This window comes from Caulobacter sp. 05T431, from assembly GCF_056665975.1.
In genome coordinates, this window is the sequence record NZ_JBFTKU010000002.1 from 56236 (window position 1) to 166508 (window position 110273).

The window sequence follows — 110273 nt, forward strand, 5'->3', positions numbered from 1 at the left end:
CCCATCGCCAGCATCCGCATCGACGGCGGCTTCTACGGCGAGGACCACGGTCACGGGATCTATCTGGACACCTGGGGTTCCCAGCACCTGCTCCGACCGGGCTTCATCGAGCTGTCCGGCGACTGCGGGATGTACCTGTCCGACCACAACAAGCAGATCCAGGTCGGCCCGACGATCGTCACCAACAACGGCAATGACGGCATGCTGATCAATTGCCCGGACGTGACGATCACCGGCGGTCAGTTCATCGCCAACGGCCGCCTGCACGTCGGCGGGCGCTCGAACGGCATCTACTTCTACACGGGCGGTTCGGGCGTCGTCAGCGGCGTGCGGGCGCGGTCGTGGGGTGGTCAGCAGGACTGGGGCGTGGTCACGAACGCCGACGTGCTGCTGGTCGGCAACGACCTGAGGAACAACAACCTGGGGGCCCAGACGGGCGCGACCAACCCCAGCTCGATCGGCAACCGCGTCTAGTCCGCGGGCGTCTGAAGACCACGGAAGGGGGCATGCGGACGCGCATGCCCCTTTTTCTTGGTCCTGGAGCTATGTCGTCGCCGCCTGGCCGGCCAGGCGCTTCTCGTAGCGCCAGACCTCCAGCGGGAAGAGGCCCTCGGAGGTTTCGGTGGGCACGGTCTCGATCCGCGCCATCGTCCAGCCGGCCTTCTCGTAGAACCGCGCCGCCCGGGCGTTGCCGATCGCGCAGGCCAGCCAGGCGGTCTCGACGCCGGCCTGGGCCAGCCGCGCCTCGGCGTCGGCCATCAGCACCGCCGCCGCCCCGGTCCCGCGCGCCTCGGCGGCCAGGTAGAACTGGTAGAGCTCGTCGTCCTTCAGCAGGTGGAAGCCCAGCGGCGCCCCGACCGGGCCCAGGGTGCGGACCTTAGGCAGGGCGGCGGCCATCCGCGCCTCGAAGCTCTCCAGCGTGCGCAGGCGCTTCAGGGCCTCGGGCAACAGCCCCTCGTGCCCGTCGCGCCAGCCGGACCACCACAGGCGGGCCAGGGGCTCCAGGTCGGCGGGTTCGGCGTCTCTGACTGTCATCATCGTGGGGCTCCGTCCAACCTCTCGACCGGCATCTTCGGCGCCAGGAGGCGATCCGCAATCTCGATGCATCCCTTAGACCTTCAAGGTTGTTGGGTATCTGTGATTGTGGTTCGGTGGCTCATGGACAAGTCCCTGCGATCGGTGATCATCGGCACGACGGGCCTGTGCAACGCGTCGTGCATCCACTGTCCGACGGGAAAGGCGGAGACCGCCCACCTCCCGCAGCGGACCATGTCGACCGGGCTCTTCAACCGCATCGTTGACCAGTTGGCGGACGGCGACTGGGCGATCTGGGGGAACCTGTCGCTGGGCCTGTTCGGGGACGGGCTGCTCGACCCTTACGTCGTCGAGCGGTGCGAATACGCCCGCAAGCGGCTGCCCAGAGCGCCGATCGCGGTCAACACCAACGGGGCGGCCTATAATCGCGCCAAGCATCTGGCGCTGCGCGACACCGTCCAGGCGATGGCCCTGCACGTCGAGAGCCTGAGGCCGGACATCTACAATCGCATCATGTATCCGCTGCGGTTCGATCGCGTGATCACCAAGGTGGAGATGATCATGGAGGACTTCCGGGAAAAGGTTACGCCCTCCATCCCCCTGCACAGGATGAACATGTGCGAGCGGGAGCATTTTCTTTATTACTTCAAGAAGATGGGGGCCAAGCAGGTGCACTTCTCGTCATTGTCGAACAGGTGCTCCGACAAGACGGAATTCGCCAACCTGGCGTTCGCGCCGCTGGATGGGCCCTGCGGGGCCGAGATCGCCGACAACCTGATCGTCGACTGGGACGGCCAGGTCTTCCTGTGCTGCAACGATTTCAGGAAGGAGGAACCGGTCGGCGACCTGAACTTCCAGACCCTGGAAGGGGTCCTGAGGGACGCCCGGCGCACGACCGCCATCGGGCATCTCGTCGACGGTCGCGCCGACCTGATCAAGACCTGCGCGAACTGCAAGTGGGACAAGGTGGACCAGAAGCTGGTCGGCGCCTGCTGAGGGCGTCGAAGGCCCTCCCCCGAGGGGAGGAGGGCTTTCGGATCGTCAGTGGTTGTGCCGTGGCAGCTTGCTGGCCAGGTCCTGGTACTTCACGGCGAACTCCAGCACACCGCCGGTCTCCAGCTGGCCCGTGTGGGCGCGGTAGATTTCCTGCCAGGGGGTCATGGTCGCCGGGACGGCCGGGATTCCTTCCTTCTTGCGCTCGGCGATCGTCGCCTCGTCCACCAGGGCGTCGCAGCGGCCGGTGTTGAGGTCGATGCGGATGGTGTCGCCGGTGCGCAGCCACGACAGGCCGCCGCCGATGGCGCTTTCCGGCGAGGCGTTGAGGATCGAGGGGCTGTCGGCGGTGCCCGACTGGCGGCCGTCGCCCAGGGTGGGCAGGCTCATGATGCCCTTCTTCAGCAGGGCGTCCGGCGGCTGCATGTTCACGACCTCGGCCGAGCCGGGCCAGCCGATCGGACCCGCGCCGCGGATCACCAGGATGCAGTGCTCGTCGATGTTCAGCGCCGGGTCGTTGATCCGGGCGTGGTAGTCGTCCGAGCCGTCGAACACGATGGCCCGGGCCTCGAAGATGTCCTCCTGGCCGGGCTTGGACAGGTAGCGGGCGCGGAAGTCGGCGCCGATGACGCTGGACTTCATGATCGCGAAGTCGAACAGGTTGCCCTTCAGCACCAGGAAGCCGGCCTTCTCGGCCAGCGGCTGGGCGTAGGGGAAGATCACCTCGCGGTCCTTGGTCTCGCGGCCCTCGAGGTTCTCGGCCATGGTCTTGCCGGTCACGGTCAGGACGTCGCCGTGCAGGCGGCCCTGCTGCAGCAGCTCCCACAGCACCGCCGGCGCGCCGCCGGCCCGGTGGAAGCGCTCGCCCAGGTACTTGCCGGCCGGCTGCATGTTGACGATCAGCGGGATGTCGTAGGCCGCGCGCCAGTCGTCGGCGGTGATCTCCAGTCCGGCGTGGCGCGCCATGGCGGCGATGTGCGGCTGGGCGTTGGTCGAGCCGCCGGCCGCCGCGACCAGGGCGATGGCGTTCTCGAACGCCTTCTTGGTCAGGATGTCCTTGGGTTTGATGTCCTCATAGGCCAGGTCGACGATCCGCTGGCCGGTGCGGTAGGCCATCTGGCCGCGCTCGCGGTACGGGGCGGGGATCGCCGCGCAGCCGGTCAGCGACAGGCCCAGGGCCTCGGCGACGGCGTTCATGGTCGAGGCCGTGCCCATGGTGTTGCAGTGGCCGGCCGAGGGGGCGCTGTCCGAGGCGCGCTGGATGAACTCCTCCTCGTTGATCTCGCCCGCCGCCAGCTTGCGCCGCGAGCGCCAGATTACCGTGCCCGAGCCGACCAGTTCGCCCTCGTGCCAGCCGTCCAGCATCGGACCGCCCGACAGGACGATGGCCGGGATGTTGACCGTGGTGGCGGCCATGATGCCGGCCGGGGTGGTCTTGTCGCAGCCGGTGGTCAGGACCACGGCGTCGATCGGATAGCCGTGCAGGGTCTCGACCAGGCCCAGATACGACAGGTTCCGGTCCAGGGCCGCCGTCGGGCGACGGCAGTTCTCGAAGATCGGGTGGACCGGGAACTCCATCGGGATGCCGCCGGCGTCGCGGATGCCGTCGCGGATCCGGGTCACCAGGTCCAGGTGGATGCGGTTGCACGGCGAGATGTCGCTGCCGGTCTGGGCGATGCCGATGATCGGCTTGCCGCTGCGCAGCTCCTCGGGCGTGATCCCGTAGTTCATGAACCGCTCCAGATAGAGGGCGGTCATGTCGATGTGGTCGGGGTTGTCGAACCAGTCGCGCGAGCGGAAGCGGCGGGGCGTTCGGTTAGGGGCGGTCAAGGCGCACCTCGTACTGGGGCTGGCCCGCGACGGCGACAGGCAGGGCGAACAGGCCGCCGCAAAGCGGGTAGGCGGCCAGTTGCTCGTCGCTCAGGCCCTTGCGGGCGGTGGTGAAATACACGGTCTTCAGGTCGGGCCCGCCGAAGCAGGGCTTGGTGACGTTGATGGCGTCCAGGGTGACGCGGTCGACGATCTCGCCGGCGGGCGACAGGCGCAGGGCGCCGTGGCCGCCCCACAGGGCGGTCCAGACGTAACCCTCGGCGTCGACGACCGAGCCGTCGGGCCAGGCGTTCTCGATGTCCAGGCGGAAGAATTCGCGCTTGTTCGACAGCGCGCCGTCCTCGCCCAGGTCGTAGGCCCAAATCACCTTTTCCAGGGTGTCGGTGTGGTAGAAGGTCTTGCCGTCGGGCGAGGCGCAGGGGCCGTTGGTGATGCAGACGCCGTCGTCGACCTTGATCGGCCGGCCGGCCTCGTCCAGGCGGTAGAGCGCGCCCGTCGGGGTCTCCTCGCCGTCGTGCATGGTGCCGAACCACAGCCGGCCCGCGCCGTCGACGGTGGCGTCGTTGGGGCGGTTGTTCAGGGCCGCGTCCTCGATCTCGCCCAGGAAGGCGAAGCCGCTGTCGGGGTGGAAGTGGTGCAGGCCGCTCTTCAGCCCCGCCACGAAGCCGCCGCCCGCGCGGGGGGCGAGGAAGGTCACCTGATCCGGCGCGTCATAGCTGGCGGTCTCACCGCTGGCCGGGTGGAAGCGGTGGACCTTGTGGCCCTTGATGTCGACGAACCACACGGCCTGCTCCTCGGCGGACCAGATCGGCCCCTCGCCGAGGGTGGCCTTAAGGTCCCAGACGCAGGTGGGGGTGGGCATGCGCGACGTCCTCTCGAGTTCCTAGCGCGGTATACCCTCTCGGCCGCCTCGCGACAGCACCTCCAAAGGTCGGAGATCGACGCGACGCCTTTCGGGCGAAGGCCGGGCGGGCAGGGGGCTACGCGCCGATCAACGCCAGCCGGCGTCGATCCAGTATTCGTGGCCGGTGCACAGGGCCGCGTCGTCCGAGGCCAGGAACATCACCAGCGAGGCGATATGGTCGGGGACCAGGCGGCCCTTCAGGGCCTGGGCCTTGACGATCTCGGCCTCGCCCTCGGGCGTGTACCACTTCTCCTGGCGCTTGGTCTTGACGTTGCCGGGCACCACGCAGGTGACGCGGATGTCGTCGGGGCCCAGCTCGCGGGCCAGGGCCCGGGTCATGCCCTCGATGCCGGCCTTGGCGGTTTCGTAGAGGACCAGATCCTCCAGGCCCAGGTGCCAGCTGATCGAGCCGAAATTGATGATCGCGCCGCCGCCGCGCGCCTTCATCCCCGGGGCCACGGCCTGGGTGCAGAACAGCATGTGGCGCAGGTTCACGTTCATGCGCTCGTCCCAGTAGGCGGGCGTCACCTCGGCCAGCTTGTGGCGGTCGTCGTTGCCGGCGTTGTTGACCAGCACGTCGATCGGACCGATCTGGGCGAAGGTCTTGGCCACCGCGTCCAGGTCCATCAGGTCGCAGCGGATGAAGACCGGCGCGATGTCCGAGCCCGACAGCTGCTGGGCCAGGACCTTGGAGTCCTCGTCGGCGACGTCGAGGAAGATCACCTCGGAGCCCTGGCGCGCGAAGCCGGCGACGATGCCGGCCCCGATGCCCGAGCCGCCGCCGGTGACGACGACGCGCTTGCCCCGAAGGCTGGGATAGATGGCGGAGGAGGTGCTCACTTGCGGACGCTTCACTTCGATGTTCACAGCAGGCCTCGGCCGGCCAGGTTGCGGATCAGGGCGGAGACGCCGAACGTCCAGGGCGGAGCCTGGTCACAGGTGGTCACTTCGTTCTCCAGCACGCCCAGCTTCGGGGTGGCCACGCGCACGCGATCGCCGACCTTGTGGGTGAAGCCCTGGCCGGCGGTGTCGCGGTCCTGGATCGGGGCGAACATGGTGCCCAGGAACAGGGCGAAGCCGTCGGGGTACTGGTGCTGCTTGCCGTAGGCCTGGCCGGCCAGCACGGCGGGGTCGCGGCTGATCAGGCTCATGTTGCTATGGCCGTCCAGCACGAAGTTGTCGCGGCCGGTGATCTTCAGCGTGACCTCGGCGTTGCGGACGTCGTCCAGGCCGAAGCCGTCGTCGAACAGGCGGAAGAACGGGCCGATCGAGCAGCTGGCGTTGTTGTCCTTGGCCTTGCTGAGCAGCAGGGCCGAGCGGCCTTCGAAGTCGCGCAGGTTGACGTCGTTGCCCAGCGAGGCGCCGCGGATGCGGCCCTGGCCGTCGCACAGCAGCACGACTTCCGGCTCGGGATTGTTCCAGTGGCTGTCGTTGCGGACGCCCACGTGGTCGCCCCAGCCCATCGACGACAGGGTCGGGCCCTTGGTGAAGATCTCGGCGTCGGGGCCGATGGCCACTTCCAGATATTGCGACCACAGGCCGTCGGCGATCAGGGTGGCCTTCAGGCGCGCGGCGCCGTCCGAACCCGGGTTCACGCTGCGCAGGTCGCCGCCCATGCTGGCCGACAGCTGCTCGCGGATCTTCAGGGCGGCGGCGGCGTCGCCGCGGGCGCGCTCCTCGATCACCCGCTCCAGGGTCGAGACGGCGAAGGTGACGCCGGCGGCCTTCAGCACCTGCAGGTCGACCGGGGCCAGCAGCTTGGCGGCCGCGCCTTCGGGGTTTTCCCAGACGGCGCGGACGTCCAGGGCTTCCAGCGGGCCCAGGTCCTCGCCGCGCGGAATCGCCGCGCCGGGCTCGAAGGCGTTCATCAGGTCGGAGGTGGTCGGGGCGATCTTGCTGACATCCTCGATCCGCCCGCCGCGGATCAGGACGGGAGTCGGACCCTGGCCGAAGTCGATGCGGCCCAGCAGGGTCGCGTCGCGCCAATCGTCGGGAAGAAAATCACTGAGGGCCACCGGTCGTCTCTCTCCCTGGCGGGCGCGCTGGACCGGTCTTAACTCGCCGCCCACGCCCCCCGTCACTTGTCGATGACGTTGTTAGCGCTAACACGACGCCCAACGCAAGCCCTGCCGCGACGTGCAAATCGCGTCGACACCCTGGCGGAAGAGCGGGCCCGAGGCCACTTACAACGGTGTAAGCTCCAGCAGGACAGCGCCATGACCGACCGGCCGATCAAGATCCCGGGCCCCGATCACCCCATCACCGTCACGCCGAATCCGAAGCGGGTGGTCGTCACCCTCGCCGGCAAGGTGGTCGCCGACTCGCGCGACGCCCTGACCCTGAAGGAGGCGTCCTACCCGGCGGCGCAATATATCCCGCGCAAGGACGTCGACATGGCCCTGCTGGCGCGGACCGACCACGCCACCTACTGCCCCTACAAGGGCGAGGCCTCTTACTTCAGCATCCCACTGGGCGGCGAGCGGTCGGTCAATGCGATCTGGACCTACGAGTCGGCCTATCCGTCGGTGGCGGCGATCCAGGATCACCTGGCCTTTTATCCGGATCGGGTGGACGGGATCGCGGAAGAGGATTGAGGGGGGCTTATCCGCCGCTCTCCCTAAACCTCGTCATCCCGGGCCTTGTGCCCGGGACCCCTCTGTCCGCCGCAGGTGCAGTGGGGGCGGTTCGCTGGCGAACCGCTTGCGTCTCACGGTTCAGCTGAACCAGGGGTCCCGGGCACAAGGCCCGGGATGACGGCGGATATGTAGAAGAAGGGGGGTCACCCCTCCGGCGCCGGACCCGTCGAGTCGCGGACGATCACCGTGTGCGGGTGCATCAGCTGGCGGGGCTCGCCGGCCTTGCCGCGCTTGCGGCGGATCTCTTCCAGCACCAGGTCGACGGCGGCGCGGGCCATGTCGGCGATCGGCTGGCGCACCGTGGTCAGGGGCGGCCAGATGTTGGCGGCGATCGAGGTGTCGTCGAAGCCGACGATCGACAGGTCCTCCGGCACGTCCAGGCCCATGCGGTGGGCGACGCCCGCCGTGGCCGCGGCCATGTCGTCGTTGCCGGCGAAGATGGCGGTGGGGCGGTCGTCCTCGCCCAGCAGCCGCTCGGCGGCCTCCAGGCCCGAGCGGTAGGTGAAGTAGCCCTGCTCGACGCTGACGTTGGAGTCCGGCAGCCCGGCCGCCTTCAGGGCCGCCAGGAAGCCGTCCAGGCGCTGCTGGCTGACCGTCTGGTTGGGGTGGCCCTTGATGACGCCGAAGCGCTTGTGGCCCAGGGCCAGCAGGTGCTCGGCCAGCTCGTAGGCGGCGGCCTCGTTGTCGATGCGGATGGTGGCCATGTCGGGGCTGGGCATGCCCGGGGCCACGGCCACGGCGGCGGCGCCGGCCTTCCTGACCTCGGCCAGCACCGTGGGGCTCTCGCACAGCGGGGCGGGCAGGATCAGGCCGTCGACGCCGGTCTTCAGCAGGCGGGTCAAGGTGGCGCCGGCCAGTTCGGGCTCGGAGCACTTTTCGATCACAACTTGCGCGCCCGTGCGGCTGCTCTCGTCCAGGGCCCCGACCAGGAACTCCGACAGATAGCCGGTCGACGGGTTGTCGTAGAGCAGGCCGATGCGGAACGGGGCCGAGCCGGCCAGGCTGCGGGCGGCGGGATTGGGCGCGTAGTTCAGGTCGCGGATCGCCGCGTCCACCAGGGCCTTGGTCTCGGACTTGACCGTCGTTTCGCGGTTGATGACCCGCGACACCGTCATGGGCGACACCCCGGCCAGGGCGGCCACGTCGCGGATGGTCGCGCTCTGGGTCGTGCGGCGGCGTTGACGCTCGTTGCGGTCGTTCATCGATGGTCCGTCCCTTGATCGCGGCGGACACTAGACCGTTTTGCCCGTGTCTTGGAAGACGAGGCGCAAGTCTTTGATGGAGCACAGGGTCTGACAGCGCGGTCAGGGCGGCGTCGTTTCCTGCTTTCGTCCGGACTCGTTGCGGCAAGAGGGGTGCAGACGGGTAACTTTGTCTGACCTAGATTGACGTCATGACCCCCAGCACGACCCCATCCTCGATCCTATTTGGGGCGATCATCCTGACCGGCGGCGCCTCGCGCCGCATGGGCGCCGACAAGGCGGCCCAGGACTGGGACGGCCGCCGGGCGGTGGACCGCGTGGCGGCCCTGGCGACGGCCGTCGGCGCCGTCCGCGTGCTGACGGCGGGGCGCGATCACGGCCTGGAGCATGTCGACGACCCGTCCCCCGGCGCGGGCCCGGTCGGCGGGGTACTGGCCGGGGCCCGGGCCCTGGCGGCGCACGGCCTGGCGCGGGCCCTGGTCCTGGCGGTGGACGCCCCGACCGTGAGGGTGGACGACCTGGCCCCGCTGCTGGCCGTCGATGGGGCGGGGGCGGTCTATGAGGGGTTGCCCGTGCCGATGGTGGTGACCCTGTCGGCGCTGCCGGCCGACGCCGAGGCCGGCTGGCCTCTGCGGCGGCTGGTCGAGCGGGCTGGGCTGGTTGCGCTGGCTTGTGAAGAGGATGTGCGAGCGCGGCTACGGGGGGCGAACACGCCGGAGGAGCGGGCGGCGCTGACGCGCGGCTGACGAAACGGGGGACACACACTCACCCCACGGCCTTGGATCCTTGGGCAGGGGCTATGCCGTGAGTGTGTGTCCCCACCTTCGCCCACGGCGCCTCTAGTAAACGTCCCGCCGGTACCGCCCTTCGTCCGTCAGGCGCTCCACGGTCTCGGCGCCCAGCACGGCTGTCAGCACGGCGTGCACATCCCCCGACATCCCCTCCAGCGAACCGCAGACATAGATCGCCGCGCCGTCGGCGACCCAGGCGCGCAGGGCGTCGGCGGCCTCCATCAGGCGGTGCTGGACATAGACCTTGCGATCCTGGTCGCGGGAGAAGGCCAGGTCCAGGCGGGCCAGCACGCCGCCGGTCCGCCAGGCCTCGATCTCGCCGCGATGGAAGTAGTCGTGGGCCGCCGTGCGCTCGCCGAACACCAGCCAGTTGCGGTGACGACCCGCCGCCGCCCGGGCCTTGAGATGCGCGCGCAGGCCGGCCAGGCCCGTGCCGTTGCCGATCAGGATCAGCGGACGGTCGTCCACGGGGCCGTGGAACGACCGGTTGGTCCGCACCCGCGCCGCGATCTCGGCCCCTTCGGCGGCGAAGGCGGTCAGCCAGCCCGACCCCAGGCCCGGCTTGCCGTCGGCCCGCTTCATGGCGCGGACCAGCAGATCGACCCCGCCGTCGGCCGGCAGGGAGGCGATCGAATATTCGCGGTGGGGCAGGGGCGGCAGGGCGTCGACCAGGCCCTGGGCCGCCGTGGCTGGCGCCGTGTCGTCGTGCGGCAGGCGGCGCCAGGACAGGACTTCGCCCAGCCGCGTCCCGTCGTCGGCCGTCACCGGCGCGGCGGGGTCCAGCCCCAGCCGAACCAGCAGGGCGGCGACCTCGGCCGGGTCGTTGCGCGGCCCGACCTCCAGGATGTCGCCGGCCTCCCAGGTGACGGCGTCCAGCGGCTCCAGGCGCAGGTGGAAGGCCGCGTCGGCGGGGCTGCCCGGGTTCAGGCGGTGACGCTGCGCCAGGCGCCAGCGGCCGTAGCGGGGGCGGGTCCAGTCGGGGGCGTCGGTGACGCCGGCCAGCACGCCGACGTGGCCCTGCCAGTGGCGCAGGGCGGCCGGATCGCCGTCGTCGACCTCGACCCGGTCGAACAGGGGCGCGGCGCCATGGCGGGCCAGCCAGGCGTCCAGGGTTCGGCCGAAGGCGCAGAAGTGGGCGTAGGTGCTGTCGCCCAGGGCCAGCACGCCGTAGTGCAGGTCGTGCAGCTTCGGCTCGCCGGCCATCACGTCCCGGATGAACCGGCGGGCGGTGTCGGGAGCGTCGCCCTCGCCGGTGGTGCTGACCACGAACAGGGCTCGGCCCGTCCCGGCCAGATCGGCGGCGGTGACCTCGGCCAGGCTCGTCAGCGTCACCCGCGCCCCGGCGTCGCCCAGCAGCTTGGCGGTGGCCAGGGCCAGTTCCTCGGCGAAGCCGGTCTGGCTGGCGTGGACGACCAGCACGCTGGCGCCGGTCCCGGCCGACAGGGCCTGAGCCGCGCGGCGGCTGGCGCGCTGGCGCAGGGCCTCGCGCACGGCGATGGCCAGGCAGAACAGCATGTAGGCGCACAGCACCAGGCCGGCGGTGGTCAGGCGGTCGGACGAGAGGGCTTCGAACGCGGTCATGCGTCGAGCATCGCCGACAGGGCGGGCGACAGGCGCTCCTCCAAGCCCGCCGGCCCGTTCGCCAGGATCATGGCGGCCAGGCCGTGCGCGGTGGCGAAGGCCAGGGCGGCGTCGGGCGCCATCACGGTCAGGGCCGTGGCCCAGGCGTCGGCGCGCATGCAGGACGCGTCCAGCACCGTGACGCTGACCGTGGCGTGATCCACCGGCGCGGCGGTGGCCGGATCCAGGGTGTGGGCGTAGCGGCGGCCATCGTGCTCGAAGAACCGCCGGTAGTCGCCGGACGTGGCCGCCGACAGGCCGTGCAGGGCGACCAGGGTGCGAAGCCCGTCGTTGGCCGTCGGCGGGCGCTCCAGCTCGACCCACCAGGGCTGGCCGTCGGGCTTGGCGCCGGTCCCGCGCAGCTCGCCCCCGACCTCGACCAGGTACGAGCGGGCGCCGGCCCGGTCGAGGGCGGCGGCCACCCGGTCGACCGCGAAGCCCTTGGCGATCCCGTTGAGATCCAGGCGCAGGCCGCCGGGCTGGAACAGGCTGTCGCCGTCCAGCGTCACGTGGCGCCAGCCGGCCGGCGCGTGGGCCTTGGCGATGTCCGAGGCTTCCGGTGGGGCGCCGGAGAAGGGGCGGGGGCCGAAGCCCCACAGGTCGACCAGGGCGCCCAGGGTCGGGTCGAAGGCGCCGTCGGTGCGCTCGGCGGTCTCCAGGGCGCAGCGCAGCACCTCGGCGAAGGCCGGGGGCAGGGCGGTCCAGGTCCCGGCGGCGGCGCGGTTGTAGCGCGACAGGTCCGACAGCGGCTCCCAGGGGCTCATCTCGCGGACTACGAGGTGCAGCTCGCGCTGGGCCATCGCCGTGAGGGCCTCGGCCTTGGCCGTGGGCGGCGCGACCAGCTTGACCGACCAGGTCGTGCCCATCGTCTCGCCGCCGAGCGCCAGCACCGCGCCGCCGATCGGGCGGGCGGGCGGTTCGGTCAGCTGGGGGACGAGGACGCGGGTCATCTCAAGCGATCTCAATCGTTGTCATCCCGGAAGCGCGGAGCGCTGTCCGGGACCCAGGGCAACCGCACCGCCTTCGCCCGGTCCCCTGGGTCCCGGACAGCCTCTACGAGGCTTCCGGGATGACAACGTGTGTTGGTGCTACGGCCGCTGGGCTTCGAGCGTGGCGGTGTAGCTGGCGCTCATGCCGTTGCCGGCCAGGGGCGTGGCGGGGCCCTGCTGGCCGCCGCCGGGGCCGCCCATGCCGGGCATGCCGCCCATGCCGCCCATGCCGCCGCCCGGACCGCCCGGAGGGCCGCCCTCGGGGCGACGGCCGGTCTCGCCGGAGCGCACCACGGCGTTCATCCAGTACATGCCCGCTTCCGGGAAGGTCACCTTGAACGTGCCGTCAGCCCCGGTCTTGACCTTGAAGTCGCCGGGCGCGGCGCGGTAGCGCGCATTGCCGGGGGTGAAGGTCACCTCCAGGTCGGCCGCCGGCTTGCCGTCCAGCAGGAACTTGAAGGTCGCCGCCTCGCCCGACACGATGTCGTTGGGGTGGGTGACGGGGACCAGCTCCAGGCCCTTGCCGGTCGGCGCGAACACCGTGGTGGTCGGCGCGTCGCGGGTGACGAAGGTCTCGTTGCGGTTCGAGCTCTTGATGGTCTTCAGGTCGGTCGCGCCGGCCGGGACCTGCTTGGCGAAGTCCTCGGGCGAGCCGCGGAAGCGCTTGACCTCGCCGTTCTCGGTCCAGCTGGCCATGACCGAGTTGGTGAACGAGCCGATCTTCCAGGTGCCCGGCTTGGATAGCTGGACGTCGAAGGTCGAGCGGTACTTGGCGGTCAGGGCGTTCTGGATCTTGTCGACCGAGCCGTCCGGCGCGGTGACCACCAGGCCGTCCAGGCGCATCGGATTGTGGTCGGGATAAAACAGCTCGTTGGAGACGGCCGCATCGACCTCCACCCAGGCGCTGTCGCCCGACAGCACGGTAGCCGTGGGCAGGATCCAGCCGCGGTGGGCGTTGGCGGCCAGCGGCAGGGCCAGCAGGGCGACGCCGGCGGCGACGGCGAGAAGGCGCTTCTTGAAGGTCATGGCGTTTCTCTCTGTTGGCTTATTTGACGGCGACGGTGACGGCGCCGACTTCGGCCGTCCCCTTGGCGGTGGCGGGCGCGCCCGGCTTGCCCCAGGTGAAGGGGACGCGCACGGCTTCCTGGCCGCCCACCTCGCGGGCGGCCTCGACCACCAGGTTGTACTGGCCGGGCTTGAGGTCCTTCAGCGGGCCCTTGGCGCCGCTGAACACCAGCTTCTGCGGGCCGGGGGCGCGGGTGGCGCCGCTGACCCCGTCGGCGGGGAAGCTCATGGTGCGGCCGGCCTTGCGCCACCACTGGCGCATGTCCTTCAGCCACTTGACCCCTTTGTCCTCCTTGGAGTCGGCGTCGTACCAGACGGCCAGGGTGCCGGCGGCGGTGGCGTCGGCCGGGTTCTCGATCCAGATCGAGACATAGGGCTTGTGGTACTCGGCCACCGTCAGGCGCGGCACCTCGACGGTGACGTTGAGGTCGGCGGCCAGGGCGGGGGCGCCGGCGACAGCCGCTCCGGCGAAGGTTAGCAGGGACATCGAAAGCTTGGGGGAGCGCTTCATGGCGGGACGCCTCACAGGTGGACGAAAAGGATGACGAGCAGCAGCGGGATCACCAGACCCCCGGCCACCAGGGGCCAGGTCAGGGGGCGGGCCCGGGCGTGGAACTGCAGGAGGATCAGGCCGGTGACCGCGAACACCACGCAGGCCCCGGCGAAGACGTCGATGAACCAGCCCCAGGCCTTGCCGGCGTTGCGGCCCTTGTGCAGGTCGTTGAGCAGGCTGATCGCGCCGCGCGTGGTCTTCTCGTGCTCGACGGCGCCCGTGGCGCGGTCGATGCTGATCCAGGCGTCGCCGCCGGGACGGGCCAGGGCGACATAGACCTCTTCCTGCGACCACTCGCCCTCGCGGTGGGCGATGTCGGCGTCGACGGCCTTGTCCAGCCAGGCCTCGACCCGGATCGGCAGCGGGCGCTTGCCCTCGGTCGGACCCTTGGCGAGGTCGGCCAGCAGGTCGGCGGGCAGGGCGGCCTTGCGGTCGACCACCTTGGGCTTGGCCTCGATCTGGCCGGCGTGGTTCAGGGTGAAGCCGGTGACCGCGAACAGCAGCATGCCGATCAGGCTGATCGCGGCGCTGATCCAGTGCCACTGGTGCAGCTGCTTGAGCCAGAACGAGCGGCTTTGCTGGGCGGGTGCGGTCTTCACGAAATCCAGGGGCGGGAGGTCGGCGCGAGGCCTTGGTTGAGCTTCCAGCCCATACTTGAGAACGACTTGCAAAAGCAAGCCTTCACGCGCAACCGCGATCACCCTGACCGGCTTTCCGACCGGATTAAGGATTCCGCGAGAGGCCGCATGCGACGATAGCGCACGGAGACGGGCGCCGTGGGGGCGGCTAAATCTTCTTAATCAGTTGTTAAGCACGTCGGGGGCGAGCGGTGCGCAAGATCCTAGTGGCCGAGGACGACATCCTGCTGGCCACCATCCACGAGATCACGCTCAGCGAGGCGGGGTTCGACGTGCTGGTCTGCCGTGACGGCGCGCAGGCCCTGGAGGCGATGGACGCCTTCGATCCCGACCTGCTGATCACCGACTTCTCGATGCCCCGCATGAACGGCGGCGAGTTGATCAAGGCCACCCGCCGCCGGCGCGGCGCCCGCACGGCCGTCCTGCTGGCCTCGGCCCGCGACGAGCACCTGCTCAAGGACGACGAGCGCGGCGACGCCCGCCTGGAGAAGCCGATCTCGCCGGCGCGCCTGCTGGGCGCGGTGCGGGACCTGGAAGCGCGCTGGGACCGGGCGGCCTAAGGCGCTCCCGCCTTCAGGGCTTGAAGGGCTTGGCGGGGACCGCCGGCCTTGGAAGCAGCCAACCGCCGTCGCTCAACCAGTCGGCCAGCCGGTCGGGCCAGTGCAGGATCGACAGGCTCTCGGAATGGGCGGCGATGTTGAAGCCGTGGTCCATGTCGGCGAACATGTGCAGCTCGGCCGACACGCCGGCCTTGCGAAGCTGCTCATACAGGGTCACGGCCGGCTCGGCGCAGCACGCGTCCAGCGAACCGGCGGTGATGAACGCCGGCGGGGCGCCGGCCGGGGTCTGGGCCGGGACGCCCAGGGGACCGGGATAGACCAGCACCTGGAAATCGGGACGGGCGCTGACCGCGTCGAGCGGATCGGATGAGGTCGGCCCGGTTGTCGTGGAAGGGGGCGGCTCGGGGTTGTCGGCGACCAGCGAAACCAGTTCGCCGCCGGCCGAGAAACCCATCACGCCGATGCGATGCGGGTCCACGCCATACTGCGCGGCGTTCGCCCGGACCCATCGGACCGCACGGCGCAGGTCCGCGGCGGCGTCGCGGTCGATCGCATAGGTCGATCCCGCCTCGCGCGCCAGGCGGTACTTCAGGACGAAGGCGGTGACGCCGTAGCGGTTGAGGGCCTTGGCCGGACCGGCGCCCTCGTTGACGAAGACCAGCATGCGGTGGCCGCCGCCGGGCACGATGATGATCGCGGCGCCGTTGGCGTGGCGCGGGTCGGCGGGGAACACCGTCAGCGACGGACTGTGGACATTGCGCACATAGGTGTTCTCGACGATCTCGGGCTCGCCGGAGCGCTTTTCCGAGCCGGGCGCGCCGCGAGGCCAGAGCGAGACCGTCGCCGGGCCGCCGGCGACCGCCGAGGGTGCGCCTGGCGATGGACCGCCCGCCGCCGGCGCGGACGGAGCGCCGGCCAGGACCGCCATGAGGGCGACAGCGTGGACGAGCATGGAGGGCCTCCCGAACCGCGCCTGCGGCTTGCCTCGGCGTCCAGCCTCCACATTTCAGCAGGCGTTCCAACCACGACCATCGTCGGACGTTCGGCGTCGCCGCAGAACGCGGATCACCCGAAGACACCCTCTGCCCGCCTGATGAGCGCGTTCCAAAAACTCGACCAACCGCCCCATCTCCGCGACGCATGACCTCGACAAGCGGCGCTTTAGAGGAGAAGTATGCCGCCTTTCGTCGCGGGAGGATGCCCGCGCGTCGCATTGGGGTCGTTTCTTGAAAACGCTGTTCTTTACCGCCTCCGCCCTCGCCTTTTCCCTGACCTTCGGCGCCGCCTCGGCCCAGGAGCGCGTGCCGGTCCAGGCGCCGCCGACCCCGCCGATCGCCGCGGCCCAGGACGTGGCCTATCCGGGCGTGCTGAAGCTGTCGGTCGACGCCACCGACCTGGACCGCAAGATCTTCCAGGTCCGCGAGACCATCCCGGTCGCCAAGTCCGGCCCGATGACCATCCTCTATCCCCAGTGGGTTCCCGGCGGCCACTCGCCCCGCAACGACCTGGACAAGATGGCCGGCCTGGTGATCACCGCGAACGGCAAGACCCTGCCGTGGACCCGCGACCCGGTCGCCGTCCACGCCTTCCACTTCGACGTGCCGGACGGCGCGACCGAGATCCAGGTCAGCTTCCAGTTCCTCACCCCGGTGAAGGCCGACGTGGGCCGCATCCTGGTGACCGACGACATGCTGAACGTGCAGTGGCTGCAGCTGGGCTTCTACCCGGCCGGCTACTACACCCGCCGCATCCAGGTCGAGCCGACCGTGAAGCTGCCGGAAGGCTGGGGCTTCGGCACCGCCCTGGAGAAGGCCTCGACCAGCGGCCAGTCGACCACCTTCAAGACCACCACCTTCGAGACCCTGGTGGACTCGCCGATGTTCGCCGGCCGCTACTACAAGCAGGTCGACCTGGATCCCGGCGCGGCCGTGCCGGTGCGCCTGAACATCGTGGCCGACAAGCCCGAGCTGCTCGAGATCAAGCCGGAAGCCCTGCAGATCCACCGCAACCTGGTGCAGCAGGCCTACAAGCTGTACGGCGCGCACCACTACGACCACTACGACTTCCTGCTGGCCCTGACCGACAAGATGGGCGGCATCGGCCTGGAGCATCACCGCTCCAGCGAGAACGGCGTGGTTCCGAAGTACTTCACCGACTGGGACAAGACCTTCGTCGGCCGCGACCTGCTGGCCCACGAATACACCCACTCGTGGAACGGCAAGTTCCGCCGCGCCGCCGACCTCTACACCCCCACGCTGAACGAGCCGATGCGCGACAGCCTGATGTGGGTCTACGAGGGCCAGACCCAGTACTGGGGCAACGTCCTGGCCTCGCGCTCGGGCCTGCAGACCAAGCAGCAGGGCCTGGAGTCGCTGGCCATGACCGCCGCGCTCTACGACACCCGCGCCGGCCGCAACTGGCGCAACGTGCTGGACACCACCAACGACCCGATCATCGCCAACCGCAAGCCGGCCTCGTGGACCAGCTGGCAGCGCAGCGAGGACTACTATTCGGAAGGCCAGCTGGTCTGGCTGGACGCCGACACCCTGATCCGCGAGAAGACCGGCGGCAAGAAGTCGCTGGACGACTTCGCCAAGGCCTTCTTCGGCGTCGAGAACGGCTCGTACGTGGTGCTGACCTACGACTTCGACACCGTGGTCCAGACCCTGAACGGCGTCGTGCCGTACGACTGGGCGACCTTCCTGAAGACCCGCATCGAGGGCCTGTCCGAGCACGCCCCGCTGGATGGCCTGACCCGCGGCGGCTACAAGCTGGTCTATACCGACACCCCGACCGAGTTCTTCAAGGCGGCCGAGACCAAGGGCAAGATCGTCAACCTCAGCTACTCGCTGGGGATCACGGTCGGGGCCGGCGGCGTGCTGTCGGCGGTCAACTGGGACACCCCGGCCTTCAAGGCGGGCCTGACGGCCGGCGAGACCCTCGTGGCGGTCAACGGCACGGCCTACAGCGACGACCTGATCAAGGACGCGGTCAAGGCCACGGCCAAGACCGACGCCCCGCTGGTCGAGCTGCTGGTCAAGGACGGCGAGCGCTACCGGACGGTTAAGGTCGACTACCACGGCGGTCTGAAGTACCCGCGCCTGGAACGCATCGAAGGCACGCCGGCGCGGTTGGACGACATCTACGCGCCGAAGAAGTAGGGCGCGCGTAGGCGCTGAGACGGAAAGGGTCGCCGGTGGAAACGCCGGCGGCCTTTTTCGTGACGCGCTGGAAACCCCTCTCTCTTAGAGAGAGGGAGGGGCCCATGGCGTAGCCATGGGAGGGTGAGTGGTTACACTCTCTCCGGATGAAACGCGGCGGTTCGATTGGTTTCGGGGCTGTCCGTGACGGCGGCCTTCGTGCACCCGCTTGGCGCTAAAGGGGCGCGGCTGAACAGCTCCGGGTTTGCCGGTTGGCGGTGAAACCACTCACCCTCCCACCGCTTCGCGGCGGGCCCCTCCCTCTCTCAAAGAGAGAGGGGTTCCGAGGGCGCGCCCCACCCTCAGTTGACGCACGACATGTCCATTGCGGCGTCCAGCGGCCTTGATGCCGCCATGGGTTCCGTGAAAGACAGCCCAAGCTTCCGCTTCAGATGGACTGTCCTAGATGAACCGCACCGCCGCCCTGGTCCTGGGCCTCTGCCTGCTTTCGAGCCCCGCCCTGGCCCAGGAGGCTTCGGCCCCGCCGCAGCTGTCGGCCGCCGTCGACACCACCAAGACCCTGGCCGAGGGCCAGGCGTTCCTGGCCAGGAACGCCAAGGCGCCGGGCGTGGTCACCACGGCCTCGGGCCTGCAGTACAAGGTCACGACCTCGGGTCCCAAGACCGGCAAGTCGCCGAAGCTGGGCGACATCATCAAGGTGCACTACGAGGGCAAGCTGCTGGACGGCACGGTGTTCGACAGTTCGTTCCAGCGCGGCCAGGCGGCGATCATGCCGGCCGAGGGCCTGATCCCGGGCTGGCTGGAGGCCCTGCCGCTGATGCATGTCGGCGACGAATGGACCCTGTGGATCCCGGCCAGCCTGGCCTACGGCGACCGCGCGACGGGCCCGATCCCGGCCAACAGCGTGCTGGTGTTCCGCCTGCAGCTGATCGACATGCTGGCGGTGGACTGATCTGGAGGTCTGGCGGGGGCGAACACTTGCCCCCTACGGACCGCTTCGCGGTCGTCTTCCCCCAGAGGGGGAAGAGGTCGCGCGCCTAGCCTCCGCCCCCTATGGGGGCGGACAGGCGGCGAAGCCGCCAGGTGGGGGCAAGTGGGTGAGCCTCAGACCCCCGCCCGCGACACCATCAGCGGCTGGATCTTCGTCCCGAAGTCCTCGACCCCCTTCACGAAGTCGTCGAACACCAGCAGCACCCCGGCCGTGCCCTCGACGGCCGCGACCTCGTCCAGCATCCGCGCGACGCTCTCATAGCTGCCCACCAGCGTGCCCATGTTCAGGTTCACCGCCGATTCCGGCGCGGCCAGCTGGGCGGTGTTGGTGGTCGAGCCCGCCGCGGCGTTCGGGGCGGCCTGGTTGGTCAGCCAGGCCAGGGCCTCCTGGTCGGCGCCGGCGCGATAGGCCTGCCACTTGGCCATGGCCGCCTCGTCGGTCTCGTCGGCGATGATCATGAACAGGATGTACGAGGCCACGTCGCGGCCGGTCTTGTCGGCGGCGGCCTTCAGGCGGTCATTGACCCCGCCAAACGCCGTGGGGGTGTTGGTGCCCTTGCCCAGGGCAAAGCTGTAGTCGGCGTACTGGGCGGTGAAGGCCAGGCCCTCGTTGGACGAGCCGGCGCAGATCAGCTTGGTGTCCTCGGGGTGAGGGCTGACCCGGCAGTCGGTCATCTCGAAATACTTGCCCTTGAAGTTGCTGACGCCCGTATCGAGCAGCTCGCGCAGCACGGTCGCGTATTCGGCCAGGTAGTTGTAGCGGTCGGTGTAGTGCTGCTCGCCCGGCCACAGGCCCATCTGGTCGTATTCGGCCTTTTGCCAACCGGTGACCAGGTTGATGCCGAAGCGGCCCGGGGCGATCGAGTCGATGGTCGAGGCCATGCGCGCCACGATGGCCGGCGGGATGGTCAGGGTGGCGGCGGTGGCGAAGATCTTGATCTTCTCGGTCACGGCCGCCAGGCCGGCCATCAGGGTGAAGCTCTCGAGGTTGTGCTCCCAGAACTGGGTCTTGCCGCCGAAGCCGCGCAGCTTGATCATCGAGAGCGCGAAGTCGAAGCCGTACTTCTCGGCCTTCTGCACGATCTCCTTGTTCAGGGCGAACGACGGCATGTACTGCGGAGCCGCCTCGGAGATCAGCCAGCCGTTGTTGCCGATCGGGATGAAGACGCCGATTTCCATGGATTACTCCCCCTCTTGAAGGTCGCTGCCGAGGAAGCTCAGCAGGCGTGAATTGAAGGCCTCGGGCGCGGTGACCGTGAAGCCGTGGCCGCCCCAGGGGGCGATGTCGAGCACGGCGGCGGGCAGGCGCTCGGCCAGGCGGCGCGAGCAGGCCAGGGGCACCAGCATGTCGTCGGCGCTGGCGCTGACCAGCACCGGGCAGGTGATGCGCTCCAGGTCCGCGTCGATGTCGAAATCCAGCAGGGCCTGGATGCGGGCCCGCATGACGTCCGGGTCCGGGAAGCCGTGGATGTGGTGCACCTCCTCGGCCTCGAGGCGGGCGTTGTTGGCGGAGAGCCAGTCGGCCGGATACAGGAACAGCGGCTGGGCGTGGACATAGGCGGCGATGCCGGTGTTGTTCAGCAGGGCCAGGCGGGTGTCGAAACAGCGCTTGATGTGCGGGTCGGGCCGCGACCAGCCGTTGACCACCACCAGCCGGTCGATGCGGCCCGGATGGTCCAGCGCCAGGGCCAGGCCGGCGTTGCCGCCCGCCGCGTGGCCGACCACGTGGGCGCGGTCCAGGCCCAGGGCGTCCATGACCTTGACGATGTCGTCGCCCATCACCGCCACGCTGTGCGGGTCGGTCAGGGCGCGCACGCTGCGGCCCGTGCCGCGGTGGTCGTAGAGCACGACGCGGAACCGGCTCAGCAGGGCGTCCATCTGCGGGGCCCAGAAGGCGCCCGAGCCGCCCAGGCCCGCCGACAGGATCACCGTCGCGCGATCGGCGGCCGGGTCCCCATGGACCTCGTAGTACAGCCCGTCGACGGTCCCGCTGCGCATCGCCTACTTCTTGCCGATATGCGCGACCGAGGCGATCTCGACCACGAAGCCGGGCTTCACCAGGCCGCACTGGATGCAGTAGCGGGCCGGCTTGTCGCCGGGGAAGTACTCGGCATAGACCTTGTTGATGGTCTGGTAGTTGGACCAATCGGTCAGGAAGATGTGGTTCATGGTCACGTCGTCCATCGTGCCGCCGGCGGTCTCGATGACCGACTTGATGGTCTCCAGCACCTGGCGGGTCTGGGCCTCGGCGTCATCCGGGAAGGCGACGTTGTTGTCCTTGTCGAAGGCCAGGGTGCCCGAGACGTAGACGATCCCGTCGGCCAGGGTCCCCGGCGAGAACGGCGCGATCGGCGTGCCCGTGCCGGGCGGGATGATGACGGTCTTGGGCATTCTATCTTCCCCTTCCAATTCCAAGTGGTCTGCGTCGCGCGCCTAGGCTTCCCGCTGCCCGACCGCGCCCTTGAAGTCGGCCGTGGTCGAGACCCAGCCGAAGAACTTCTCGATGTTGTAGAGGGCGGCCTGCTGCACGAACTCGGGACCCGCCTGGTGGGTGGCGTCCTCCAGCACGGTGCCGAAATATTCCAGGAAGAAGCCGTCGCGCAGGGTCGACTCCACGCAGACGTTGGTGGCGATGCCGACGAACACCAGGTGGCGCACGCCGCGCGAGCGCAGCACGCTGTCCAGCTGGCTGTTGAAGAAGCCGCTGTAGCGGGTCTTGTGCAGCACGATGTCGCCGGGGACGGGCTTGAGGTCGTCGACCAGCTCGTAGTCCCAGCCGCCCTTGGCCAGCAGCTTGCCCTGCAGCTCGGGCCGGGCGCGCATGGTCTTCAGGGCGTTGGACTTGTGCCAGTTGGGCGAGCCGGGGCCGCCGGCCTCGACATAGTCGGGGTCCCAGCCGTTCTGGAAGTAGATCACCGGCATGCCCGCGCCCCGGGCCACGTCCAGCACGCCCTTGATCTTGTCGATCACCGCCGCCGCGCCGCTGATATCGAAGCCGGCCAGGTCCAGATAGCCGCCGGGCGAGGCGTAGGCGTTCTGCATGTCGATGACGATCACGGCGGTCTTGTCGACGGGCAGGGCGATCGGCTCGGGCCGGGCGGGCAGCATCAGGGTGTCGGGTGTCGTCATAAGCTCGATCTCTCGCTGGGCCGGCCCAGGGGGTGAGCGACGCAGGTAAGACCATCGTGGAGCGGCGCGCAATCGACCAGTGATCGCCGAACGGCGCCTGGGCGCGTTTTGCCCGGATCCTGTGCTAATTCAGAAACGACTTACTAATTTCCAACCGCCGGAGCGCCCGCCGGATGCTCGGCCTCCTCCTTGCCCGTACGAGGTAGGGACAGGGTCAGGACGCAGACCAGGCCGCTGGGGCGGTAGTCGAGGCGGGCCTCGCCGGCCAGGTCGGATTTCAGGCTGGCGGCGATCAGGCGCGAGCCGAAGCCCTGGCGGGCGGGCGGCGACACCGGCGGGCCGCCGCGCTCCTCCCAGTGCAGGGTCAGGCGGTGCTGGGCGCCGGGATCCACGTGCCAGACCACCGTCACCGAGCCCTCGGGAACCGACAGGGCGCCGTACTTGACCGCGTTGGTGCCCAGCTCGTGGAACACCATCGACAGGGCGAGGGCCGCGTTGGGCGTCAGGGCCACGGTCGGGCCGGCCAGGACGGTGCGGTCCAGATACGGCTCGAGGGTCTCCTCCAGGATCTCCTTGAGGTCGGCGCCTTCCCAGACGCTCTGGGTCAGCAGGTCGTGGGCCCGGGCCAGGGCCATGATCCGTTCGTTGAAGGCGTGCAGGCCGGGCGTGTCGGCGGGGCGGCCCAGGCTCTGGCGGGCCAGGGACTGCACCGTGAACAGGGTGTTCTTCACCCGGTGGTTCAGCTCGTTGATCATCAGCTGCTGGCGCTGGTGGGCGCGCTGTTCCTCGTCCTCGCGGGCCCGCAGCTGGTCGGCGGCGTCGTGCAGGGCCGCGCGCACCTCGGCGATCTCGACATAGCGGCCGGGGACCAGGGCGATCGGCTCGCCCGCCGCCATGGCCTTGGCGTCGGCGCCCAGGCCGCGCACCGCGGCCGAGATGTCGCGCGCCACCACCACGGCCACGGCCACGCCGATGACCAGCAGCAGCACGCTGGCGGCGGTCAGCCAGCCCACCGACGACCAGTTGGCCCGGCTCAGCTCGCGGCGCGGCACGCCGACGATGAACGACCAGCCGCTGGTCGCCGACCGGCTGAAGGCCGACAGGGTGGGGGTGCCGTCCAGGGTGTGGCTCAGCGTCACCCCCTCGGGGCCGCGCGCCATCGCCTTGCGCATGTCCTGGCTGGCCGTGCGGCCCAGGAAGCGATCGGCGTCCCGCGAGCGCGACACCAGCATGGCGTTGCCGTCGACGATGCTGGCCGTCCAGCTGGGCGGGATGTTCTGGCTGGCGAAGATCGACGAGAACGCCGCCGGCCGCTGCTGGTAGGCCAGGTCGTAGAGCCGGCCGTTCACGATCACCGGCATGTCGATCGACACGAAGGGCTCGAACTGGCCGGGGCGCTTGGGCCGCACCAGGTTCGACACCGTCGTGCGGCCGGCGCGGATGGTCTGCCAGCGGTAGTCGGGCAGGGCGTAGGACGGCGGCGGCTGGCCGGGCGGCAGGCGAGTGTTGACCAACTGGCGCTGGTTGTCCAGCAGCACGACCCAGCCCTCGCCGCCCTGCACGGCGGCCCGGGCCTGCCGCTCGAAGGCGGGGATGTCGCCGGCGATCAGGTCGGGCGAGACCGCCAGGGTCTGCAGGATGCTCTGGCCCTGGCCGATCTGGCGGTCGGTGGCCAGCACCAGGGCGCGGGTGGTGGCGATCAGTTGCCGCTCGTAGCGAGCCCGGCTCTCGCCGAACTCGGCGCGGGCCAGCAGGGCCATGAACAGGGTGGCGGGCACCACCAGGCTCAGGGCCATGAGCAGCAGGCGCCGGCGCACGGTGCCGGCGGCGGGCGGAGGCGGGGTCGTGGCGGGGTCGGGGGCGACCGGGTCTTGCAAGGGCGGGGGCTCATCCTTGGGGGACGCGCTCAAGTGAAGGCGACCGCCGCGCCGGGTCAAGCGCTTAAGGCGAACCGGGCGGCCGTTGACGCCACCGGCAACCTTAAGGCGGGCTTGGGGTTCTTTTCTCCGCCCACGGCAAAGATGTCGGGGTTCATGGGAGACTTCACAGCATGCGTATCGTGACCATCGCGGCCGTCGCCGCCCTCGCCCTCGGCGCCGCCGCCTGCCAGCCCAAGGCTGAAAAGGCCGCCGACGCCGCCGCCGACGCCAACGCCGCCGCCGCCTCCAGCCAGCAGGCCGCCGACGCCGCCGCCCAGGCCGCCAACGCCAGCACCACCGCCGCCCAGAGCGGCGACACGGCCACCGCCAAGGCCGCCGGCGACACCGCCGCCGCCGCGGGCGACCAGGCCGAGAAGGCCGGCGACCAGGCCAAGGACGCCGGCCACGACGCCAAGGACGCGGCGCACTAGTCAGCGCTTCAGATAAGGTGCGTTCGATCCTTAGTCGAACGCCCCTTATCCATCCGTCATTCCCGCCCTTGTGGCGGGAACCCCTCCGTCCGCCGCAAGAGCGGATGAGTGGCGCGCCCGCGCGCCAGGCGCCTTCACGCGCCAGCTGAACCAGGGGTTCCCGCCACAAGGGCGGGAATGACGAGGGATATATCGAGGGACTGATCGAACAAGCGTGCGGGGCGCGCGTTCCCCCTCCATGCCCAAAACCCGCACGACCCGCCGCAAGGCCACCCCCGCCGCCGCCTTCGCCCTGGCCACGACCGGCGCCGAGCTGGCCCTGGCCTCGCTGCGCGTCGTCAACGCCCGCACGCCGATGATCGCCCGGGCGATCAGCGACCCGATGCGCGGCAACTACGCCGAGCTGACGCGGATGGTCTCGGAGAAGCCCGTGGCCTTCGCCCAGGGCGCCCACGCCGCCGGACCGGCCTGGCTGGCCATGGCGGCGGAGTCCAACCGCTATCTTTCCCGATCCTGGGCTCAGGCCTGGAAGACCCCAAGCTGGGGGCTGGCGCCGAGCCTGAACACCTCGCTGGACGCCATGGCGTTCTGGGGGCGGATGATGTCGCTGGGCATGGCCTGGCAGTCGGCGATGCTGGCCCCGCTGCACGCCGCCGCGACCGCCAACGCCCGTCGGCTGGACGCCAAGGCCTGAGGCCGGCGCGCACGCCCGACGCGAGGGAAGGCGCGTTTTTTCCTAGCCGAGCCCCGGAAATGTCCGCCATCCTCACCATGTTGGGACCGAAGGCGGCGCCCAGACCGCCTGGACCCCGCGCGAGGAGAGACGCCTGCATGTCCGGAGCCGCCCCCCGAGCCGCCGTCGATTTCGACCGCATGACCACCCTCGGCGACGTCGCCCGCTATCACCGCGAGGTGCGTCCCGACGCCACCGCCCTGCAGTTCGAGGGGCGCGCGACCACCTTCGCCGACTTCGACCGCCACACCGACCGCGTGGCCGCCGCCCTGTTGGCCGAGGGCCTGAACAAGGGCGACCGCATCGCCTATGTCGGCAAGAACAGCGACCACTATTTCGAACTGCTGTTCGGGGCGGCCAAGGCCGGGGTGGTGCTGGCCCCAATCGGCTGGCGCCTGGCCCCGCGCGAGATCGCCTACATCCTGGGCGACGCCGAGGCCCGCATGGTGTTCGTCGGTCCCGAGCTTCTGGCCCATGTCCGCGACGTGGCCGTGCTGATGCTGGACCAGCCGGTGGTCATCGCCATGGAGGCCAACGAGTACGGCCACCCCACCTTCGAGGCCTGGCGCGACGCCTGCCCGGAGGGCTCCCTTCCCGCGCCGGTGACCCCGGCCGACGTCGCCGTCCAGCTCTACACCTCGGGCACCACCGGCCGGCCCAAGGGGGCGATGCTGACCCACGCCAACATCCTGGCCACCCGCCGGCTGGCGGCCGAGGCCGACATGGACTGGAACCGCTGGGGTCCCGAGGACGTCAGCCTGGTGGCCATGCCCGTGGCCCACATCGGCGGCACCGGCTGGGGCGTGGTGGGGCTGGTCAACGGCGCCAAGGGCGTGGTGGCCCGCGAGTTCGACCCGACCAAGGTGCTGGACTTCATCGAGAAGGACCGGGTCTCCAAGATGTTCATGGTGCCGGCCGCCCTGCAGATCGTGGTGCGCCTGCCGCGCGCCCGCCAGGTCGACTACAGCCGCCTGACCCACATCCTGTACGGCGCCGCGCCCATCCCGCTGGACCTGCTGCGCGAGTGCCTCGAGGTGTTCGGCTGCGGCTTCGTCCAGCAGTACGGCATGACCGAGACGACCGGCACGATCGTCTATCTGCCGCCGCAGGACCACGACCCGGCCGGCAACGCCCGCATGCGCTCGGCCGGCCTGCCCATGCCCGGCGCCGAGCTGAAGATCATCGGCGACGACGGCCGCACCCTGGGTCCGAACGAGGTCGGCGAGGTGGCCGTGCGCTCGCCCGCCAACATGGCCGGCTACTGGAAGATGCCCGAGGCGACGGCCGACACTATCGATTCCGATAGCTGGTTGCGCACCGGCGACGCGGGCTACATCGACGAGGACGGCTACCTGTTCATCCACGACCGCGTGAAGGACATGATCATCTCCGGCGGCGAGAACATCTATCCGGCCGAGGTCGAGAGCGCGGTCTACGGCCATCCGCACGTGGCCGAGGTGGCGGTGATCGGCGTGCCCGACGACACCTGGGGCGAGGCGGTCAAGGCGGTGGTCGCCCTCAAGCCCGGCGCGCCGGAAGACCCCGCCGACATCATCGCCTTCGCCAAGACCCGGATCGCCGGCTTCAAGGCGCCCAAGACCATCGACTTCATCGAGGCCCTGCCGCGCAACGCCTCGGGCAAGATCCTGCGGCGCGAGCTGCGCGACCCGTACTGGGCGGGCAAGACGAGACAGGTGAACTGAATGGCGGACGGTGGAAGTCGAACGGCGGGGCTGGTCCAGGGGCTGTATCAGCCCGAAGGCGCGCCGCGCGTCGACTTCCGCAGCCCTCCCGGCGAGCCGGCCCTGGCCGCGCCGGACTCGGTGTCGTGGCGGGTGTTCAAGAACCCGGTCTCGCTGTTCGTCGGCGGGGTGACGGCGGTGATCCTGGAGCTGGCCGAGCCGCGGGTGCGCTCGGGCGTCTGGGAGCATTCCAGCTTCCGCAAGGCGCCGCTGCCGCGCCTGAAGCGAACGGGCCTGGCGGCCATGGTCACGGTCTATGGAGCGCGCTCGGTCGCCGAGAAGATGATCGCCGGCGTGCGCCGCATGCACGACCGGGTCACCGGCGACACACCGGCCGGGGCGGCCTACCGGGCCAACGATGTCGAGCTGCTGGACTGGGTGCAGGCCACGGCCAGCTTCGGCTTCATGGAGGCCTATCACGCCTATGCCCGCCCGCTGAGCGCGGCGGACCGCGACCGCTTCTACGCCGAGGCCGCCCCGGCGGCGGCCCTCTACGGCGCGGTCGGGGCGCCGGCCTCGGTGGCGCAATGGGAGGCCCAGCTGGCGGCGATGCTGCCCAAGCTGGAGCGCCACGCGATCGTCTTCGAGTTCCTGGACCTGATGCGCCGGACGGCGATCCTGCCCGGGCCGCTGGGCGGTCTGCAGGGGGCGCTGATCCGGGCGGCGGTGGCGATCACGCCGGGCGCCGTACGTGAGGTCGTGGGGCTGGGGTCTGAGTGGGACCTGGGGCCGGTCGAGCGGCGGCTGGTCAAGCTGGCCGGGGCGGCGGCCGACCGGATCCCTGTGAAGGGCACGCCGGCGGTGGAGGCGTGTCAGCGGATGGGGCTGGCGGGGGACTATCTGTACCGCCGGTGAGGCGAACACTTGCCCCCTACGGACCGCTTCGCGGTCGTCTTCCCCCAGAGGGGGAAGAGGGGATTAGCGCGGCGTCCTCCGCCCCCTATGGGGGCGGACAGACGGCGTAGCCGTCAGGTGGGGGCAAGTGGGTGAGCCTCCCACGTCCCCCTAATCCGTATTCCCCTGATGCTCCACATGCCCCTCGCGCACCTCGGTCCGCGAGAACACCTCCTCCTGGCCGTCCTGCAGCAGTTCCTCGGCGTCGGCCTTGTCCTGTTCGGCCTGGGCCAGGACGAGGCGCAGGGCGTCGACCTCGGTCTGGGCCTCGACCACGACGCTGCGGAGCGGGGCTTCCGGCGGGGCGTCGCCGAGACGGACATCGATGCGCCAGCGGGTGGTCATGCAGCTTCTCCGAGGTTGAAGGCGTTGGTTCGCTCCTCAGGTAACGCACCATTGCACCGTGCGGCGTTTCTGGCGAGGTTGCGGCGAGTTCAGTTGGGGAGTCTTTGATGGCGATGGGCGGCGGGCGAAAGGGTCCTGGGCGTAGAGGCGTGGACCGGAGGACGGTCCTGGCCGGCGCGACGGGACTGGCGGGGTTCGCCCTGGCCGGGGCGGGCGCGGCCCGCGCCGCCTCGCCCCGGGTCGAGTCCCTGATCGCCCAGATGACCCTGGAGGAGAAGGCCGGCCAGTTGTCGTGCTATTCCGACATGATCCGGCCGCCCGTCGGCGACATCAATCCGCTGGTCAACCAGCGCAACACCCAGCAGATCCTGGCCGACCTGCGGGCCGGGCGGATCGGGACGCTGATGAATGGCGTCGGGGTCGAGGGGGCGCTGCTAGCCCAGACGGCCGCCGTCGAGCACTCGCGCCTGCGCATCCCGGTGCTGTTCGCCGCCGACGTGATCCACGGCTTCAAGACCGTCTATCCGATCCCGCTGGGCGAGAGCGCCAGCTTCGATCCCACCCTGGCCGAGCGCACCGCGCGGGCCGCGGCGATCGAGGCCTCGTCCTACGCCAACCACTGGACCTTCGCCCCGATGGTCGACGTGGCCCGCGACCAGCGCTGGGGCCGGGGCGCGGAAGGGTCGGGCGAGGACGTGTTCCTGGGCGAGGTGATGGCCCAGGCCCGGGTGCGCGGCTTCCAGGGCCGCGACCTGACCGCCCCCGACAGCCTGCTGTCGACCGCCAAGCACTTCGCCGCCTACGGCGCGGTGGCGGCGGGGCTGGACTACAACACCGTCGACCTCAGCGAGGAGACCCTGCGCGAGGTGCACCTGCCGCCGTTCAAGGCCGCCTTCGACGCCGGCTGCCTGGCGGTGATGTCGGCCTTCAACGACATCAACGGCGTACCGTCGACGGCCAACAAGCACCTGCTGACCGACATCCTGCGCGGCGAGTGGAACTTCAAGGGCGTGGTCATCTCCGACTACACCGCCGACCAGGAGCTGGTGGCCCACGGCTACGCCGCCGACGACAAGGACGCCGCGCGGCTGGCCATCCTGGCGGGCGTCGACATCAGCATGCAGAGCGGGCTCTACAGCCGCTACCTGCCCGAGCTGGTCGCCCAGGGCCTGGTGCCGATGGCCACGGTCGACAACGCCGTGCGCCGGGTGCTGAACCTGAAGGAGGCGCTGGGCCTGTTCGACCGGCCTTTCCGCTCGATCGACGCCAAGGCCCAGGCCGAAAACACCGCCACCCCGGCCATGCGGGCGCTTTCCCGTGAGGCCGGCGGCAAGTCGATCGTGCTGCTGAGGAACGACAACGCCCTGCTGCCCCTGCCGACCAAGGGCAAGAAGCTGGCCCTGATCGGCCCGTTCGCCGAGGACCGCGCCAACATCCTGGGCCCCTGGGCCTTCTTTGGCGACCCCAGCCTGGGCGTCGACCTGGCCACCGGGATCCGTGAGGCGATGGCCGATCCGTCGCAGCTGATCGTCGCCCAGGGCTGCGACGTCGAGAACACGATCCCCGGCGGCTTCGACAAGGCCGTCGCCGCCGCCAAGGCCGCCGACGTGGTGCTGCTGGCGGTGGGCGAGAGCCAGAACATGTCGGGCGAGGCCCAGTCGCGCACCGAGATCGGCCTGCCGCGCGTGCAGCAGCAACTGGCCGACCTGGTCGGGGCCGTGGGCAAGCCGACGGTGGTGCTGCTGCGCCACGGCCGGGCCCTGGTGCTGGAGGGGGCGGTCAAGGCCGCGCCGGCCGCCCTGGCCACCTGGTTCCTGGGCACCGAGACTGGCCACGCCGTGGCCGACGTGCTGTTCGGCAAGGTCAATCCGTCGGCCCGCCTGCCGGTCAGCTTCCCGCACGAGAGCGGTCAGGAGCCGTTCGCCTACAACCACCGCACCACCGGTCGTCCCGCGCCCCAGGCCGACGACAGCCAGGAGTACAAGGCCCGCTGGCGCACGACGCGCAACGAGGCGCTGTACCCGTTCGGCCACGGCCTGTCGTACACGACCTTCGCCTTGAGCGACGTCAAGCTGTCGACCACCCGCCTGGCCTGGAACGACAAGCTGTTCATCACCGCCACCGTGGCCAACACCGGCAAGGTCGCTGGCGAGCACGTGGTCCAGCTCTATGTCCGCGACCGCGTGGCCAGCCGCACCCGGCCCATCCGCGAGCTCAAGCGCTTCCTGCGGGTGGCGCTGAAGCCGGGCGAGAAGCGCGAGGTGCGCTTCAGCCTGGAGCGCGGCTCGCTGATGTTCGTCGGCGACAACGACCGCTGGATCGCCGAGCCGGGGATGTTCGACCTGTGGGTGGCCAACAGCGCCGTGGACGGGCTGGCGGCGAGCTTCGAGCTGCTGGGGGCTTAGGGAAATCCCTCTCTCCATGAGAGAGGGATCAGGTTGGCGTTTGACATCCCAAGCTCGACCGATCATTTATCCTACAAATAACAGCCTAGAGTCGGAAACGCTTGCCCATGACCGTCGCCACCCCCATCCGCGTGGCCCTGATCGGCCTGGGCAAGATCGCCCGCGACCAGCACCTGCCGGCCATGGCCGGCAACCCGGACTTCGAGCTGGCAGCCATCGTCAGCCGCCACGCCGAGCAGCCGGGCCTGCCCAGCTTCCACACGTTCGATGAGCTGCTGGCCAGCGGCGTCGCCTTCGACGCCGTCGCCCTGTGCACCCCGCCCCAGGTCCGCCACGGCCTGGCCCGCCAGGCGCTGGAGGCCGGCAAGCACGTGATGCTGGAAAAGCCGCCCGGCGCGACGCTGAGCGAGGTCGAGGACCTGCGCCAGGTGGCCGAAGCCCATGGCGTCACCCTGCAGGCCACCTGGCACTCGCGCTACGCCCCCGCCGTGCAGCCGGCCCGCGACTGGCTGGCCGGCAAGGCGATCACCGCCGCCCGCATCAACTGGCGCGAGGACGTCCGCGTCTGGCATCCGGGCCAGGACTGGATCTGGGAGCCGGGCGGCCTGGGCGTGTTCGATCCCGGCATCAACGCCCTGTCGATCGCCACCGCCGTCCTGCCGCGCCCGTTCTTTCTCACGTCCGCCGTCCTGCACGTGCCCGAGAACCGCCAGTCGCCGATCCAGGCCGAGCTGGACTTCGTCGACACTTTCGGCACGCCGGTCCGCGCCGAGTTCGACTTCCTGCAGACCGGCCCGCAGAGCTGGGACATCGAGATCGACACCGACGCCGGCGCCCTTCGCCTGTCGCACGGCGGGGCCAGGCTGTGGATCGACGGCGCCCTGGTCCACGAGGCGCCCGAGGCCGAGTATCCGGGGCTGTACGCCCGGTTCGCCCAGCTGATCGCGTCCGGTGCGTCCGACGTCGACGTCACGCCGCTGCGCCACGTGGCCGACGCCTTCCTGCTGGGCCGGCGCGTCGCCGCGCCCGCCTTCGTCGAGTAGGGGCGTCGAGTAGGGGCGCGGCGGTCTTTACCGTCCCGGACAACGACGTTCTTGCATAAAGGCGAGCGCCCACGTTAGGTACCACCCAGGGGCGTGAGACCTGCGTACGGCGTTGTGGCTGACGGGGAGGGGGCGCGTCCGGGGAGAGACGCGTGAAGGTCCTGGACGCACCGTTGCCGCCGCCGCTGCTCGCCGCGCTCCGGGCCTGCCGCCCGCACCTCGTGGCCGCCGCCGTCTTCAGCGCGCTGATCAACATCCTGCTGCTGGCCCCGACCATCTACATGATGCAGGTCTACGACCGCGTCGTGCCCACCGAGGGCCGGCTGACCCTGCTGTACCTGACCCTGGTCGTGGCCTTCGCCCTGGCCACCCAGACGGCGCTGGAGTCGGTGCGCTCGCGCCTGCTGACCCTGGCCGGCCTGCGGCTGGACCGGCTGCTGGCCGGGGGCATCCTGCAGAAGCTGATGAGCGCCATGGCGCCCGGCTCGTCGGCCCAGGGCATGCGCGAGTTCGACCTGGTGCGCCAGGCCATGTCCGGCCCGGTGGCCACCGCGATCATGGATATCCCGTGGACGCCGATCTACGTGCTGGTCGCCTTCATGATCCACCCGGCCCTGGGCGCCATGACCGTGGCCGGCGGCGCGCTGCTGGTGACCCTGGCGGTGCTGAACGAGCGGGCCACGCGCAACCGGGCTCGCGAGGCCTTCATGGCCCAGTCCCAGGCCTACGCCTCGCAGGAGGCGGCCGCCGCCAACGGCGAGGTGGTGCGCGCCCTGGGCATGCGCGGTGCCCTGCGCGAGCGCCAGCTGGCCGACCGCCGCACGGGCCTGGACCTGTCGGCCAAGGCCCAGTTCACCGGCGGCGGCTATTCGGCGGCCACCAAGTTCACCCGCATGTTCCTGCAGTCGGCCGCCCTGGGCCTCGGCGCCTGGCTGGCGGTGGACAAGCAGATCTCGGCCGGCGCGATCATCGCCGCCTCGGTGCTGATGAGCCGCGCGCTGCAGCCGATCGAGCAGCTGGTCGGGTCGTGGGGCCTGGTCGGTCAGGCGCGCGGCGCGCTGAACAACCTGATCAAGCTGTTCCCGCCCACCCAGGGGCTGGAGGTGTCTGGCACCCAGCTGCCGGCCCCCACCGGCGCGCTGTCGCTGGAGCAGGTGGCCGTGCGCGCGCCCGGCGAGGGGCCGGTGCTGCTGCGCGGCGTGGCCCTGAAGCTGGCGCCCGGCGAGATCCTGGGCGTGATCGGCCCCAGCGGGGCGGGCAAGACGACCCTGGCGCGGGTGGCCGCGGGGGCGATCACGCCCGACGCCGGCACCGTGCGCCTGGACGGCGCCAACCTGGCCGACTGGGACGGCGACAAGCTGGGCCGCTACATCGGCTACGTGCCGCAGGACTCGGCCCTGATGGCCGGCTCGATCAAGGACAACATCTCGCGCTTCGCCATCTGGGCGGGCGGCGACCCCGCCATCGTCGACGCCAATGTGGTGGCCGCCGCCCAGGCGGCCGGGGTGCATGAGCTGATCCTGCGCTTCCCCAAGGGCTACGACACCCACCTGGGGGCGGGCGGGCGCGGGCTTTCGGCCGGCCAGGCCCAGCGCGTGGCCCTGGCCCGGGCGCTGTACGGCGATCCGCCGCTGCTGATCCTGGACGAGCCCAACTCGGCCCTCGACGCCGACGGCGAGCTGGCGCTGAACAACGCCATCCTGGCCGCCAAGACGCGGGGCGCGGCGATCCTGATCGTCGCCCACCGCACGGGCATCCTCAACATCGCCGACCGCCTGCTGGTGCTGCGCGACGGCCAGATGGAGCTGCTGGGCCCGCGCGCCGAGGTCGTGGCCAAGATGGCCGAGGCCGCCAAGGCCAACGCCGCCAAATCCGCTTCCACCGCCCTGCAGGCCGCCAAGCCATGATCGCGCTCAATCTCGACGGCCCCGAACAGACGCCGGAACCGCCTCCGGAGGAGACCCCCGCCAAGGTCCCGCCGCGCCTGTCGGACGACCCCACCCGGATGATCCGCATCGGCGCGGGGGTGGCGGGCCTGTTCTTCGTCGGCTTCCTGGGCTGGGCGGCCCTGGCCCCGCTGGACGCCGGCGCGTACGCGCACGGCGTGATCGCCGTGGCCGGCAACCGCCAGGCGGTGCAAAACCGCGAAGGCGGGGTGGTCACCGGCATCCGGGTGGTCGAGGGCCAGAGCGTGGTCAAGGGCCAGATCCTGGTCGAGCTGTCGGCGTCCGAGCTGCGGGCCAGCGAGCGCGGCATGACCGGCGAGGTCCTGACCCTGCTGGCCCAGCGCGCCCGCCTGATCGCCGAGCGCGACCGCCAGCCCGGCTTCGCCGCGCCGCCGGAGTTCGCCAAGCTGACGCCCGAGGACCAGCCGCTGGCCGACGAGGCCCTGCGCCTGCAGCGCCAGCAGTTCCAGGCCCGCCGCAGCTCGCTGCAGACCCAGCGCGGGGTGCTGAACCAGCGCATCCTGCAGCTGAGCCAGCAGTCCAGCGGCGCCGAGCGCCAGCTGGACGCCAACCGCGAGCAGCAGAAGCTGATCGAGGAGGAGCTGGAGGGCGTCCAGGACCTGGCCGCCAAGGGCTACGCGCCCAAGACCCGGGTGCTGGCCCTGCAGCGCAGCGCCGCCTCCCTGACCGGCGAGGACGGCGCCTATCGCGCCCAGATCGCCCGCTCGGCCGAGCAGATCGGCGAGACCCGCCTGCAGACCCTGTCGCTGGAACGCCAGATGATGGAGGAGGTCTCGGGCCAGCTGCGCGACGTGCAAGTGCGCCTGGACGACCTGCAGCCCAAGCTCCTGGCCGCGCGCGAGCAGCTGTCGCGGGCCACGGTCCGCGCGCCGTCGGGCGGCAAGGTGGTGGGGCTGAACGTCTTCACCGTCGGCGGGGTGGTGGCGCCCGGCCAGACCCTGATGGAGATCGTGCCTCAGGACCGCCGCCTGGTGATCCAGGCCAAGGTCTCGCCCAACGACGCCGACGACCTCAAGCCCGGCCAGAAGACCCAGATCCGCTTCACCTCGCTGCACGAGCGCGACCTGCCGCTGCTGAACGGCACCCTGACCGAGCTGTCGGCCGACAGCTTCACCGACGAGAAGACCGGGGTGCAGTACTTCCGCGCCGAGGTCGCCGCTCCGCCCGAGGAGCTGGAGAAGATCCGCAAGATCCGCGGCGCCCAGTCGGGCCTGCAGGCCGGCCTGCCGGTCGAGGTGCTGATCCCGCTGCGCAAGCGCTCGGCCCTGGCCTATCTGGTCGAGCCGATGTTCCAGACCTTCTGGCGGATGGGCCGGGAGCATTAGAACCCCTCTCTCTTTGAGAGAGGGAGGGGCCCGCCGCGAAGCGGTGGGAGGGTGAGAGGTTTCACCGCCGGCCGAAAAGTCTCGAGCCGTTCGGCCGGGTGGCTTGCGGCGTTCTGGGACGCTTGAACCGTTCGACTATCCAGCTTTGAGTATTGCCGAAACAAGGTGGGGACGAGATCTCGTCAGTGTCCGATCGGGTAGGCCGTACCCACTCACCCTCCCACCGCCTGCGGCGGCGGGCCCCTCCCTCTCTCCATGAGAGAGGGGCGAGAAAACCGCCAGCGCTGTCATCGGGAAAATAAAAGGCGGGCCTCCCCCAAGGCCCGCCTTCAGTTTGTGGGTCCCCCTCGGGACGTGGGCGGCGCTGGTCGCGAGGGCCCCCCCAGGCCTGGCGGTACGCCGTTCTCCGAGCCGATGACGTCGCGTCAAAGCATCGGTGAATATGGTCCAGGACGATACTGATCACTGACCAGTGTTCGTCCCGCGGGACCGACACCAGTAAGGCTTTGCGCGGCGTAACCATTACATGCCGGTCCCATTTTCTTGATCCTTTGTCTCAAAGGAAAAGGCCGCCCTCGCGTGGTGCGACGAACTCCCGCATTGGGCGAACAGAGTAAACGCGTAAATGTGCCTTGGGGGAGGCCTTATGAGTGAACCTTTCAACCCGCCCGGCGAGACCGTTTTCGAGCTCGGGCGGACGAACTTCAGCACCCGGAGCGTTCCGCCCGAGGAGCGACACGACTATTATCGACGTGAGGTGCTGGTCGCGCTGGACGCGCGCGATCCCGAACCGGGGTTCACGGCCAACATCACCTCGCTGCGTCTGGGGCCCCACGCCTTCTACGTGACCGAGACCGGCGGCCAGACCGTGTTCCGCACGCCGGAGATGGTCGCCGCCGACGGCCTGGACCACTACATCGTCCAGTTCAACATCGCCGGGTCGCATACGGGCGACTTCGACGGCGTGCCGTTCTCGTTCGGTCCGGGCGAGGTGGGGATCTGCGACCTGTCGCGGCCGATGCTGATGCACTCGACCGCGGTCAAGGTGCTGTCGACCTTCCTGCCGCGCGCCGCCGTCGACGCCGTGGCGCCGGGCATCGCCCTGCACGGCATGGTGCTGGACGGCAATCGCGCCGGCCTGCTGATCGAGCACCTGACGGCCGTGACCCGCTGGTTCCCCCAGCTGGTGCCCGAGACCCTGCCCGGCATCACCCGCGCCACCACCGAGCTGCTGGGCGCCTGCCTGGCCATGGAGGCCCGGCGGGCCGACTTCGGCGTGCGCGAGTCGCCGGTGCTGATGCGGGCCCGCGCCTATGTCGAGCACAACCTGCTGGAGCCCGGCCTGAACCCCGCCAAGATCAGCGAGGCCCTGGGCGTGTCGCGCTCCACCCTCTACCGCCTGTTCGAGCCCCTGGGCGGGGTGACGGCCTATATCTGGGACCGCCGCCTGCACCTGGCGCGCGCCGCCCTGCTGGACCCCAAGCGGGCCCGGCGGATCAGCGAGATCGCCTTCCAGTGCGGGTTCTCCAGCGAGGCGCACTTCAGCCGCAGCTTCCGCAAGGCGTTCAACATCCGCCCCAGCGACCTGCGCTCGCTGCAGCCGGCCCTGGTGGACGAGCCGGACACCCCGTTCTCGAAGTGGACCGACACGGCGCGGGGGACCTGACCCCGCCCCAGGCGGTCGGGGGAGGGCGCTGCACCGAAACTGCACGTGAAACGCGTCGCGGCGACGGTTTGCTCTCCACCGCGTCCGGGCACTCAGCGGGCTCCAGAAGCCGGAGCCCGCCATGCCGCTTTCCCGTCCGCCCCGCGACCTGTCCTTCGCGTCCAAGGCCGGGGCCGCCCTGGCCCTGGTCGCGGTCGCGGACCTGCTGTTCTGGGGGCGCGCTTTCGGCGCGACCCTGGGCGGCTTCGCCCTGCTGCTGGTCCTGGCCGCCGTCGTCCTGAAGCCGGCCGTCCGCCGCGACGCCAAGGCCGCGTGGGCCCTGGCCGCCGCCGTCGTCCTGGCCCTGGTGCTGGGCTGGTCGCCCGGCCCCCTGGCCTGGCTGCTGTTCTGGGCGGCGATCAGCCTGGCGGTGCTGCTGCCCCGCGCCCACCGCTTCGACGACGCCTGGCTCTGGAGCCAGCGCCTGGCCGCCCAGGCCGCCGAGGGCCTGCTGGGCCCCTGGCTGGACCTGGCCCGGACCAGGCGCATCCGCCGCACGGCGCCGCGCTGGACGCTGCGGGGCCTGGCGCCGCTGCTGGCCCTGCCGGTGATCGGCGGCGCGATCTTCCTGGCCCTGTTCGCCCTGGCCAATCCGGTGATCGCCGGCGCCCTGGCGACGCTGAGGTTTCCGACCGTCAGCGGCGACCTGTTCTGGCGGGTCGTCTTCTGGCTGATGGTCCTGACCCTGGCCTGGAGCGTGCTGCGGCCGCGCCGCCGCCGCGTCCTGCCGACGGGCAAGCGCCGGCCCGTGCTCGACATCGCTGGCGTCTCGGTCGCCTCGGTCACCCTGTCGCTGATCGTCTTCAACGCCCTGTTCGCCGTGCAGAACGGCCTGGACGCCGTGATCCTGTGGGGCGGGGCCGGGCCGCCGGCGGGCCTGACCCTGGCGGAGTACGCCCATCGCGGCGCCTATCCGCTGATCGCCACGGCCCTGCTGGCGGGGCTGTTCGTGCTGGTGGCCCTGGACCCGCGCATGCCGACCGCCAAGGTCCCGACGATCCGCGTACTGGTGGTGGCCTGGGTGGCGCAGAACCTGTTCCTGGTGGCCTCCAGCATCCTGCGGACGGTGGACTATGTGCAGGCCTATTCCCTGACCCAGCTGCGGATCGCCGCCCTGGTCTGGATGGGCCTAGTCGGGCTGGGCCTGGTGCTGATCTGCTGGCGGATGCTGCGCGGCAAGAGCGGGGCCTGGCTGATCAACGCCAACGCCGCCGCCGCCCTGGTGGTGCTGGCCGCCGGCTGCGTCGTCGACCTGGGCGCCGTGGCCGCCGCCTGGAACGTCAGCCACGCGCGCGAGGTTGGCGGCCGGGGGCCGCGCCTGGACCTCTGCTATCTCGACGCCCTGGACGGCTCGGCGGCCGTGTCGCTGGTCCGGCTTGAGCAGACCGCGGCGCCGGACCTGCCGGCCGACTATGTCGCGGCGTTGCGCGAGGAGGCGGTCGACGACCTGTGGGCCCAGCAAGGGGATTGGCGCAGCTGGAGCCCGCGCGCCGCGCTCCGCCTGGCTGCGATCAAGGCGCTGCAGGCCGGCCGTCCCGTGGCGCGCAGCGCGCCGGCCCCGGACGGCCGGGACTGCGGCGGCCGGCCCCTGGGGATGTCCGCCGTCGATGCCGGACCGCCGCCGGTCGCCTATGACCCGCCCCCGGTTTCGCCGCCGGTCGTCTCGCCCCCGTTGACCCCAAGCCCGGAGCACTGAACATGAGGGCCATGCAGCAGCGCACGATCCTGGTCGTCGACGACGACCCCCACATCCGCCAGCTCCTGGTGTTCGCCCTGGCCAAGGTCGGGCTGGAGACCCGCGAGGCGGCCGACGGCGAGGCGGCCCTGGCGGCCGTGGCCGAGAAGGCGCCCGACCTGGTGGTGCTGGACATCAACATGCCGCGCCTGGACGGGCTGGAGGTGTGCCGCCGCCTGCGGGCCCAGGGCGACCTGCCGATCCTGTTCCTCAGCTCGCGCGACGACGAGATCGACCGGGTGCTGGGCATCGAGCTGGGGGCCGACGACTACGTGGTCAAGCCGTTCAGCCCGCGCGAGGTGACGGCCCGGGTCCAGGCGATCCTGCGCCGCACCGGCGGCAAGGGGACGGAGGCCGCGCGGGCCGACGGCCTGATCGTCCGGGGCAAGCTGACCCTGGACCCCGAGGCCTGGAGCGCCCAGTGGGCGGGCGGCGAGGTGTCGCTGACCGTCACCGAGTTCACGATCCTCAAGACCCTGGCCGGGGCCCCGACCAAGGTGTTCAGCCGCGACGCCATCATCGACCGCCTGCGCGGCCCGGGCTTCGCGGTCACCGACCGCACCATCGACAGCCACGTGCGCAACCTGCGGGCCAAGTTCGCGGCGGTGGGCGGCCACGACGTGATCGAGACGCGCGCGGGGATCGGGTACCGCCTGGGAGCTTGCCAAGGTGGGTCGGGCCAAGGGCCCTCCGGCCAAGGCGCGACCGCCTGATGGACGCCTGGCTGCGGCGCTGGTGGCCGGCCCTGCGCCTGCGCGCCATCCTGCTGACCGTGCTGCTGTTCGCCGCCGCCATGCCGGCCATCGGGGCGGTGTTCCTGCGCACCTACGAGAACACCCTGGTTCGCCAGACCGAGGCCGAGCTGACCTCGCAGGGGGCCGCCCTGGCCTCGGCCGCCGCCAACCTTTGGCCCGGCGCCGTGCGCGACCTGACCCCGGCCGACCCCGACGCCCGCGACGATCCCGGCTACTACCGGCCGGAGTCCACCAGCGTCGACCTGCGCAGCTCGCCCTTGCTGCCCGAGCGCCCGACCGCGACGCCGGGCCCGAAGGCCGATCCCCAGGCCGAGGCGGCGGCCGAGGTGCTGGAGCCGATCTTCGACCAGACCAGCCGCAGCACCCTGGCCTCGATCCTGATCGTCGACCGTCACGGGGTGGTGGTGCGGGGCCTGGGCCAGGGCGGCAGCCTGGCGGCCCTGCCGGAGATCAGGGCCGCGCTGAAGGGCCATTCGCGCACCGTCCTGCGCCGCAACGGGGCCTATCACCCGCGCTATTCGTTCGAGTGGCTGAGCCGCGCCTCGGCCGTGCGCCTGCACCATGCCCGCCCGGTGGTCGTCAACGGCAAGGTCGTGGGGGCGCTGCTGCTGTCGCGCTCGCCCCGGGCGCTGTTCCGGGGCGTCTACCAGGACCGGGGCAAGCTGCTGGTCGGGGCCGGGGCGACGATCGTGCTGCTGATCCTGCTGTCGGGCCTGGTGTCGCGCGGGGTGACCCGGCCGATCGAGGCGCTGAGCGCGGCCACCCGCAGCGTGGCGACCGGGCAGGGGGCCGTGCCCGAGACCCCGGCCACCGCCGCCGTCGAGATCCGCGACCTCTACCAGGACTTCCGGGTGATGGCCGACGCCATCGCCGTGCGCTCGCGCTACCTGCGCGACTTCGCCGCCGCCGTCAGCCACGAGTTCAAGACCCCGCTGGCCGGGATCACCGGGGCGGTCGAGCTGCTGGACGACCATTTCGACACCATGACCCCGGACGAGCGCCGCCGGTTCCTGGGCAACATCTCGGCCGACAGCGCCCGGCTCTCGCAGCTGGTCGGGCGGCTGATGGACCTGGCCCGGGCCGACATGGCCATGCCCCAGGCGGGCGTGGCTTCGGAACTGGCCGCCGCCGCGCGACGGGTGGCCGACGCGCAGGGGCGCGACATCGCCGTGGTCCTGGACCTGGCCGACGACCTGCCGCTGGTCGCCGCGCCCGAGGCCACCGTCGAGACCGTGCTGACCACCCTGGTCGAGAACAGCCGCCAGGCCGGGGCGCGGGCGGTGACGATCCGGGCGGAAGCCATCGGCGACGAGGTGGTGCTGAGGGTCAGCGACGACGGCCCCGGCGTGCCGGCCGCCGACCGCGATCGCCTGTTCGAGCCGTTCTTCACCAGCCGCCGCGAGGCGGGCGGGACGGGCCTGGGCCTGTCGATCGCCCGCTCGCTGCTGGCGGCCAGCCAGGGCCGGATCGGCCTGGTCGAAGCCGAGACGGGGGCGGCGTTCGAGGTGGGGCTGCCGAGGGGGTAGGCGCGCACCCACTTGCCCCCTACGGATCGCTTCGCGATCGTCTTCCCCCATAGGGGGAAGAGGGCTCCGTGCGCGCGTCCTCCGCCCCTGTGGGGGCGGACAGACCGCAAAGCGGTCAGGTGGGGGCAAGTGCTCGCGCGACTTGCGCTCGTGGCAAGCCTACTTCCGGCCGCCCCACCGCACCCTGCGGAACGCCCGGCGCGCCACGATCACGCCCAGGGTCGCGATCACCGCGCCGGCGACGCGGGTGACGTCGGTGTGGAGGGTGAATTCGATCACCAGTCCCGCCGCGATGAGGCCGGCGCCGACGGCGAACTGGATCTTGGTCTGATTGTCCATGGCGGGGCTTTACGACGGGAGCGCGGCCGAGACCAGGGGCGTGGGCCAGGGGCCGCCCGCCTTCACAGCAGCGCTTCCTTGACGAACAACAAGGCGATCATCCGCCAACCCGACGCCGTCCTCAGCACAAGCGCGCGGTCGGTCCATTCGCCGCTCGCGGAGCGGAACGACCAGCGCGCCATGCCCACGTCGCCCCGGGCCTCGACGACATGGCTGGTGACCTCGAAGGTCGCGCCCGCCGAGGTCGCGCGCCGCTCCCGATAACGCGCCTGCCACTCGGCCACGGACGCGGCGACGAATTCGCCCTCCTCGACGCTGGTGACCAGGGCGCGGGGATCGAGGGTCGCGCCCAGCCGGTCCGCGTCCCAGGCGCGGTCGGCCGCCAGCTTGGCGTCCACCACCGCCGCCACACCCGCGGCCGAGGCGGGGCTATCGGCGGCGTCGGGCTGGCATAGGGTTGCGACAATGCGCCAGCCGCCGGACAGCCGGGCCAGCAGTACGTACTCGGCGAAGGGCTTGCCGTCGCGGATCGCGCGCACCCTGGCCAGGGCGGTGGTCCGGCCGGCGTCGATCCGCTCGAGGGTCATGGTCGGGATCGCCGGCTCGGACGCCTTGGCCAGCCGGCCCTTCCATTGCGCCTGATAGGTGGCGGTGACCGTCCCGCCGTCGAGGCAGTAGGCGATGGCGCTGGGCTGGAAGGCGCGCGCCAGCTTGACGGGATCGCGTTCGGCCACCGCCTCGCCGTAGCCGCGCACCGCGTCGGCGGGGGTGGCGTGCGCCGCCGGCCCGTCGGCGGCCCGCGCCGCGACGGGCGACAGGGCCGCGACCATCAGCGCGCCCAGGATCAATCTCATCGTCGCCTCCTTGCAGAGGGCTGATTGTCGACGGGCACGATGCTTTGACTATTCGAAACGTGGGTGAGGATCGTTCCAGCGGATGAAAGGGTGCGGCCGCCAGCGCGGGATTACACCCACTTGCCCCCACCTGACCGCTTCGCGGTCTGTCCGCCCCCATAGGGGGCGGAGGACACGCGCACAGCGCCGGCGGCAGGCCTCTTCCCCCTATGGGGGAAGACGATCGCGGAGCGATCCGTAGGGGGCAAGTGGGTGAGCCGCGGCCTTGGACCTGACGGCCGACCCTCAGTGCGCCTGGGGCAGGTAGACCACCCGGCATTCGCCGTCGATCGTCGTGTAGCGGCCGGTCGCCGCGTCCACGAACGAGAGGCGGCCGTCGTCATATTCGACCTTGCCGGTCGAGCGGCCGGAATAGGTCTGCGTGCCATAGCTCCAGCAGGTGACGTCGGCCGGACGGTCGGTCCAGGTGGCGTCGTTGCGGGCGCGCTTGCTGTCGGTGCAGGCGGACGAGGCCAGGGCCCCGGCCACGGCGAAGAGGGTGAGTGCGGTTTTCATGCCGCCAGCCTCACACGGCGAAGCCTGGATCGAAAGCCCCCTTGGCGTGGGATGGCCTACAGCCGTCCGCGTCGCCCGCCCTTCAGCTTGTCCAGCGCGCGCCGGGCGTGCTCGGCTTGAGCCGCCACGGGGGCGCCGACTGGCGCGGGAGACCGCGCGTCCGCCATCATGGCGCTCAGGTCGGCCATGCCGTGGGCGGCGTGCAGTCCGGCGGCGACCGTTTCGGCCAGCCGCGGCTTGCCGCGTGGGGTGGGAACGGCCAGGGCCACCTTGCGGGCCTGGGCGGCGAGGTCGCCGATGGCCTTGGCCCTGTCGCGGACCTGGCGGATGGCGGCGGGATCGATGGCCTCTTCCAGCATCGCCCAGGTCGCCTCGAGGGCGTCCATCAGCTTGATCTGGAAGGTCAGGCACCGGGTGGGGATGTCGTGAGCTTGGGTCATGCCGCCATTGTGCGGCCGTCCCGGAGGGTGAGGATCGGAAACGTGCGTTTTCGTGTAGCGCGTTGATTTCGTTGAGGGCGGGTTTGCGGAGCGCGGGGATAGAGGACGCTCACGCCACCCTTTCAACCGTCATCCCGGGCCTTGTGCCCGGGACCCCTCTGTCCGCCGCAGGTGCGGGAGGGGCGAACCGCTAGCGGTTCGCTTGCGTCTCACGTGGAAGCTGAACCAGGGGTCCCGGGCACAAGGCCCGGGATGACGGTTGTTGGAGCGGCCCTGTGGATAACTTTTAAGGGCGAAGGAGGGGACACACACTCACCCCACGGCCGTTGCCGGACCGGCTGGGCCTTGCCGTGAGTGTGTGTCCCCTGTTTCGGGCTCGGCCTTACGACGTCCAACCGCCGCCCAGCGCCTTGTAGATCGCCACGACGTTGGTGTTCACGCCGGTCTCGGCGACCGTCAGCGAGTCCTCGGCGGCCAGCAGGGTGCGTTCCGCGTCGAGCAGCACCAGGAAGTCGATGCCGCCTTCCTTGTACTGGATGCGGGCCAGTTCGGCGGCGCGGCGCGAGGCGGCGGCCTGGTTGGTCAGGCTGACCAGCTGGGCCTGCTGCTGGCGGTAGGCGACCAGGGCGGTCTCCAGGTCCTCCAGGGCGCGCAGGACGGTCTGGTCGTAGACGGCCAGGCTGGCGTCGTTGCGGGCCTCGGCGGCCTTCAGGCGCTGGTGGGCGCCGCCCAGGTCCAGGGCCGGCCAGGTGACCACGGGGGCCACCGACCAGGCCTGGCTGGCGCTGTTGCCGAAGCTCGAGGCCGAGCCCGACAGGAAGCCGACGAAGCCGGTGACCCGGACGCGCGGGAAGAGGTCGGCCGTGGCCACCCCCACCTTGGCGGTCTGGGCGGCCAGGCGACGCTCGGCCGCCTGGACGTCAGGCCGCCGGCGCAGCAGGTCGGCGGCGTCGCCGATCGGCAGGGCGGCGATCAGCGGCGTGACCTCCGCGTCCTTGGCGACCAACACGGCGTCCAGTGCGCCCGGCCGCTGGCCCAGCAGCACGCAGAGCCGGTAATTGGCCGCCTTCTCCGCCGTGACCAGGGCCGGAATGACAGCCTCGGTGGCGTTGAGGCGGGCTTGGGCCGAGGCGACGTCGATCGGGTTGCCGGCCCCGGCGTCGTAGCGAACCTTGGTCAGGCGCAGTGTCTCGCGCTGGGTGTCGAGGTTGCGGTTGGCGACGGCCAGGCGGGCCTGGTAGCCGCGCAGCTCCAGATAGTTCCGGGCCACCTCGGCGGCGACGGTCACCTGGGCGTCGCGCAGGTCGGCCTGGGCCGCCCCGGCTTCGGCCCGGGCCGACTCCACGCCCCGGCGGACGCGGCCGAACAGGTCGATCTCCCAGCCGGCGTCGAAGCCGGCCTGGTAGGTCTCGCTCTCGACGCGCTGGCCGTTCGAGCCTGGCTGCTGCTGGTCGCTCTTCTGGTAGGCGCCGCTGGCGGTGACCCGCGGGATCTGGTCCAGGCGCGCGTCCTTGAACAGGGCGCGGGCCTCGTCCACCCGGGCGACCGCGACCTTGAGGTCGAGGTTGCCCGACAGGGCCTGGGTGATCAGGCCGTCCAGCACCGGGTCGTTGAACGCCTTCCACCACTGGGCCTCGGGATTGGCGGTGGAGAAGGCGCCGGCCGGGGCGTTCTGCAGCACGACCGGGGCCTGGACCGGGGTCTTGTAGTCCGGTCCGACGGCGCAAGCCGACAGCAGGAGCATGCTGGCGAACAGGCCCAGTTGGACCTTCAGGTTACGCCAGCCGGGCTGGCGGGGTTGAGAAGCAACGGACATCAGTGCGCCTCCACGGGCGTGGTCTGTTTGGCCGCCTTCAGCGCCGCCCGACGGGCGGTGTTGCGGCGGATCACGAAGTAGAAGATCGGCGTCAGGATCAGGCCGAAGACCGTCACCCCCAGCATGCCCGAGAACACCGCCACGCCCATGGCGCGGCGCATCTCGGCGCCGGCCCCGTGCGAGGTCACCAGGGGCGCCACGCCCATGATGAAGGCGATCGAGGTCATCAGGATCGGCCGCAGGCGCAGGCGGCAGGCTTCCAGCACCGCCTGCAGCGGCGTGTCGCCATGCTCCTCGCGTTCCTTGGCGAACTCGACGATCAGGATGGCGTTCTTACACGCCAGCCCCACCAGCACGATCAGCCCGATCTGGGTGAAGATGTTGTTGTCGCCATGGGTCAGCAGCACGCCGGCCAGGGCCGACAGCAGGGTCATCGGCACGATCAGGATGACCACCAGCGGCAGGCTCCAGCTTTCGTACTGGGCGACCAGCACCAGGAAGGCCAGCAGCACGCAGAGCGGGAAGATGTAGACCGCCGTGTTGCCCGCCAGGATCTGCTGGTAGGTCAGTTCGGTCCACTCGTAGCCCATGCCGTTGGGCAGCTCCTTCTTGGCCAGGTCCTCCAGGGCCTTCTGGGCCTGGCCGGTCGAGTAGCCCGGGGCGGGGCCGCCGTTGATCTCGGCCGTGAGCACGCCGTTGTAGTGGCTCTCGCGGTCGGGGCCGGTGGCCTCCTTGAAGCTGACGAAGGCGCCCAGCGGGATCATCTGGCCGTCGGCGTTCCGCGTCTGCAGGCGCAGCATCTGCTCCGGCTGCATGCGGAATTTCTGGTCGGCCTGGACGTTGACCTCGTAGGTGCGGCCGAAGCGGTTGAAGTCGTTGACGTACAGCGAGCCCAGATACACCTGCATGGTCTCGAAGAGGTCGGTCAGGCTGACGCCCGAGGCCCGCGCCTTCTCGCGATCGATGTTGGCCTCGATCTTCGGCACGCTGACCTGGTAGGTCGAGAACACGCCGGCCAGGGCGGGGTCCTTGCGGGCCTTGTCGATCAGGTTCTGGGTCTGCTTGTTCAGTTCATCCGGGCCCAGGCCCGCGCGGTCGACGATCTGCATGCGGAAGCCGCCGATCGTGCCCAGCCCCTGCACCGAAGGCGGCGGGAAGACCGCGATCTGGGCGTCGGGGATGGCGCCGAACTTGGCGTTCAGCTGGCCGACGATGGCGTTGGCCGACAGGTCGTGGCCCTTGCGGTTCTTGAAGTCGTCCAGCGGGAAGAACACCGCGCCGGAGTTGGGGCTGTTGATGAAGCCGTTGGCCGACAGGCCGGGGAAGGCCACCGAGTGCTTGATGCCCGGCACCTTCATGGCGATGTCGCCCATCTGGCGGATGACGGCCTCGGTGCGGTCCAGCGAGGCGGCGTCGGGCAGCTGCACGACGGCGACCACATAGGCCTTGTCCTGCTGGGGCACGAAGCCGCCCGGGGTCTTGCTGAAGGCGAAGACCGTCAGGGCCAGCAGGATGCCGTAGATCACCAGGCCCGCGGTCGACTTGCCCAGGGTGCGGCCGACATTGCGGACGTAGCCGTTGGACGCCTTGGCGAACATGCGGTTGAACGGGTTGAACAGCCAGCCCAGGGCCGCGTCGATGATCTTCTGGAACCGGTCCTTGGGCGCGTCGTGGCTCTTGAGCAGCACGGCGGCCAGGGCCGGCGACAGGGTCAGGGAGTTGAAGGCCGAGATCACCGTCGAGATGGCGATGGTCAGGGCGAACTGGCGGTAGAACTGGCCGGACAGGCCGCTGATGAAGGCGGTCGGGATGAACACCGCGCACAGCACCAGGGCCGTGGAGATGATCGGTCCGGTGACCTCGCTCATGGCCTTGCGCGTGGCCGCCGCTGGCTCCAGGCCGTTGGTTATGTTCCGCTCGACGTTCTCGACCACCACGATGGCGTCGTCGACGACGATGCCGATGGCCAGCACCAGGCCGAACAGGGTCAGGGCGTTGAGGCCGAAGCCCAGCATCAGCAGGACGGCGAAGGTGCCGATCAGCGAGACGGGCACGGCGATCAGCGGGATGATCGAGGCGCGCCAGCCCTGCAGGAAGATCACCACCACGATGACCACCAGGATGATGGCCTCGATCAGGGTGTGGATCACCGAGTTGATCGATTCCTGCACGAAGGCGGTGGTGTCGTAGATGATCTCGTAGTCGACGCCTTCCGGGAATTCCTTCTTCAGCTCCTTCATCGTCTTCTTGATGTCGGCGGCCATCTGCAGGGCGTTGGAGCCGGGGCGCTGGAAGATCGGCATGGCCACGGCCGACTTGTTGTCGAGCAGCGAGCGCAGGGCGTAGTTGTTGGCGCCCATCTCCACGCGGGCCACGTCGCCCAGGTGGGTCAGCTCGCCGTTGGCGCCCGAGCGGATGATGACGTTCCGGAACTGCTCCTCGTCGGTCAGGCGGCCGGGGGCGTTGATCGACAGCTGGAAGTCGGCGGCGCCGGGAGCGGGCGGGGCGCCCAGCTGGCCGGCGGCGACCTGGACGTTCTGCTCGCGCAGGGCCTTCACGACATCACCGGCCGTCATGTTCAGCGAGGCCAGCTTTTCAGGGTCCAGCCACACGCGCATCGAGTAGGCGCCGGCCCCGAAGATCTGCACGTCGCCCACGCCGTCCACGCGCTTCAGCCGGTCGCGGACGTTCAGCTGGGCGTAGTTGCTGAGATACAGCATGTCGTAGCGGTTGTTGGGCGAGATCATGTGCACGACCAGGGTCAGGTCGGGCGAGGCCTTGTCGGTGGTCACGCCGATCCGCTGCACCTCCTGGGGCAGCTTGGGCAGGGCCTGGGCGACGCGGTTCTGCACCTGCACCTGGGCCTTATCGAGATCGGTCCCGAGGGCGAAGGTGACGGTCAGGATCATCGCCCCGTCGGAGGCCGACTGCGACGACTGGTAGATCATGCCCTCGACGCCGTTGATCGCCTGCTCCAGGGGAGCGGCGACGGTCTGGCCGATGACGGCGGGGTTGGCGCCCGGATAGGCGGCGCGCACGACCACGGTCGGCGGCACCACCTCGGGATATTCCGAGATCGGCAGGCGCGGCAGAGCCACCAACCCGGCGATGAAGATGACGATCGAGAGCACGGCGGCGAAGCGCGGCCGGTTCACGAAGAACTTTGAGAAATTCATGGGGGGCGTCCGGGGAGGAGGCAAGGAGGGGGCGTCGGCCGGTTCAAATCCGGCCTGAAAGCGAATTCCTGATCCGCTCATCCCGGCGAATGCCGGGACCCAGATCCCCTAGCGGGGAGGATGGTTGGAAGAGCTCCGAGCTTTTGGCGTCAGCCCCAAAGCCATTCCATCTGGGTCCCGGCGTTCGCCGGGATGAGCGGTTCAAAGAGCGGTCAGTTCTGCGAAACGCTGTTGATCATCGCGACCCGCTGCGGGCCGGTCTCGAACTGTGACAGGTCGCTGGAGAGGTCGGTCTTGATCACCACCGGGCTGACGGTGTCGCCCGGCTTGACCTTCTGCAGGCCGCCGACGATCACCCGGTCGCCGGGCTTCAGGCCCGTGCGGATGATGCGCAGGGCGCCCGCCAGCGGGCCAATTTCGACCGGGCGGTACTCGGCCTTGTTGTTGGCGCCGACGACCACGACGTAGCGCTTGCCCAGGTCGGTGGCCACGGCGCGGTCGGGGGCCAGGGCCACCGTCTGCGAGGTGTCGCTGACCATGCGGATGCGGGCGAACAGGCCGGGAGTGAACCGGCCGTCGGCGTTGGCGAAGATCGCCCGGCCGTTGATCGTGCCGCTCTTGGCGTCCAGGGCGTTGTCGATGAACTTCAGCTGGCCCTGGTGCGGATAACCGTCCTCGGTCATCAGGCCCATATAGACCGGGCTGGCCTTGCCGCGTTCGGCCGAGGCGTACTTCAGGAAGGTCTGCTCGTCGGCGTTGAAGGTGGCGTAGATCGGGGTGTCTGACACCACCGTGGTCAGCAGGTCGGACGGGGTGACCAGGTTGCCGCGGGTGATCACGGCCTTGGAGACCCGGCCGTCGATCGGCGAGACCACGCGGGTCCATTCCAGGTTCAGGCGGGCCGTCTGGAAGGCGGCGTTGGCGGCGCCGAGATTGGCCTGGGCGGCCTTTTCCTCAGCGGAGAGCCGGTCGAATTCGCTCTGGGCCAGGGCGTTCTGCTCGATCAGTCGGCGGCCGCGCTCGCGGTTGACGACGGCCAGGTCCAGCTGGGCCTTGGCGCGGGCGACTTCGGCTTCAGCGCGGTTGGCTTCGGCCTGGTAGGGGCGCGGGTCGATCTGGAACAGCACCTGGCCCTTGTGGACCCGGGCGCCTTCCTCGAAGCGGGCGCCGTCGACGAAGCCGCTGACGCGCGGGCGGATGTCGACGGTGTCGATGGCCTCGAGGCGGCCGGTGAAGTCATCCCACTGGCGCAGTTCCTTGAAGGCCACCGGCGTGATGGTGACCTGGGCGGGCGGCGGGGCGGCTTCCTGCTTGGCCTGGGCGCTGCAGGCGGCCAGCACGGCCATGGCGGCCAGACCGGCGAAAGACGTGAAGACGGGGCGGAGGGACATAATCGGACCTGTCGGACGAGTGAAGCGGGGGGAGGAGACGCGGAGGTTTTTCATTCCCAGACGGGACGCCGGGATTTCTGGCGGGCCTTCGGCGAGGAGACCCAGTCCCGACCGGACGGATCGTCGGCGCCGCGGCCGATCAGCTTGCGGAGAGAACGGGCCGGGCCGGCCAACCAGGCGGCTCGGACGGGCGGGGCAGTCTCTGGGCTTGCGCTCGGGGGCATGGCTCGCGCTCCGTTCCGGGGGTAAAGATCAAATGTCGCAGTTGCTGTTGCTTGACGTGACGTCCATCTGTGACGATGTAGTCGTATGTGACGATACCGTTCGGTATCATCCACGCGGTGAGAGATACTGACCGGTAACTCTCACGTCAAGGTGAGGTGCTGTGAAAATGGCTGAGAGAAATTCTGGCGGGGGCAAGGTGGACGAAATGGAGGCGCCCGCGTGCGCTCCGTTGTCCAAGCGACCGGCCCGCGACCGGATCTTCGAAACGGCCCGCGAGCTGTTCTATCAGCACGGCATCCGCGCGGTGGGGGTCGAGGCGATCGCCGCCGAGGCCGAAGCCACCAAGATGACGCTCTATCGCAACTTCCCGTCCAAGGACGAGCTGGTCGCCGAGGTGCTGCGCGAGCAGGAACGCGACTACTGGGCGTGGTGGGAAGAGGTGGTCGGCTGCACGTGCGGCGACCCGCGGGCCCAGCTGGAGGCGATCTTCGACGCCTTCGAGACCAAGGCCTGCAACGCCGACGTCCACGGCTGCCCGCTGTCCAACGCCGCCATCGAGCTGCACGAGGCCGACCACCCGGCCCAGAAGGTGTCGGTGGCCTACAAGCAGCAGCTCCACGCCCGGCTGGTCGACCTGTGCCGGCGGGCCGGCGCCCCGGACGACGACCTGGCCGACGGCCTGATGCTGCTGATGGAAGGCTCCTACACCGCCCGCGTGACCCTGGGTCCGAGTGGCCCGGTGAAGGTCGTGGCGCGGGCCGGGCGAGCGCTGATCAAGGCGCATCTGGACAAGGACTGCTAGGGCTCCTCCGTCACATCGCTTCGCGCTGCGCCACCTCCCCCGCTTAACGGGGGAGGATTAACGCGCCGCGCGGACACCCATCCCCCGATAGGTCCGCGCGGCGCGCGCCGGCGCCGTCCAAAGGGGAGGGAAAGGACGTCGCCGCCAAAAATCTATCAAATCAGTAGGAATTGAGTCTCGGCAGATTTTCTGGCCCGACCCCGAGAACATCGAACGACCCGAGAAACTAAAAACGGGGCCAGGAGTTCTGGCTCGCGTCAGTTGCGTTCGGGTCATACCCATGTCGTCAAGTTGTGAAATAGCGAGCCTATAAGATGTGTCGATGTCATCCCCTCGTAGGGCGAATGCCGATCTGACCTCGATGTTTCGGGGGCGGATCGCCAGCCCGAACAGCCCGCTCGTTCGCGCCCTTAAGGCCTTCCGGCCGGCGCACCCCAAAAGTCTGATTTGCGTAAGGAGCTCGTCATGGCTCTGCTGATTTCCGTCGCCCCGGCCGAGCAAGGCTGGTCGGTGCGCTCCGAGGCCCTGGAGGCCGAACTCACCTTCGAACGCGGTGGTCGCGCCGAAGCCGCCGCCCGCGACCTGGCCAACCGCCTGGCCGCCTCGGGCCACGCCGCCGAGGTGCGGGTGTTCCTGCGCGACGGCGCGGAGGCCGGGCGTTTCCTGCACCCCGCGCGCGCCTGGGCGAGCTAGGGCTCTTCAGCCCCCCAAGGCCCGGGATGACGGTTGGAATATTTACAGCCACCCGTTCTTCTTGAACCGCCAGTACAGGTAACCGATCACCCCGGCGACGCCGGCCATCACGGCCGGATAGCCGAAGGTCCACTTCAGTTCCGGCATGTGCTCGAAGTTCATGCCGTAGATTCCGGCCACCGCCGTGGGCACCGCCAGGATGGCGGCCCAGGCGGCCAGCTTGCGGGTGATCTCGCTCTGCCGCTGCTGTTCCAGCAGCGAGGCGGCTTCGAACACCGAGGTGATCACTTCGCGAAGGGCGTCGACCATGCCCTCGACCTTCTGGGTGTGGTCCAGCACGTCGCGGAAATAGGGGCGGACGTCGTTGTCCAGGCAGGGCGTCTCCAGGTGCTCCAGCCGGCCGCAGACCTCGGCCATGGGGCTGAGCACGCGCTTGAAGCGGATCAGGTCGCGGCGGACGTGGAACAGGCGCTTGACCTCGGCGTGGCTGAGAAACGCTTCGAGCGTGCGGCGCTCGATGTCCAGCACCTCGTCCTCCAGCGCCTGGATGATCGGCAGGTAGCCGTCGACCACGAAGTCCAGCACCGCGTGCAGCACATAGTCCGAGCCCTTGGCCAGCAGGGTGGGCGAGGCCTCCAGCTGGGCGCGCAGCTCGGTGTGGGCGCGGGCCGAGCCGTGGCGGACGGTGATCAGGTGGCCCTCGCCGACGAAGATCGCCGTCTCGCCATAGGCGATCTGGGCGTCGACCAGCTGGGCGGTGCGGGCCACCACGAACAGCTCGCGGCCATAGACCTCGACCTTGGGCCGCTGGTGGGCGTTGAGCGCGTCCTCGATGGCCAGGGGGTGCAGCTTGAAGCGCTTGCCCAGCCGGTCCATCTCGGCCGCGCTGGGCTCGTACAGGCCGATCCAGACGAACTCGCCGGGCTTGGTCTCCAGGGCGTCGTCCTGGTCGAGGCGGACCTCCCGGGTCCGCACGCCGTCCTTGTAGATGTAGGCCGCGACGACGCTCATCCCGATCACGAATCCCTTGTCTGGTCCCGGAAAATGGGACCACGAAGATTTCTTTGAGCCAACGCTTCGGCTTTCGCCAGGTTCATGTTTAGCCTCTCGCCAACACCGCGAACGGCGTTCATTGTGAGCCCGGCCGTGGTTGCGGTAACATAGTTGGATCGCCCGAAGCGGCGACGCCAAAAAGACGCTTGGGGGAGATGCGAATGGGAAGCGACGCCGCGAAGCCGGTGAAGGGCGCCAAGGGCGGCCGCGCCGTGGAGCGCAAGGACGCCCTGGTGATCGGGGCCGCCTCGGTGGGCACCGTCTTCGAGTGGTACGACTTCTACCTCTACGGCTCGCTGGCCACCTACATCACCAAGCACTTCTTCTCGGGCGTCAACGAGACCACCGGCTACATCCTGGCCCTGATGGCCTTCGCCGCGGGCTTCATCGTCCGGCCGTTCGGGGCGCTGGTGTTCGGGCGGCTGGGCGACCTGTGGGGGCGCAAGAACACCTTCCTGGTGACGATGCTGCTGATGGGCCTGTCGACCTTCGTGGTCGGCCTGCTGCCCAGCTACGCCCAGATCGGCGTGCTGGCGCCGGCGGCCCTGGTGGTCATGCGCATCATCCAGGGCCTGGCCCTGGGCGGCGAGTACGGCGGCGCGGCGACCTATGTGGCCGAGCACGCCCCGGCCGGACGGCGCGGCTTCTACACCAGCTTCATTCAGGTGACGGCCACCTTCGGCCTGTTCCTCAGCCTGGTGGTGATCCTGCTGACCCGTCAGACGGTGGGCGAGAGCGCCTTCGAGACCTTCGGCTGGCGCATCCCGTTCCTGATCTCGGTGCTGCTGCTGGGCGTGTCGCTGTGGATCCGCCTGCAACTGTCGGAGAGCCCGTCGTTCCAGCGCATGGTCGACGAGGGCAAGGGCAGCAAGCAGCCGCTGGTCGACTCGTTCGCCAAGTGGGGCAACCTGAAGATCGTGCTGCTGGCCCTGGTGGGGCTGACGGCCGGCCAGGCGGTGGTCTGGTACACCGGTCAGTTCTACGCCCTGTTCTTCCTGGAGAAGATGCTCAAGGTCGACGGCGGGACGACCAACCTGCTGGTCGCCGTCGCCCTGCTGATCGGCACCCCGTTCTTCGTGTTCTTCGGCTGGCTGTCCGACAAGATCGGCCGCAAGCCGATCATCATGCTGGGCTGCATCCTGGCGGCCCTGACCTATTTCCCGCTGTTCAAGACCCTGACGACGGCGGCCAATCCGCAGCTGGCGGCGGCCGTGGCCAGCGCGCCGGTGACCGTGGTGGCCGACCCGGCCGACTGCTCGTTCCAGTTCGATCCCGTCGGCAAGACGGTGTTCAACCGCTCGTGCGACCTGGCCAAGTCGTACCTGGCCAAGGCGGGCGTCACCTATTCCAACCAGGCCGCCCCGGCCGGTTCGGTGGCCCAGATCAGGATCGGCGGCACGACCATCGACTCGTTCCCCGGCCAGACCCTGGACAAGACCGCGTTCAAGGCGAAGAAGACGGCCTGGGAGAAGCAGCTGGGCGCGGCCCTGAAGTCCGCCGGCTATCCGGCCAAGGCCGACCCGGCCCTGATCGACAAGCCGCTGGTGGTGGGGGTGCTGGCGATCCTGGTGATCTACGTGACCATGGTCTACGGCCCGATCGCAGCCATGCTGGTCGAGATGTTCCCGACCAATATCCGCTACACCTCGATGAGCCTGCCCTACCACATCGGCAACGGCTGGTTCGGCGGCTTCCTGCCGACCACGGCCTTCGCCATGGTGGCGGCCACGGGCGACATCTATTACGGGCTCTGGTACCCGATCGTGGTGGCCGCGGTGACGGCCGTCGTGGGCGTCCTGTTCCTGAAGGAAACCAAGAACGTCGACATCGAGGCTTAGGCTAGGCCGCCTGGCCGGGGCCTTGGGCCCCGGTCAGCAGGCCGTCGATGCGGGCCCCCTGGGCGGTCTCGCGCCGGGCGTCGAGATAGGCGGTCACCCGCTCCAGCATCTGCTCGGCCTGGTTCAGGCCGCCCAGGGCCCAGTCGATCTCGCAGACCGTCCGGTGGTCGCCGTGCAGCCGTTCGCGGGACGCGGTCAGGGCCTTCATGGCCACCGCGTGCAGGGCGGTCATGTCCCGGCAGGCCTCGGCGGCCATCCAGCCGACCGCAGCCATCCGCCGGGCCCGGCTGAGCGCCGCTTCGGCGTCGCGCTGGCGGGTTTCGGCCTCGCGCAGCACGGCCTGGGCCCGAATCAGCTGGCGCGCGCCGCTCTCGGCGATCTGGCGTCTCTGTCGGCGCTCACCATCGCAGACGGCCTTCAAGTCGCGTAGAGCTTGAGCCCATTCGTCCGGCTCTCGTCGGTTGTTTGGAGTCTCCACGAGATTCCGTTTTCCGAAGATCGCCATTTCCTTCCAATTTGGACGAGCCATAGAGTCCTCCGCGACCCTGTTTCGTCCCCATGTTTCTTCCGAATCTCTCGGTCTGCTATGCGGCAAGTGCCAAATTTGGCGATCTTCCTTTCGATTTTATGTATTAATGAATAATGTTAAATTAACTATACACAAAACTTGGTTATCAAGCTGGACCATTGGAAATTTTGTAATTTTGTCTGCTGTTTCGATGCTTTCTAGTGGTTTCACCTTACTTACAACACAGATGGGTCGTGGCATCGTTGCAGGGTGAATCGGGCGACGACAGGTGCGATCGCTTTAAAGACATGGCGCAGGGGCCATGGATCGTACGGGTCTCCGCCAGGAGAGGTCCGATGGACAATGAAGGCTGGAGGGAAACTCAATCCCGATCTTGGTCGGACGCCGATTGGCGGCCGGCCAGGGAGACCCCGTCGAGCACCGATCTGGCCGACGACGGGCTGATCAGCGGAACGTTCGGCGAAGAGCGCTCGTTCGGTCGGGCGGCGCCGGTGTCTCTGGGGCATGTGGAACTGCGCGAGACCCGCGGCCCGCACGAGGTCTGGGCCCATACCGCCGGCCGCGACCTGTCGATCACCCAACTGACGCCCGAACCGTGCCGGGGCCACCTGCTGCGGGCCGGCCTGGGCGACATGGGCTTCGACTCCGGGGCCTTCGACGGCGACCTGCGCGTGCGCGGGGTGATGTCCCGCAAGGCCTTCAGCCTGGTTTCGGTGATGGAGCAGGAGGGCGTGCTGAACCAGTGGGGCCACCGGGTGGAGGAGGGCGACATCGTCGCCATCCCGCCGGGCGGAGAGCTGGACGGGCGCTTCCAGGGCCACGTCGCCTACGCCGTCGTCACCGCGCCCTGGGGCCTGGTGATGCAGCGGGCCGAGGCGTTCGAGTGGCTGGCCGACCCCTGCTTCTGGACCGAGCCCGCCGTCTATTCGCCCCCGCCCGAGGCCCGGGCCGCCTGCAAGCGCGTGCTGCAGGGCTGCGCCGGCATGCTGCGGGCGATGGGCGCCGGCGTGCCCAGCGGGGCCGTCGCCTTCCTGCGCAACGAACTGCTGGACGGCCTGCTGACAGCGCTGGCGGCGGTCAAGGTCGAGGGCGCGCGGCGGCAGGGCGCGCTGAACGCCGCCCGCATCGTGCGCGGGGCGGAGGACTTCCTGGAAAGCGGCGGGGTCCGGCAGGCGGTGCAGATCGAGGACATCTGCGTGGCCCTGAACATCTCGCGCCGCACGCTGTACCGCGCCTTCCACGACCTGCTCGACATCAGCCCCAAGGCCTATCTGCGGCTGAAGAACATGTCGGCGGCCCGCGCCCGGCTGCTGGACGCCGGCCGTCATCCGACCACGGTCACCCAGGTGGCGCTGGACCAGGGCTTCTGGGAGCTGGGCCGCTTTTCGGGCGCCTACCGGGCGATGTTCGGCGAGTCCCCGTCCGAGACCCTGCGCGGGGCGCAAGGCGCGGTCCACGGGCGATAGCCTTAGGCGTTGACAGGGACCGCCGCGACCGCCGACGTTTGACGCGAGCGCGTCGGGCGCTTCCACGTAGGGCGGCGTTTTTCATGGCTTCGCGTTCCATCCGGGCTCAGTTTGCCGGGCATGCGTAACAGGCCGACCGCCCTGGTCCTGTATAACTGGCGCGGCCAGTGGCCGATGCGGCGTTGGGAGCATCAGCGGATCTTCGCCTGGAAGGCCTATTTCCCCGGACGCGTAGTGTTCCTGAACATCGGCTTCCCCTTCAACCCGGCCTGGATCACGCAAGCGGATCCCGATCTGGTGCTGGTCGACGCCACGGCCCTGACGGCGCGCTACACCCGCGTCGGCCTGGGCGGCCTGCGGCGGGCGATGGAGGCCGCGCCGGCCCGGTCGCGGCGCGTGGCCGCGCCGCTGGACGAGTTCCTGGGGCTGCAGAGCCTGCGCGACGTGCTGGTCGAGACACGGATCGACCTGCTGCTCACCGCCCTGGAGCCGGCCCTGTGGGACAGCGTCTATCCGCCGGCCCAGCGGCCGTTCGCCCTGCGGCGCTTCCTGACCAGCTATATCGACGACCGGCTGATGCGGCGGACCTCCAGCGACCTGGCGCGGCGGGCGATCGCCGTCAGCTACCGGGCCTGGGAGACGCCGGCCTGGCTGGGCGAGATGGGCGTGCTCAAGCGCGAGGTGGGCCTGCGCGCGGCCGACTGGGCCGCGGCGCGGGGGCACCGGGCCGACGTGGCGGTGGATGGCCAGCGCCGGCTGGCCGGCGAGGCCTGGATCCGGCTGCTGGCCGCCAGCCGGGCGGTGGTCGGGGTCGAGGGCGGTTCGTCCCTGGTCGACCCGACGGGCGTGCTGCCGACCGCTGACCCGTCCCCGCCGTCGGGCGGCGAGGTGTGGACGCCGCCCGACTCCGTGATCGCCCTGGCGCCCGAGGCCGAGATCCGCGCCATGTCGCCGCGTCACCTGGAGGCGGCGGCCACCCGGACCTTCCAGGTGCTGGTCGAGGGCGACTACAGCGGCGTGCTCGAGGCCGGGATCCACTACCAGCCGGTGCGCCGCGACCTGTCGGATATCGAGGCGGCCCTCGATCTCAGCCGCGATCCACGACACGCCCAGACGATGGTCGACCGGGCCCACGCCGAGATCGTGGCCTCGGGCCGCTACAGCTGGCGCACGGTGGTGCGCGAGATCACCGACCAGGTGCTGGCGTGAGGCGGGGCCTGGCCCTGTTCCTGCGGCTGCGCGACTGGGGCGCGTGGGCGGTGATCATCGTGGAGTCGCGCCTGCTGAAGGCGCCGATGCTGCGCCGCCGCCTGGGCGCCATCGCGCGCCTGCCGATCCTGCGGCGCTGGATCGGCGTGGACTAGCGGCCTTCCGGCCGGCGCAGCACGCGGCGCGCCAGCCCTTCCAGGCCCAGGCGGCGCACGCCCGCCCGCGCCGCCCGCCAGGCCAGGCCTGGGGGGCGCATCTCGTGGGGATTGTCGATCGGCAGGAACGGGAAGGCCTTGCGGAACTTGGCGTCGGCGCGCTCGTTGACGACCGCGCGCGGCCGCCCCGCCGCGGTCTCGTCGATCCGCCGGTCGAACACCTCGATCATCGCCCCGTAGCTGTAGGCCGGGTTGAGGGCGACCTCGGCATAGGCGTTGGTGATGATCTCGGCGACGCGCTCGGGGTCGCGCAGCACGGCCGCCACCTGCGCCATGTTGCCGTGGTCCTTGTCGAGCGGGACATAGTGCCGCCAGGGTTCCAGCACGCCGGAATAGCGCCCCGGATAGGCGATGATCAGGGTGCGCAGGGCGATCGCCTCGAATACCCGCGGCGAGATCTGGGCGATGTCGATCTGGTCCTCGCGCCCGGCGAAGAACTTGTCGCGCAGCATCTCGTAGGAGGGCTTCTTGCCCAGGCCTGGGATCGGGTGGGGGCGCTCGACCAGGGCGGCGAAGCTTTCACTGCGGGCGGCCACCGCGCCGTCGAAGTCGAAGACGCTGGCGCCGCTCTCGACGGCCAGCACGGCCTGGCAGTTGCGGATGAACTTCAGCCAGTCGCGGCCGTAGAGCCGGCTGCGCTCGGACCAGGCGATGTCGGTCGAGATGCCGAACCGGCGGGCGTCGCGCTTGAACAGCTTGCCGATGCGGACCTTCTCGCGGCCCTGCTCGCCGTGCCAGGCCGGATAGGTCCGGCCACGATAGCCGACCATGGTCTTGCGGGCCGCCAGCGGTACGGGCGGATACTGCGTCAGCCATTGGGGCACGTAGCCGGTCAGCACCTGCTGGGTGCGCAGGCCGCTCACCCGGCCGTAGACCTGCTCGGCCTCGGCGGGGCCGAGGCAGGTGAAGACCAGGTCGACGCCGCAGGCCTCCATGGCCTCGAGCGTGGCGTTCACGAAGCGGTATTCGTCCTGGATGAACACCGCCTTGGCGCCCTTGAAGGCGGCCAGGGCCCGGCGCGAACGCGGGCCGACGAAGCCCTCGATCGCCAGGAACAGCGAATAGTGGATCACCACCGCGTCGAACTGGTCCAGCCTCACGTCGTCGAAGATCTCGCCCACGCGCGACAGCACCCGGACCTCGTGCCGGGAATAGCGCGCGAAGGCGTTGATGTGGTCGCAGACCGTGGCCGCGTTGCGGGGGTCGTAGTTGCAGGCCAGCAGGATGCGCAGCGGGCGGGCCTTGCCACCGGGGACGTCGTCGATCGGCGGGTCCGAGGCCACGTCGTGGGCCGGCAGGGGCGGGCGGGGACCGTCGTGGGTGTCCTTCATGGACGGGCTCCCGTCATGGCGCGCGGGGCGGCCGGCGCTTCGGCGACGAACCGCGCGATCGTGGCGACGATCCGCTCGGCCGCGTCGCCCGCGCCGTAGTCGTCGATCTCGCGCCGGGGGCGGTAGTCGTCCACGGTCCACAGCCGATTCCAGCCCGCGTCCACCGTCTCGCTCCATTCGGTGTCGTCGCGCAGCGTGACACAGGGCTTGCGATGAAAATAGGCCTCCTTCTGCAGGCCGCCGGAATCGGTGAGCACCAGGGCGCAATCGGCCAGCAGCCGCTGCATGTCGATGGGGCCCAGCGGCTCGACCACCGTCAGGTCCGACAGGTCGACCCCGAACCGGGCGGCCGCCTCGCGGGTGCGCGGATGCAGGGGCAGGACCACGGGCATGCGGCGGACGTACCGGCGCAGATAGCCCACGGCGGCGGCCAGGCTGGCGGCGCTCTGGGTCGTGGCCGCGCGGTGCAGGGTGGCGACGGCGTAGGCGCCGGGCGGCAGGGACAGGCGGTGCAGGGCGCTATCCCCGCTCCTGACGGGCAGGGCGGCCATGGCCAGGACCGCGTCCTGCATCACGTCGCCCACGTGGCAAACGCCCTCGACGATGCCCTCGCGCGCCAGATGGCCGACGGCCGCGCGGGTCGGGGCGAACAGCAGGCGGCTCAGGTGGTCGACGACCACGCGATTGGTCTCCTCCGGCATCGAGCGGTCGAAGACCCGCAGGCCCGCCTCGACATGGGCCACCGGCACGCCGGCCTTGGCCGCCGCCAGGGCCCCGGCCAGGGTCGAGTTGGTGTCGCCGTAGACGATCACCAAGTCGGGCGCGTGGCGGGCGATCACCCCGTCCAGGGCCGCCAGCATCCGTCCGGTCATCTCGCCGTGCGAGCCGCCGTGGATCCCCAGGTTCTCGACCGGCTCGGGCAGACCCAGCTCGCGGAAGAAGCCGTCGGAGAGCGCCGCGTCGTGGTGCTGGCCCGTATGGACCAGGACCTCGGTCAGGCCCGGGGCGGCGGCGATGGCGCGGCTGACCGGCATGGCCTTAACGAACTGGGGCCGGGCGCCGACCACGGTCAGCAGGCGGGCTGTCACGCCGGCTGCTCCGCCGAGGCCTGCGCCAGGCGGGCTCGCACCCGCGCCACCACGCGGTCGAGGCCCTCGTCCAGCGACACCTTCGGCGTCACGCCCAGCAGGTCGCGCATCCGGGCCAGGCTGGGCTGCTTGGCGGCGGTCATCCGGGCCGGCAGGTCGTGCAGGGTGATCAGCGACGGCGAAGCGCCCAGCCGGGCGCGCAGGCCCTCGGCCAGGGCCTCGATCGGCGCCACGTCCGGGTGGCCGATATTGATGACCGCGTGTTCCTCGACCCCCGCCGCCGCCTCGACGGCGCGCACGGCGTCGGAGATGTGCAGCCAGCCCCGGGCGCTGCCGCGATGCACCTGGATCGGTCGGCCGCGCGCCAGGTCGTGGGCGAAGCGGATCATGGCCGAGCGGTGGTCGCCGAAGTCCTCGTCCTCGTCATAGATCATGAACGGCCGCAGGGTGACCGCGCGAAGGCCGTGCTGGGCGACCTCGTAATCGACCAGCTGCTCGCCCAGCAGCTTGGTCAGGCCGTAGCGGTTGTTGGGACGGGGGACGGTGGCGGCCTCGTCCATCGGCCCGTCGGTGGGACCGTAGACCTCGGAGGTCGAGAAATAGACCAGCTTGGCGTCGGCGGCCTGGGCCAGCAGGATCACATTGTTCAGCCCGCCCAGATTGGTGGCCACGGCCAGGCTGGAGGCCTGCTCGCAGGTGACCCGGCTGACCACGGCGGCCAGGGCGAAGATCACGTCGGGCTTCCAGCGCAGGGTGGGCATCAGGTCGGCCGGCTGGTTGATGTCGACTTGCAGGTAGTCCTTGCGCCAGCCCGGCTTGATGTCGGCGCACAGCACCGCCCAGCCCTGGGCGCGCAGATGGGCCGCCAGGGGCTTGCCGATATTGCCTTCCGATCCGATGACCAGGGCCCGCTTCATCCGATGCTCGCTGACTGTTCTTCACTGGGGCCTTGGTCGGGGTCTTCGCCGAAGCCCGAAAGGTTGATCACCCGACGCAGGCCGCCATGGGGGGGGGCGGGCCGCTCGGCGTAGCGGTCGCCGGTGCGGGGGCAGACCAGGTCGGGGCCCAGCACCTCGCCGGCGTGGCTGACCCAGCCGATGCGGCGGGCCGGGACCCCGGCCATCAGCGCCAGGGACGGCACGTCGTGGGTGACCACGGCGCCGGCGGCGATCAGGCACCAGGCCCCCAGGTCGTGGCCGCAGACGATGGTGGCGTTGGCCCCGATGGTCGCGCCGCGGCCCACGCAGGTGGGCCTGAACTCGGCCTTGCGGTTGATCTCGGCGCGCGGGGTCGTGACGTTGGTGAACACGCAGCTGGGGCCGCAGAACACGCCGTCCTCTAGCGTGACCCCGGCATAGAGGCTGACATTGTTCTGCACCTTGCAGCGGTCGCCGACGACCACGCCGGGGCCGATCGCCACGTTCTGGCCGATCACGCAGTCCGCGCCGATCCGGGCGCCCGCCGCCACGTGGCTGAACCGCCAGACGCGCGTGCCAGCGCCCAGCACCGCGCCGGGCTCGACCTCGGCCGACGGGTGGGCCCAGGCCGGCGGGCGGTCCGAAGCGTCGGGGGCGTCCATCTCAGGCCTTCACGATCTTCCCGGCCAGGGCGGGATCGACCTTGGCCAGGGCGTTGCGGGTGTCGATGACGACGGGCGTCTCGCGCGCCAGGCGCTCGTAGTCCAGCCTGTCGTGGTCGGTGACGACGATGGCGCAGTCGAAGCCGGCCAGGGCGCCGGGCCCGAGGTCGATCGACTGCATCAGGGTGTCGCCGACCATGAGCTCCGGCGCCAGCGGATCGTGATAGCTGACCCGCGCGCCGTGGCTGCGCAGGATCTCGATGATGTCGCGGGCCGGGGTTTCGCGGGTGTCGTCGATGTTGCGCTTGTAGGCCACGCCCACGATCAGCACATGGGCGCCGACCGCTGACCGGCCGCGATCGGCCAGGGCCTTGAGGGTCTTGTCGACCACCCGCTGGGGCATGGCCTGCGAGATCTCGCCGGCCAGTTCGACCATCTTCAGCGCGGCCCCCTCGGCCTTGGCCCGCCAGGCCAGGTAGAAGGGGTCCACCGGGATGCAGTGGCCGCCGACGCCCGGGCCGGGGAAGAAGGGCATGTAGCCGAAGGGCTTGGTCTGGGCGGCGTGGATCACCTCCCAGATGTCGATGCCCAGCGCGTCGAAGCTGACCTTCAGCTCGTTGACCAGGGCGATGTTGACGAACCGGAAGACGTTCTCGGTCAGCTTGACCGCCTCGGCGGTGCGCATGTCGCTGACCGGCACCGTGGCGGTGATGGCGTCGTAAAGCGCGCAGGCGGCGCGGCGTTCGGCCTCGCTGTCGGCGCCGACGATCTTGGGGGTCGAGGCGGTGGTGAAGGCGTGGTTGCCGGGGTCCTCGCGCTCGGGCGAATAGGCCAGGGCGAAGTCCTGGCCGGCGCGCAGGCCCGAGCGTTCCAGGATCGGCTTGAGCACCTCGGCGGCGGCGCCGGGAAAGGTGGTGGACTCCAGCACGACCAGCTGGCCCGGGCGCAGCACGGCGGCCAGGGTCTCGGCGGCCTCGACCACGTGGCTCAGGTCGGGGGCGTTGTGCGAGGTGATCGGGGTGGGCACGCAGATCAGCACCGCGTCGGCGCGGCTGAGCACGTCGGGCGCGCCCGTCGCGGCGAACCCGCGCTCGCGCATGGCCGCCACCCGCGCGTCAGCGAAGTGGCTCAGATAGGAAGCGCCCCGGTTCAGGGTGGCCAGGCGGGTCTCGTCCAGGTCGAAGCCGATGACGGGAAATCCGGCCGAGCAGAAGGCGTCCGACAGCGGAAGGCCGACATAGCCCATGCCAACGACCCCGATCACGGCTTCGCGCCGCAGGATCTTCCGGATCAGACTTTGAAAGTCTGTCGCAATCTCATCGTCGCCAGGCAATGGAAACGTCGGGACGTGGACGTTCATCGGCCCCTCGCGCGGCCGGCTTGCTTGGTTGAGATCGGCTCACCCCTCGACATGCTCGAATCTTACGCGCTGTAAGCCTTCGGGAAAAGGGTCTTCGTCTTGGGTATATTTACCACGACCATCCCGGTGTTTGCCCTAATGTTTCGCCCGTCGTCCATTTATACTTGGAGTCGGAAAGTCTTGTAACGGCGTTATGCGAGTTTTCGCAAGATAAGGTCAGGGAATGGACGGCCCCGGTAGTTGGTCGAAGCGGCGCTTCAATTGAGCTTGGACTCGTTCTAATACCCGCTGTACGCGAACACCTTCGTCGATGCCCGTAATGGGGGCGGCCCTGGTCTGGCAACACTGGACGAAGTGGCGGACTTCTCTGGTCAAGGGCGGCTCGACCGTCAGGTCGACGAAGCGCGGTTCGCCGCCGGCGGCCACCGGTCCGGCGTCGGTCAGTGTCACGGTGTGGTCGCGCCGCATCAGCTTTTCGGGCCAGGGGCGGACATCGTCGAACACCAGAGAGCCGGTCTCGCCGACCACGACCAGCTTTTGCTCCTTGAACGGACTGAGCCAGCTGGCGGCGATGTGGGCGTGCAGTCCGCCCGAAGTGCCAAGAGGGGGGAAGCCGAGATCGGCGTGGACCTCGTCGGCGACGCCGGGCGTGACGAAGGCGCGGCCGGTCGCCTCGACCGTCAGGGGCGCGGCGTCGGCCAGGGCCAGGATCATCGAGACGTCGTGGGGCGACAGGCTGAGGAAGGCGTTCTCGTGGGTGCGCACCCGGCCCAGGCTGAGCCGCGAGGCGGTGACGTAACGCAGGGTCCCGATCTCGCCCCGGGCCACGATCGCCGCCAGGGCCTCGAACGCCGTGTGGTGGCGCAGCAGGTGGCCGACCATGAACACCCGGTCCGAGCGCGCGACCTGGGCGGCCAGGTCCTCGGCCTCGGCCAGGTCGGAGGCCAGGGGCTTTTCGACGAAGACGTCCTTGCCGTGGTCCAGGGCCAGGCGGCACAGGGCGGCGTGGGCCGGGGCCGGGGCGGCGACGATCATCGCGTCCAGCCGGGCGTCGTCCAGGGCCTGGGCCAGGGACGGGGCGGGGACGTTCCAGGCCTCGGCCTCGCGCTGAGCGGCGGCCGGGTCGGTGTCGATCACCGCGCCCAGCACGCCCAGTTCGGCGCAGGTCCGGATCAGGTTCCGGCCCCAGGCGCCGCAGCCGACGACGGCGATCCGGGTCATGTGGTCGCCGCGGGGATCGAGGACCAGCGCAGGGACAGGTGGGTGTCGTTGGCCTCGGTCAGGAGGAACCCCAGCCGGTGGTACAAGCGCTGGGCGTCGAGGTTGTCGCGGGCCACCTGCAGCGTCAGCGGCGTGCCGGCGGCGGTCGCCTCGTCCATCAGGGTCCGCAGGATCGCCGCGCCGATCCCCTGGCCGCGCCGCTCGGGGGCAAGGGCGATGTCGATCAGGTGCACGCTGCGGGCGTCGCGATCGGTGGCCAGCCGCCCGACCGGGACGCCGTCGACCATGACGATCTCGAGCCGGGCGTTCGGGAAGGTCATGCGGTAGCCCTGGGTCTGGGCGTGGAACTGCTGCTCCATGAGCCGGGCCAGCATGTCGGCGGGCAGGGGGACCTGCTCCCAGGCCGCCCCGCGCGAGACGCGGAACAGCGCCAGGCGGAAGGGGGCGTCGCCCTCGACCTCCGGACGCAGGGCGAAGCGCGGCGATGCGAGGGGCTCTTCCCGTCCAGGTGGAGAGGTCGTCATAATGGCCGTGCTTCGATTCTGATCCGGGGAACGCCATGGCCGCCGAATTCGTCGTCCCGACCGCTGATGCCTTCGCGCCGCACAAGGGCGCGTCCTTCCGGGTCGAAGGGGGCAGTCACGTCCTGTCGTTGAGCGAGATCGAGCTGTTCCAGGCCGAGCCGGGCCACGGGCGGCCGGACTTCCAGCCGTTCGTGCTGGTCTTCAGCGGTCCCCCCGGCGATGTGCTCGCCGAGGGGATGCATACGATGACGGTCGAGGACGGGACCGCCTACGACCTGTACCTGATCCCGATCCACACCCCGCAGCCGGGGCGGCAGGACTATCAGGCGCTGTTCAACTGACGCCACGCCACGCAATCCCGAAGGCCTAGTTCCGCGAGGGATAAATCCCCGCCAGGGCGATGCAGATGTTCAGCGTCAGGAACGGCTGACGGTTCTCGTGCGGCTGGCTGGCGCCCGCATTGCCCATCGCCTGGGGGGCCATGGGCGCGGTGGGCGTCACCACCGTGCTGTACAAGTTGTACGCTGGGGCCGTGCCCTCGTTGCTGCTGCTGCCCGTCTGGCCGAAGCTCTTGCCCGCCGCCGCCGTGCTGACGTTGGTCGAGCCGGCCACGGTGGCGTCCACCTTCATGAAGTGGACGTGCTGGGGAATCTCCGTCACGAGCAGGGTGTGGGAATACTCCCCCGTGATCGCGCCCAACGGATAGGTCGAGCTCACGCCGCCGAAGGCGGCGGTCCGCAGGTCGGGCAGCTGGAAGGTGGTCACCCCGTTGCCGCCGTAGGTGGTGCCCAGGAGCGAGAACAGCGCCTGGTTCTGGGCGATCGACAGCACCTGACCGTTGCACAGGGCCCAGTTCTTCGGTGGGAAGTTGAAGCCCATGATCCGGATTTCGCCCATATACTGCTGAGTCATCAGACTTGCTCCTCGTATTTGTCGCGATCGGGATCAGTTACGGGCGGGGAAGGCGCCCCGCAGGGCGATGCAGTAGTTCAGGAACACCGTCGGCATCATGTTGTTGTGCGGCTGGCCGCCGCCCGTCCCCGTGAGGGTCTGGGGCGGCAGCTGCGTGGCCGGCGTGGCGACGGTGCTGTAGAGCAGGCCCTGGGTGTTCTTCGAGAAGTTGCCGGTGAAGGCCCTGGCCGGCTGGTTGTTGGCCGAGGTCGAGACGGTCCCGACCGCCGTGGTCACCGTCGGCGAGTGGCTGTGCGCGGCCATCTCGGTGGCCAGCAGCGTCACGGTCTGCGAGCCGCCCACCTGCCCCAGGTCGTAGACCTGCAGGCCGGGCCCGGGCTGGGCGCGGCCGACGTGGAGCGGGATGTTGCCCATCAGGTTGGGCAGGGCGAAGTTGCTGGTGCCGTTGCCGCCGTAGGTGGTGCCCAGCAGCGAGAACAGCGCGGTGTTCTGCTGAATCGGCATGATCTGGCCGTTGCACTGGGCCCAGCCGAACGGCGCGAACGGGAAGCTGAAGATGCGGATTTCCGCGAGATATTGATCACTCATCTCTTTGAGTCTCCAAAGGATCTTCTGGCGGAAAGGGTCAGTTCTGCGACGGGAAGATTCCGGCGATCGCGAGAATGAAGTTGATGCCCAGATAGGGCTGCATGTTGTCGTGCGGCTGGCTGCCGCCGGCGGGCGTGGTCGAGGCGGCGGTCAGGGCGATCTGCTCGTTGCTGGCGTTGTAGGGCGCGTAGCCGAAGATGCCGGTGCCGCTCGGTCCCTGGTCCGAGATCATGGTCGCGGTGGTCGGCGTCGACACCGCGCCCGCGACGGAGGCCGCGAAGAACGGGTGGGTGTGGGCCGGCAGCTGGGCGGAGGACAGGGTGACCGATTCCACGCCCTGCTTCTGACCCATGACGTAGGTCTGGCCGTTCTTGCTGCCCCAATGGGTGGGGGTCCGGCCCCGCAGGTCGGGAATTCCGAACGTGTTGATGCCGTCTCCGCCGTACGTTGTCCCTAGAAGTTGGTACAACGCGTCGTTTTCCGCGATCGACATGATCTGGCCGTCGCACATGACCCAGCCGACGGGTGCGAAGTTGCCTCCGAACATGCGGACTTCACCAAGATACGGTTGGGTCATGGTCGTTCCCTCGCTCCCAAAAAGTCTTAAGTGCCCAAGCTTGAGGCGCGCGACCGACCAGGACTAAACCTTAAGTCGTCTCTGCGTCTTAACCAAGATTAAGAACAGGCGCCCCCACCCCCGCGATTGTCCCCCTCGTATCCCACTATCCTGAGCTGCACAATAGTTAGGAGAACGTGGTTCGCCGATCAGCGTATGTCTACTTGTGCGGGCGCCGTCTCCTCGTTAAGGTTGCGTTTATGGTTTGACTAGAGCGAGGGGGGAGTCAGTTGCGTAGATTATGCGCTGTCGTGCGCGCTTTTCCGCCTCCGCGTCGTGCGCGGTCGTCCCGCGCCCCTAGTCCCTTCATCCACCCATTTCCCGCGGAGCGTGTGCTCCGAAGCCGCGGCGCCTGCGCCGCGGCGCGTGGTCTTGCCTAAGGCAAAGGACTGATCCATGCCGTTCTCCGGCCAGTTGTGGTACATCACCGAAGGCGGCGACGCCGACACCAAGCTCGTCCGCATCAACGACGACGGCACCGGAAGCACCACCGTCGTCAGCAACGGCGGGGCGGGCACGGGCGATGACGCCTTCTCCAGCTCGTTCACGTCGGGCCTGGGCATCGACACCGCGGCGGGCTTCTATTTCGCCATCCTCAGCAACAGCCTCGACGACCACGCCAAGCTGGTGCGGGGCTCGATCAACAGCGCCGCGGCCCCCACCACGGTGGTCACCTTCCCCACCAACATCATCGTCGAGACGATCGAGGTCGATGCGGTCAACCGCAAGATCTACGCCTGCTATCAGGACGGCTCCCTGACGCCGGACGGCAACATCACCGGCATCCGGGTCTACAGCTACGACAGCGCGGGCACGCTCACCGACCTCGGCTTCCTGACCACGGCCGTCAGCGACAACCGGCCCAACGAGGGGCCCGGGCCTACCTACTACGTGCTTCAGGCGCGGGACTTCGCGATCGACAGCACGATCGTGGCCGGCGGCCGGATGTACTACACCGAGACCATCGGCGGCCTGGCGACCGGGCTCTTCCGTCTCGATCTTTCCAGCCCGAACACGGCGACCCCGCTGGTCGCCGACAGCCAGTTCAACAACGACTCCTCCAACGGCGTCTTCGTCGACGTCGAGGTCGATGAAACCACCGATCTGGTCTATTTCACGACCCACTCGCTCAATCCGTCGCCCAGCAGCAACTACCACGCCGGCGACAACGCCCTCTGGTACATCAGCGGCAGCGCCACCAGCGGCACCGCCGTCAAGGTGACGCTGGTCGGCATGCCGGGCGGCAACCACTACTACGGCGGCGACATGGCGTTCGACCAGTCGACGCGCCAGATCTATCTCGAGAGCGAGGAAGTCGAGAACAGCGGCTCCGACACCGACGACGTCATCTACGTCTTCCAGCTGGACGCCGCCGGCACCACGGCCACCCTGATCCGCACGATCGACCCCGGCACCACGGCCGTCGGGGCCACGACCGAGGGGATGGTCTTCGCCGACCTGGCGGCCCTGACCGTCACCGGCGCGGGCACGGCCGCGACCGAGCAGGCGGCCTCGGCGACCACCCTGCTGAGCGGCTCTCCCACGATCACCGACAACGACGGCGGCTACCTGACCGGCGCCACGATCCAGATCACCGGCGGCACCTTCTCGTCCAATGAGAACAGCACCGCCGACGACCATCTGGGCTATGGCGCGAGCAAGCAGATCAGCGGCACGATCGCCGGCACCAGCATAACGGTCAGCTGGAACGCGGCGACCGAGACCCTGACGCTGAGCGGCTACGACACCATCGCCCACTACCAGACCGCCCTGGCCGGGCTGGTCTACTGGGCCACGGGCGACAACCCGACGAACTACGGTTCGAACACCAGCCGCACCATCACCTGGTCGATCAACGACGGCACGCCGGGCGTGCTGGCCGGTTCGGTGAACAGCGGCACGACGACGATCAACATCACGGCGGTCAACGACGCGCCCGTCAACGGCACGGTCTCCAGCGCCACGGGCAACGAGAACGCCGACATCGCCGTCACCGGCCTGCAGGTCAGCGACGTCGACGCCAATCCCGCCTCCGCCACCGTCACGGTCACCCTGAGCGTGACCAAGGGTATCCTGACCCTGCGGACCAACGTCTCCAGCGGTCTGACGGCCGGCAACATCAGCGGCAACGGCACCGGCACGGTGACCGTCACCGGCACGATCAACGCCATCAACACCACCCTGGCGTCCGCCAACGGCCTGCTGTTCCATGGCAACACCAACGTCAGCGGCACCGACACCCTGACCGTGGTCACCAGCGACGGCGGCTCGACGGGCACGGGCGGTACGCTGAGCGACACCGACAACTACACGATCACCATCATCGGCGTGAACGACGCGCCCACCGTCTCGGGCGACGGCACCGAGGCCGTGTCGGCCACCAACGAAGACATCAGCCCCACGACTCTGAGCAACACGGTCTCGAGCCTGTTCAGCGGTCAGTACAGCGATCCGGACGGCGACGCCTTCGCCGGCATTGCCGTGATCTCCAACGGCTCCAGCGGCGGCACCGGCCAGTGGCAGTACTGGAACGGCTCGACCTGGGTGAACATCGGCTCGGCCTCGACCGCCGCGGCGGTCGAGCTGGCGGCGTCGACGGCCATCCGCTTCGCCCCGGTGAGCGACTTCAACGGCCCGGCCCCGACCCTGACGGTGCGCCTGGTCGACGCCTCCAACGGCGCGATCACCAACGGCACGGTCGTCAACACCACCACCAACGGCGGCACGACGGTGTACAGCACCGGCACGGTGGTGCTGAGCCACACCGTCACGGAAACCAACGACGCCCCGGTCGTCATCAACGGCACGACCGTCAGCCTGAGCTCGATCGCCGAGGATTCCGCGCCCGGCGCCGGCCAGTCGATCTCGTCGCTGTTCTCCAGCCACTTCAACGACGCCAAGGACACGGTCTCGGGCGGCTCGTCGGCCAACGCCTTCACCGGCGTGGCGGTGAGCGCCAACGCCGCCACGGCGGCCCAGGGCGTCTACCAGTACTTCGACGGTTCGACCTGGCAGGACCTGCCGGCCGTCTCGACGACCAACGCCTTCGTCATCGGTTCGGCCACCCTGGTGCGCTTCGTGCCGGCGGCCGACTACAACGGCACGGCGCCGTCCCTGACCGTCTCGATGATCGAGGACTCAGCCGGCGCGGTCACCACCGGCCAGATCACCGACCTGACCAACGTCGGCGGCTTCACGCCGTACAGCACGGCGATGACGCTGAACGTCGTGGTCACGGCGACCAACGACGCGCCGGTGGCCAGCGGCTCGGCCACCTTGACGGCCGTCGCCGAGGACACCGCCAGCCCGGCGAGCGCCACGGTCTCCAGCCTGTTCGGCTCGCTCTTCAGCGATCCCGACGGCGACAGCTTCGCGGGCGTCGCGATCTCGGTGAACAACGCCACCGGCGCCGAGGGCGCGTGGCAGTACTTCAACGGGACGTCCTGGGTCACGATCGGCGCGCCCAGCGAATCCAGCGCCCTGGTCCTGGCGGCCGGCGCCTCGCTGCGCTTCCTGCCGGCGGCCGACTACAACGGCGCGCCGCCCACCCTGGAAGCCTATCTGATCGACAATTCGGGCGGGGCGCTGACCACCGGCGCGACGCTCAACGTCACCACCAACGGCGGCCAGACCCGCATCAGCGACAACACCGTCGCCCTGTCGACCAGCATCACGGCCGTGAACGACGCGCCCGTGGTCCCGGCCACGGCGACGACGGTGGGCGCCACCGAACAGACGGCGGCCACCCTGCTGGGGTCGCTGACCGTTTCCGACGTCGATCTCGACGCCCGCAACGGCGGTTCGGGCGACTACGGCGGCGCCAGCTTCACGGTGCAGCGCGGCACGCCCAACGCCGCCGACACCTTCGCCTTCAACACCAGCGGCGCGACATTCACCGTCAGCGGCGCCAACATCCAGGTGGGCGGCCTGACCGTCGCCACCTTCACCGTCGTGGGCGGCGTGCTGACGATCAGCTTCACCAGCTCGAGCGCGACGGCGACCACGGCGCTGGCCAACGACATCATCCGGCACATCACCTACACCAACACCAGTGACGCGCCGCCCGCCTCGGTGTCGCTGAACTACACGCTCAACGACGGCGGCGCCCAGGGAACCGGCGGCGCGCTTTCGGACAGCGGTTCGGTGACGGTCAACATCACTGGGACCAACGACGTCCACACCGGCGGGGCCAGCATCACCGGCACGGCGGCCGAGGACCAGGTGCTGACGGCGGTCTCGACCCTGGCCGATCCCGACGGCCTGGGCACGCTGCACTACCAGTGGCAGCACGACGTCGGCGGCGGCTACGTCAATGTCGGCGCCGATCAGTCGACCTACACCCTGGGCGATGGCGACATCGGCGGCGTGGTCCGCGTGGTGATCTACTACACCGACGCCGGCGGCACGGTGGAATCGGCGACCAGCACGGCCACGGCCGCGGTGACGGCGACCAACGACGCCCCGACCGGCGGCGTGTCGATCACCGGCACGACGACCGAGGACCAGGTCCTGACGGCTGACACCTCGACCCTGGCCGACTCCGACGGCCTGGGCACGCTGCACTACGACTGGCAGCGCGACACCGGCTCGGGCTTCGTCACGATCGGCGCGGCCGACCAGGCGACCTACACCCTGGACGACCCCGACGTGGGCGGCACGATCCGCGTGGTGGTCAGCTACACCGACGGCCAGGGCTTCCCCAATTCGGTGACCTCGTCCGACACCGCCCAGATCCTGGGCGTCAACGACGCCCATACCGGCGGGGCCTCGATCACCGGCACGGCCACCGAGAACCAGGTCCTGACCGCGGTCTCGACCCTGGCCGACGTCGACGGCATCGGCGCGCTGCACTACGACTGGCAGCGCAACACCGGCTCCGGCTTCGTCAGCACCGGCTCGGCCGACCAGGCGACCTACACCCTGGGCGACGCCGACGTGGGCGGCACGGTCCGGGTGGTGATCAGCTACACCGACGCCCAGGGCTTCTCGGAGTCGGCGACCAGCTCGGCCACGGCCGCGATCGCCAACGTCAACGACGCCCCGACCGGCGGCGTGTCGATCACCGGCACGACCACCGAGAACCAGGTCCTGACGGCCAACACCTCGACCCTGGCCGACGATGACGGCCTGGGAACCCTGCACTACGACTGGCAGCGCGACAGCGGTTCGGGTTTCGTCACGATCGGCGCGGCCGACCAGGCGACCTACACCCTGGGCGACGCCGATGTCGGCAACCATATCCGTGTGGTGGTCAGCTACACCGACGGCCACGGCGCCTCGGAATCCAAGATCAGCGCCAACACCACGAACATCGCCGCGGTCAACGACCCGCACACCGGCGGGGCGTCGGTCACCGGCACGGCGACCGAGGACCAGGTCCTGACGGCGGTCTCGACCCTGGCCGACGTCGATGGCCTGGGGACTCTGCACTACAACTGGCAACGCAACACCGGCTCGGGCTTCGTCAACACCGGCGCGGCCGACCAGGCGACCTACACCCTGGGCGACGCCGACGTCGGCGGCACGGTCCGGGTGGTGATCAGCTACACCGACGGCCAAGGCTTCTCGGAATCGGCGACCAGCTCGGCGACCGCCGCGATCGCCGGCGTCAACGACCCGCACACCGGCGGCGCGTCGATCTCCGGCACCGTGGCCGAGGACGAGACCGTCACGGCGGTCTCGACCCTGGCCGACCCCGATGGCCTGGGCGCGCTGCACTACCAGTGGCAGATCAACCACGGCAGCGGCTTCAGCAATATCGGCTTCGACCAGGCGACCTACACCCTCATCGACTCCGACGTCGGCGGGTCGCTGCGCGTGATCATCAGCTATACCGACGGCCAGGGCTTCTCGGAGACCGAGACCAGCAGCGCCACGGTGGTGGCCAACACCAACGACCTTCCGACGGGCGGCGTGTCGATCACCGGCACGACCACCGAGAACCAGACCCTGACGGCCGACACCTCGACCCTGGCCGATGTCGATGGCCTGGGCACGCTGCACTATGACTGGCAGCGCAACACGGGCTCGGGCTTCGTCAGCATCGGCGCGGCCGACCAGGCGACCTACACCCTGGGCGACGCCGACGTCGGCGGCACGGTCCGGGTGCGGGTCAGCTACACCGACGGCCAGGGCACGGCCGAGGCCGTGACCTCGTCGGCGTCGGCGGCCATCGCCGGGGTCAACGACCCGCACACCGGCGGCGCGTCGATCACCGGCACGGCGACCGAGAACCAGGTCCTGACCGCGGTCTCGACCCTGGCCGACGTCGATGGGCTGGGCACGCTGCACTACACCTGGCAGCGCGACACCGGTTCGGGCTTCGTCAACACCGGCGCGGCCGACCAGGCGACCTACACCCTGGGCGACGCCGACGTGGGCGGCCTCGTCCGGGTGGTGATCAGCTACACCGACGGCCAGGGCTTCTCGGAGTCGGCGACCAGCTCGGCGACGGCCGCGATCGCCGGCGTCAACGACGCCCCGACCGGCGGCGCGTCGATCACCGGTACGGCGACCGAGAACCAGGTCCTGACGGCCAACACCTCGACCCTGGCCGACGCCGATGGACTGGGGACGCTGCACTACGACTGGCAACGCTTCAACGGGACCAGCTTCGTCAGCATCGGCGCGGCCGACCAGGCGACCTACACCCTGGGCGATCCCGACGTCGGCAAGACCGTCCGCGTGGTGGTCAGCTACACCGACGGCCAGGGCTTCGCCAACAGCGTGACCAGTTCGGCCACGGCGGCCGTCGCCGGGGTCAACGACGCCCCGACGGGCGGCGTGTCGATCACCGGCACGGCGACCGAGGACCAGGTCCTGACCGCGGTCTCGACCCTGGCCGACGTCGATGGCCTCGGGACCCTGCACTACGACTGGCAGCGCAACACCGGCTCGGGCTTCGTCTCGACCGGCGCGGCCGACCAGGCGACCTATACCCTGGGCGACGCCGATGTCGGCGGCACGGTCCGGGTGGTGGTCAGCTACACCGACGGCCAGGGCTTCTCCAACAGCGCCAACAGCAGCGCCACGGCCGCGATCGCCAACGTCAACGACCCGCACACCGGCGGGGTGGCGGTGACCGGCGCGGCGAACGTCGGCCAGGTCCTGACGGCCAACACCTCGACCCTGGCCGACGCCGACGGGCTGGGTACGCTGCACTATGACTGGCAGCGCGACACCGGTTCGGGCTTCGTCAGCATCGGCGCGGCCGACCAGGCGACCTACACGCTCGTCGGCGGCGACCTCGGCGCCCATGTCCGGGTGGAGATCAGCTACACCGACGGCCACGGCACGTTCGAGTCGGCGACCAGCGCCGGCACCGCCACCGTGCTCCCGGCCAACGGTCCGCACACCGGGACGGTGACGATCACCGGCACGGTGACCGAGGATCAGGTCCTGACGGCCAACACCTCGACCCTGGCCGACCCGGCCGGCCTGGGGACGCTGCACTACGACTGGCAGCGCAACACCGGCTCGGGCTTCGTCAGCATCGGCGCGACCGACCAGTCGACCTACACCCTGGGCGACGCCGACGTGGGCGCGACGATCCGGGTGGTGGTCAGCTACACCGACCTGCAGGGCGTGGCCGAGAGCGAGACCAGCGCCGCCACCGCGGCCGTGGCCAACGTCAACGACCTCCCGACCGGCGCGGTGACCATCACCGGAACGGTGGCCGAGGACAGCGTCCTGACGGCGGTCTCGACCCTGGCCGACGCCGACGGCCTGGGGACGCTGCACTACCAGTGGCAGCGCAACACCGGGTCGGGCTTCGTCTCGATCGGCGCGGCCGACCAGGCGACCTACACCCTGGGCGACGCCGACGTGGGCGCCACCGTCCGGGTGAGGGTCACCTACACCGACCAACGCGGCGCGGCGGAATCCGTGCTCAGCACGGTCACCGGCGCGGTGGCCAACGTCAATGACGCGCCGACCGCGACCAACGACGCCAACGCCGTGACCCAGCGCCTGACGGTGACGGGCACGGTCCGCGCCAACGACGGCGACATCGACAACGCCCTCACGGCGCTGTCGGTGACCAATGTCGCCTACAACGCCACCCACGTGGACCAGACGGTCACGGCCGGGGGCACGGTGGTCAACGGCGCCAACGGCAAGCTGACGATCAAGACGGACGGCGCCTACAGCTATGTGGCCGACCACGAGGGCCTGGCCGTCGGCCAGGTCGCGACCGACAAGTTCGACTACACGATCAAGGACCCGTCCGGCGCCTCGGCGACGGCCCAGCTGACGATCACCGTCACGGGCTCGGACACCGGCGACGCCAACGCCAACATCCTGATCAGCGGCGGCGCGGCCCACACCCTGACGGGCAAGGGCGGGGCAGACGTCATGACGGGCGGCGGCGGCGCGGACGTCTTCGCCTACGAGTCGATCACCGACAGCACCCTGGCCAATTACGACGTCATCACCGACTTCACCCACGGCCAGGACACGCTGCGGCTGACGCCGCTGATCACCGGCGCCACCACGCTGACCCTGATCAACGACGGCACCAACAAGGTCCTGTTCATCGACCAGAACGGCGACGGCGTGGCTGAAAGCCAGATCAGCCTGCTGGGCCAGGGGCTGGAGGTCAGCGACATCGCCACCGGCGTGGCCAATTTCGGCTACACCCTGCTCGGGCTGGGCGCCAACGACACCCTGACGGGCGGCGGCGGCGCGGACGTCATCCGGGGCGGGGCCGGCGCCGACATCATCCGCGGCAACGGCGGCGGCGACGTCCTCACCGGCGGAACGGGCGCCGACACCTTCGTCTATGACGACGGCGACTCGCCCATCCTGCACTGGGACGTGATCACCGACTTCCAGAGCGGCCAGGACAAGCTGGACATCCGGGCGGCCGACGACGGCATCGTCATCCTCGCCCGCTTCGGGGCCAGCACGTTCATCTATTTCGGCAACCTGGGGAATTCGAGCGTCGTGCAGGTGTTCGGCGACATCAAGACGTCGGACCTGATCACCAGCGGCCACGTCACCTTCTCGATGTACGGCGACGACGGCACCGGCGGGGCCAGCGGCCGCAGCGCCGACAGCCTGACGGGCGGGGCCTCGGACGACGTCCTGGTGGGCGGCATGACCGACTCCACCCTGAACGGCGGCGACGGGGCCGACCTGATGTACGGCGGTTCCGCCCACGACACCTTCCAGTACACCTCGGTGTCGAACTCGAACTTCAGCGCCTATGACAGCGTCATCGACTTCACCCCCGACGAGGACAAGATCGACATCTCGGCGATCGACGGCGGCAAGGTCACGATCGCGCGCTTCGAGGGCACGACCTTCATCTATTCGGCTCCGGACTCCGGCGGGAACTTCCAGTCGGTGATCACGGTGGCGGGCACCACGCTGAAGGCCACCGACATCATCGCCAGCGGCGGGGCCACCCAGGCCTTCACGATGGTGGGCGACAGCGCCGGCCACAACGTCGCCGACACCCTGATCGCGGGCGCCGGCAACGACATCCTCTACGGCCTGGACGGCAATGACACCCTGGTCGGAGCCGGCGGGGCGGACTTCATGCTGGGCGGGGCGGGGGCGGACACCTTCGTCTACAACGCCCCGGCGGACAGCACGCCCTTCGCCCAGGACCTGATCTTCGACTTCAGCCAGGCCGAGGGCGACAAGCTGAGCCTGACGGGCATCGACGCCAATTCGGGCACCGGGGCCAACGACGCCTTCACGGTGGTGACCAGCTTCACCAACGTGGCCGGCCAGCTGGTCATCGCCGCGCCGGACGCCTCGGGCTACTACCACGTCTCGGGCGACGTGAACGGCGACGGGGTGGCCGACTTCGTGATCGCCCTGAAGGTCACCGGTACCCTGACCTCGGCCGACATCCTGCTGTAGCGAAGCGCGCCCAGATCAATCTCCGGTATTGATCGCCCTACGGGCGATCGCCCAGGCGGCGGTCGACGTCGAGCTGTTCACGATCCCGCTGTACATGACCAGCCTCTATTCGATCCAGGGCATGCACGCGATCACGGGGCAGGGGAACGACTTCTACCAGGGCCGGCTGTGGCCCGGGTCCAAGACCTCGGCCAATCCGGTCACCGCCAACGAGCAGGCCTTCAACCTGGTCTTCTCGGTGTTCATCCAGGAGATGCTGCACCTGCAGATGGCCGCCAACATGGCCACGGTGCTGGGCGTCGACCCCAACTTCACCGACACGGCCCTGCAGGACGATCGCCACGGCTGGACCTGCTATGGCCCGACCAAGAGCATCATCCCCAACATCATCGACCTGAAGGACACGAAGCACCACGAGGATGTGCCGGTGAATGTCGGGCCGCTGTCCGACACCCTGCTGCGCCTGTTCATCGCCATCGAGCAGCCCGAGGCCGACGCCCGCGCCAACATCAAGTACGACAAGGAGAAGGACTACTTCCCCGAGGCGCCGTTCGCCGACTGGACGCCGGGCGATCCGCTGCCGCGCTTCGGCACCATCGGCTGGATGTACCAGTGCTATTACGACTATCTGAGCCTGGAATACACCGACGGCACCACCCTGTGGGACGCCATGTTCACGGCCACGGCCGTGCAGAACGACCTGTTCAACAGCTTCTCGTCGCCCGGCCACCCCATGCGCGAGTTCATGGGCTTCGAGACCACGATCGCCACCACCGACAAGTCGATCGCCTTCGAGCAGATGGTGTCGATGATGGACGCCATCACCGACCAGGGCGAGGGCAGCGAGATCAAGCGGCGGCCCCAGCTGCTGCAGGCGGTCAAGCCCAAGTACCAGCCGTCGAACACCGCCCTGCGCGCCGACTATCCCAGCTATGACGACGCCGGGAAACAGATCCCGTCGGCCGACGCCGTGGCGCGGTCCGACAACGATCCGATGGACCACTACGAGCGTTTCAAGAAGGTCGCGGAGCTGCTGCCCCAGGTGATCACCTGGCCGCAGTGGCTGGAGACCCACAAGGCCTGGACCGCCCAGGAGCTGCAGGGACCGGACTACGATCCGACCAACCCGCTCAAGCTGCCCACGCCGGACGAACTGGCGGCGGCGCTGAACGCCCTGAACGCGCCCGACGCCCGGGCCGAGAGCCACACGCTGCTCAGCCAGGCGGTGATCGGCGCGATCGCCGGCGTGACCACGGTGCTCAACGACTACTGGAACCCACCGGCCACCGGGCCGGTGCTGTTCCCGTTCCCGTCCATGGCCGGGTCGGGCGACCGGATGTCGATCGCCTGGGCGGTGCTGGGCCAGACCCCCGACCTGTCGATCGGCCTGGACCCGGCCACCAAGGACAAGCTCTACCACTCGTGCCAGGCCCTGGACCTGGACGCGGCGGGCGACAATAGCTGCGCGGCCGTCGAGATCTTCCACACCTGCCGGGGCTCCAACAACTGCCACGCCCAGGGCGGCTGCGGTTTCGTCCAGCCGATCAGCGGCGGCGGCAACTGCGGCTCGGCGGTGGTGACGCGCGGCGGCGTGGCCGGGGGCGGCGGCAGCTGCGCCGGACCCGGGGGCGCCGGCGGCTGCGGCCGGCCGCCCCAGAAGCTGTACTCGGCGCCCAGCGACAACCGATGCAGCGGCTTCGGCGGCTGCGCCGTGCCGATCTCGGCCTCGCAGGTCTTCCCCAACACCGGCCAGATGCAGCTGTACGACTTCGTCCAGGACAGCACGGGCAAGGGCGGCTGGACGTCCGTGCCGTTCGGCGATCCGATGATCTACGATCGCGGCGAGAAGGTGCACGACGTGGCCTATCGCGCCTACCAGGCGGTGATGGCGCACCGGGGCAAGACGGTCCCGGCCGATCCTCCGGACCCGGACAACCTGCGCCTCGTCTTCCCGCCGTCGACCTGATGGCGTCGATGACCCCCGCCCGCTCGCCGGCTCCGCGCCTCGGTCTGCCCCATCTGGGCGACGGGGTGGGGCTGCGCGAGCCGCATTTCCCGCACCTGATGTCGACCGCCCCGGCGGACTGGGGCGTCGACTGGTTCGAGGTGATCAGCGAGAACTTCCTCGACCACGCCGGCTACGCCGCCCACGTGCTGGAGGTGGTGGCCGCCCATCGGCCGGTGGTGATGCACGGGGTGTCGCTGTCGATCGGCGGGGCCGATCCGCTGGACCGGGTCTATCTGGACAAGCTGGCCGCCCTGGCCGAGCGCGTCCGGCCGGCCTGGATCTCGGACCACCTGTGCTGGACCGGGGTGGCGGGGATCAACACCCACGACCTGCTGCCCGTGCCCCTGACCGAGGCGGTGCTGGCCCACGTGGTCGACCGCATCAAGGCCGTGCAGGATCGGCTGGGCCGACCGCTGATCCTGGAGAACCCCAGCAGCTACCTGGAATTCCGCGCCTCGCAGATGCCGGAATGCGAGTTCCTGGCCCGCATGGCCGAGGCCGCCGACTGCGGCCTGCTGCTGGACGTCAACAACGTCCATGTCAGCGCCTTCAACCACGGCTTCGACGCGGCGGCCTATGTCGACGCCGTCCCGGCCGAGCGGATCGTCCAGGTGCATCTGGCCGGCCCCAGCGATTTCGGCACGCACCTGATGGACACCCACGACGCCCCGGTGCTGGACGCCGTCTGGCCGCTGTACGCCCAGGTCCAGGCCTGCACCGGCGGGGTGTCGACCCTGCTGGAATGGGACGCCAACATCCCCGCCTGGCCCGACCTTCTGGCCGAGCTGGCCAAGGCCGACGCGGCGCGGGGCGGCTGGCTGCCGGAGGGCGTCCGGACGCCGGCGCGGGCTCATGGCTGAGCCCGACCTGGCCGACCTCCAGCGCTGGATGCAGGGCGCGATCCTGGGACGCGCGGCGCCGGCGGGGCTGGACGCCATCGTCGTCGGCGAACCCCGGGGCCAGAACAGTCTGACCGCCGCCCAGCGCCTGACGCTCTACGCCCGCGGCTACCGCGCCCGGCTGATGGAGTGCCTGGCCGCCGAGTTCCCCTGCCTGCGGGCCCTGGCCGGCGAGCAGGTGTTCGAGCTGTTCGCGGCCGGCTACATCGCCGAGCGGCCCTCGAACGACCCCAGCCTCTACGGCCTGGGCGCCGGCTTCGCCGACTATCTGGAGGCCACGCGGCCGGCGGGCGACGACGGGCCCTGCGCCCTGTCGGCCATCCCCGCCGACCTGGCCCGGCTGGACCGGGCCCGGTCCGAGGTGCAGCGCGCGGCCGGCGTCGAGCGCCGCGCCGGACCGCTGGCCGCCGCCGACCTGATGCTGATGCCCGGCGCCCGCCTGCGGCGACCCGACAGCGTGCGGCTGCTGACCCTGGGCTTCGATCCCGGGCCGGTGCTGGCCGCCGTGGACCAGGGCGGACCGATCGACCCGCCGCCGCCATGCCCGACCCCCGTCGCCGTGGCGCGCAGCCGCTGGCGCGTCGCCGTCCATGCCCTGCCGGTCTGGCGCCACGCCTGGCTCGACGCCTTGGGAGAGGAGGGGGCCGACGTCCACGCCGCCGCCGCCCGCGCGGCCCAGGTCAGCGGCCGCGAGACCGGCGCGGTGATCGCCGACCTGACGCTATGGCTGCCGGTGGCGGCGGCCCAGGGGCTGGTGACGGTCTGAGGCGAGCGGGCCGCGGGACGCCGGTCACTGTCCCAGCGTGTAGCGGACGCTCAGCGAGGCGCTGAACTGGTCCGGTGAGCCCAGGTCCGCGACGATGGGGCTGTCGGCGATGTCGCCCAGGCCGCGACGATACCGGGCGGCGGCGACCAGGTTCCAACGGCGGTTCAGGGGAAACTCGGCGCTGGCCGTGACGCCGGCGGCCAGGGCGGGGCCGTCCGGGGCGTAGGGCGCGATGTCGAACGGGCTGCGGGCGGCCTCGGCGGGATCGACGGCGAAATAGGTGCGGGCGAAGTCGTCGTCGGCCCAGGTCAGGCGTGGTCCCAGCGACGCGACCAGCCCTCCCTTGCGCCAGACGAGGTCGGCCCCGGCGTCAGCGATCCACGAGGTGTGGCCGCCGACCCCGCGTCGCAGTTCGCCGCGCACGCGCAGCCAGTCCCTGGGCCAGTAGGTGGCGAAGACGCCGCCCTCGGCCGCCCAGTCGACCTTGTCGAAGCCCCTCAGGTCGTTGTCGTTCTCGCGCGGGCCGCGCAGGCGTCCGACCAGGCCGGCCGACCACTGGGGGCCGCCGATCAGGCCGAGGCTGGCGCCGTCGTCCGGCGCGCCGAAACCCGGCGGCGTCCCCCGTCGGGCGAAGTTGATGCTGCCGCTGGGAAACAGCCGATAGTCGTTCGAGCCCATGTAGTCGGGCGCGAGGCGCGCGCCGAACCGCACATTGTGCAGCGACCATCCGAAGATCGTGATGTCCGTCAGGTCGGCGCGGGCCTGGACCTCTCCGGGGAGCGTCGACATCGCGGCGGCCGCCCAGGCCGCCGCGGCCCAGGCGCGGGCGCGGGGCGCCTTCACCGCGGAACGAAGCACGGCCTGGCTCTTCATGGGGAAAGCATCGACCGCGACGACGGGGCCGCCAATGCGGCCAACCCCGCAGACGCCGGTCCAGCGAACCCGGGGCGCTGGGCGCGGGCGGCCTCCGCGGACGGCCCCGGCGCGGGGGCCACTTCCTCGGTCTGGCCTTGAAATCTACCGGGAGTTGTCTTCAGCCTGGTCGAGGGCTAACTCTAGCCAACAGCAAGGGGGCGGCATGTCGAAGTCTCGCAAGGGTGTCACCCGTCGTCAGGCGGCGGTCGGCGCGGTTGGCCTGCTGACCACGATCGGGGCCGGAGGCGTCCGGGCGGCGCCCGCGGCGACGCCGCCTCAGCTGAACCAGCTCGGCTACCGGCCCGAGGCGGCCAAGCGGTTCGTCCTGGCCGTGGCGCCGGACGACGCCGTCGCGCGCGCCTTCACGGTCGAAACCCTGACGGGCGAGCGCGTGTTCACGGGACGGCTGGACGACAAGGTCCACGACCTGACCGTCACCGCCGGCGAGCACGTGCGGACGGGCGACTTCTCGGCCCTGACCCGGCCCGGCCGCTATCGCGTGAAGGTGGGCGACCGGACTTCTGCGGCCTTCGGCGTCGCCGAGGGGCTGTACGGCCCGCTGATCCGCGACGCCGCCCGCGCCTTCTTCCTGATCCGCGCAAGCGTGGCGATCGACGATCCGGCGACCGGCCTGCGTCACGCGGCCGGCCATCGCGACGAGGCCGCCCTGATGGTGGACGGCCAGGCGCGCGACCTGACCGGCGGCTGGTACAACGCCGGCGACTACGGCAAGTGGACCCACATGGCGGCGATCAGCGTCAGCCAGATGATGTGGCTGCACGAGCTGCGCCCCGCCCAGGCCGGCGCCCTGGCCCTGGGGGTTCCAGCCCTCCATCCGGGCCTGCCCGACGTGCTGCAGCAGGCGCGGTGGGGGCTGGAGTGGCTGCTGAAGATGCAGAACCCCGACGGCTCGGTGCTGCACAAGGTCGACTCCGGGCCCAATGTCTACGCCTGGGGGCGGCCGCCCGAGGGTGATCCCCATCCGCGCGTGGTCCAGCCGGGCGGCAGCCTCGACGCGGGCGTGTTCGTGGGGGCGACGATGCAGGCCGCCCGGGTGTTCAGCGCGCCGGACCCCGCCTTCGCCGCGCGTTGCCGCGCCGCCGCCCAGCGCGCCTGGACCTGGCTGGAAGCCCATCCCAAGGTCATGCGCGACGATATCAACTACGCCGACCCCGATCCGCGCCAGGAGATCGCGTGGGCGACCTGCGAGATGGCGGCGGCCACCGGCGACCCGGCGCTGGGCGCGCGGGCGACGGCGGCCTTGAACGACATCGGCGTCTTCCCGTTCTTCTGGCCCTCGCCGCAGGTGCTGGGCGCGATGAGCCTGGCGGGCGGTTCCGGCGAGGCCGCCGCGGTGGCCCGCGCGGCGATCGTCGAGACGGCCAAGGCCGTCGCGCCCTATGTACAGGCTGATCCCTACGGTTTCACGGTCCGGCCGGAAGCCTACAACTGGGGTTCGGTCGAGGTGGCGCTGAACACCGCCGTCATCTGCCTGTTCGCCGCCGAGCTGGGCGAAGCGCCCGCGCGCGACACGGCTCAGCGCCTGCTGGACTATGTGCTGGGCTGCAACGCCCTGGGCCACTCCTTCGTCACCGGTCACGGCGAGCGCGCCACGCGGCGCCCCTATCACTGGACCTGCCGGGTCTGGGGGCTGGTCATGCCGGGCTGGGCCAGCGGCGGTCCCAACGGCGGGGCGGCCGGCGCCGATCCGCGCCTGAAGGTCCTGATCGAAGCCGGGACGCCGCCGGCCAAGTGCTTCGTCGACGCCTGCGAGAACGACGGCTCCTGGGCCTCCAACGAGGGCCAGACCAGCGAGAACGCGGCGCTGCTGTTGGCGACGGGGTTATTCGGGTTGTGAGATCACCCGGCGGCGGACGAACCCGGACTGCCTAGTCGAACACCACCGTCTTGGCCCCCGCGATCAGCACCCGGTGCTCGACATGCCAGGTCACGGCCCGCGCCAGCACGGTGCATTCGACGTCGCGGCCCAGGGTGACCAGGTCGTCGGGGGTGTGGCTGTGGTCCACGCGATGGACGCCCTGCTCGATGATCGGGCCCTCGTCGAGGTCGGTGGTCACGTAGTGGGCCGTGGCCCCGATGATCTTCACGCCGCGCTCGTAGGCCTGATGATAGGGCCTGGCGCCCTTGAAGCTGGGCAGGAACGAGTGGTGGATGTTGATGCACTTGCCCGACAGCCGCGCGCACAGGGCCGGTGACAGGATCTGCATGTAGCGGGCGAGAACGACCAGATCGACGTCCAGGTCGTCGACCAGCTTCAGGAACGCCTCTTCCTGCTCGGCCTTGTTGGTCTTGGTCACCGGCAGGTGGAAATAGGGCAGGCCGCTCCACTCGGTGAACGAGCGCATGTCCTCGTGGTTGGACACGACGCCCACGATCTCGACCGGCAGCAGGCCGGCGCGCCAGCGGTGCAGCAGGTCGAACAGGCAGTGGCCGAACTTGGAGACCGCGATCAGCACCTTGGGCTTGGCGTTCGCGTCGTGCAGGGCCCAGGTCATGCCGAAGCGCTTGGCGATCAGCTCGAAGCCTCGGCGCAGGTCGTCGATCCCCGGCATGTCGCCGTCGGGCCGGAACACCGTGCGCATGTAGAACTGGTCGGCCAGGCCGTCGTTGAAGTGGCTGCTCTCGACGATCGAGGCGTCGTTGTCGGCCAGGAAGCCCGACACGGCGGCGACCACGCCCTTCCGATCGGGGCAGTGCAGGATCAGGATGTAGCGGTCGGCGGGGGTCTTGGCGTCCATGCGGGCGTCCTAGTCGACCAGGATCGCGGGGCCAAGCGGCATTGTTCTCACAGGGCTTTCACAAAAAGGCCCGCCCTTCACGAAAACGGGCCGCGATCACCGACATGATCGCGGCCCGTGCTTCCAGCCGGTCGAAGGGGATATCCCGGCCGAAAGCCCCCCAAGGGACCCCTAGAACCGCACCGCCAGCGAGACGGCGTAGTTGCGGTCGGGCTGGGTGTAGGCGTCCTTGACGGTGGAGCTGTCGGCCAGGCCGCGCACGTCGCTCCACCAGGCGTAGGTCTGGCCGGTGATGTTGAAGACGCCGCCGCGCAGGGTGACGCTGTCGGTGACGTTCCAGTAGGCCGTCAGATCGAACACCGTGAACGCCTTGGGCATCCAGCAGTAGTCCGAGCCGGTCTGGGTCAGCGGCGGCAGGGGCGCGGGACGGGTGATCGTGACGCTGCAGCTGACGCCCGAGCGGCCGGCCGACTGCTTGGCCGAATGGACGGCGTTCAGCGCCCCGCCGAACCGGCCGGCCGGGTCGCGGTAGGACAGGCCCGCCACCACCTTGACCGGATCGATCGAGACCAGCGGGGTCTTCTTGCCGGCGTTCTCGGAATTGCCGCGGGCGTAGGAGGCCGCCCCTTGCAGGGTGAAGCCGCCGCCCAGCTCGGTGACGAACCGCGCCTCGGCCCCGGAGATCTCGGCCTTGGACTGGTTGATGTACTGGTAGACCGCCGGATCGGTGGGGGTGAACGAGCCGCGCACCTGCACCTGCTCGATGAAGTCGTCGTACTTGCCCGTGAAGCCGGTGACGCTGGCGTTCCAGGTCGGCCGGTTCAGGCGGAAGCCCAGCTCGAAGGTCTCGCTGGTTTCGGGCTTCAGGTCGGGGTTGGAGATCGACATGTAGTTCGAGGCCAGGTTGGCGAAGCCGTTATTGACCTGGGACGGGGAGGGGGCCTTGAAGCCGGCGGCGACGTTGGCGAACACCGTCACCAGGTCGGTCGTCTTCCACACCACGCCCAGCTTGGGCGAGACGTGGCTCTCGCTCTGGCTGGCCGGGACGTTGGCGGTGAACAGGGCGTCCTGCTTGGGGTCCAGCTTGTAGTAGTCGAAGCGCACGGCCGGATAGAAGGTGACCGGGCCGAAGGCGACCTCGTCCTGCGCATAGGCCCCGGCCAGGGTGTAGTCGGTGGTCGGGAAGGCACGGGTGGGGAAGGTCTCGCCGGCTGGCGGCACGGTGCCGTCGCGCACGCCTTCCTGGCGGGTGATCGAGGCGTCGCCGCCCCACACGAACTTGTTGGCCACGCCGCCGATCACGGCGTCGCTGTGCAGTTCCAGGGCCGCGCCCCAGACCTCGTTGTCGAAGGTGGCGTCGCGGGTGCGGTCGGCGGCGGTGTTGCGATCCTCGGCCGAGTACTGCCGGGTGGTGCTGTCCTGGTAGTAGAGCGTGGTCTGGGCCGACTGGATCAGGCCCTGGCCGCCGGTGAAGCGGTGGTCCAGGCTGACGCGGTCGCGCTTCATCTTGTCCCAGGCGGTCAGGCCCAGCACGCTGGTCGAGGCCAGCGGCGGCTTGGCGATGGCGCTCAGCACGGTCCACGACGTGTCGCTGTCCAGGTGGTCGTAGGTCAGGCGGACGCGGTTCTGGTCGTTGGGGCTGTAGACCACCCGGGCCAGCACGGCGTTGGACTGGTCGTCCTCGGGATTGGCGGTGGTGCGGTCGGTGTTGGCGGAGTCGTTGGTCCCGGCCGTCTTCTGGCCCTCGCCGTCGCGGCGGGTGTAGGCGATCATGCCTTCCCAGTTGCCGCTCTTGCCGGCGGCGGTCAGGCTCTCGGTCCAGCTCTCGTCGGCCGAGGCGTAGGCGACCTTGGCGCCGCCCGCGAAGCTCTTGCCGCCCTTCAGGAAGTCGGACGGGTCCTTGGTGAAGTAGTTGACCGATCCGGCCAGGCCGTCGCTGCCGTAGAGGGCCGAGGCCGGGCCGCGCACGATCTCGACCGACTTCAGGGTGTCCAGGTCCACATAGTCGCCGCGGCCCATGTTCTGGGCCCCGAAGGCGTAGCCGTCGGGCACGCGCACGCCGTCCACCATGATCAGCACGCGGTTGCCTTCCAGGCCGCGGATGTTGAAGCCGCTGTTGCCGTCGCGGCCGGTCGAGGCGCCGGCGGCGGTGAAGCGGGCGGGGGCGCGGCGCACAGAGACGCCCGGCTCGAAGCGGACCAGGTCCTTGATGTCCTTGACCAGGCCGTCGTCGATGTCCTGGTCGGAGATGACGCTGGCGGTGACCGGGGCGTCCTGCAGCTTCTTCTCCGAGCGGGTGGCGGTGACCGTCACCTTGTCGAGCTCGACGGCGTCGGCGCCCGGCGCGGCGTCGGCCGCAAAAGCGGCTTGGGCGCAAAGCAGGGCGGTGGCGGAGGCCGCAGCGAAACACACGAGCTTGGAGCGAGACATCGAAGACCCCCGGGTCTGTTGTTTAGATGCGAACCGTTCGCATCTCGTTGAGGTCGAGCTACGGCCATCGGGCGGCTCGGTCAAGCTAAATGAGATTGATTCTTAGAATCACTAGCATTAGGGCTTTTCGGCAACGCTTCTTTCGAACCCGGAGATTCCGCCCATGCGCCGCTCGCTATCCTTCGCCGCCTTCGCGATGGGCGCGGCCCTCGCCGGCGCCCTGGCCGGCGCGGCCCAGGCCCATTCGCCCTATCTGCTGCCCACCGTCTTCGACGTCAGCGACCGCAAGCTGGTGACGGTGGAGGGCTCGTTCACCGAAAGCTTCTTCACGCCCGAGGTGGTGATGAAGTCGGACGCCTGGGCGGTGGTCGGGCCGGACGGGACGCGCAAGCCGCTGACCGCGACCAACCTGCGCGAACTGGCCCTGGTCGAGGTGGCCACCGAGACGCCCGGTACCTATCGGATCACCAGCGGCCAGCGCACCGGCCGCACCGCCAAGGCCGTGCTGGTCAAGGACGAGTGGGTGTTCATCGAGGACCCCAGCAAGGCCCCCGCCGGGACCACGCCGGTCGACATGCAGAGCCTGACCCTGGCCGACGTCTATGTGACGCGCGGCGCGCCGACCAAGGCGGCCCTGGCCCCGATCGGCAAGGGCCTGGAGTTCGTGGCCGTCACCCATCCCAGCGAGATCACCACCGGCCAGGACGCCAGGTTCGTGGTGCTGTTCGACGGCAAGCCGGTGAAGGGCCAGGCCGTCACCCTGCACGGCGCCGACGACCGCTACGCCGACGCCAAGGCCGCGCCGATCACCGTGACCAGCGACGACCAGGGCCGCTTCACGATCAAGCCGGACCACTCGGGCGTCTACCAGATCCAGGCCCGCTATCGCGTCGCGCCGACGGCCGCCGACCCGGTCGGCCACTCCTACACCTACGCCCTGACCTTCGAATCCCTGCGCTAGAGAAAGACCATGAAAACCAAGATCGCCCTCCTGGCCGCCGCCGCCGTCTGCATCGCGGCCCCCGCCTTCGCCGCCTCACACGCCCGCGACACCTTCATCAAGGAGCAGGACCTGAACGGCGACGGCTCGGTCAGCAAGGAAGAGTTCAAGACGGGCCGCGAGAAGCAGTTCGCCAAGATCGACGCCGACCACAACGGCGTGCTGTCGCACGACGAATATGTCGGCGAGTTCAAGACCCGCCTGACCGCGCGCCTGGCCGCCTCGACCGACACGGCCGAGAAGAAGGAAGAGGAGCGCATGCGCCAGGAGCGCCAGGCCGAGGTGCGCTTCGGCGTGCTCGACACCGACAAGAGCGGCGGCATCACCCCGGCCGAGTTCGACTATTCGGGCTGGCGGATGTTCGTCACCCACGACACCAACAAGGACGGCGCGGTCTCGGCCGCCGATCCGGTGGCGGAAGACACGAACTAGGATGACAGCGGATAGGCAACTTTCGGGTTGCCTATCCGGTTTGCCGGAGTCATGAATGCGCAATCAGGAGGTTGCCTATCATGACCGATCGCATCGAGAAGACCATCGATCTGAACGCGTCCGTCGAGCGCGTCTGGCGCGCCGTCAGCGACCACAAGGAATTCGGGGCCTGGTTCAAGGTGAACCTCGAGGCGCCGTTCGTGGTCGGCCAGGAGGCGCGCGGCCAGATCACCCATCCGGGCTACGAGCACGTGACCTGGAAGGCCAAGGTCGTCGCCATCGAACCGACCAAGCGCCTGGCTTTCACCTGGCATCCCTACGGTGTCGATCCCGACATCGACTACGACCAGGAGGAGCCGACCCTGGTGGAGTTCCTGCTCCAGCCGAACGGTGACGGCACGCGGCTGACGGTCATCGAGTCCGGCTTCGACAAGGTGCCGGAGTATCGCCGCGAGGAAGCCTTCCGGATGAACGACGGGGGCTGGACGCAGCAGGTCCAGAACATCAAGGCCCATGTTGAATCCTAGCCCCGCCGCGCTCGACCCCGCGCCGATCTTCGCCGCCCAAGTCTTCGCGGCTTTGGGCGACCGCACCCGCCTGGCCCTGCTGGGCAAGCTGGCCGACGGCCAGGCGCGGTCGATCGCGGCCCTGTCGCTCGACACCGCCCTGACCCGCCAGGCGATCACCAAGCACCTGCACGTGCTGCAGGACGCGGGGCTGGTGGCCAGCTTGCGCGTCGGCCGCGAAAGCCGTTTCGCCGCCCGGCGGGAGACCCTGGACGAGGCGCGGGCGTACCTGGATCGCGTGTCGCGCCAGTGGGACGACGTGCTGGGGCGGTTGAAGACGTTCGTGGAGAACTAATCAACGTCCGTCATCCCGGGCCTTGTGCCCGGGACCCCTCCGTCCGCCGCAGGTGCGGGAGGGGCGGACCGCCGGCGGTCCGCTTGCGCTTCACGTGCGAGCTGAACCAGGGGTCCCGGGCACAAGGCCCGGGATGACGGAGCTTAAGATTGATCCGCTCTAGATGTCGGCGGACCTACGCCCCAGCCCCCACCGGCGGCTCCGCATAAGACGCCGACGCCGTGATCACCTCGTCCGGCGCGGCCAGCATCGCCAGATAGGCCTTCCTCGGATAGGCCATGTGCGGCTTGTCCTCGGCATAGGCCGGCTGCGGCACGGGGCTGGGACCGTCATAGGGGGCGGGGGCCTTGAAGCGGGCGGCTTCCTCGGGGCTGATCCCGGCCTTGGCCAGCACGGCCGGATCGACCCAGCGGGCCGGGTCGATCGGCTCGCCCGGCGCGGCGACCTCCAGGGTCATCTGGTCGGGACCGGCGAAATAGATCGAGCGGCACATGCCGTGGTCGATGGGGCCCAGCACGTTGACCCCGTGGCTGCGGATGCGGTCGCGCAGGGCCAGCAGCTCTTCCTCGGTGTCGGCGCGGAAGGCCAGGTGCTGCAGCGTGCCCGGCGCGCTGGGGAGGGCCCCGTTGCCGGCGTGGGTGACGCCCAGCTGGACGGGGATCTTGTCGACGTCCGGCAGCTGCACGATCGAGAAGTAGCTGTGGTCGTTCATCCGCAGGAAGGCGTGCAGCCCGCCCGGCACGCCGTGCATGTCGAACAGGGCCACCAGCGGGCAGCCCATCACCTCGCTGAAGAAGGCGATGTGTTTCTTGATGTCGCCGGCCATGAAGGCCAGGTGGTGGATGCCCGTGGGATGCTGCGCCATGGCGGTGGTTCCTTGACTTCCCCGGGGACAGTCGCCGTCCCTTTCACTCCGGATAACGATGTTACGTTGCGGGAGGCAAGATGGCGAAGGATCCGGTCCGCGTCGTGCGCGAGCCCTACGGCTATACCTATGCCGAACAGTCCCGCCTGAAGGAGACCTATGGCGGGCCGACCGGCCAGGTGTTCGTCGAATGCATGCGCATCCGGCCCGAAACGGGCGACTCCGACACCGTGATCCTGTTCAGCCACCCGATCGGCGGCGGCTCGTTCCTGCCGCTGGTCACGGCCCTGGCCCGGGCCGGGCGGCACGTCGTCTATTGCAACACCCGGTACCGGGGCAACGACACGGCCCTGATCCTGGAAAAGTGCGTGCTGGACCTGGGGGCCTGCGTCGCCGACCTGAAGACCCGGTTCGGCTATCGCAAGGTGGTGCTGGGCGGCTGGTCGGGCGGCGGCTCGCTGTCGCTGTTCTATCAGGACCAGGCGACCAGCCCGACGATCACGGAGACGCCGGCGGGCGATCCGGTCGACCTGGTCGGGGCGGGGCTGCAGCCGGCCGACGGGGTGATGCTGCTGGCCGCGCACGTGAGCCGCTCGGTGACCCTGACCGAATGGCTGGACCCCTCGATCCTGGACGAGGACCGACCTTTCAACCGCGACCCCGCCCTCGACATCTACGCCCCCGACTGCCCGCACCGCGCGCCCTATGACGAAGCGTTCGTCACCGTGTTCCGCCACGCCCAGCTGGCCCGTAACCGCCGCATCACCGCCCGGGTCCGCGAGACCCTGACGGCGCTGAAGGCCCGCGACCCGGACATGGAGCGGCCGTTCGTGGTCTACGGCACCATGTGCGACGTGCGCTGGACCGACCCGGCCCAGGACCCGTCCGACCGGCGGCCGTACACCTGCTATCTGGGCGATCCGCGCATCGCCAACGACGGGCCGGTGGGACTGGCGCGGTTCACGACCCTGCGTTCGTGGCTGTCGCAATGGAGCTACGACGAGAGCCGGGCCAACGGCGTGCTGAACGCCGCCAAGGTCCGCTGCCCGGCCCTGGTGATCAGCAACACGGCCGACCTGGCCTGCACGCCCAGCCACGCCCGCCGGCTGTTCGACGCCCTGGCGAGCGCCGACAAGGCCTATGTCGAGATCAAGGACGCCGACCACTACTACATCGAGCGGCCCGACCTGCTGCCCCAGGCCGTGGCGGCGGTGACGGGTTGGCTGGACGAACGAGGCTTCTGATCAGAAGGCCACGGCCCGCCAGGTGACCGCAACCGAGGTGAAGTCGCCGCCGAACCGGGTCAGGGCGCCCTTGCTGGCCAGGAACTGCACGGCCTGGCCTTGCCGGACGGGCACCGACACCGTCAGGCCCAGGCGGGCGTTCTCCTGCCGGTTGGCGTCCTTCACGCCATCCGTCGTGGTGCCGCCGCCGCTGTAATAGGTGCCGTCCACCGCAGCCCACAGGCCGGGCCGGAAGGTGTAGCTGACATGGGCCTGGACCGCGCTCATCGGGTCGCGCTCCAGCCGCTTGCCGCCGAGGTAGTCGTCGTTGTCCTGGTAGAGCCACACCGCCGCATAGGCGTCGGCCTGCCAGCGGCCCAGGGGCACGGAGACGCCGATCTCGGGCTTGAAGGCCCAGCGGTTGGCGCCGATGTTGACCAGCTTGCCCCGCATATATTCGCCGGTCGGGGCCACGGCCGACAGGCTGACGCCCAAGATCGGCTTGGGCTTGCGGGCCGCGAAGGCCCGCCGCGACAAGGCCGGTCCGCCCATCAGCAGGACGCTGGCCCGCAGGCGCAGGTCGCCAAGGCCCGAACGCTCGGCGACGCGCCGCGCCTCGCCGACATCGCCGCTGGCCTCGCCCCAGATGTAGGGCAGGGCGAGCGAGATATTGGCCTGATGGCCCGCCAGGCCGAAGACATGGCCGTAGCCGACGGTGGCCAGGTTGAGGTCGGCCCGGGCGTTGGCGATCGGAGCGGCGGCGTCGAACATGATCTTGCCGGTGGAACGGCCGTAGCCGGCGACCACGAAATTGGCTCCGATGGGCGAGGCCGAATAGGCGCGCGGCTCCAGGTCCTGGGCGAGGGCGGCGCCCGCCGTCAGGAGCAGGGCCGCCGCCGCCACGAAGCCGATCGCGCGCCGCGCCCGCACGCTCGCCGCCTCACAAGCCCGAGGCGCGGGACGGGAGCGATGCTGGATAGGTCATCGGGCGCCTTTCACCGGAGGACACGAAGCTGGGCCAGCATCCGCCGGCGCGCCGGGTCCGCAATCGGGTGTTTCCCCAGCGCGGCGCGGGGCGATCCGCCCTTAGTCGCGGACCGCCAGCACGCGGACGCCGCGGGCCCGGCCTTCGGGGTCGGTCCAGTGGAAGGCCTCGCCGGCGGTCAGGCCGATCAGGGCCGCGCCCACGGGGCTGAGCACCGAGATACGGTTGTCGTCGATGCTGGCGTCGCGGGGCAGGCTGATGCGCACGTCGCGGACCTGGTCGCTGGACAGGTCCTGGAACCGGACCCGCGAGCCGATGCGGACGAACGGACGCGGCGCCTCGCCGGGCTCGACGATCACGGCCCGGGCCATCTCGTCGGCCAGCACGCGGCCGGCCGGGGCGCGATCGGCCGTGGCCTCGGCCAGGTTGGTCAGGACCTCGAAGTCCGCCTCGGTCACGTAGATCGCGGGCAGGGCTTGGGTGGATTGGGTTTGGGTATTCAACATAGTCTTTTTGCTTTTCTGGATGTGTTCCGAGCCCGGGCCGGCGCTTCTGGGCGCGGGCCTGCTGAGGCTCGGGGCGCTCCGCGAGACGCGGGCGTTTTCATGAAGACCGGAAGCTTCGGGGAAAGAAGCCGCATGCCGGATCAGGTTCGTGCGTGGCCTTGAGCGACGCGGGCCGTGTTACGGCCGAGCTGAAACGGGCATGGCGGGGAAACGTTCCTGTTCATTCCAGGCCTTGGGCGCTGTGCGCGGCCTGGATGTCGGAAGCCTGCGATCAGGCGTTTCGGCGCGAACTCCTCGCGGCCGACGAGGGATAGATGGGGGCGATGGCCGCCGATGTCAAATGGGAGGGGGGGCGTGGCCGTCGCGGAGCGGTGGGAGGAGCAATACGTCTTTGCTCCTCCCGCCGGACAATGCTTGCCAACCTTCGGCGAGGACGCCCTGAAGGAACGTCACGCCGACACCGATCCGCCTTTGACGCTAGGCGTCATAGCCATGTCTTCGCAGGACGTCGCCGATTGGCGTGATCGGCGCGTCGAACAAGCCGGGAAAGGCTTCGCGCATCCGCTCGGTGATCACGCCTTTGTCCAGTCGAGTGACAACGCTTCCGTCGAGGACGACAGCCACGATTTCCGGCGTGTCGCAAAGCTCGAGCATTCGGGCTCCAGAGGGGTATGTCCGGTATTGCTACCAGTCCCTCCACAGGATGTTTCCCTCGATTTTATTATATCTAGCGCCTCGAATGGGATGGCTATAAATCTTGTAGTTGAAGTTGTCTAGAAAATCTTCCTTATGGTGTTCGTTGTTGAAAGATAGCCTTCTCCATAAGTGTATTCTGTTTCGATGAACAAAAGCCTTCTTGAGGATGAGCTCTATTGTTTCTCCGTCGTTGCCGCTCTTTAGGCTTGTTCCAGCGTCGATATCGAGATGGGAATAGAACCAGTTCTTTGGCTTGCCCATTAGGGTCTCCCGATGCTTGTGAAGGCGGCGAGGGCTTTCGGCGGTGACCAATCGTTGGCAGCGAGGAAGGCAAAGAAGGCGAGAACGGCCGTGACGAGTAGCCATGCGAAGTTGGCGGAAACACCGGTCCAAATCGCGAACCACACCCTGGAGGGCGCTGGTTCCTTCGCCTTGCTCAGGCAGTCGGACACGATCTGAGCTAGACTCGCGTTCGAGTTCCTCGCCAGAGCTTGTTCCGCGGCCGCGCTCAAAGCTGGCCACTCTTCGTCCAGTCGAGCGAGATAGGCCTGCAGGAACTCTGCCTCGGTACGTTTGAGCTGTCCGCTGCGTATGCGCTTGCTTTCGGCCGCCTGCTCTTCTTGAAAGCAGACGGCTAACGCTGTTCCGACAACGCAGAGACCCTGATCCAATCCCCGCTGTTTCGTTTCTTCAGCCATTCGGCTGTCGATTGTCTCCAGAAAGGTCACCCGCCCCCCCTAGCTTAACCAAAACAGCTAAGCTTGAAGTGAAGGTTTTCGCAACCATTAAGGGATCGATGCGCGTTCCGCGATCGGGCGGCGCTCGGGAAAAGAGGCGCCGGGCGGCAAGCGTCGCGAATTGAAGGATCAGGCGGTGGCGGTGAGAGAGCCCGTCCTACTGCCCTTGCTGGATAAGGGAAAACTCGTCGGAAAAAATCTGCGCCCTAATTTGCGCCCTAAGCGGCGCCGTGCTTCGATCTCCCCGCGGGCGTTGTGCGAGCCCGATGAACTTCGGTCTGGGCGATGGCGCTAGAAGACTTCCAGAAACATCTCGCGACCGACTACAGGAGCCCGATCACCGGAGGGCCGTTGGAACCGCGGCCGGCTGGTGACTACGCCACAAGGCTCCGCGGACTGTCGGCCGCGCTGGCGGTTGACGTCTCGCTTCTCAGCGCCGCCGAGATCCAGGATCTGGCCGAAGCGCTAGGCCAGCAAGGCGGTCTCGACGAGACTTGGACATCGAAGCGGAGAGGGGATGCGGCGACGGCGCTGCGCCGGCTTGCCGAGTTCAAGCTTGGCGTTCCGCACCGGGTCCTCGGCTACAATCCACTCGCCCCTGGCCGGTTCATCGTAGCGGTGACCGACCTGCGTTGGCATGCGCAGCTGCTCGAAACCGCGCCCGAAGGGCTGGTGAACTTCTGGACGCCGACGCTCTGGAAGCCGAAGCTGGGGGCCGGGAGCCGGCTCTACTTCATGCTCAAGTCGCCGGTTCGACGGATCGGCGGATATGGCCATGTCGTCGCCTACGAGGAACGTCAGCCGTCCGACGCCTGGCGGCGCTGGGGCCTTGGTAACGGCGTTCAAAGCGCCGACGAACTCGAGGCCCGTGTCGCTCAGTTCGCCGACAAGCGCTCTGTCGACGCTCGCCTCGAAGGCAGCCCGATCGGCTGCATCGTCTTGAGGGACTGCGTCTTCCTCGACGGCGAGGATCAACGGTCGGCCGAAGAACTAGGAATCGAGTTCCCGACCGAGATCGTGAAGTACAAGCGGTTTCATGGCGCCCTGGTCCTGCCGATCGAGGGCGAGAGGGCTCCGCCGTCCAAGTTCGACCTGGTCAGCGGTATGCCAGATCGGACGGCTTCCACCGGCACGAAGAAGCTACGCGCGCAGCAGGCGGTGTTCCGGGCGGAAGTCCTTTCGGCCTATGGCGGTCGGTGCGCGTTCATGGGGACGCCTGATCGTGACGCGCTCGACGCGGCCCACATCCAGGGCTACGTCAACCCGGCCAGCAACCATGTCCAGAACGGCCTTGCGCTTCGGAAGGACGTTCACGCGCTCTTCGACGCGGGCCTCCTGGCGCTCAGCGACGAGCGGACCATCCTGGTCAGCTCGCTCCTCTCGGCGAAGCCTTACAAGGCGCTTGCCGGACGGCCGGCGCGGCGGCCAGCTGATCCTGCCGCAGAACCCTCGATCGAGGCGATCAGGTTTCACCGCCGGATTTTTCGGCCATAGGGGGCGATCTAGGCGGCGCGCCGTGGCAGAGGCGGCAGCGCCGCCAGCATCCGCTCGAGGTCTTCCGCCAGGATGATCGTCTTTCGGCCGGACTTCCGCATCGTGATCTCGCCGGCGTGGTGCTTGCGATAGAGCGTGTCGTCGGAGTGGCCGGTCGCCGCGACCGCCTCGGCGATGGTGTAGGCGAGCTTTTCCTGGCTCATTTCCACATTCCTCTCCGGGCGGCACGCGCGGCGTCTTCCGCCTGGGCGTAGGCCCCCTTGCTATAGCGCCGATACTCGCTGGCGAAGCCGGAGCGGATCAGCGCCGCGTTGATGTCCGGGCTGGCGTCCGACCAGCACTTGCCGACGAACCGGCCGTAGCGGTCGCGATCGACGAAGCGGCAGGCGACCCGACCCCGGGTCAGACGGGTCAGCTCGTCCCGTGCCTCGTAGGCGAAGGGCTCGGCCGGCGTCTTGCCGCGGCGGACCTCGGGCGCATCGACGCCGAATAGCCGTATCCGCTCGGCGCCGCACCGGATCGTGTCGCCATCGTGAACCGAGGGAGCGTTGCAGGCCACGATGGCGGTGGCCAGGGCGAGAGCTTCAAGCATTGGGGGTCTTCCAATCGACCAGAGGCGTGGCGTAGGCCAAGGTGAGCGTGTGGCGCGGCTGGCCGTCCTGGGCGGTCCCGAAGCACTTCAGCTTGTGGCCACCGCGCTTGGCCAAGCCGGCGACGGTCACCCAGCGACGGCGAAGATGCAGCGGGAGCTTTGCCGTCGGTCCCCAGGCGACGACGATCAGCTCTGCATCAGCCATGATCCGCTCGAGGTGCTCGTCATTGTCGGCGCCAACGGGATCGGCGATGTCGCGCAGGCCCTTGATGTCGGTCGATCTGAAGCCGAACAGGTTGCCCTTGATCAGGCGACCCCAGCCGTGGACCCGCCCGAACCCGATGTCCTTGCGGATGGTCTGATCGTTGAGGGTCGCGTCGGCCGTCGATGGGTTCACGCCCAGGATGGCGACAATCGGGCCGTCGCGGCCAAGGTCTCGCTCCAGCCGCCAGCGATAGAGCCCGCAGTCCGAGAAGATCGCGCTCATGGTTGGGCCCTCCGCCTGAACAATTGGGTCGTGTTGTCGGCCATGGTCAGCTCTCCATCAACCGAACAAGCTCAGCTGCGCCGGCGGAGCGGCGTGCGAGGTCAGTTGCGAGAGTGCGAACCGCATACGCAGCTTGAAGCGGGACAACTCCGTTTCCGAGCAGGCGAAGGCGGTCCAGCCGGTTGGCCACCCCATCAGCCACTCGACGAAAGCCGGATTGAGTACGCCGGAAACCCGAGCCAGATACGGTGACCCGGCCTCTTTCTGGGCTTGGCGCACGTACCCCGCCGACGTGTTCCTCTCCATCGTGTCGATGTCGACCACGCTTGCCGCCGGCGTCGGCCACATCCCCGTTTCGTCCGAGGACGGGGGCCAGGTCGGGTCGCTCTGCGAGAGCTGCAAGCCAGCCTGAAATATCCCCCGGTCCAGGAGGAAAGAGGCCAATTCCTGAGCCTGACCCGTCAGCAGCAGCTCGTCCTTCCGGTCGCCGCTCCTGCTCGTCTGGCCCCCGTCCGAAACCGCCACTGACGGCGTCACCCATCGAGCCATCGTCGCTTCCAGCGAGCGGGCGAGATCCATCGTGGCGTTGTAGCTGTGCGAGTTCCCGGGCTGATGACTGGTCGCGAAGGACAGGCTGGTCGGCGTCGGCCAGTTCGACGCCTCGTGTGACAGGCTGATCCCCTTTCGGAACCCGCGGGCGCCGGCGTCCAGCGTCATTTGCCGCAGGTGGTCGCCGCTCCGTGTCGCGTCCATCACCGCCGGCGTCGGCCATTGCTCTCCGGGCGGAAAGGCCCGGTCCTGCGACCCGTCCCGTGCCGGCCAGCTCGCAGCCGTCGTCCGCAGGTCGCTCTGCGACCGACCGTTGTCCCTGCGGATCGGATCCGGGCCTCCGGTCGATGTCGTGACCGTTGGCCAGAGCTTCGAAGCGTCCATCATGGACGCCGAGGATGAAGACGCGAGAGCGTTCGTGCGGCGCGCCAGTCTCCGACGCTCTGACGATGATGATCTCAACCTTGCAACCAAGGCGGAGAAGGTCTCGGTAGACGCGCTCGGCGCCGCCGCTGGAGAGCATGCCCTCGACGTTTTCGATGAGGATGACCCAGGCACCTGATTGCACCCAAATCCGGCGGGCAACAGCCCAGAGGTCTCGCTCGTCCTCTTCGGCAAGTCGTTTGCCGGCGACGCTGTGCGGTTGGCACGGGATGCCCGCAATGAGGCCGTCCACGCATCCACGCCAGCGTCGGCCTTTGAAGGTTCGGGCATCAGCATAGATAGGCGCTGAAGCCAGGAGACCTTGGCGCATCGCTTCGACCAGGTGAGCGGCGGCGAAGGCTTCCCTCTCCACCAGACAGACTGGGCGAGCGCTTGGGATTGCCAGTTCGACACCGAGATCGAGCCCTCCGCCTCCGGTGCAGAGGGAGATGATGTTGAGGGGATGTACAGCCATGTCATGCTGCCCCCTGGGGAATCGGGGGGAAGCGCAGATGCAGAAGCTTTACGACGCCCTCGCCGGCCTGTTGCAGCGCCCGCTTGTGGCGGGCTTGGTCGGCGCCGTCGGCGGCAACTTGGTGTTCGTCGCCTTCCACCTTGCCGGATCCCTGGCCTGGATCGAGCAGCATCAAGCGCTGGCCGCCTGGGTCCAGGCGGTGTTCTCCGTCGTGGCGATCTGGGCCGCCTTCATGGTCGCTGAGCGTGGTGCGAGGGAGGCCAGGACGAAGGCTGATGAAGAACGGCAAGACCGCTTCGATGCGATTGCCGGCGCCGCGGTGCACGCCGCTAAGGTTCTGAGCAGCGCTGCGGACCGCATGACGCCGACAAGTTTTATGGGCAATCCGCACGAGCTCAGTCGGACGTCGCTCGCCAGCATCCAAGATGCTCAGCGCGCTTTGGCCGAGATTCCGATCGTGACGGTGCCGGGCGGGCCGAACGTCATCGGCGACCTCATGGCGTTGAGACGTCAACTGGCTGAGGCCGAGCCTCTTCTCACGAGTTTTGCCCGAACGAGCAGCGACGCCCGGCATGAACTTTGGAAGCTTTCGGAACGGGCCGGAGGACGAGCGACGAAAATTGCAGCGGCGGCCAATCAAGCTCGATCGAAAGGATGAACTATGACCAGCATTCCGGTGCAGCTGGTGGGTGGCGGGATCGATTGGCCCGCCTGGGTGCAGGCAGTCGGGTCGCTGATCGGCATCGCGATCGCGACAGCTGTCCCAGCCTGGCAGCGTCACAAGGCCAGCGAGGATGCCAGAAAGGCAATCCTGACCCGAGCCTCTGACGCTCAAGTTCTTGGAAAGAAGCTGATCCGCATTGCCGAGGACAGGTTGACGGCGACGCTGGTTGGCCTCCACCAGAAGCCGGTCGGTGCTTCGATGAACCTGCTGATCCGAATCCTCGAGGCCGACATCAAGGTGCTCGAGGCGTTCAATCTGCATCAGCTGGAAACGGCCAAACAGATGCAGGCCTACAGTCTCGTTACCGGCTACCTTCGAAGCGCAGCTGACAGTCTTGGGTTTATCAAGACCTTCGAACGAGTGCCGAAACATCACGCTGAGGCAATTGCTGGCGCGAAGGACACGTTCCCCCACATGATCGCGAGCGTGCAAGAACTCGAAGGCTGGATTTGATAGCGAAGCCCTCATGCGGCGAATTCCTTCAAAGCCGCATCGCGCGCGGTGTTGAGTTCGGCCATGGCGTGGTCAGAGCCGCCGCGGTCGGGGTGGCGTTCGGCGGCGAGGCGCCGGTAGGCTGACAGGACGTCCTCGCGGCCGGCGGCAGGCCCAACGCCCAGCACGTCGCGCCAGGGGCGCGGGCCCGGCGCGGCCAGGGCCACGAAGCCCTCATAGGCCCGCTCCATCATCGTACCGCCGCCGTGGCGCTCTAGGGCGCGCAGGGCCTCTAGACCGAGGGTCAGGCTACGCATGTTGCCTTCGGCGTCGTGATAGCGATCGCAGGCCACGACGTAGGGCTTGCCGCTGCGCTGGAAGTAGACGGCGATGCCCTCGTCCTCGGGGCGGCGCCGGCCCTCGGTCGGGCCGTTCTTCCCGGGCTGGAAGTTCGAGGACAGCACGACAGAGGTCGGCCGGTGCTTCCACACCTCCTCAAGGAGGGCGTCACGTGCCTGGGCGAAGGTCCAGGGCTGGCCCGAGGTGTAGCGGCCGTTGTTGACCTGGCGCTTGAACGCCGCCCAGCCGTTCTTTCGTTCGGCGTGGGCCGAGCGCGGCCAGCCGGCGGGCCATGCGAGGGGATAGGCCTCGGTCATGCCCGCACCGCTGCCGTTAGAGGCTCGGCCAGGGCGCGGTCAGCGGCCGCTAGAAACTGGCCCCGCCGCCCCGGCGAGGTGGCCTGCCAGGCCGTCGGGCCGTAGAGGGCCTCGCAGATTCCCTCGGCAACGCGGCGGCGCTTGTGGTCGTCGGGGAAGCACGCCGCGAAGACCGCCTCCTTGTCCGGCCACTGGCTGAAGATCGCGCCGGTGGACATGCCGCAGAGGCTGGAGAGGTCGCGCATCGTGGTGGCGCGGAACCCGTCGGCGCCGAAGGCTAGGTCGGCGGCGACGAGGATGATCGCGCGGGAGCCGGCCTTCTGCGCCGCGCGCTTCTTGCTCCGGGTCATTGGTTGCCGCCTTCCGCCGCGGCGCGCTCTTCGCCCTCGCGCTTGGCGACCAGCTCGTTGAACCAGTTCTCGAGGTCCTGCGACGTGCCTACCTCCTCAGGATCCGCAGCGTCGATCGCCTTGACCAGGGCGCCGGTCTCGGCGGAGACGCCGATCTCGCGCAGCACCTTCACGTTGGGCGTCTTATTGCAGCGAGCCTTGAAGGCATCGATCCGCGAGGCGACGGTGCCCAGGGCCTGGGTCCCCGACTTGGGAGGCGGAGCAGGATCGCGCGGCTGAGCGGCGTCGGCGGCGGGGAGATCGCCGGGGAAGCCGTCGTCGTCGATCTCGGCGTCGATTACGCCGTCCGCGTCGTAGCCCTCGCGCTCGGCGCGCGCGCCGTTGAAGCCCTCGGCGGCGGGGGCGACGCCGGCGGCCAGCCGGTCGGCCATACCCGAAGGCTTCGGCGTCACGTCGCGGATCGGCGCGCCGAAGGCCTGACCTTCCATCTCCTCGGCCGCGTATTCGCCGCCGATCTCTTCGGGGAAGGCCGTTCGCAGCGCGGCCGCTTCGGCGCACTTGTCGATCTGGCCGATCGCCCGGCGCCGCCACATGGCGTTCGGCTGCATCGTGTCGCGCTTGGCCGTCGCGTAGCTTTCCAGCCAGAAGACCTGAGGGCCTTCGAAGGCACACCGGCCGGCACCCTCGACCATGCGGTAGACGGTGACCTGGGCCCACTCCGGGAAGGTCACCTCGACCCCGCCGAGGTCCTTGGTGATCATCGGCCCGAAGACGGTCTTTTCCTTGCCGGCGTAGAGGCCTGTACGCATGGCCGTCGTCCGCAGCTCGGAGATGCCGGGCCAGACAGTGTCCACCATCTTGTTGGCGGCCGTGCTCCAAACCGGCACGATGTGCACCGGCTTCTTGAACGGATCGAGCTTGCGGGCCTCGCAGTAGGACAGTGCCATCACGACGGAGTCGACGGAGGTGGCGTTCGGGTAGATCGCCTCGACCAGGGCCTTCCAGGCGACCGGGTCGATGTTGAAGCGCTGGCCGACGGAGACCGGCAGGGTCAGGCGGGTCGGCGGGACGAAGGGCGTTACGGCGGTGGCCGTGGCGGCGTTCATGGTCGGTCTCATTCCGCTGCGTGTTGGTAAGGATCGGCTTGCTTGAAAGCTTCAAGCCGGGCGTCGATGGCCTTGGCGGTGAAGTCGCCGATGGCCAGGAACTCGCCGTCGGCTTGATCGCCGCCGGGACCCGGCCAGCCACCGGCGTCGACACAGCGGGCGAAGAGGCGGAGAGCCGCGGCGTTCTGCATCTGGCCGCGCAGCAGATCCTCGGCCGTCACGGTCGTGACCCGGACGCACCAAGGCGGCTCCTTCTCGACCCAGACGAGGGAGAAGGTGGCCATGTCGACGCCGAGGACGTGCTTGGACGCCTCGCCAACGAGCGCGCCCTGCTGGTGGTAGCCGAACTCGCCGAGGGACCGCCGCAGCGCGTCGGTCGACACGCTGACGCAGGTCTTCAGGTCGGCGTAGTCGCCGCTGGAGTTGGGGATGGCGTCGGGGCGCGATTTGCACCAGACGCCCGTCTCCGGGTTCTTCCAGAACAGCGACCGTTCGACGGCCCCGTCCAGGATCCCGGCCTTGACGAGCGGGTGGGCGGCGAGGCTTCGCGCCATGCCCGCGATGTTGGCCAGCTCGCCGTCGGTGATGATGGTGAGGCCGGCCTTCAGCTGCTCGGCCTTCCACTCCTTTGAGGCGTCTGTGCGCCAGTCCTTCCACTTCTCCGGCCGGGTGACGTATTCCTCGTCGAAGCCCCGGCGGCCCTGCAGAAGCAGGTGGTGGGCGGCCCGGCCGAGGGTGAAGTACGGACGCTCGTCCGGCTCTTCCCGGTTCGGGTTGAGGCTGCTCTCCAGGTAGTAGTGCGCCGGCGACCGGGCCCAGATCGTCCGCAGTCCGCTGGAAGAGATCGACGGGCTGTCGCACGGCTGGCCGTGGTAGGCGTCCATCGGCATTCGGACGATGTGGCAGGGCTCGGTGATCAGCTGGCCGTGCCAGCTGGTAGAGCCGTCGCGCGCGGGGACGAGGCCGTTCATGCCCCGCCTCGCGGGAGGTTCTGCTCGTCGATGTAGGCGGCGAGGGCATGGGCCAGATCGATCCCTGCCTCGGCGCTCGCGGCGCGGGCCAGGACATCGACCCCGCCGCCCTTGATAGCGTGCACGACGAAGATGCCGTTCCGGTTGACGAGTTCAACCTGGGCCTCGGGCTCTTGATCCTGCCAGTTGGCCTTCGAGATCTCGCCCGACCAGACCTGGTCGCCATTGCGGAGCGTGTAGACGACGCCGACGGCCGGGCCGTCTTGTTCGTCGGCGATGTACTGATGATCGAGCCGGGTCATGCCGCCACCGCCTCGCCCCCGAGGCGCTCGGCCAGGCGATGGAGGTCGCCGACGGTCTTGACGTTCTCGGCCTCGTCGTCGGTCGCCTCGGCGTCGACAGCGTCCTCGACCGCCATGACGATGTGGATCATGTCGACGTCCGACGCGCCCAGCTTCGCGAACGTCAGGCCCGGGCCCATCGCCGCCGGATCGACGTCGAGGTGTTCGGCGATGATCAGGTTGACCCGGCTGGCCAGCGTGAGGTGTTGAGTCATGCCGCGCGAGCCTCGTCGAACTCGGTACCGGCCGGCGGTTCGACCACGGCCGGGCCGCCGAAGCGCTTCAGGCGCGCGCGGGTCTCGGCATCCTCCTCGGCGCGGCGACGCTCCTCGGTCTTCGACTTGGCCTTGAAGGTGGCCAGCTCACAGCGCAGGCGGCGCCGATAGGTCATCACGTCGCGCTTCAGGGCGGCGAGTTCGGACAGGCGGCGCTCGGCCACCGCCGGCGTGATGGCGATGTCGGACGACTTGTGGATCCGGTCGCCGGCGTTCTTGATCGCCAGGGCCAGGTCGGCGAGGTCCGTGGGAATGCCTATGCGGTTCAAGACAGTCTCCTGTGGTCAGGCCGCGCGGTGCGGCGGCGCCGTGAGACGGCGCTGTTCGGTGGCAAGGCAGACGGCGTCGCGCAGCTGCTCGTAGGCAGCGGCCCAGACGTCGAAGGCGGGGGAGGCGAAGGGCACGTCGAGGCCCTCGCGATTGATGGCCCGCTTGACCGCCTGGACGGTCCAGTCGGGCACCGGGCGCCAGCAGAAGCGAACCACGCCGTCGCGGGCGGTGAAGAGGGTGGGGACTGGCGCTGACATCACGCGGCCCTCGACAGCGAGGTGCGTACGTCGACCCGGCCGCCAGCGCGCAGCACCGCCTGGGCCAGATCACGGGCCTGGGTCAGCAGGAGCTCGGCCATGTCGCGATGGATCTTCTGGTCGGTCACGCGCCCGTCGTTCTCGGCCGTCACGGCGTCACGCTCGTATTCGGCGGCCAGGCGGCACTTGTCGGCCAGGATCTTCTCGGCGACGGGGAGGTCCCACACATCGACGGACAGCTGGTTGTCGCCGGGCGCAGGTTGAACGGCCAGGATGACGCGGCGGTCGTGGACCCAATCGGCGGCATAGGTCGAAGCCGCGCGGGCGCTGGGGATTTCGATGATCATGGCTCAGGCCGCCTTGCGGGTGGCGACCAGCGCGGCCGCCGATTTTACGTTCGCCAGGGCAGCGCGGGCGGCGTCGACGGCGGCGTGAAGCGCACTCAGTTCGGCGGCGCGCTCATCCGACAGGCCAGGGACATCACGGCTGAGCAGGAGGCCGACGCGCTGGTCGGTGGTCAGGTGACGGGCCGCCCACTCTTTGACGGCAGTCTGGGCAGCGCCGACCCGTTGCTGGGCCTTCTCGACCGGGGTGAATTGCAGGAGCGAATGCAGCGCGGCCACCTGGGCCGGGTCCCGCATATCGAACGCGGCAATGATCTTGATGTCGTCGGTGGCCACGTCGGGCGCTCCATCGCTATCGGTGGAGCAACCTTACCAATAGTAAGATTGGGCGCAACAGAAATCTTACGAACGGTAAGATTGACCCGTTTTGCGGGGTGCGTCCGAAATTGTCGAAGCTAGGGTGTGAGTCGTGGTGTTAACGTTTGGGGGAGGGGGAGATGGGGTATCTGACCGTCTATTGCGTACAGACCTATCGACGGCAGGGCCGCGGCGTGGAGCGTGCGCGGCTAACAAGCTATGGACGGCCTGATCTCGCGCTGCAGGACGGCCGCGAGGCGGCGCCTCGGGTAGCTGGTGCGCTCATATACGAGGTGGAGGTCGACGCGGGCTTGAGGTCAGCCGGCCGGATCCGTGTCCTGGAGCAGCATGGTTCGCTGCCTGACCAGGATAACCGACTTGCAACGGCGGAGTATGCTTGGCCGGCGGCGTAACCGTTAGCCGACGGCGCCCTTTAGGCTCGGCCGAATCGCCGCCTCGACAATGCCGACAACGCGTTCTTGCTCGTCTTCGTCGACGGTCGCCATCAAGGCGATCGCCCGGGACTGAGCCGGGGTACGCTCAAACGGCGTCTCTTCGCCGGTGAGCATCCAGACCCAATTCACCTTGAACTTCCGACCGAACTCGACTGCGCGCTGGTGGTCCAGCGGGGTGTGCTTCGACGCGCCAGGTGCGCGCTCGTAAGCGCTGTAGGTGTTCTCAGCCATATGGAGGCTCTCGGCGGCCGACCGCGCGGTCTCGGCCGCGCCGATCTTCCGCTGCCAATAGAGGCGCGACCAGCGGACGCGCTCCCACGGGTGTTCGAGTTCAAGCCATGAGCTGTCGTCCATAACGCCAATCTTACCAACGGTAATCATACCGTGAGTAAGATTGCGCTTGCCGGGAAATCTTACTGACAGTAAGAATTCGGCATGGCTACGACCCCCATCGAATTCATCGACGAGCGCGGCGGCCCCACCGCCATCGCCAGGGCGACCGGTTACAAGGCCGGTTCCGTCCACCTGTGGCGTCATCGGAACAAGATCCCCCGAGCCGCCTGGCCGGAGATCGTCGAGGCGTTCCCGGACGTCACGATCACGTTCCTGAAGGAGCTGGAAGCCAACTCCGGGCAGTCCGACGGCGAGGCCGCCTGACATGGCGTCGGGGGCGAACCATTCGAACATCGCGCTGATGCGGAGCTGCGGCGGGGCCGGGCGCGACCGCCTGCAGGGAGGTGGCCGAATCCCACGCCTCCCTGCAGGTCCCTATTCGGCGTCATGCGCCATCACCCTTGCGAGCGACGGAGCTACGACCACGGCGCCCGCACGGAGCAGCCGGTTCCTCCTCCCCCTCGGGAGCCGGCTGCTCCAACCACTGGACCAGGTAGCCGGTGCTGAGCGCGTCGAAACGCGCGGCGCATCGGTCAAGCCCGTCCAGTCCCCCGAGGTCCTGCGACGCCTGCCGGTTTCGTTCGGCGGCCGCTCGATGCTCGGCGGCCTTCGTCATCAGCCTCTTCATCACGACCGTCGCGCCCCCTCTTCGGCGGCCGGGAACATGCGCCCCGCGAGGGCGCCCCGCATCCGAATTGCGCGCGAGAACATTCGGAGCACGGCGGCATGAACGCCCACCTGATCAAGGCGATCTGCCACCAACTGGCCGAGGAGCTGGGAAGCCATAAGACGGTGGCCAGCCTGGCCGGCGTCGCCCCCTCGGTCTGGTCGGACTACTGCAGCTTCGACAAGCCGGACACGACGATCCCGCTGCATCGGGCGATGGCGATCCAGGAGAAGACCGGTCGCCGCGACTTCACGCGCGCCCTGGTCGACGCCGACGGAGAGCAGGACGCCCGCAGCGGCGATCCCCGGATCCTTGGCGCCTCCGCCCTGGAGACCATCGCCCGGGCTGAGGTCGTCATGGCCCTGGCCTTCGCCGACGGCAACATCACCGAGGCCGAGAAGCGCGAGCTGCTGGCGATCGCCCAGCGCCTGGTCGAGCGGGCCCACGACTTCGCCGCCTGCATCGCCGGAATTTCAACGACCGCATCGCCGTGCGTGACCCAACCCGCCCGACCGCTCCGCGCGGTCTGACGTCTGCCCACGCGTCGGGGGCAGGTCCGGCGCTGAGAAGAGGAGGGAAGGGCATGGCCCGTTCCAAGAAAGCCAGCGCCGGCCAGAACACCCTGGCCGACCTGACCGAAGAAGACCTCGAAGCGCTGCAACACCACTTCGAGATGAAGATCGCCACGGCGGAGGCTGAGGCGGAGGAGGCCGCGGCGGTCGCCAAGGGCAAGAAGAAGGCCGTCGGCAACCTCTTCAAGATGGTCGACGCCGAACTCGGCTACACGCGCGAGAAGTTCGAAGCCTACCTGATCGACAAGCGCCGGCCGCCGGCCGAGTTCGAGGCCAATGAAGAACTGCGCCGGAAGATGTACGCCCGCGGCGGCATGGACGTCGGCGAGCAGGGCGTGCTGAACCTGGGCGACAGCGCGGACGACAAGGTCCGCGCCGAGCGCGACGGCTTCGAGGCCGGCAAGGCCGCCAAGGATCCGACGCCGCCTTCGTACATCTCGCCGATCTTCCACAACGACTGGATGGCCCAATGGCACAAGGGCCAGGAGCGCAACATCATGCTCCTGGGCAAGGCCGAGGCGATCCTGGCCGCTCGGGACGCCAACAAGTCCAAGGGTGACCTCGAGGTCGACGACGAGGCCGACCAGGAGGGCGAAACCCCGCTCGACGATCCCGAGAGCGTCCGCAAGGCGGCCAACAAGCTGAAGGACACCGGCTGGACCGAGCCGACGCCCTCCGAGGCGGAGTTCGCCGCCTGATGGAAGCCGTGACCTTCTCGATGAAAGGCGATCCCAGGGGCAAGGGTCGCCCGCGCGCCACGGTTCGCCGCTTCAAGAGCGGCAACGTGCGCGCGGATACCTACACCGACGCCAAGACGCGTCGGTACGAGGGCTTTGTCCGCGCCATCGTCGAGAAGGTCATGGTTGACCGCCGGCCGTTCGACGGCCCGGTTTCGATCAGCATGCGGTTTCGGATCGGCGTCCCGGTCAGCTTCTCCAAGCGGAAGCGGGCCCGGATCCTGGCACGGCAGGAGGCCTATTACGGCGCCTTCGACGCCGACAACCTGGCCAAGTCGATCCTCGACGGCTGCAACACCGTCCTGTTCCACGACGACAAGCAGGTCACCCGGATGCTGGTGATCAAGCAGCCGTCCGAAGTCACCGGCATCGACGTCGTCGCCGAGCTCGATCCGGCTTGGAGCATCGCATGAGCGGCGTCATCGACGACATGGCCGACGCTTTCCTCGCCCGGACGGTCACCGGCGGCAGCGACCGTCGCCCGCTCCTGCAGGCGATCATCCGCCGCGCCGGCGAGATGCTGGCCGAGAGCCACGGCGACGACCTGGTCAGCGCCACGATGGCGCCGTTGGCCCGCAAGCACGCCGAGCGTGCGTCGCGGACGGGCGTCACCTTCGGGAAGGGGCGCCGATGATCACCTGGGACGTCCCCATGGAGGTGCTGCGCGCCCTGGCCACGGCCGAGGGGAGCGCCCAGCTGACCCATCAAGCCCTTCGCCACGCCACGTTCGGCGCCCAGGCGCGCGTCAGCCTGATCTCAGGACGGTTCGTCGGCGAGTACACGTTCGAGGAGCCCGCCTATCCCGGCCGGGTCCAGAGCGACGCGCTGGCCCTTGCGGCCTTCCCGCAGGAGAACGCGGTCGCCATCCCCGCCAGGGGAGACGCGGCATGAAGGGCAAGCTCCACACCGCCACGCTCCGCCGGTTCGCCGGGGCCAAGATCGAGCCGGAGCGCTCGCAGGGCCTGCGCGCCGATCACGAGGCCCTGGCCGCCGGCCGGACGATCTTCCCCAGCTCGGTCGTCGGGACCTGGGACAGCCCCCGGTTCCTCGTCTCGGGCCACAACAATCCCAAGCTCGGACGGACGGTCATGAAGGGCCCCCGGACGGGCTGGCCCATCTTCCACGTCACCCTCGAGGAGCGGGCGACGTGCCCCCGGTCCTGCGCGCAGTGGTCGACCTGCTACGGCAACTCGATGCCGTATGCCCGGCGCCACGCCCCCGACGCCGACTTCCTGGCGGCGTTCAAGGCCGAGGTGATCACGGTGGCCCGGGCCCATCCCGCCGGCCTTCTGATCCGGGTCCACGCCCTGGGCGACTTCTTCTCGCTGGCCTACGTCGAGGCATGGGCGGGCCTGCTGAAGATCCTGCCGCAGCTCCACGTCTTCGGGTACACGGCCCGCACCGAAGTGGCCGATGACCCCGAGAGCCAGGCCATCGCCGCGGCGATCCGCGCGCTGACCGAGTCGTCCTGGGAGCGCTTCGCCATCCGGTTCTCGCGGGTCGAACCTGGCCCGCAGCATTCCATCGTCGTTGACGCGGATCCTGGCCTCCCCGACGTCATCGTCTGCCCGGCCCAGACCGGCGCGACCGAGGCGTGCGCGACCTGCGGCCTCTGCTGGGCCGCCGCCGCCCGCGAGAAGACGATCGCCTTCCTTCGCCACGGCATGAAGTCGAACAAGGGCAAGGCCCGGACCAAAGCGGCCAACGACGACGTCGCGCCCTCGGCGCCGCGCAAGCGGGGGCGGCCGCGCAAGGTCGTCCTGACCGTTGCCCCCATCGTCAGCCCTGTCGCCGATCCGGGCACGACCCCGGCCGAGCGTCTCGCCGCCGTCGATGACGCCGAGCGGGTCCGGATCGCCGCCGCCTACGGCGCCAAGTTCGAACGGAGGGCCGGATGACCCCTCGGATGCAACAGGCCATGGCCGCGATCCGCCGGCTCACCGTCAATGGCGTGCCGCCGACCTATGACGAGCTGGCGGCGGACATGGGGTTCAAGAACCGGTCTGCGGCCTTCCGGATCGTGAAGTTCCTGCAGGAGCGCGGACTGGTCACAACGCACGGCGGTGGGACCAAGCGCAGCATCAGGCTCGTCGAGGGTCCGCCCCTGGCCGAGATGGAGGCTTGGTCGGACGACGAGATCGCTCGCGTCCAGGCGGACTTGGTCGGCATCGTTCGGCGGCGTCAGGTCGCCCGGATTCTCGCCAGCCCGACCTGTCCGGCGCTGGAGCGTTCGCGATGACAGGGGGCGGATTCTCCACGCCCACGCTGTTGAGCATCCTCGACTTGGTCGCCGAGGAGAAGGCGGCGGCATGAGTTCAATGTCTCACCAAGCCATGTACGGCGCCGATCGCGGTGAACAGACCCATCGCGAAGCGGTAGGTGCCCACGGTGCCGGCGAAGTAAACGCTCCAGCCGGCGATTACCTGGAGGGCAGGCAGCACCGCAGCTTGGAAGCGGTTAGGGTCGTAACGGTCGTTGCGGAAGTCACGGATCTTGTACTCGACGTAGAACAGGAGCGGGATCGCGCCCGCCGCCAAGAGACCCCAGGCGAAGTGTTCCATGGCAGGCGCGGCGAGCGGAGCGATGTCGGCCGGCTTGTCGGCTTGAAGAACTCCGCTCGCAAGGGCGGCGAAGGCTGCGCCGTTGGCGATGCCCAGGGATGTGAAGTAGCGACGGAACCAGAAGGTCGCGCTCTCAGCCTGGGTCTTCTCGACCTCGCGGCGAGCCGCCTGCAACTGCTGGGAATGGTCCCAGGCCTCTTTCGCAAGGTTGCTTCGAACAACCTGTCGGCGCGAAAGCTCGCCACGCAGACTGTTCAACCTTTCGACCATGAAGTTGTCGGTGATCTGAAAGCTGCTTTCGCCACCGCCGAGTGGTTTGAAGGCCCTCACCGACCTTGTTTTGTGACGCTCGGCGTTGATCCGCGCGATCTCCCTTTCGAGGTCGGCGTCAGACATGTCGGCGGGCGGCGCGGCTTCGGTCATGGGCTAGAGCGTAACTCAACCGTGGAGGTGGTCCAGTGACCGCCGACGCCGCGACGGCCGTCCTTCACGGGTTCGGCCAGCATAAGGCTCCGCCGCCCGCGCCCCGAGCCCTACCGCACAACCTCGAAGCCGAGCAGGCCCTGCTGGGCGTCGCGCTCTACGACAACGCCGCGTTGGATCGCGTCGAGGGCGTAGAGGCCGCGCACTTCTATGAGCCGGTCCACCAGAGGCTCTGGGAGGCGATCGTCGGTAAGGTCCAGCGCGGGACCCTCGCCGAACCGATCACCCTGGCCGACGCGTTCGGCGCCGACCCGGCGTTCGAAGAGCTTGGCGGCTTGCGCTACCTGGCCGACCTAGTCGATCGGGCCCCGCCCTCGGCAAACGTCAGCGCCTATGCCGAGACGGTCCTCGAGGTCGGCAGGCGGCGGGACCTCGTCCTCGCCGGCGAGAAGATGGCGGCGTCGGCCATCGACTACGACGTCAAGGTCGAGGACCTCGTTTCGGAGGCCGAGCGCGCCCTGCACGGCGCCGCCATGGCCGGAAGCGCCAGGGTGCAGTTCATCCAGGCCGGCGCGGCCGCTGCGGCCGTGCTGGACCGCCTGGACACCCCCGACGAGGCCGAGGGCGTCGCCTGGGGTCTCGCCCCGCTCGATCGCCAGCTCGGCTCGATGCAGGAGGGCGACCTGATCGTCTTGGGCGGCCGGCCGTCGATGGGGAAATCGGCCCTGGCCTCGGAGATCGCGATGAACGTCGCCCTGCACGGCAAGGCGGTCGTCGAGATCAACGGCGAGATGTCGGTCGAGCAGATGACCCGGCGCCATCTGACCAGCCTGGCCTTCACGATGCACGGCGCCGACGCGCCCAGCTACAGCGACATTCGCAAGCGGGCCCTGAAGCAGGGCCAGCGCCAGATGCTGACCGAGGCGGCCGAGGTCTTCGGGCCCCTGCCGGTGTCGATGCTGAAGCGCA

109 protein-coding genes and 1 pseudogene (2 of these 110 only partly in view) are annotated in these 110273 nt (G+C 69.5%); 48 read left to right on the forward strand and 62 right to left on the reverse strand.

Annotated elements, in window-relative coordinates:
* A protein-coding gene (locus AC1U89_RS01870) for a hypothetical protein (RefSeq protein WP_479897953.1) crosses the window boundary here: on the forward strand, positions 1-474 show its final stretch. Its footprint begins 678 nt before the window's first position; the window shows 474 of its 1152 coding nt (coding positions 679-1152); the start codon falls outside the window, past its left edge; it ends in the stop codon at positions 472-474.
* Between the two features lie 69 nt (positions 475-543).
* Here the strand turns inward: AC1U89_RS01870 and AC1U89_RS01875 are convergent, their stop codons facing one another.
* Positions 544-1038, reverse strand: a complete 495-nt coding sequence (locus AC1U89_RS01875; RefSeq protein WP_479897954.1) for an N-acetyltransferase family protein — start codon at positions 1036-1038, stop codon at positions 544-546.
* Between the two features lie 120 nt (positions 1039-1158).
* Between AC1U89_RS01875 and AC1U89_RS01880 the strand changes: the two genes are divergently transcribed.
* Entirely contained in the window at positions 1159-2031 is an 873-nt protein-coding gene (locus AC1U89_RS01880) for a radical SAM/SPASM domain-containing protein (protein ID WP_479897955.1), read from the forward strand.
* Between the two features lie 45 nt (positions 2032-2076).
* Here AC1U89_RS01880 and xylD read toward each other — a convergent pair whose 3' ends face one another.
* From xylD to AC1U89_RS01900, 4 genes are all read right to left on the reverse strand, one after another.
* Positions 2077-3858: a xylonate dehydratase XylD gene (xylD, locus tag AC1U89_RS01885; protein ID WP_479897957.1), complete on the reverse strand. Its 1782-nt coding sequence runs from the start codon at positions 3856-3858 to the stop codon at positions 2077-2079.
* A complete protein-coding gene (xylC, locus tag AC1U89_RS01890; RefSeq protein ID WP_479897959.1) occupies positions 3845-4720 on the reverse strand; it encodes a D-xylonolactone lactonase in 876 nt (291 codons plus the stop codon). Before xylC ends, xylD begins: the two co-directional genes overlap by 14 nt.
* A 129-nt stretch (positions 4721-4849) precedes the next feature.
* Entirely contained in the window at positions 4850-5602 is a 753-nt protein-coding gene (gene xylB / locus AC1U89_RS01895) for a D-xylose 1-dehydrogenase (protein ID WP_479897961.1), read from the reverse strand.
* A gap of 23 nt (positions 5603-5625) precedes the next feature.
* A complete protein-coding gene (locus AC1U89_RS01900) occupies positions 5626-6777 on the reverse strand; it encodes a fumarylacetoacetate hydrolase family protein (RefSeq protein WP_479897962.1) in 1152 nt (383 codons plus the stop codon).
* 201 nt (positions 6778-6978) lie between these two features.
* Between AC1U89_RS01900 and AC1U89_RS01905 the strand changes: the two genes are divergently transcribed.
* Positions 6979-7356, forward strand: coding sequence for a DUF427 domain-containing protein (locus AC1U89_RS01905; protein ID WP_479897963.1), 378 nt, complete (start codon positions 6979-6981; stop codon positions 7354-7356).
* Positions 7357-7541: 185 nt separating this feature from the next.
* Here the strand turns inward: AC1U89_RS01905 and AC1U89_RS01910 are convergent, their stop codons facing one another.
* Positions 7542-8600, reverse strand: a complete 1059-nt coding sequence (locus AC1U89_RS01910) for a LacI family DNA-binding transcriptional regulator (protein WP_479897965.1) — start codon at positions 8598-8600, stop codon at positions 7542-7544.
* Between the two features lie 191 nt (positions 8601-8791).
* Between AC1U89_RS01910 and mobA the strand changes: the two genes are divergently transcribed.
* Entirely contained in the window at positions 8792-9346 is a 555-nt protein-coding gene (gene mobA, locus AC1U89_RS01915) for a molybdenum cofactor guanylyltransferase (protein WP_479897966.1), read from the forward strand.
* Positions 9347-9439: 93 nt separating this feature from the next.
* Here mobA and AC1U89_RS01920 read toward each other — a convergent pair whose 3' ends face one another.
* The 5 genes from AC1U89_RS01920 to AC1U89_RS01940 form a co-directional block, all read right to left on the reverse strand.
* Positions 9440-10972 carry a flavodoxin domain-containing protein gene (locus AC1U89_RS01920; protein WP_479897967.1) on the reverse strand — a complete coding sequence of 511 codons (1533 nt, stop codon included), beginning with the start codon at positions 10970-10972 and terminating at the stop codon, positions 9440-9442.
* On the reverse strand, positions 10969-11961 hold the full coding sequence (locus AC1U89_RS01925) for an FAD:protein FMN transferase (RefSeq protein WP_479897968.1): 993 nt from the start codon (positions 11959-11961) through the stop codon (positions 10969-10971). The genes AC1U89_RS01920 and AC1U89_RS01925 overlap by 4 nt, the downstream gene beginning before the upstream one ends.
* A 138-nt stretch (positions 11962-12099) precedes the next feature.
* Complete coding sequence (locus AC1U89_RS01930; protein WP_479897969.1) at positions 12100-13026, reverse strand: DUF4198 domain-containing protein; 927 nt, start codon at positions 13024-13026, stop codon at positions 12100-12102.
* 19 nt (positions 13027-13045) lie between these two features.
* The gene (locus AC1U89_RS01935) at positions 13046-13576 is read right to left on the reverse strand and encodes a DUF2271 domain-containing protein (RefSeq protein ID WP_479897970.1); all 531 of its coding nucleotides are present in this window, start codon (positions 13574-13576) and stop codon (positions 13046-13048) included.
* A gap of 11 nt (positions 13577-13587) precedes the next feature.
* Complete coding sequence (locus AC1U89_RS01940; RefSeq protein ID WP_479897971.1) at positions 13588-14217, reverse strand: PepSY-associated TM helix domain-containing protein; 630 nt, start codon at positions 14215-14217, stop codon at positions 13588-13590.
* Positions 14218-14447: 230 nt separating this feature from the next.
* On the opposite strand from AC1U89_RS01940, the gene AC1U89_RS01945 reads away from it, so the two are divergent.
* Positions 14448-14816 carry a response regulator gene (locus tag AC1U89_RS01945; protein WP_479897972.1) on the forward strand — a complete coding sequence of 123 codons (369 nt, stop codon included), beginning with the start codon at positions 14448-14450 and terminating at the stop codon, positions 14814-14816.
* Positions 14817-14829: 13 nt separating this feature from the next.
* Here the strand turns inward: AC1U89_RS01945 and AC1U89_RS01950 are convergent, their stop codons facing one another.
* Positions 14830-15768: an alpha/beta hydrolase gene (locus AC1U89_RS01950; RefSeq protein WP_479897973.1), complete on the reverse strand. Its 939-nt coding sequence runs from the start codon at positions 15766-15768 to the stop codon at positions 14830-14832.
* 274 nt (positions 15769-16042) lie between these two features.
* Between AC1U89_RS01950 and AC1U89_RS01955 the strand changes: the two genes are divergently transcribed.
* Positions 16043-17977, forward strand: coding sequence for a M61 family metallopeptidase (locus AC1U89_RS01955; RefSeq protein ID WP_479897974.1), 1935 nt, complete (start codon positions 16043-16045; stop codon positions 17975-17977).
* A gap of 445 nt (positions 17978-18422) precedes the next feature.
* Entirely contained in the window at positions 18423-18929 is a 507-nt protein-coding gene (bamJ, locus tag AC1U89_RS01960) for a BamJ family beta-barrel-assembly machinery protein (protein ID WP_479897975.1), read from the forward strand.
* 152 nt (positions 18930-19081) lie between these two features.
* Here the strand turns inward: bamJ and rutA are convergent, their stop codons facing one another.
* From rutA to AC1U89_RS01985, 5 genes are all read right to left on the reverse strand, one after another.
* Entirely contained in the window at positions 19082-20146 is a 1065-nt protein-coding gene (rutA, locus tag AC1U89_RS01965; protein WP_479897977.1) for a pyrimidine utilization protein A, read from the reverse strand.
* 3 nt (positions 20147-20149) lie between these two features.
* Positions 20150-20965 carry a pyrimidine utilization protein D gene (gene rutD, locus AC1U89_RS01970; RefSeq protein ID WP_479897978.1) on the reverse strand — a complete coding sequence of 272 codons (816 nt, stop codon included), beginning with the start codon at positions 20963-20965 and terminating at the stop codon, positions 20150-20152.
* 3 nt (positions 20966-20968) lie between these two features.
* Entirely contained in the window at positions 20969-21358 is a 390-nt protein-coding gene (rutC, locus tag AC1U89_RS01975; RefSeq protein ID WP_165185427.1) for a pyrimidine utilization protein C, read from the reverse strand.
* A 42-nt stretch (positions 21359-21400) separates the two neighbouring features.
* The gene (rutB, locus tag AC1U89_RS01980) at positions 21401-22096 is read right to left on the reverse strand and encodes a pyrimidine utilization protein B (RefSeq protein ID WP_479897979.1); all 696 of its coding nucleotides are present in this window, start codon (positions 22094-22096) and stop codon (positions 21401-21403) included.
* Between the two features lie 143 nt (positions 22097-22239).
* Complete coding sequence (locus AC1U89_RS01985; protein ID WP_479898349.1) at positions 22240-23892, reverse strand: sensor histidine kinase; 1653 nt, start codon at positions 23890-23892, stop codon at positions 22240-22242.
* A 254-nt stretch (positions 23893-24146) separates the two neighbouring features.
* On the opposite strand from AC1U89_RS01985, the gene AC1U89_RS01990 reads away from it, so the two are divergent.
* The 4 genes from AC1U89_RS01990 to AC1U89_RS02005 all read left to right on the forward strand — a co-directional run bounded on the left by AC1U89_RS01990 (position 24147) and on the right by AC1U89_RS02005 (position 27776).
* On the forward strand, positions 24147-24446 hold the full coding sequence (locus tag AC1U89_RS01990) for a hypothetical protein (RefSeq protein ID WP_479897980.1): 300 nt from the start codon (positions 24147-24149) through the stop codon (positions 24444-24446).
* Between the two features lie 238 nt (positions 24447-24684).
* Positions 24685-25140: a hypothetical protein gene (locus AC1U89_RS01995; RefSeq protein WP_479897981.1), complete on the forward strand. Its 456-nt coding sequence runs from the start codon at positions 24685-24687 to the stop codon at positions 25138-25140.
* Between the two features lie 137 nt (positions 25141-25277).
* Positions 25278-26882 (forward strand): fatty acid--CoA ligase, encoded by a 1605-nt coding sequence (locus AC1U89_RS02000; protein ID WP_479897982.1) that lies wholly within the window; start codon positions 25278-25280, stop codon positions 26880-26882.
* Positions 26883-27776, forward strand: a complete 894-nt coding sequence (locus tag AC1U89_RS02005) for an oxygenase MpaB family protein (RefSeq protein ID WP_479897983.1) — start codon at positions 26883-26885, stop codon at positions 27774-27776.
* 150 nt (positions 27777-27926) lie between these two features.
* On the opposite strand, the gene AC1U89_RS02010 is transcribed toward AC1U89_RS02005, so the two are convergent.
* Positions 27927-28160, reverse strand: coding sequence for a hypothetical protein (locus tag AC1U89_RS02010; protein ID WP_479897985.1), 234 nt, complete (start codon positions 28158-28160; stop codon positions 27927-27929).
* 113 nt (positions 28161-28273) lie between these two features.
* Here AC1U89_RS02010 and AC1U89_RS02015 point away from each other — a divergent pair, with 113 nt between their 5' ends.
* The 8 genes from AC1U89_RS02015 (at position 28274) to AC1U89_RS02050 (ending at position 40621) form a co-directional block, all read left to right on the forward strand.
* On the forward strand, positions 28274-30565 hold the full coding sequence (locus AC1U89_RS02015) for a glycoside hydrolase family 3 N-terminal domain-containing protein (RefSeq protein WP_479898350.1): 2292 nt from the start codon (positions 28274-28276) through the stop codon (positions 30563-30565).
* A 107-nt stretch (positions 30566-30672) separates the two neighbouring features.
* Complete coding sequence (locus AC1U89_RS02020; RefSeq protein WP_479897986.1) at positions 30673-31608, forward strand: Gfo/Idh/MocA family protein; 936 nt, start codon at positions 30673-30675, stop codon at positions 31606-31608.
* A 152-nt stretch (positions 31609-31760) separates the two neighbouring features.
* Positions 31761-33515, forward strand: a complete 1755-nt coding sequence (locus AC1U89_RS02025; protein ID WP_479897987.1) for a type I secretion system permease/ATPase — start codon at positions 31761-31763, stop codon at positions 33513-33515.
* A complete protein-coding gene (locus AC1U89_RS02030; protein ID WP_479897988.1) occupies positions 33512-34900 on the forward strand; it encodes an HlyD family type I secretion periplasmic adaptor subunit in 1389 nt (462 codons plus the stop codon). Before AC1U89_RS02025 ends, AC1U89_RS02030 begins: the two co-directional genes overlap by 4 nt.
* 646 nt (positions 34901-35546) lie before the next feature.
* Entirely contained in the window at positions 35547-36566 is a 1020-nt protein-coding gene (locus AC1U89_RS02035) for a helix-turn-helix domain-containing protein (RefSeq protein WP_479897989.1), read from the forward strand.
* Between the two features lie 121 nt (positions 36567-36687).
* Complete coding sequence (locus tag AC1U89_RS02040; protein WP_479897990.1) at positions 36688-38301, forward strand: DUF4153 domain-containing protein; 1614 nt, start codon at positions 36688-36690, stop codon at positions 38299-38301.
* 2 nt (positions 38302-38303) lie between these two features.
* Positions 38304-39053: a response regulator gene (locus AC1U89_RS02045; RefSeq protein WP_479897991.1), complete on the forward strand. Its 750-nt coding sequence runs from the start codon at positions 38304-38306 to the stop codon at positions 39051-39053.
* Positions 39053-40621, forward strand: a complete 1569-nt coding sequence (locus tag AC1U89_RS02050) for a sensor histidine kinase (RefSeq protein WP_479897992.1) — start codon at positions 39053-39055, stop codon at positions 40619-40621. Before AC1U89_RS02045 ends, AC1U89_RS02050 begins: the two co-directional genes overlap by 1 nt.
* A 159-nt stretch (positions 40622-40780) precedes the next feature.
* On the opposite strand, the gene AC1U89_RS02055 is transcribed toward AC1U89_RS02050, so the two are convergent.
* The 7 genes from AC1U89_RS02055 to AC1U89_RS02085 all read right to left on the reverse strand — a co-directional run bounded on the left by AC1U89_RS02055 (position 40781) and on the right by AC1U89_RS02085 (position 49192).
* Positions 40781-40960, reverse strand: coding sequence for a hypothetical protein (locus tag AC1U89_RS02055; RefSeq protein WP_479897993.1), 180 nt, complete (start codon positions 40958-40960; stop codon positions 40781-40783).
* Between the two features lie 62 nt (positions 40961-41022).
* Complete coding sequence (locus AC1U89_RS02060) at positions 41023-41814, reverse strand: nuclear transport factor 2 family protein (protein ID WP_479897994.1); 792 nt, start codon at positions 41812-41814, stop codon at positions 41023-41025.
* A gap of 285 nt (positions 41815-42099) precedes the next feature.
* Positions 42100-42369, reverse strand: a complete 270-nt coding sequence (locus tag AC1U89_RS02065) for a hypothetical protein (RefSeq protein ID WP_479897995.1) — start codon at positions 42367-42369, stop codon at positions 42100-42102.
* A 56-nt stretch (positions 42370-42425) separates the two neighbouring features.
* Complete coding sequence (locus tag AC1U89_RS02070; protein WP_479897996.1) at positions 42426-42809, reverse strand: hypothetical protein; 384 nt, start codon at positions 42807-42809, stop codon at positions 42426-42428.
* 382 nt (positions 42810-43191) lie between these two features.
* The gene (locus AC1U89_RS02075; RefSeq protein WP_479897997.1) at positions 43192-44625 is read right to left on the reverse strand and encodes an efflux transporter outer membrane subunit; all 1434 of its coding nucleotides are present in this window, start codon (positions 44623-44625) and stop codon (positions 43192-43194) included.
* Positions 44625-47801: an efflux RND transporter permease subunit gene (locus AC1U89_RS02080; protein WP_479897998.1), complete on the reverse strand. Its 3177-nt coding sequence runs from the start codon at positions 47799-47801 to the stop codon at positions 44625-44627. Before AC1U89_RS02080 ends, AC1U89_RS02075 begins: the two co-directional genes overlap by 1 nt.
* 212 nt (positions 47802-48013) lie before the next feature.
* On the reverse strand, positions 48014-49192 hold the full coding sequence (locus AC1U89_RS02085; RefSeq protein WP_479897999.1) for an efflux RND transporter periplasmic adaptor subunit: 1179 nt from the start codon (positions 49190-49192) through the stop codon (positions 48014-48016).
* A 391-nt stretch (positions 49193-49583) separates the two neighbouring features.
* Here AC1U89_RS02085 and AC1U89_RS02090 point away from each other — a divergent pair, with 391 nt between their 5' ends.
* Complete coding sequence (locus AC1U89_RS02090) at positions 49584-50219, forward strand: TetR/AcrR family transcriptional regulator (RefSeq protein WP_479898000.1); 636 nt, start codon at positions 49584-49586, stop codon at positions 50217-50219.
* 465 nt (positions 50220-50684) lie between these two features.
* Positions 50685-50912: a hypothetical protein gene (locus tag AC1U89_RS02095; RefSeq protein ID WP_029913927.1), complete on the forward strand. Its 228-nt coding sequence runs from the start codon at positions 50685-50687 to the stop codon at positions 50910-50912.
* Between the two features lie 42 nt (positions 50913-50954).
* On the opposite strand, the gene corA is transcribed toward AC1U89_RS02095, so the two are convergent.
* Positions 50955-51923, reverse strand: coding sequence for a magnesium/cobalt transporter CorA (corA, locus tag AC1U89_RS02100; protein ID WP_479898001.1), 969 nt, complete (start codon positions 51921-51923; stop codon positions 50955-50957).
* A gap of 203 nt (positions 51924-52126) precedes the next feature.
* Between corA and AC1U89_RS02105 the strand changes: the two genes are divergently transcribed.
* Positions 52127-53803, forward strand: a complete 1677-nt coding sequence (locus AC1U89_RS02105) for an MFS transporter (protein WP_479898003.1) — start codon at positions 52127-52129, stop codon at positions 53801-53803.
* 1 nt (position 53804) lies between these two features.
* Here AC1U89_RS02105 and AC1U89_RS02110 read toward each other — a convergent pair whose 3' ends face one another.
* Positions 53805-54224, reverse strand: a complete 420-nt coding sequence (locus AC1U89_RS02110) for a hypothetical protein (RefSeq protein ID WP_479898004.1) — start codon at positions 54222-54224, stop codon at positions 53805-53807.
* A gap of 443 nt (positions 54225-54667) precedes the next feature.
* Between AC1U89_RS02110 and AC1U89_RS02115 the strand changes: the two genes are divergently transcribed.
* From AC1U89_RS02115 to AC1U89_RS02125, 3 genes are all read left to right on the forward strand, one after another.
* On the forward strand, positions 54668-55798 hold the full coding sequence (locus AC1U89_RS02115; protein ID WP_479898005.1) for a helix-turn-helix domain-containing protein: 1131 nt from the start codon (positions 54668-54670) through the stop codon (positions 55796-55798).
* A gap of 120 nt (positions 55799-55918) precedes the next feature.
* Positions 55919-57007 carry a hypothetical protein gene (locus AC1U89_RS02120; RefSeq protein WP_479898006.1) on the forward strand — a complete coding sequence of 363 codons (1089 nt, stop codon included), beginning with the start codon at positions 55919-55921 and terminating at the stop codon, positions 57005-57007.
* Complete coding sequence (locus AC1U89_RS02125; protein WP_156035797.1) at positions 57004-57162, forward strand: hypothetical protein; 159 nt, start codon at positions 57004-57006, stop codon at positions 57160-57162. Before AC1U89_RS02120 ends, AC1U89_RS02125 begins: the two co-directional genes overlap by 4 nt.
* Here the strand turns inward: AC1U89_RS02125 and AC1U89_RS02130 are convergent.
* From AC1U89_RS02130 to AC1U89_RS02160, 7 genes are all read right to left on the reverse strand, one after another.
* Positions 57159-58553, reverse strand: a complete 1395-nt coding sequence (locus tag AC1U89_RS02130; protein WP_479898007.1) for a hypothetical protein — start codon at positions 58551-58553, stop codon at positions 57159-57161. The two genes, AC1U89_RS02125 and AC1U89_RS02130, sit on opposite strands and share 4 nt — an antisense overlap.
* Complete coding sequence (gene wecB, locus AC1U89_RS02135) at positions 58550-59641, reverse strand: non-hydrolyzing UDP-N-acetylglucosamine 2-epimerase (RefSeq protein WP_479898008.1); 1092 nt, start codon at positions 59639-59641, stop codon at positions 58550-58552. The genes AC1U89_RS02130 and wecB overlap by 4 nt, the downstream gene beginning before the upstream one ends.
* Entirely contained in the window at positions 59638-60558 is a 921-nt protein-coding gene (locus AC1U89_RS02140; protein ID WP_479898009.1) for an NAD-dependent epimerase/dehydratase family protein, read from the reverse strand. Before AC1U89_RS02140 ends, wecB begins: the two co-directional genes overlap by 4 nt.
* Positions 60555-61220 carry an acyltransferase gene (locus AC1U89_RS02145; protein WP_479898010.1) on the reverse strand — a complete coding sequence of 222 codons (666 nt, stop codon included), beginning with the start codon at positions 61218-61220 and terminating at the stop codon, positions 60555-60557. Before AC1U89_RS02145 ends, AC1U89_RS02140 begins: the two co-directional genes overlap by 4 nt.
* A 1-nt stretch (position 61221) precedes the next feature.
* Entirely contained in the window at positions 61222-62484 is a 1263-nt protein-coding gene (locus AC1U89_RS02150) for a nucleotide sugar dehydrogenase (RefSeq protein ID WP_479898011.1), read from the reverse strand.
* A 312-nt stretch (positions 62485-62796) separates the two neighbouring features.
* Positions 62797-63801, reverse strand: coding sequence for a Gfo/Idh/MocA family protein (locus AC1U89_RS02155; protein ID WP_479898012.1), 1005 nt, complete (start codon positions 63799-63801; stop codon positions 62797-62799).
* A complete protein-coding gene (locus tag AC1U89_RS02160) occupies positions 63798-64325 on the reverse strand; it encodes a GNAT family N-acetyltransferase (protein WP_479898013.1) in 528 nt (175 codons plus the stop codon). The genes AC1U89_RS02155 and AC1U89_RS02160 overlap by 4 nt, the downstream gene beginning before the upstream one ends.
* Positions 64326-64360: 35 nt before the next feature.
* Here AC1U89_RS02160 and AC1U89_RS02165 point away from each other — a divergent pair, with 35 nt between their 5' ends.
* The gene (locus AC1U89_RS02165) at positions 64361-64666 is read left to right on the forward strand and encodes a DUF6916 family protein (RefSeq protein ID WP_479898014.1); all 306 of its coding nucleotides are present in this window, start codon (positions 64361-64363) and stop codon (positions 64664-64666) included.
* Between the two features lie 25 nt (positions 64667-64691).
* Here AC1U89_RS02165 and AC1U89_RS02170 read toward each other — a convergent pair whose 3' ends face one another.
* From AC1U89_RS02170 to AC1U89_RS02180, 3 genes are read right to left on the reverse strand one after another with little or no spacing between them, the layout of a single operon-like run.
* Positions 64692-65237 carry a phage tail protein gene (locus tag AC1U89_RS02170; RefSeq protein ID WP_479898015.1) on the reverse strand — a complete coding sequence of 182 codons (546 nt, stop codon included), beginning with the start codon at positions 65235-65237 and terminating at the stop codon, positions 64692-64694.
* Between the two features lie 33 nt (positions 65238-65270).
* On the reverse strand, positions 65271-65825 hold the full coding sequence (locus AC1U89_RS02175) for a phage tail protein (RefSeq protein ID WP_479898016.1): 555 nt from the start codon (positions 65823-65825) through the stop codon (positions 65271-65273).
* Between the two features lie 37 nt (positions 65826-65862).
* Complete coding sequence (locus AC1U89_RS02180; protein ID WP_479898017.1) at positions 65863-66402, reverse strand: phage tail protein; 540 nt, start codon at positions 66400-66402, stop codon at positions 65863-65865.
* A gap of 435 nt (positions 66403-66837) precedes the next feature.
* Here AC1U89_RS02180 and AC1U89_RS02185 point away from each other — a divergent pair, with 435 nt between their 5' ends.
* The 4 genes from AC1U89_RS02185 to AC1U89_RS02200 are packed head-to-tail and all read left to right on the forward strand — an operon-like array spanning position 66838 to position 79984.
* On the forward strand, positions 66838-76311 hold the full coding sequence (locus AC1U89_RS02185; protein WP_479898019.1) for a M10 family metallopeptidase C-terminal domain-containing protein: 9474 nt from the start codon (positions 66838-66840) through the stop codon (positions 76309-76311).
* 28 nt (positions 76312-76339) lie between these two features.
* A complete protein-coding gene (locus tag AC1U89_RS02190; RefSeq protein WP_479898020.1) occupies positions 76340-78277 on the forward strand; it encodes a ferritin-like domain-containing protein in 1938 nt (645 codons plus the stop codon).
* 8 nt (positions 78278-78285) lie between these two features.
* Positions 78286-79179: an MNIO family bufferin maturase gene (gene bufB, locus AC1U89_RS02195; protein WP_479898021.1), complete on the forward strand. Its 894-nt coding sequence runs from the start codon at positions 78286-78288 to the stop codon at positions 79177-79179.
* Complete coding sequence (locus AC1U89_RS02200; RefSeq protein ID WP_479898023.1) at positions 79172-79984, forward strand: HvfC/BufC N-terminal domain-containing protein; 813 nt, start codon at positions 79172-79174, stop codon at positions 79982-79984. Before bufB ends, AC1U89_RS02200 begins: the two co-directional genes overlap by 8 nt.
* 24 nt (positions 79985-80008) lie before the next feature.
* On the opposite strand, the gene AC1U89_RS02205 is transcribed toward AC1U89_RS02200, so the two are convergent.
* Complete coding sequence (locus tag AC1U89_RS02205) at positions 80009-80842, reverse strand: MipA/OmpV family protein (protein ID WP_479898024.1); 834 nt, start codon at positions 80840-80842, stop codon at positions 80009-80011.
* Positions 80843-81062: 220 nt separating this feature from the next.
* Between AC1U89_RS02205 and AC1U89_RS02210 the strand changes: the two genes are divergently transcribed.
* Positions 81063-82757 carry a glycoside hydrolase family 9 protein gene (locus AC1U89_RS02210; protein WP_479898025.1) on the forward strand — a complete coding sequence of 565 codons (1695 nt, stop codon included), beginning with the start codon at positions 81063-81065 and terminating at the stop codon, positions 82755-82757.
* A 31-nt stretch (positions 82758-82788) separates the two neighbouring features.
* On the opposite strand, the gene purU is transcribed toward AC1U89_RS02210, so the two are convergent.
* Together purU and AC1U89_RS02220 are read right to left on the reverse strand one after the other, a co-directional pair.
* The gene (gene purU, locus AC1U89_RS02215; RefSeq protein WP_479898026.1) at positions 82789-83658 is read right to left on the reverse strand and encodes a formyltetrahydrofolate deformylase; all 870 of its coding nucleotides are present in this window, start codon (positions 83656-83658) and stop codon (positions 82789-82791) included.
* A gap of 171 nt (positions 83659-83829) precedes the next feature.
* Positions 83830-86088: a TonB-dependent hemoglobin/transferrin/lactoferrin family receptor gene (locus AC1U89_RS02220; RefSeq protein ID WP_479898027.1), complete on the reverse strand. Its 2259-nt coding sequence runs from the start codon at positions 86086-86088 to the stop codon at positions 83830-83832.
* A 163-nt stretch (positions 86089-86251) separates the two neighbouring features.
* Between AC1U89_RS02220 and AC1U89_RS02225 the strand changes: the two genes are divergently transcribed.
* The 4 genes from AC1U89_RS02225 (at position 86252) to AC1U89_RS02240 (ending at position 88381) form a co-directional block, all read left to right on the forward strand.
* Positions 86252-87049, forward strand: coding sequence for a DUF4198 domain-containing protein (locus AC1U89_RS02225; protein WP_479898028.1), 798 nt, complete (start codon positions 86252-86254; stop codon positions 87047-87049).
* A 9-nt stretch (positions 87050-87058) separates the two neighbouring features.
* Positions 87059-87520: an EF-hand domain-containing protein gene (locus tag AC1U89_RS02230; protein WP_479898029.1), complete on the forward strand. Its 462-nt coding sequence runs from the start codon at positions 87059-87061 to the stop codon at positions 87518-87520.
* 80 nt (positions 87521-87600) lie between these two features.
* Complete coding sequence (locus tag AC1U89_RS02235; protein ID WP_479898030.1) at positions 87601-88047, forward strand: SRPBCC family protein; 447 nt, start codon at positions 87601-87603, stop codon at positions 88045-88047.
* Complete coding sequence (locus tag AC1U89_RS02240; RefSeq protein ID WP_479898031.1) at positions 88034-88381, forward strand: ArsR/SmtB family transcription factor; 348 nt, start codon at positions 88034-88036, stop codon at positions 88379-88381. The genes AC1U89_RS02235 and AC1U89_RS02240 overlap by 14 nt, the downstream gene beginning before the upstream one ends.
* Positions 88382-88556: 175 nt before the next feature.
* Here the strand turns inward: AC1U89_RS02240 and AC1U89_RS02245 are convergent, their stop codons facing one another.
* Entirely contained in the window at positions 88557-89246 is a 690-nt protein-coding gene (locus AC1U89_RS02245) for a VOC family protein (protein WP_479898032.1), read from the reverse strand.
* An 80-nt stretch (positions 89247-89326) separates the two neighbouring features.
* Between AC1U89_RS02245 and AC1U89_RS02250 the strand changes: the two genes are divergently transcribed.
* Positions 89327-90490 carry an alpha/beta hydrolase family protein gene (locus AC1U89_RS02250; protein ID WP_479898033.1) on the forward strand — a complete coding sequence of 388 codons (1164 nt, stop codon included), beginning with the start codon at positions 89327-89329 and terminating at the stop codon, positions 90488-90490.
* Here the strand turns inward: AC1U89_RS02250 and AC1U89_RS02255 are convergent, their stop codons facing one another.
* The 4 genes from AC1U89_RS02255 to AC1U89_RS02270 all read right to left on the reverse strand — a co-directional run bounded on the left by AC1U89_RS02255 (position 90491) and on the right by AC1U89_RS02270 (position 93384).
* Entirely contained in the window at positions 90491-91399 is a 909-nt protein-coding gene (locus AC1U89_RS02255; RefSeq protein ID WP_479898034.1) for a transporter, read from the reverse strand. It lies immediately after the preceding gene.
* A 156-nt stretch (positions 91400-91555) separates the two neighbouring features.
* Positions 91556-91960 carry a nucleoside diphosphate kinase regulator gene (gene rnk / locus AC1U89_RS02260; RefSeq protein ID WP_479898035.1) on the reverse strand — a complete coding sequence of 135 codons (405 nt, stop codon included), beginning with the start codon at positions 91958-91960 and terminating at the stop codon, positions 91556-91558.
* 477 nt (positions 91961-92437) lie between these two features.
* Entirely contained in the window at positions 92438-92614 is a 177-nt protein-coding gene (locus tag AC1U89_RS02265; protein ID WP_479898036.1) for a hypothetical protein, read from the reverse strand.
* A 302-nt stretch (positions 92615-92916) separates the two neighbouring features.
* Positions 92917-93384, reverse strand: a complete 468-nt coding sequence (locus tag AC1U89_RS02270) for a hypothetical protein (protein ID WP_479898037.1) — start codon at positions 93382-93384, stop codon at positions 92917-92919.
* Between the two features lie 294 nt (positions 93385-93678).
* On the opposite strand from AC1U89_RS02270, the gene AC1U89_RS02275 reads away from it, so the two are divergent.
* The gene (locus tag AC1U89_RS02275) at positions 93679-94887 is read left to right on the forward strand and encodes an HNH endonuclease (protein ID WP_479898038.1); all 1209 of its coding nucleotides are present in this window, start codon (positions 93679-93681) and stop codon (positions 94885-94887) included.
* 8 nt (positions 94888-94895) lie between these two features.
* Here AC1U89_RS02275 and AC1U89_RS02280 read toward each other — a convergent pair whose 3' ends face one another.
* From AC1U89_RS02280 to AC1U89_RS02300, 5 genes and pseudogenes are all read right to left on the reverse strand, one after another.
* Positions 94896-95090 (reverse strand): helix-turn-helix domain-containing protein, encoded by a 195-nt coding sequence (locus AC1U89_RS02280; RefSeq protein WP_479898039.1) that lies wholly within the window; start codon positions 95088-95090, stop codon positions 94896-94898.
* Entirely contained in the window at positions 95087-95479 is a 393-nt protein-coding gene (locus tag AC1U89_RS02285) for a thermonuclease family protein (RefSeq protein ID WP_479898040.1), read from the reverse strand. Before AC1U89_RS02285 ends, AC1U89_RS02280 begins: the two co-directional genes overlap by 4 nt.
* Positions 95472-95966 (reverse strand): DUF1643 domain-containing protein, encoded by a 495-nt coding sequence (locus AC1U89_RS02290; RefSeq protein WP_479898041.1) that lies wholly within the window; start codon positions 95964-95966, stop codon positions 95472-95474. Before AC1U89_RS02290 ends, AC1U89_RS02285 begins: the two co-directional genes overlap by 8 nt.
* Positions 95967-96023: 57 nt before the next feature.
* The gene (locus AC1U89_RS02295) at positions 96024-96683 is read right to left on the reverse strand and encodes a hypothetical protein (protein ID WP_479898361.1); all 660 of its coding nucleotides are present in this window, start codon (positions 96681-96683) and stop codon (positions 96024-96026) included.
* A gap of 271 nt (positions 96684-96954) precedes the next feature.
* Positions 96955-97413, reverse strand: a pseudogene (locus AC1U89_RS02300) (DNA cytosine methyltransferase); the annotation flags it as partial.
* 37 nt (positions 97414-97450) lie between these two features.
* Here AC1U89_RS02300 and AC1U89_RS02305 point away from each other — a divergent pair.
* Together AC1U89_RS02305 and AC1U89_RS02310 are read left to right on the forward strand one after the other, a co-directional pair.
* Positions 97451-98071: a hypothetical protein gene (locus tag AC1U89_RS02305; protein ID WP_479898042.1), complete on the forward strand. Its 621-nt coding sequence runs from the start codon at positions 97451-97453 to the stop codon at positions 98069-98071.
* A 3-nt stretch (positions 98072-98074) separates the two neighbouring features.
* Positions 98075-98590, forward strand: a complete 516-nt coding sequence (locus tag AC1U89_RS02310) for a hypothetical protein (protein ID WP_479898043.1) — start codon at positions 98075-98077, stop codon at positions 98588-98590.
* 11 nt (positions 98591-98601) lie between these two features.
* On the opposite strand, the gene AC1U89_RS02315 is transcribed toward AC1U89_RS02310, so the two are convergent.
* The 11 genes from AC1U89_RS02315 to AC1U89_RS02365 form a co-directional block, all read right to left on the reverse strand.
* A complete protein-coding gene (locus tag AC1U89_RS02315) occupies positions 98602-99225 on the reverse strand; it encodes a hypothetical protein (RefSeq protein WP_479898044.1) in 624 nt (207 codons plus the stop codon).
* On the reverse strand, positions 99222-99575 hold the full coding sequence (locus tag AC1U89_RS02320) for a helix-turn-helix domain-containing protein (protein ID WP_479898045.1): 354 nt from the start codon (positions 99573-99575) through the stop codon (positions 99222-99224). The genes AC1U89_RS02315 and AC1U89_RS02320 overlap by 4 nt, the downstream gene beginning before the upstream one ends.
* The gene (bet, locus tag AC1U89_RS02325) at positions 99572-100681 is read right to left on the reverse strand and encodes a phage recombination protein Bet (protein WP_479898047.1); all 1110 of its coding nucleotides are present in this window, start codon (positions 100679-100681) and stop codon (positions 99572-99574) included. The genes AC1U89_RS02320 and bet overlap by 4 nt, the downstream gene beginning before the upstream one ends.
* 8 nt (positions 100682-100689) lie before the next feature.
* Positions 100690-101652, reverse strand: a complete 963-nt coding sequence (locus AC1U89_RS02330) for a PD-(D/E)XK nuclease-like domain-containing protein (RefSeq protein ID WP_479898049.1) — start codon at positions 101650-101652, stop codon at positions 100690-100692.
* Positions 101649-101954, reverse strand: a complete 306-nt coding sequence (locus AC1U89_RS02335; RefSeq protein WP_479898050.1) for a hypothetical protein — start codon at positions 101952-101954, stop codon at positions 101649-101651. Before AC1U89_RS02335 ends, AC1U89_RS02330 begins: the two co-directional genes overlap by 4 nt.
* Positions 101951-102208, reverse strand: a complete 258-nt coding sequence (locus tag AC1U89_RS02340; protein ID WP_479898051.1) for an acyl carrier protein — start codon at positions 102206-102208, stop codon at positions 101951-101953. The genes AC1U89_RS02335 and AC1U89_RS02340 overlap by 4 nt, the downstream gene beginning before the upstream one ends.
* Entirely contained in the window at positions 102205-102537 is a 333-nt protein-coding gene (locus tag AC1U89_RS02345) for a hypothetical protein (RefSeq protein WP_479898052.1), read from the reverse strand. The genes AC1U89_RS02340 and AC1U89_RS02345 overlap by 4 nt, the downstream gene beginning before the upstream one ends.
* A 15-nt stretch (positions 102538-102552) precedes the next feature.
* Entirely contained in the window at positions 102553-102795 is a 243-nt protein-coding gene (locus AC1U89_RS02350; RefSeq protein WP_479898053.1) for a hypothetical protein, read from the reverse strand.
* Complete coding sequence (locus tag AC1U89_RS02355; protein WP_479898054.1) at positions 102795-103142, reverse strand: hypothetical protein; 348 nt, start codon at positions 103140-103142, stop codon at positions 102795-102797. The genes AC1U89_RS02350 and AC1U89_RS02355 overlap by 1 nt, the downstream gene beginning before the upstream one ends.
* Before the next feature lie 3 nt (positions 103143-103145).
* Positions 103146-103475, reverse strand: coding sequence for a hypothetical protein (locus AC1U89_RS02360; RefSeq protein ID WP_479898056.1), 330 nt, complete (start codon positions 103473-103475; stop codon positions 103146-103148).
* Between the two features lie 437 nt (positions 103476-103912).
* Complete coding sequence (locus AC1U89_RS02365; RefSeq protein ID WP_479898057.1) at positions 103913-104305, reverse strand: hypothetical protein; 393 nt, start codon at positions 104303-104305, stop codon at positions 103913-103915.
* 81 nt (positions 104306-104386) lie between these two features.
* On the opposite strand from AC1U89_RS02365, the gene AC1U89_RS02370 reads away from it, so the two are divergent.
* The 8 genes from AC1U89_RS02370 (at position 104387) to AC1U89_RS02405 (ending at position 108559) form a co-directional block, all read left to right on the forward strand.
* Positions 104387-104608 (forward strand): carph-isopro domain-containing protein, encoded by a 222-nt coding sequence (locus AC1U89_RS02370; protein WP_479898058.1) that lies wholly within the window; start codon positions 104387-104389, stop codon positions 104606-104608.
* A 462-nt stretch (positions 104609-105070) separates the two neighbouring features.
* Positions 105071-105541, forward strand: a complete 471-nt coding sequence (locus AC1U89_RS02375; RefSeq protein WP_479898059.1) for a hypothetical protein — start codon at positions 105071-105073, stop codon at positions 105539-105541.
* Between the two features lie 53 nt (positions 105542-105594).
* Positions 105595-106281 (forward strand): hypothetical protein, encoded by a 687-nt coding sequence (locus AC1U89_RS02380; protein WP_479898060.1) that lies wholly within the window; start codon positions 105595-105597, stop codon positions 106279-106281.
* Positions 106281-106733 (forward strand): RusA family crossover junction endodeoxyribonuclease, encoded by a 453-nt coding sequence (locus tag AC1U89_RS02385; RefSeq protein WP_479898062.1) that lies wholly within the window; start codon positions 106281-106283, stop codon positions 106731-106733. The genes AC1U89_RS02380 and AC1U89_RS02385 overlap by 1 nt, the downstream gene beginning before the upstream one ends.
* Entirely contained in the window at positions 106730-106954 is a 225-nt protein-coding gene (locus AC1U89_RS02390; RefSeq protein ID WP_479898063.1) for a hypothetical protein, read from the forward strand. The genes AC1U89_RS02385 and AC1U89_RS02390 overlap by 4 nt, the downstream gene beginning before the upstream one ends.
* A complete protein-coding gene (locus tag AC1U89_RS02395; protein WP_479898064.1) occupies positions 106951-107211 on the forward strand; it encodes a hypothetical protein in 261 nt (86 codons plus the stop codon). The genes AC1U89_RS02390 and AC1U89_RS02395 overlap by 4 nt, the downstream gene beginning before the upstream one ends.
* Positions 107208-108218, forward strand: coding sequence for a DUF7227 family protein (locus AC1U89_RS02400; protein WP_479898065.1), 1011 nt, complete (start codon positions 107208-107210; stop codon positions 108216-108218). Before AC1U89_RS02395 ends, AC1U89_RS02400 begins: the two co-directional genes overlap by 4 nt.
* A gap of 20 nt (positions 108219-108238) precedes the next feature.
* Positions 108239-108559, forward strand: coding sequence for a hypothetical protein (locus AC1U89_RS02405; RefSeq protein WP_479898066.1), 321 nt, complete (start codon positions 108239-108241; stop codon positions 108557-108559).
* Between the two features lie 76 nt (positions 108560-108635).
* On the opposite strand, the gene AC1U89_RS02410 is transcribed toward AC1U89_RS02405, so the two are convergent.
* Positions 108636-109304, reverse strand: a complete 669-nt coding sequence (locus AC1U89_RS02410) for a hypothetical protein (protein WP_479898068.1) — start codon at positions 109302-109304, stop codon at positions 108636-108638.
* Positions 109305-109339: 35 nt separating this feature from the next.
* Between AC1U89_RS02410 and AC1U89_RS02415 the strand changes: the two genes are divergently transcribed.
* On the forward strand, positions 109340-110273 hold the 5' portion of the coding sequence (locus tag AC1U89_RS02415; protein WP_479898069.1) for a replicative DNA helicase. 545 nt of this gene lie beyond the right edge of the window; the window shows 934 of its 1479 coding nt (coding positions 1-934); its start codon is at positions 109340-109342; its stop codon lies beyond the right edge, outside the window.

What these genes read in the sequence shown, in the direction of transcription:
- rutC (WP_165185427.1), bottom strand. Translation starts at nt 21,358, where the DNA reads ATGCCCAAGACCGTCATCATCCCGCCCGGCACGGGCACGCCGATCGCG.
- AC1U89_RS02015 (WP_479898350.1), top strand. Translation starts at nt 28,274, where the DNA reads ATGGGCGGCGGGCGAAAGGGTCCTGGGCGTAGAGGCGTGGACCGGAGG.
- rnk (WP_479898035.1), bottom strand. Translation starts at nt 91,960, where the DNA reads ATGTTGAATACCCAAACCCAATCCACCCAAGCCCTGCCCGCGATCTAC.
- AC1U89_RS02390 (WP_479898063.1), top strand. Translation starts at nt 106,730, where the DNA reads ATGAGCGGCGTCATCGACGACATGGCCGACGCTTTCCTCGCCCGGACG.
- AC1U89_RS02065 (WP_479897995.1), bottom strand. Translation starts at nt 42,369, where the DNA reads ATGAAAACCGCACTCACCCTCTTCGCCGTGGCCGGGGCCCTGGCCTCG.
- AC1U89_RS02350 (WP_479898053.1), bottom strand. Translation starts at nt 102,795, where the DNA reads ATGTCAGCGCCAGTCCCCACCCTCTTCACCGCCCGCGACGGCGTGGTT.
- AC1U89_RS02225 (WP_479898028.1), top strand. Translation starts at nt 86,252, where the DNA reads ATGCGCCGCTCGCTATCCTTCGCCGCCTTCGCGATGGGCGCGGCCCTC.
- AC1U89_RS02070 (WP_479897996.1), bottom strand. Translation starts at nt 42,809, where the DNA reads ATGACCCAAGCTCACGACATCCCCACCCGGTGCCTGACCTTCCAGATC.
- AC1U89_RS02155 (WP_479898012.1), bottom strand. Translation starts at nt 63,801, where the DNA reads ATGACCCGGATCGCCGTCGTCGGCTGCGGCGCCTGGGGCCGGAACCTG.
- AC1U89_RS02235 (WP_479898030.1), top strand. Translation starts at nt 87,601, where the DNA reads ATGACCGATCGCATCGAGAAGACCATCGATCTGAACGCGTCCGTCGAG.
- AC1U89_RS02395 (WP_479898064.1), top strand. Translation starts at nt 106,951, where the DNA reads ATGATCACCTGGGACGTCCCCATGGAGGTGCTGCGCGCCCTGGCCACG.
- AC1U89_RS01875 (WP_479897954.1), bottom strand. Translation starts at nt 1,038, where the DNA reads ATGATGACAGTCAGAGACGCCGAACCCGCCGACCTGGAGCCCCTGGCC.
- AC1U89_RS02030 (WP_479897988.1), top strand. Translation starts at nt 33,512, where the DNA reads ATGATCGCGCTCAATCTCGACGGCCCCGAACAGACGCCGGAACCGCCT.
- AC1U89_RS01985 (WP_479898349.1), bottom strand. Translation starts at nt 23,892, where the DNA reads ATGGCCCTGAGCCTGGTGGTGCCCGCCACCCTGTTCATGGCCCTGCTG.
- AC1U89_RS02045 (WP_479897991.1), top strand. Translation starts at nt 38,304, where the DNA reads ATGAGGGCCATGCAGCAGCGCACGATCCTGGTCGTCGACGACGACCCC.
- AC1U89_RS02385 (WP_479898062.1), top strand. Translation starts at nt 106,281, where the DNA reads ATGGAAGCCGTGACCTTCTCGATGAAAGGCGATCCCAGGGGCAAGGGT.
- AC1U89_RS01995 (WP_479897981.1), top strand. Translation starts at nt 24,685, where the DNA reads ATGCCCAAAACCCGCACGACCCGCCGCAAGGCCACCCCCGCCGCCGCC.
- AC1U89_RS02295 (WP_479898361.1), bottom strand. Translation starts at nt 96,683, where the DNA reads ATGACGCTGGACGCCGGCGCCCGCGGGTTCCGAAAGGGGATCAGCCTG.
- AC1U89_RS02090 (WP_479898000.1), top strand. Translation starts at nt 49,584, where the DNA reads ATGGCTGAGAGAAATTCTGGCGGGGGCAAGGTGGACGAAATGGAGGCG.
- AC1U89_RS02005 (WP_479897983.1), top strand. Translation starts at nt 26,883, where the DNA reads ATGGCGGACGGTGGAAGTCGAACGGCGGGGCTGGTCCAGGGGCTGTAT.
- AC1U89_RS02365 (WP_479898057.1), bottom strand. Translation starts at nt 104,305, where the DNA reads ATGGACGACAGCTCATGGCTTGAACTCGAACACCCGTGGGAGCGCGTC.
- AC1U89_RS01950 (WP_479897973.1), bottom strand. Translation starts at nt 15,768, where the DNA reads ATGCTCGTCCACGCTGTCGCCCTCATGGCGGTCCTGGCCGGCGCTCCG.
- AC1U89_RS02285 (WP_479898040.1), bottom strand. Translation starts at nt 95,479, where the DNA reads ATGCTTGAAGCTCTCGCCCTGGCCACCGCCATCGTGGCCTGCAACGCT.
- AC1U89_RS02230 (WP_479898029.1), top strand. Translation starts at nt 87,059, where the DNA reads ATGAAAACCAAGATCGCCCTCCTGGCCGCCGCCGCCGTCTGCATCGCG.
- AC1U89_RS02035 (WP_479897989.1), top strand. Translation starts at nt 35,547, where the DNA reads ATGAGTGAACCTTTCAACCCGCCCGGCGAGACCGTTTTCGAGCTCGGG.
- AC1U89_RS02040 (WP_479897990.1), top strand. Translation starts at nt 36,688, where the DNA reads ATGCCGCTTTCCCGTCCGCCCCGCGACCTGTCCTTCGCGTCCAAGGCC.
- AC1U89_RS02290 (WP_479898041.1), bottom strand. Translation starts at nt 95,966, where the DNA reads ATGAGCGCGATCTTCTCGGACTGCGGGCTCTATCGCTGGCGGCTGGAG.
- rutB (WP_479897979.1), bottom strand. Translation starts at nt 22,096, where the DNA reads ATGACGACACCCGACACCCTGATGCTGCCCGCCCGGCCCGAGCCGATC.
- AC1U89_RS02120 (WP_479898006.1), top strand. Translation starts at nt 55,919, where the DNA reads ATGCGTAACAGGCCGACCGCCCTGGTCCTGTATAACTGGCGCGGCCAG.
- AC1U89_RS02075 (WP_479897997.1), bottom strand. Translation starts at nt 44,625, where the DNA reads ATGTCCGTTGCTTCTCAACCCCGCCAGCCCGGCTGGCGTAACCTGAAG.
- AC1U89_RS02375 (WP_479898059.1), top strand. Translation starts at nt 105,071, where the DNA reads ATGAACGCCCACCTGATCAAGGCGATCTGCCACCAACTGGCCGAGGAG.
- AC1U89_RS02370 (WP_479898058.1), top strand. Translation starts at nt 104,387, where the DNA reads ATGGCTACGACCCCCATCGAATTCATCGACGAGCGCGGCGGCCCCACC.
- AC1U89_RS02410 (WP_479898068.1), bottom strand. Translation starts at nt 109,304, where the DNA reads ATGACCGAAGCCGCGCCGCCCGCCGACATGTCTGACGCCGACCTCGAA.
- AC1U89_RS01930 (WP_479897969.1), bottom strand. Translation starts at nt 13,026, where the DNA reads ATGACCTTCAAGAAGCGCCTTCTCGCCGTCGCCGCCGGCGTCGCCCTG.
- AC1U89_RS02220 (WP_479898027.1), bottom strand. Translation starts at nt 86,088, where the DNA reads ATGTCTCGCTCCAAGCTCGTGTGTTTCGCTGCGGCCTCCGCCACCGCC.
- AC1U89_RS02315 (WP_479898044.1), bottom strand. Translation starts at nt 99,225, where the DNA reads ATGACCGAGGCCTATCCCCTCGCATGGCCCGCCGGCTGGCCGCGCTCG.
- AC1U89_RS02020 (WP_479897986.1), top strand. Translation starts at nt 30,673, where the DNA reads ATGACCGTCGCCACCCCCATCCGCGTGGCCCTGATCGGCCTGGGCAAG.
- AC1U89_RS02250 (WP_479898033.1), top strand. Translation starts at nt 89,327, where the DNA reads ATGGCGAAGGATCCGGTCCGCGTCGTGCGCGAGCCCTACGGCTATACC.
- AC1U89_RS02055 (WP_479897993.1), bottom strand. Translation starts at nt 40,960, where the DNA reads ATGGACAATCAGACCAAGATCCAGTTCGCCGTCGGCGCCGGCCTCATC.
- AC1U89_RS01920 (WP_479897967.1), bottom strand. Translation starts at nt 10,972, where the DNA reads ATGACCGCGTTCGAAGCCCTCTCGTCCGACCGCCTGACCACCGCCGGC.
- AC1U89_RS02310 (WP_479898043.1), top strand. Translation starts at nt 98,075, where the DNA reads ATGACCAGCATTCCGGTGCAGCTGGTGGGTGGCGGGATCGATTGGCCC.
- AC1U89_RS02280 (WP_479898039.1), bottom strand. Translation starts at nt 95,090, where the DNA reads ATGAGCCAGGAAAAGCTCGCCTACACCATCGCCGAGGCGGTCGCGGCG.
- bufB (WP_479898021.1), top strand. Translation starts at nt 78,286, where the DNA reads ATGACCCCCGCCCGCTCGCCGGCTCCGCGCCTCGGTCTGCCCCATCTG.
- AC1U89_RS01935 (WP_479897970.1), bottom strand. Translation starts at nt 13,576, where the DNA reads ATGAAGCGCTCCCCCAAGCTTTCGATGTCCCTGCTAACCTTCGCCGGA.
- AC1U89_RS02330 (WP_479898049.1), bottom strand. Translation starts at nt 101,652, where the DNA reads ATGAACGGCCTCGTCCCCGCGCGCGACGGCTCTACCAGCTGGCACGGC.
- bamJ (WP_479897975.1), top strand. Translation starts at nt 18,423, where the DNA reads ATGAACCGCACCGCCGCCCTGGTCCTGGGCCTCTGCCTGCTTTCGAGC.
- AC1U89_RS01925 (WP_479897968.1), bottom strand. Translation starts at nt 11,961, where the DNA reads ATGACCCGCGTCCTCGTCCCCCAGCTGACCGAACCGCCCGCCCGCCCG.
- AC1U89_RS01990 (WP_479897980.1), top strand. Translation starts at nt 24,147, where the DNA reads ATGCGTATCGTGACCATCGCGGCCGTCGCCGCCCTCGCCCTCGGCGCC.
- AC1U89_RS02305 (WP_479898042.1), top strand. Translation starts at nt 97,451, where the DNA reads ATGCAGAAGCTTTACGACGCCCTCGCCGGCCTGTTGCAGCGCCCGCTT.
- AC1U89_RS02355 (WP_479898054.1), bottom strand. Translation starts at nt 103,142, where the DNA reads ATGATCATCGAAATCCCCAGCGCCCGCGCGGCTTCGACCTATGCCGCC.
- AC1U89_RS02105 (WP_479898003.1), top strand. Translation starts at nt 52,127, where the DNA reads ATGGGAAGCGACGCCGCGAAGCCGGTGAAGGGCGCCAAGGGCGGCCGC.
- AC1U89_RS02405 (WP_479898066.1), top strand. Translation starts at nt 108,239, where the DNA reads ATGGCCGCGATCCGCCGGCTCACCGTCAATGGCGTGCCGCCGACCTAT.
- AC1U89_RS02380 (WP_479898060.1), top strand. Translation starts at nt 105,595, where the DNA reads ATGGCCCGTTCCAAGAAAGCCAGCGCCGGCCAGAACACCCTGGCCGAC.
- AC1U89_RS02010 (WP_479897985.1), bottom strand. Translation starts at nt 28,160, where the DNA reads ATGACCACCCGCTGGCGCATCGATGTCCGTCTCGGCGACGCCCCGCCG.
- AC1U89_RS02245 (WP_479898032.1), bottom strand. Translation starts at nt 89,246, where the DNA reads ATGGCGCAGCATCCCACGGGCATCCACCACCTGGCCTTCATGGCCGGC.
- AC1U89_RS02210 (WP_479898025.1), top strand. Translation starts at nt 81,063, where the DNA reads ATGTCGAAGTCTCGCAAGGGTGTCACCCGTCGTCAGGCGGCGGTCGGC.
- purU (WP_479898026.1), bottom strand. Translation starts at nt 83,658, where the DNA reads ATGGACGCCAAGACCCCCGCCGACCGCTACATCCTGATCCTGCACTGC.
- xylC (WP_479897959.1), bottom strand. Translation starts at nt 4,720, where the DNA reads ATGCCCACCCCCACCTGCGTCTGGGACCTTAAGGCCACCCTCGGCGAG.
- AC1U89_RS02160 (WP_479898013.1), bottom strand. Translation starts at nt 64,325, where the DNA reads ATGACGACCTCTCCACCTGGACGGGAAGAGCCCCTCGCATCGCCGCGC.
- AC1U89_RS02180 (WP_479898017.1), bottom strand. Translation starts at nt 66,402, where the DNA reads ATGACCCAACCGTATCTTGGTGAAGTCCGCATGTTCGGAGGCAACTTC.
- AC1U89_RS02275 (WP_479898038.1), top strand. Translation starts at nt 93,679, where the DNA reads ATGGCGCTAGAAGACTTCCAGAAACATCTCGCGACCGACTACAGGAGC.
- AC1U89_RS02185 (WP_479898019.1), top strand. Translation starts at nt 66,838, where the DNA reads ATGCCGTTCTCCGGCCAGTTGTGGTACATCACCGAAGGCGGCGACGCC.
- AC1U89_RS02200 (WP_479898023.1), top strand. Translation starts at nt 79,172, where the DNA reads ATGGCTGAGCCCGACCTGGCCGACCTCCAGCGCTGGATGCAGGGCGCG.
- AC1U89_RS01910 (WP_479897965.1), bottom strand. Translation starts at nt 8,600, where the DNA reads ATGAACGACCGCAACGAGCGTCAACGCCGCCGCACGACCCAGAGCGCG.
- AC1U89_RS02095 (WP_029913927.1), top strand. Translation starts at nt 50,685, where the DNA reads ATGGCTCTGCTGATTTCCGTCGCCCCGGCCGAGCAAGGCTGGTCGGTG.
- AC1U89_RS02335 (WP_479898050.1), bottom strand. Translation starts at nt 101,954, where the DNA reads ATGACCCGGCTCGATCATCAGTACATCGCCGACGAACAAGACGGCCCG.
- bet (WP_479898047.1), bottom strand. Translation starts at nt 100,681, where the DNA reads ATGAACGCCGCCACGGCCACCGCCGTAACGCCCTTCGTCCCGCCGACC.
- AC1U89_RS02140 (WP_479898009.1), bottom strand. Translation starts at nt 60,558, where the DNA reads ATGAAGCGGGCCCTGGTCATCGGATCGGAAGGCAATATCGGCAAGCCC.
- AC1U89_RS02175 (WP_479898016.1), bottom strand. Translation starts at nt 65,825, where the DNA reads ATGAGTGATCAATATCTCGCGGAAATCCGCATCTTCAGCTTCCCGTTC.
- AC1U89_RS02115 (WP_479898005.1), top strand. Translation starts at nt 54,668, where the DNA reads ATGGACAATGAAGGCTGGAGGGAAACTCAATCCCGATCTTGGTCGGAC.
- AC1U89_RS02080 (WP_479897998.1), bottom strand. Translation starts at nt 47,801, where the DNA reads ATGAATTTCTCAAAGTTCTTCGTGAACCGGCCGCGCTTCGCCGCCGTG.
- AC1U89_RS02170 (WP_479898015.1), bottom strand. Translation starts at nt 65,237, where the DNA reads ATGACTCAGCAGTATATGGGCGAAATCCGGATCATGGGCTTCAACTTC.
- rutA (WP_479897977.1), bottom strand. Translation starts at nt 20,146, where the DNA reads ATGGAAATCGGCGTCTTCATCCCGATCGGCAACAACGGCTGGCTGATC.
- AC1U89_RS02400 (WP_479898065.1), top strand. Translation starts at nt 107,208, where the DNA reads ATGAAGGGCAAGCTCCACACCGCCACGCTCCGCCGGTTCGCCGGGGCC.
- mobA (WP_479897966.1), top strand. Translation starts at nt 8,792, where the DNA reads ATGACCCCCAGCACGACCCCATCCTCGATCCTATTTGGGGCGATCATC.
- corA (WP_479898001.1), bottom strand. Translation starts at nt 51,923, where the DNA reads ATGAGCGTCGTCGCGGCCTACATCTACAAGGACGGCGTGCGGACCCGG.
- AC1U89_RS02000 (WP_479897982.1), top strand. Translation starts at nt 25,278, where the DNA reads ATGTCCGGAGCCGCCCCCCGAGCCGCCGTCGATTTCGACCGCATGACC.
- AC1U89_RS02320 (WP_479898045.1), bottom strand. Translation starts at nt 99,575, where the DNA reads ATGACCCGGAGCAAGAAGCGCGCGGCGCAGAAGGCCGGCTCCCGCGCG.
- rutD (WP_479897978.1), bottom strand. Translation starts at nt 20,965, where the DNA reads ATGCGCAGCGGGACCGTCGACGGGCTGTACTACGAGGTCCATGGGGAC.
- AC1U89_RS02165 (WP_479898014.1), top strand. Translation starts at nt 64,361, where the DNA reads ATGGCCGCCGAATTCGTCGTCCCGACCGCTGATGCCTTCGCGCCGCAC.
- AC1U89_RS02050 (WP_479897992.1), top strand. Translation starts at nt 39,053, where the DNA reads ATGGACGCCTGGCTGCGGCGCTGGTGGCCGGCCCTGCGCCTGCGCGCC.
- AC1U89_RS02130 (WP_479898007.1), bottom strand. Translation starts at nt 58,553, where the DNA reads ATGAAGGACACCCACGACGGTCCCCGCCCGCCCCTGCCGGCCCACGAC.
- AC1U89_RS01905 (WP_479897963.1), top strand. Translation starts at nt 6,979, where the DNA reads ATGACCGACCGGCCGATCAAGATCCCGGGCCCCGATCACCCCATCACC.
- AC1U89_RS02340 (WP_479898051.1), bottom strand. Translation starts at nt 102,208, where the DNA reads ATGACTCAACACCTCACGCTGGCCAGCCGGGTCAACCTGATCATCGCC.
- AC1U89_RS02265 (WP_479898036.1), bottom strand. Translation starts at nt 92,614, where the DNA reads ATGCTCGAGCTTTGCGACACGCCGGAAATCGTGGCTGTCGTCCTCGAC.
- AC1U89_RS02240 (WP_479898031.1), top strand. Translation starts at nt 88,034, where the DNA reads ATGTTGAATCCTAGCCCCGCCGCGCTCGACCCCGCGCCGATCTTCGCC.
- AC1U89_RS02060 (WP_479897994.1), bottom strand. Translation starts at nt 41,814, where the DNA reads ATGAGATTGATCCTGGGCGCGCTGATGGTCGCGGCCCTGTCGCCCGTC.
- AC1U89_RS01880 (WP_479897955.1), top strand. Translation starts at nt 1,159, where the DNA reads ATGGACAAGTCCCTGCGATCGGTGATCATCGGCACGACGGGCCTGTGC.
- AC1U89_RS02085 (WP_479897999.1), bottom strand. Translation starts at nt 49,192, where the DNA reads ATGTCCCTCCGCCCCGTCTTCACGTCTTTCGCCGGTCTGGCCGCCATG.
- AC1U89_RS02145 (WP_479898010.1), bottom strand. Translation starts at nt 61,220, where the DNA reads ATGGACGCCCCCGACGCTTCGGACCGCCCGCCGGCCTGGGCCCACCCG.